101 protein-coding genes and 1 pseudogene (2 of these 102 cut by a window edge) are annotated in these 115,343 nt (G+C 56.7%); 34 read left to right on the forward strand and 68 right to left on the reverse strand.

Translation table 11 applies throughout. The features are described from left to right. From NIM72_RS07015 to NIM72_RS07030, 4 genes are all read right to left on the reverse strand, one after another. Positions 1–179, reverse strand: partial view of a sulfate ABC transporter substrate-binding protein gene (locus NIM72_RS07015; protein WP_253419591.1) — the 5' portion only. The gene continues 838 nt to the left of window position 1, outside the view; the window shows 179 of its 1,017 coding nt (coding positions 1–179); its start codon is at positions 177–179; the stop codon falls past the left edge of the window. 253 nt (positions 180–432) lie between these two features. After that, on the reverse strand, positions 433–1,050 hold the full coding sequence (locus NIM72_RS07020) for an RpoE-regulated lipoprotein (RefSeq protein ID WP_222925152.1): 618 nt from the start codon (positions 1,048–1,050) through the stop codon (positions 433–435). Positions 1,051–1,115: 65 nt separating this feature from the next. After that, positions 1,116–1,583, reverse strand: a complete 468-nt coding sequence (locus NIM72_RS07025) for a DUF2919 family protein (RefSeq protein WP_161735137.1) — start codon at positions 1,581–1,583, stop codon at positions 1,116–1,118. Then, the gene (locus NIM72_RS07030; protein WP_003848834.1) at positions 1,573–1,998 is read right to left on the reverse strand and encodes a GNAT family acetyltransferase; all 426 of its coding nucleotides are present in this window, start codon (positions 1,996–1,998) and stop codon (positions 1,573–1,575) included. The genes NIM72_RS07025 and NIM72_RS07030 overlap by 11 nt, the downstream gene beginning before the upstream one ends. Before the next feature lie 207 nt (positions 1,999–2,205). Between NIM72_RS07030 and amiA the strand changes: the two genes are divergently transcribed. From amiA to ampH, 5 genes are all read left to right on the forward strand, one after another. Next, positions 2,206–3,054: an N-acetylmuramoyl-L-alanine amidase AmiA gene (amiA, locus tag NIM72_RS07035; protein ID WP_161735140.1), complete on the forward strand. Its 849-nt coding sequence runs from the start codon at positions 2,206–2,208 to the stop codon at positions 3,052–3,054. A 100-nt stretch (positions 3,055–3,154) separates the two neighbouring features. Further along, positions 3,155–4,069: an oxygen-dependent coproporphyrinogen oxidase gene (gene hemF, locus NIM72_RS07040; protein ID WP_161735143.1), complete on the forward strand. Its 915-nt coding sequence runs from the start codon at positions 3,155–3,157 to the stop codon at positions 4,067–4,069. 346 nt (positions 4,070–4,415) lie between these two features. Then, positions 4,416–5,366, forward strand: coding sequence for a transaldolase (tal, locus tag NIM72_RS07045; RefSeq protein WP_013358671.1), 951 nt, complete (start codon positions 4,416–4,418; stop codon positions 5,364–5,366). 57 nt (positions 5,367–5,423) lie between these two features. Next, positions 5,424–7,424, forward strand: coding sequence for a transketolase (gene tkt / locus NIM72_RS07050; protein WP_253419594.1), 2,001 nt, complete (start codon positions 5,424–5,426; stop codon positions 7,422–7,424). 257 nt (positions 7,425–7,681) lie between these two features. Beyond that, complete coding sequence (gene ampH, locus NIM72_RS07055; RefSeq protein ID WP_202605073.1) at positions 7,682–8,845, forward strand: D-alanyl-D-alanine-carboxypeptidase/endopeptidase AmpH; 1,164 nt, start codon at positions 7,682–7,684, stop codon at positions 8,843–8,845. Here the strand turns inward: ampH and NIM72_RS07060 are convergent. From NIM72_RS07060 to NIM72_RS07075, 4 genes are all read right to left on the reverse strand, one after another. After that, positions 8,842–9,915, reverse strand: a complete 1,074-nt coding sequence (locus NIM72_RS07060) for a DUF1176 domain-containing protein (RefSeq protein WP_161736424.1) — start codon at positions 9,913–9,915, stop codon at positions 8,842–8,844. The genes ampH and NIM72_RS07060 overlap by 4 nt on opposite strands. A gap of 186 nt (positions 9,916–10,101) precedes the next feature. Next, on the reverse strand, positions 10,102–10,680 hold the full coding sequence (nudK, locus tag NIM72_RS07065) for a GDP-mannose pyrophosphatase NudK (RefSeq protein WP_161736423.1): 579 nt from the start codon (positions 10,678–10,680) through the stop codon (positions 10,102–10,104). Positions 10,681–10,822: 142 nt separating this feature from the next. Next, positions 10,823–12,319: an L-asparagine permease gene (gene ansP, locus NIM72_RS07070; protein WP_161736422.1), complete on the reverse strand. Its 1,497-nt coding sequence runs from the start codon at positions 12,317–12,319 to the stop codon at positions 10,823–10,825. Between the two features lie 280 nt (positions 12,320–12,599). Next, a complete protein-coding gene (locus NIM72_RS07075; RefSeq protein WP_253419597.1) occupies positions 12,600–12,872 on the reverse strand; it encodes a YdgH/BhsA/McbA-like domain containing protein in 273 nt (90 codons plus the stop codon). Between the two features lie 253 nt (positions 12,873–13,125). Between NIM72_RS07075 and narQ the strand changes: the two genes are divergently transcribed. The 6 genes and pseudogenes from narQ (at position 13,126) to NIM72_RS07105 (ending at position 21,142) form a co-directional block, all read left to right on the forward strand. Further along, entirely contained in the window at positions 13,126–14,814 is a 1,689-nt protein-coding gene (gene narQ / locus NIM72_RS07080) for a nitrate/nitrite two-component system sensor histidine kinase NarQ (protein WP_161736420.1), read from the forward strand. Positions 14,815–14,943: 129 nt separating this feature from the next. After that, positions 14,944–15,573 (forward strand): response regulator, encoded by a 630-nt coding sequence (locus NIM72_RS07085; RefSeq protein WP_161736419.1) that lies wholly within the window; start codon positions 14,944–14,946, stop codon positions 15,571–15,573. Positions 15,574–15,741: 168 nt separating this feature from the next. Then, a pseudogene (acrD, locus tag NIM72_RS07090) lies at positions 15,742–18,858 on the forward strand (multidrug efflux RND transporter permease AcrD). A gap of 575 nt (positions 18,859–19,433) precedes the next feature. Beyond that, positions 19,434–19,802 (forward strand): ArsC family reductase, encoded by a 369-nt coding sequence (locus NIM72_RS07095; protein WP_253419600.1) that lies wholly within the window; start codon positions 19,434–19,436, stop codon positions 19,800–19,802. A 1-nt stretch (position 19,803) separates the two neighbouring features. After that, positions 19,804–20,931 (forward strand): succinyl-diaminopimelate desuccinylase, encoded by a 1,128-nt coding sequence (gene dapE / locus NIM72_RS07100; RefSeq protein WP_161736416.1) that lies wholly within the window; start codon positions 19,804–19,806, stop codon positions 20,929–20,931. 22 nt (positions 20,932–20,953) lie between these two features. Continuing rightward, positions 20,954–21,142 carry a YpfN family protein gene (locus NIM72_RS07105; RefSeq protein ID WP_003848800.1) on the forward strand — a complete coding sequence of 63 codons (189 nt, stop codon included), beginning with the start codon at positions 20,954–20,956 and terminating at the stop codon, positions 21,140–21,142. Positions 21,143–21,173: 31 nt separating this feature from the next. On the opposite strand, the gene ypfH is transcribed toward NIM72_RS07105, so the two are convergent. The 6 genes from ypfH to dapA form a co-directional block, all read right to left on the reverse strand. Next, on the reverse strand, positions 21,174–21,854 hold the full coding sequence (gene ypfH, locus NIM72_RS07110) for an esterase (protein ID WP_253419603.1): 681 nt from the start codon (positions 21,852–21,854) through the stop codon (positions 21,174–21,176). A 73-nt stretch (positions 21,855–21,927) separates the two neighbouring features. Continuing rightward, a complete protein-coding gene (locus NIM72_RS07115; protein WP_253422056.1) occupies positions 21,928–23,901 on the reverse strand; it encodes a tRNA(Met) cytidine acetyltransferase TmcA in 1,974 nt (657 codons plus the stop codon). Beyond that, entirely contained in the window at positions 23,901–24,767 is an 867-nt protein-coding gene (locus tag NIM72_RS07120) for a neutral zinc metallopeptidase (RefSeq protein WP_161736414.1), read from the reverse strand. The genes NIM72_RS07115 and NIM72_RS07120 overlap by 1 nt, the downstream gene beginning before the upstream one ends. 140 nt (positions 24,768–24,907) lie before the next feature. Then, the gene (gene purC, locus NIM72_RS07125; RefSeq protein WP_010260002.1) at positions 24,908–25,621 is read right to left on the reverse strand and encodes a phosphoribosylaminoimidazolesuccinocarboxamide synthase; all 714 of its coding nucleotides are present in this window, start codon (positions 25,619–25,621) and stop codon (positions 24,908–24,910) included. Between the two features lie 145 nt (positions 25,622–25,766). Next, entirely contained in the window at positions 25,767–26,798 is a 1,032-nt protein-coding gene (bamC, locus tag NIM72_RS07130; protein WP_253419606.1) for an outer membrane protein assembly factor BamC, read from the reverse strand. A 14-nt stretch (positions 26,799–26,812) separates the two neighbouring features. After that, complete coding sequence (gene dapA, locus NIM72_RS07135) at positions 26,813–27,691, reverse strand: 4-hydroxy-tetrahydrodipicolinate synthase (RefSeq protein ID WP_161736412.1); 879 nt, start codon at positions 27,689–27,691, stop codon at positions 26,813–26,815. Between the two features lie 143 nt (positions 27,692–27,834). Here dapA and NIM72_RS07140 point away from each other — a divergent pair, with 143 nt between their 5' ends. Together NIM72_RS07140 and bcp are read left to right on the forward strand one after the other, a co-directional pair. Next, positions 27,835–28,416 carry a glycine cleavage system transcriptional repressor gene (locus tag NIM72_RS07140; RefSeq protein ID WP_150012539.1) on the forward strand — a complete coding sequence of 194 codons (582 nt, stop codon included), beginning with the start codon at positions 27,835–27,837 and terminating at the stop codon, positions 28,414–28,416. Between the two features lie 151 nt (positions 28,417–28,567). After that, positions 28,568–29,035, forward strand: a complete 468-nt coding sequence (bcp, locus tag NIM72_RS07145) for a thioredoxin-dependent thiol peroxidase (protein ID WP_010260016.1) — start codon at positions 28,568–28,570, stop codon at positions 29,033–29,035. 94 nt (positions 29,036–29,129) lie between these two features. Here bcp and NIM72_RS07150 read toward each other — a convergent pair whose 3' ends face one another. From NIM72_RS07150 to NIM72_RS07190, 9 genes are all read right to left on the reverse strand, one after another. Beyond that, the gene (locus tag NIM72_RS07150; RefSeq protein ID WP_161736411.1) at positions 29,130–30,695 is read right to left on the reverse strand and encodes a sensor domain-containing diguanylate cyclase; all 1,566 of its coding nucleotides are present in this window, start codon (positions 30,693–30,695) and stop codon (positions 29,130–29,132) included. Between the two features lie 161 nt (positions 30,696–30,856). After that, positions 30,857–31,687, reverse strand: a complete 831-nt coding sequence (locus NIM72_RS07155) for a metallophosphoesterase (protein ID WP_253419609.1) — start codon at positions 31,685–31,687, stop codon at positions 30,857–30,859. A 10-nt stretch (positions 31,688–31,697) separates the two neighbouring features. Then, positions 31,698–32,681, reverse strand: coding sequence for an ABC transporter ATP-binding protein (locus NIM72_RS07160; protein WP_161736926.1), 984 nt, complete (start codon positions 32,679–32,681; stop codon positions 31,698–31,700). Next, on the reverse strand, positions 32,678–33,493 hold the full coding sequence (locus NIM72_RS07165; protein ID WP_161736927.1) for an ABC transporter permease: 816 nt from the start codon (positions 33,491–33,493) through the stop codon (positions 32,678–32,680). The genes NIM72_RS07160 and NIM72_RS07165 overlap by 4 nt, the downstream gene beginning before the upstream one ends. Next, positions 33,490–34,365 (reverse strand): ABC transporter permease, encoded by an 876-nt coding sequence (locus tag NIM72_RS07170; RefSeq protein WP_253419612.1) that lies wholly within the window; start codon positions 34,363–34,365, stop codon positions 33,490–33,492. Before NIM72_RS07170 ends, NIM72_RS07165 begins: the two co-directional genes overlap by 4 nt. Further along, complete coding sequence (locus NIM72_RS07175) at positions 34,365–35,387, reverse strand: ABC transporter substrate-binding protein (protein WP_253419615.1); 1,023 nt, start codon at positions 35,385–35,387, stop codon at positions 34,365–34,367. The genes NIM72_RS07170 and NIM72_RS07175 overlap by 1 nt, the downstream gene beginning before the upstream one ends. Continuing rightward, positions 35,371–36,393 (reverse strand): substrate-binding domain-containing protein, encoded by a 1,023-nt coding sequence (locus tag NIM72_RS07180; RefSeq protein ID WP_253419618.1) that lies wholly within the window; start codon positions 36,391–36,393, stop codon positions 35,371–35,373. Before NIM72_RS07180 ends, NIM72_RS07175 begins: the two co-directional genes overlap by 17 nt. 125 nt (positions 36,394–36,518) lie before the next feature. After that, positions 36,519–37,127: a DsrE family protein gene (locus NIM72_RS07185; RefSeq protein WP_222925142.1), complete on the reverse strand. Its 609-nt coding sequence runs from the start codon at positions 37,125–37,127 to the stop codon at positions 36,519–36,521. 31 nt (positions 37,128–37,158) lie between these two features. Next, the gene (locus tag NIM72_RS07190) at positions 37,159–37,764 is read right to left on the reverse strand and encodes a DsrE family protein (RefSeq protein ID WP_161736932.1); all 606 of its coding nucleotides are present in this window, start codon (positions 37,762–37,764) and stop codon (positions 37,159–37,161) included. Between the two features lie 754 nt (positions 37,765–38,518). Here NIM72_RS07190 and NIM72_RS07195 point away from each other — a divergent pair. Beyond that, entirely contained in the window at positions 38,519–39,982 is a 1,464-nt protein-coding gene (locus tag NIM72_RS07195) for a M48 family metallopeptidase (RefSeq protein ID WP_150012547.1), read from the forward strand. Between the two features lie 44 nt (positions 39,983–40,026). Next, on the forward strand, positions 40,027–40,368 hold the full coding sequence (gene arsC / locus NIM72_RS07200; RefSeq protein ID WP_222925140.1) for an arsenate reductase (glutaredoxin): 342 nt from the start codon (positions 40,027–40,029) through the stop codon (positions 40,366–40,368). Here the strand turns inward: arsC and hda are convergent. From hda to upp, 3 genes are all read right to left on the reverse strand, one after another. Further along, a complete protein-coding gene (gene hda / locus NIM72_RS07205) occupies positions 40,365–41,066 on the reverse strand; it encodes a DnaA inactivator Hda (protein WP_195719715.1) in 702 nt (233 codons plus the stop codon). The two genes, arsC and hda, sit on opposite strands and share 4 nt — an antisense overlap. A 107-nt stretch (positions 41,067–41,173) precedes the next feature. Further along, the gene (gene uraA / locus NIM72_RS07210) at positions 41,174–42,457 is read right to left on the reverse strand and encodes a uracil permease (RefSeq protein WP_161734378.1); all 1,284 of its coding nucleotides are present in this window, start codon (positions 42,455–42,457) and stop codon (positions 41,174–41,176) included. 144 nt (positions 42,458–42,601) lie between these two features. Beyond that, the gene (gene upp, locus NIM72_RS07215) at positions 42,602–43,228 is read right to left on the reverse strand and encodes a uracil phosphoribosyltransferase (RefSeq protein ID WP_009088774.1); all 627 of its coding nucleotides are present in this window, start codon (positions 43,226–43,228) and stop codon (positions 42,602–42,604) included. A 230-nt stretch (positions 43,229–43,458) separates the two neighbouring features. On the opposite strand from upp, the gene purM reads away from it, so the two are divergent. Both purM and purN read left to right on the forward strand, forming a co-directional pair. Then, positions 43,459–44,499: a phosphoribosylformylglycinamidine cyclo-ligase gene (purM, locus tag NIM72_RS07220; RefSeq protein WP_222925139.1), complete on the forward strand. Its 1,041-nt coding sequence runs from the start codon at positions 43,459–43,461 to the stop codon at positions 44,497–44,499. Then, entirely contained in the window at positions 44,496–45,134 is a 639-nt protein-coding gene (purN, locus tag NIM72_RS07225; protein ID WP_222925138.1) for a phosphoribosylglycinamide formyltransferase, read from the forward strand. Before purM ends, purN begins: the two co-directional genes overlap by 4 nt. 287 nt (positions 45,135–45,421) lie before the next feature. On the opposite strand, the gene pstB is transcribed toward purN, so the two are convergent. The 3 genes from pstB to NIM72_RS07240 are packed head-to-tail and all read right to left on the reverse strand — an operon-like array spanning position 45,422 to position 49,920. After that, positions 45,422–46,189, reverse strand: a complete 768-nt coding sequence (gene pstB, locus NIM72_RS07230) for a phosphate ABC transporter ATP-binding protein PstB (RefSeq protein WP_161734312.1) — start codon at positions 46,187–46,189, stop codon at positions 45,422–45,424. A 12-nt stretch (positions 46,190–46,201) separates the two neighbouring features. After that, on the reverse strand, positions 46,202–47,836 hold the full coding sequence (gene pstA, locus NIM72_RS07235; protein ID WP_253419621.1) for a phosphate ABC transporter permease PstA: 1,635 nt from the start codon (positions 47,834–47,836) through the stop codon (positions 46,202–46,204). Beyond that, the gene (locus NIM72_RS07240) at positions 47,833–49,920 is read right to left on the reverse strand and encodes an ABC transporter permease subunit (protein ID WP_161734316.1); all 2,088 of its coding nucleotides are present in this window, start codon (positions 49,918–49,920) and stop codon (positions 47,833–47,835) included. Before NIM72_RS07240 ends, pstA begins: the two co-directional genes overlap by 4 nt. A 150-nt stretch (positions 49,921–50,070) precedes the next feature. On the opposite strand from NIM72_RS07240, the gene ppk1 reads away from it, so the two are divergent. The 5 genes from ppk1 (at position 50,071) to mgtE (ending at position 56,173) form a co-directional block, all read left to right on the forward strand. Beyond that, entirely contained in the window at positions 50,071–52,131 is a 2,061-nt protein-coding gene (gene ppk1, locus NIM72_RS07245; RefSeq protein ID WP_161734318.1) for a polyphosphate kinase 1, read from the forward strand. Positions 52,132–52,136: 5 nt separating this feature from the next. Further along, complete coding sequence (gene ppx / locus NIM72_RS07250; protein WP_161734320.1) at positions 52,137–53,663, forward strand: exopolyphosphatase; 1,527 nt, start codon at positions 52,137–52,139, stop codon at positions 53,661–53,663. Between the two features lie 41 nt (positions 53,664–53,704). Continuing rightward, the gene (gene tehB, locus NIM72_RS07255) at positions 53,705–54,319 is read left to right on the forward strand and encodes a tellurite resistance methyltransferase TehB (protein WP_253419623.1); all 615 of its coding nucleotides are present in this window, start codon (positions 53,705–53,707) and stop codon (positions 54,317–54,319) included. Positions 54,320–54,420: 101 nt separating this feature from the next. Beyond that, positions 54,421–54,606 carry a YfgG family protein gene (locus NIM72_RS07260; RefSeq protein ID WP_013358709.1) on the forward strand — a complete coding sequence of 62 codons (186 nt, stop codon included), beginning with the start codon at positions 54,421–54,423 and terminating at the stop codon, positions 54,604–54,606. Positions 54,607–54,739: 133 nt separating this feature from the next. Further along, positions 54,740–56,173 (forward strand): magnesium transporter, encoded by a 1,434-nt coding sequence (mgtE, locus tag NIM72_RS07265; RefSeq protein ID WP_161734324.1) that lies wholly within the window; start codon positions 54,740–54,742, stop codon positions 56,171–56,173. Here mgtE and NIM72_RS07270 read toward each other — a convergent pair whose 3' ends face one another. Both NIM72_RS07270 and NIM72_RS07275 read right to left on the reverse strand, forming a co-directional pair. Then, positions 56,174–56,671, reverse strand: a complete 498-nt coding sequence (locus NIM72_RS07270; RefSeq protein ID WP_161734326.1) for an AlpA family transcriptional regulator — start codon at positions 56,669–56,671, stop codon at positions 56,174–56,176. Positions 56,672–56,691: 20 nt separating this feature from the next. Beyond that, entirely contained in the window at positions 56,692–56,937 is a 246-nt protein-coding gene (locus tag NIM72_RS07275) for a hypothetical protein (RefSeq protein WP_135907869.1), read from the reverse strand. A gap of 178 nt (positions 56,938–57,115) precedes the next feature. Here NIM72_RS07275 and NIM72_RS07280 point away from each other — a divergent pair, with 178 nt between their 5' ends. Next, positions 57,116–57,295 carry a hypothetical protein gene (locus NIM72_RS07280; protein WP_022624131.1) on the forward strand — a complete coding sequence of 60 codons (180 nt, stop codon included), beginning with the start codon at positions 57,116–57,118 and terminating at the stop codon, positions 57,293–57,295. Between the two features lie 30 nt (positions 57,296–57,325). On the opposite strand, the gene NIM72_RS07285 is transcribed toward NIM72_RS07280, so the two are convergent. The 3 genes from NIM72_RS07285 to guaB form a co-directional block, all read right to left on the reverse strand. Further along, a complete protein-coding gene (locus NIM72_RS07285) occupies positions 57,326–58,099 on the reverse strand; it encodes a DUF3750 domain-containing protein (RefSeq protein ID WP_222925133.1) in 774 nt (257 codons plus the stop codon). Between the two features lie 310 nt (positions 58,100–58,409). Continuing rightward, positions 58,410–59,990, reverse strand: a complete 1,581-nt coding sequence (guaA, locus tag NIM72_RS07290; protein ID WP_253419639.1) for a glutamine-hydrolyzing GMP synthase — start codon at positions 59,988–59,990, stop codon at positions 58,410–58,412. Positions 59,991–60,058: 68 nt separating this feature from the next. After that, a complete protein-coding gene (gene guaB, locus NIM72_RS07295; RefSeq protein ID WP_161734332.1) occupies positions 60,059–61,525 on the reverse strand; it encodes an IMP dehydrogenase in 1,467 nt (488 codons plus the stop codon). 168 nt (positions 61,526–61,693) lie between these two features. Here guaB and xseA point away from each other — a divergent pair, with 168 nt between their 5' ends. The 3 genes from xseA (at position 61,694) to NIM72_RS07310 (ending at position 64,693) form a co-directional block, all read left to right on the forward strand. Then, on the forward strand, positions 61,694–63,067 hold the full coding sequence (gene xseA, locus NIM72_RS07300) for an exodeoxyribonuclease VII large subunit (RefSeq protein ID WP_161734380.1): 1,374 nt from the start codon (positions 61,694–61,696) through the stop codon (positions 63,065–63,067). Positions 63,068–63,350: 283 nt separating this feature from the next. Next, a complete protein-coding gene (locus NIM72_RS07305; protein WP_161734334.1) occupies positions 63,351–64,364 on the forward strand; it encodes a M4 family metallopeptidase in 1,014 nt (337 codons plus the stop codon). Beyond that, complete coding sequence (locus NIM72_RS07310) at positions 64,361–64,693, forward strand: protealysin inhibitor emfourin (RefSeq protein ID WP_161734336.1); 333 nt, start codon at positions 64,361–64,363, stop codon at positions 64,691–64,693. The genes NIM72_RS07305 and NIM72_RS07310 overlap by 4 nt, the downstream gene beginning before the upstream one ends. Before the next feature lie 46 nt (positions 64,694–64,739). Here the strand turns inward: NIM72_RS07310 and NIM72_RS07315 are convergent, their stop codons facing one another. The 13 genes from NIM72_RS07315 to NIM72_RS07375 form a co-directional block, all read right to left on the reverse strand. Continuing rightward, entirely contained in the window at positions 64,740–67,181 is a 2,442-nt protein-coding gene (locus tag NIM72_RS07315; RefSeq protein ID WP_222925132.1) for a glucose/quinate/shikimate family membrane-bound PQQ-dependent dehydrogenase, read from the reverse strand. Positions 67,182–67,494: 313 nt separating this feature from the next. Then, a complete protein-coding gene (locus NIM72_RS07320; RefSeq protein ID WP_253419642.1) occupies positions 67,495–67,716 on the reverse strand; it encodes a zinc ribbon domain-containing protein in 222 nt (73 codons plus the stop codon). Positions 67,717–67,778: 62 nt separating this feature from the next. Continuing rightward, a complete protein-coding gene (gene der, locus NIM72_RS07325) occupies positions 67,779–69,269 on the reverse strand; it encodes a ribosome biogenesis GTPase Der (RefSeq protein WP_033733523.1) in 1,491 nt (496 codons plus the stop codon). A 174-nt stretch (positions 69,270–69,443) separates the two neighbouring features. Beyond that, on the reverse strand, positions 69,444–70,625 hold the full coding sequence (bamB, locus tag NIM72_RS07330) for an outer membrane protein assembly factor BamB (protein WP_253419646.1): 1,182 nt from the start codon (positions 70,623–70,625) through the stop codon (positions 69,444–69,446). A gap of 19 nt (positions 70,626–70,644) precedes the next feature. Next, complete coding sequence (locus NIM72_RS07335) at positions 70,645–71,262, reverse strand: YfgM family protein (RefSeq protein WP_161734341.1); 618 nt, start codon at positions 71,260–71,262, stop codon at positions 70,645–70,647. A gap of 39 nt (positions 71,263–71,301) precedes the next feature. Beyond that, complete coding sequence (gene hisS, locus NIM72_RS07340) at positions 71,302–72,576, reverse strand: histidine--tRNA ligase (RefSeq protein ID WP_253419649.1); 1,275 nt, start codon at positions 72,574–72,576, stop codon at positions 71,302–71,304. 105 nt (positions 72,577–72,681) lie between these two features. Then, on the reverse strand, positions 72,682–73,803 hold the full coding sequence (ispG, locus tag NIM72_RS07345; protein ID WP_003848692.1) for a flavodoxin-dependent (E)-4-hydroxy-3-methylbut-2-enyl-diphosphate synthase: 1,122 nt from the start codon (positions 73,801–73,803) through the stop codon (positions 72,682–72,684). A 37-nt stretch (positions 73,804–73,840) separates the two neighbouring features. After that, a complete protein-coding gene (rodZ, locus tag NIM72_RS07350) occupies positions 73,841–74,854 on the reverse strand; it encodes a cytoskeleton protein RodZ (protein ID WP_253419652.1) in 1,014 nt (337 codons plus the stop codon). After that, positions 74,844–75,578 (reverse strand): type IV pilus biogenesis/stability protein PilW, encoded by a 735-nt coding sequence (gene pilW / locus NIM72_RS07355; RefSeq protein ID WP_253419655.1) that lies wholly within the window; start codon positions 75,576–75,578, stop codon positions 74,844–74,846. Before pilW ends, rodZ begins: the two co-directional genes overlap by 11 nt. Positions 75,579–75,658: 80 nt before the next feature. After that, on the reverse strand, positions 75,659–76,828 hold the full coding sequence (locus tag NIM72_RS07360) for a bifunctional tRNA (adenosine(37)-C2)-methyltransferase TrmG/ribosomal RNA large subunit methyltransferase RlmN (RefSeq protein WP_161734349.1): 1,170 nt from the start codon (positions 76,826–76,828) through the stop codon (positions 75,659–75,661). A 186-nt stretch (positions 76,829–77,014) separates the two neighbouring features. Beyond that, positions 77,015–77,446 (reverse strand): nucleoside-diphosphate kinase, encoded by a 432-nt coding sequence (gene ndk / locus NIM72_RS07365; protein ID WP_003848684.1) that lies wholly within the window; start codon positions 77,444–77,446, stop codon positions 77,015–77,017. A 175-nt stretch (positions 77,447–77,621) separates the two neighbouring features. Beyond that, entirely contained in the window at positions 77,622–79,946 is a 2,325-nt protein-coding gene (pbpC, locus tag NIM72_RS07370; RefSeq protein WP_253419658.1) for a peptidoglycan glycosyltransferase PbpC, read from the reverse strand. Between the two features lie 12 nt (positions 79,947–79,958). After that, a complete protein-coding gene (locus NIM72_RS07375) occupies positions 79,959–84,851 on the reverse strand; it encodes an alpha-2-macroglobulin (protein ID WP_253419661.1) in 4,893 nt (1,630 codons plus the stop codon). A 146-nt stretch (positions 84,852–84,997) separates the two neighbouring features. Between NIM72_RS07375 and sseA the strand changes: the two genes are divergently transcribed. Continuing rightward, entirely contained in the window at positions 84,998–85,840 is an 843-nt protein-coding gene (gene sseA / locus NIM72_RS07380) for a 3-mercaptopyruvate sulfurtransferase (protein WP_222925126.1), read from the forward strand. A 245-nt stretch (positions 85,841–86,085) separates the two neighbouring features. On the opposite strand, the gene sseB is transcribed toward sseA, so the two are convergent. From sseB to trmJ, 5 genes are all read right to left on the reverse strand, one after another. Next, positions 86,086–86,850, reverse strand: a complete 765-nt coding sequence (gene sseB / locus NIM72_RS07385; protein ID WP_253419663.1) for an enhanced serine sensitivity protein SseB — start codon at positions 86,848–86,850, stop codon at positions 86,086–86,088. A gap of 46 nt (positions 86,851–86,896) precedes the next feature. Then, positions 86,897–88,183 (reverse strand): aminopeptidase PepB, encoded by a 1,287-nt coding sequence (pepB, locus tag NIM72_RS07390; RefSeq protein WP_161734359.1) that lies wholly within the window; start codon positions 88,181–88,183, stop codon positions 86,897–86,899. Positions 88,184–88,342: 159 nt separating this feature from the next. Beyond that, positions 88,343–89,503: an IscS subfamily cysteine desulfurase gene (locus NIM72_RS07395; protein WP_161734361.1), complete on the reverse strand. Its 1,161-nt coding sequence runs from the start codon at positions 89,501–89,503 to the stop codon at positions 88,343–88,345. An 88-nt stretch (positions 89,504–89,591) separates the two neighbouring features. After that, the gene (iscR, locus tag NIM72_RS07400) at positions 89,592–90,089 is read right to left on the reverse strand and encodes a Fe-S cluster assembly transcriptional regulator IscR (protein ID WP_013358736.1); all 498 of its coding nucleotides are present in this window, start codon (positions 90,087–90,089) and stop codon (positions 89,592–89,594) included. Positions 90,090–90,219: 130 nt separating this feature from the next. After that, positions 90,220–90,972 (reverse strand): tRNA (cytosine(32)/uridine(32)-2'-O)-methyltransferase TrmJ, encoded by a 753-nt coding sequence (gene trmJ / locus NIM72_RS07405; protein WP_161734363.1) that lies wholly within the window; start codon positions 90,970–90,972, stop codon positions 90,220–90,222. Positions 90,973–91,104: 132 nt separating this feature from the next. Between trmJ and suhB the strand changes: the two genes are divergently transcribed. Further along, positions 91,105–91,908, forward strand: a complete 804-nt coding sequence (gene suhB / locus NIM72_RS07410) for an inositol-1-monophosphatase (RefSeq protein WP_013358738.1) — start codon at positions 91,105–91,107, stop codon at positions 91,906–91,908. A gap of 63 nt (positions 91,909–91,971) precedes the next feature. Here suhB and NIM72_RS07415 read toward each other — a convergent pair whose 3' ends face one another. The 3 genes from NIM72_RS07415 to NIM72_RS07425 all read right to left on the reverse strand — a co-directional run bounded on the left by NIM72_RS07415 (position 91,972) and on the right by NIM72_RS07425 (position 94,788). Beyond that, positions 91,972–92,985 (reverse strand): TIGR04086 family membrane protein, encoded by a 1,014-nt coding sequence (locus tag NIM72_RS07415; protein WP_013358739.1) that lies wholly within the window; start codon positions 92,983–92,985, stop codon positions 91,972–91,974. A 205-nt stretch (positions 92,986–93,190) separates the two neighbouring features. Continuing rightward, positions 93,191–94,171, reverse strand: coding sequence for a nickel/cobalt transporter (locus NIM72_RS07420; protein WP_161734367.1), 981 nt, complete (start codon positions 94,169–94,171; stop codon positions 93,191–93,193). Beyond that, a complete protein-coding gene (locus tag NIM72_RS07425; protein WP_161734369.1) occupies positions 94,162–94,788 on the reverse strand; it encodes a DUF1007 family protein in 627 nt (208 codons plus the stop codon). The genes NIM72_RS07420 and NIM72_RS07425 overlap by 10 nt, the downstream gene beginning before the upstream one ends. Positions 94,789–94,943: 155 nt before the next feature. Here NIM72_RS07425 and csiE point away from each other — a divergent pair, with 155 nt between their 5' ends. Further along, positions 94,944–96,212, forward strand: coding sequence for a stationary phase inducible protein CsiE (gene csiE / locus NIM72_RS07430; RefSeq protein ID WP_253419666.1), 1,269 nt, complete (start codon positions 94,944–94,946; stop codon positions 96,210–96,212). On the opposite strand, the gene NIM72_RS07435 is transcribed toward csiE, so the two are convergent. Continuing rightward, the gene (locus NIM72_RS07435) at positions 96,194–97,339 is read right to left on the reverse strand and encodes a 3-phenylpropionate MFS transporter (protein ID WP_253419669.1); all 1,146 of its coding nucleotides are present in this window, start codon (positions 97,337–97,339) and stop codon (positions 96,194–96,196) included. The genes csiE and NIM72_RS07435 overlap by 19 nt on opposite strands. 128 nt (positions 97,340–97,467) lie before the next feature. Further along, positions 97,468–98,721, reverse strand: a complete 1,254-nt coding sequence (glyA, locus tag NIM72_RS07440) for a serine hydroxymethyltransferase (RefSeq protein ID WP_161734376.1) — start codon at positions 98,719–98,721, stop codon at positions 97,468–97,470. A gap of 325 nt (positions 98,722–99,046) precedes the next feature. Between glyA and hmpA the strand changes: the two genes are divergently transcribed. Next, positions 99,047–100,231, forward strand: a complete 1,185-nt coding sequence (gene hmpA, locus NIM72_RS07445; protein ID WP_253419672.1) for an NO-inducible flavohemoprotein — start codon at positions 99,047–99,049, stop codon at positions 100,229–100,231. Then, a complete protein-coding gene (locus NIM72_RS07450; RefSeq protein ID WP_253419675.1) occupies positions 100,232–100,660 on the forward strand; it encodes a hypothetical protein in 429 nt (142 codons plus the stop codon). It begins immediately after the preceding gene. A 22-nt stretch (positions 100,661–100,682) separates the two neighbouring features. Here the strand turns inward: NIM72_RS07450 and glnB are convergent, their stop codons facing one another. The 5 genes from glnB to purL all read right to left on the reverse strand — a co-directional run bounded on the left by glnB (position 100,683) and on the right by purL (position 109,089). After that, positions 100,683–101,021: a nitrogen regulatory protein P-II gene (glnB, locus tag NIM72_RS07455; protein WP_003848647.1), complete on the reverse strand. Its 339-nt coding sequence runs from the start codon at positions 101,019–101,021 to the stop codon at positions 100,683–100,685. 184 nt (positions 101,022–101,205) lie between these two features. Continuing rightward, positions 101,206–102,540 carry a two-component system response regulator GlrR gene (gene glrR / locus NIM72_RS07460; protein WP_161736192.1) on the reverse strand — a complete coding sequence of 445 codons (1,335 nt, stop codon included), beginning with the start codon at positions 102,538–102,540 and terminating at the stop codon, positions 101,206–101,208. Continuing rightward, positions 102,540–103,208, reverse strand: coding sequence for a two-component system QseEF-associated lipoprotein QseG (gene qseG / locus NIM72_RS07465; RefSeq protein WP_107320023.1), 669 nt, complete (start codon positions 103,206–103,208; stop codon positions 102,540–102,542). Before qseG ends, glrR begins: the two co-directional genes overlap by 1 nt. A 3-nt stretch (positions 103,209–103,211) precedes the next feature. Then, complete coding sequence (locus tag NIM72_RS07470; protein ID WP_253419677.1) at positions 103,212–104,639, reverse strand: ATP-binding protein; 1,428 nt, start codon at positions 104,637–104,639, stop codon at positions 103,212–103,214. 562 nt (positions 104,640–105,201) lie between these two features. After that, positions 105,202–109,089, reverse strand: a complete 3,888-nt coding sequence (gene purL, locus NIM72_RS07475) for a phosphoribosylformylglycinamidine synthase (RefSeq protein WP_161736190.1) — start codon at positions 109,087–109,089, stop codon at positions 105,202–105,204. 267 nt (positions 109,090–109,356) lie between these two features. On the opposite strand from purL, the gene mltF reads away from it, so the two are divergent. Beyond that, entirely contained in the window at positions 109,357–110,823 is a 1,467-nt protein-coding gene (mltF, locus tag NIM72_RS07480) for a membrane-bound lytic murein transglycosylase MltF (protein ID WP_253419680.1), read from the forward strand. Here mltF and tadA read toward each other — a convergent pair. Together tadA and yfhb are read right to left on the reverse strand one after the other, a co-directional pair. Continuing rightward, positions 110,820–111,311, reverse strand: a complete 492-nt coding sequence (gene tadA, locus NIM72_RS07485) for a tRNA adenosine(34) deaminase TadA (protein ID WP_253419682.1) — start codon at positions 111,309–111,311, stop codon at positions 110,820–110,822. The genes mltF and tadA overlap by 4 nt on opposite strands. 63 nt (positions 111,312–111,374) lie before the next feature. After that, the gene (yfhb, locus tag NIM72_RS07490; RefSeq protein ID WP_161736187.1) at positions 111,375–112,013 is read right to left on the reverse strand and encodes a phosphatidylglycerophosphatase C; all 639 of its coding nucleotides are present in this window, start codon (positions 112,011–112,013) and stop codon (positions 111,375–111,377) included. A 155-nt stretch (positions 112,014–112,168) separates the two neighbouring features. On the opposite strand from yfhb, the gene NIM72_RS07495 reads away from it, so the two are divergent. Next, entirely contained in the window at positions 112,169–113,008 is an 840-nt protein-coding gene (locus tag NIM72_RS07495) for a MurR/RpiR family transcriptional regulator (RefSeq protein WP_150012637.1), read from the forward strand. A 55-nt stretch (positions 113,009–113,063) separates the two neighbouring features. Beyond that, positions 113,064–113,312, forward strand: coding sequence for a YfhL family 4Fe-4S dicluster ferredoxin (locus tag NIM72_RS07500; protein WP_161736185.1), 249 nt, complete (start codon positions 113,064–113,066; stop codon positions 113,310–113,312). Here NIM72_RS07500 and acpS read toward each other — a convergent pair. From acpS to era, 4 genes are all read right to left on the reverse strand, one after another. Next, a complete protein-coding gene (acpS, locus tag NIM72_RS07505) occupies positions 113,309–113,689 on the reverse strand; it encodes a holo-ACP synthase (protein WP_161736184.1) in 381 nt (126 codons plus the stop codon). The genes NIM72_RS07500 and acpS overlap by 4 nt on opposite strands. Beyond that, positions 113,689–114,420, reverse strand: coding sequence for a pyridoxine 5'-phosphate synthase (gene pdxJ / locus NIM72_RS07510; protein ID WP_161736183.1), 732 nt, complete (start codon positions 114,418–114,420; stop codon positions 113,689–113,691). The genes acpS and pdxJ overlap by 1 nt, the downstream gene beginning before the upstream one ends. Positions 114,421–114,492: 72 nt before the next feature. Further along, positions 114,493–115,221: a DNA repair protein RecO gene (gene recO, locus NIM72_RS07515; RefSeq protein ID WP_161736182.1), complete on the reverse strand. Its 729-nt coding sequence runs from the start codon at positions 115,219–115,221 to the stop codon at positions 114,493–114,495. A gap of 4 nt (positions 115,222–115,225) precedes the next feature. Next, positions 115,226–115,343 carry the final stretch of a GTPase Era gene (gene era / locus NIM72_RS07520; RefSeq protein WP_161736181.1) on the reverse strand. The gene runs 788 nt beyond the window's last position, so 118 of the gene's 906 nt are visible here — the last part of the coding sequence; its start codon lies beyond the right edge, outside the window; its stop codon occupies positions 115,226–115,228.

Genomic DNA, 115,343 nt, shown 5'->3' on the forward strand with positions numbered 1-115,343 from the left:
AGTGGATCCGCGGGGTGACTGGCATCCCACTGTTTAACAAACGGAGCATTCAGGGCAACAAACAGCTCCCGCGACACATCGTATGAGCTATTAAGAAGTTCAGTGGCATTGGCTGCGCCGGCCAGGCTCAGCGACAACGCGATACCGCTCACGATTTTTCTCATCGCTTGTAATGTCATTTGGCACCCTGAAAAAGTTTGATGCGGATCTCACCCGCTGAGGCATCAGTTTATTTATAACTCAGTGAAAACCAGTAACGGTTTTATATATCGTTTGATGATTTCAAAGTCGAAAAAAGCATAAGACGACGGCAGAGTTTATGCAGAAATCAGCAAAAGCCGATAGAGGAGCGGAACCGCGGGCAGCCCGTGCGGGCAGGAGTTTTAAGAGGCGTCAGCGGCTGCCTGAGGGGCAGCACGCTGAAGAAAAGGATTAACGCTGCCAGACAATCTTGCTGATTTTCCAGCTTTTCAGCGTATCGTCAGAGGGCATTAAGCCCTCCGGACCGTGCCAGTCACCCTGATAGATATAGGTCAGATGCTGACTGCCTGGCGCACGGCACGCCACGTCACGCGCATCGGTGCCGCTGGCTAAGGTGCAGTTGTCGAAGGCTTTGCTGAACTTATTACTGAAGGCGTCTCCCACTTTACTGCCGTCACTGCTGGCAATCGCACTGTCCATCACCTCAATACGTTCGACCTGCGACTGCCCGTAAATCACCAGCTTAACGTTGCCATCATCCAGCGCCTGCCAGAAAGAGACCACCTGACCGTTCTGACTGCGCATGCCCTGACGCAGGCTATAGTCACCGTTCAGTCCGGCATTAATCGCGTCCTCTTTCATGGCGGTCGAGGCAGTTACCCCGCCCACCCCCTGTTCAGTCGCGGTCAGCGAGGAACCGAACCAGTTCCACGGCAGCGCCGAAGACCAGTGATAAGTCAGCGGATTCCACCAGCTTGCCTGCTGGCTGCTGTCAGCGCCGGAACCCGAACTGGCACAGCCGCTCAGTACAACGGCGGCGATCAGTAGCGTGGAACGAACAGCTTTCATGAGAACTCCTGTAAATGCGATGCCGGAAAGGCGGAACTGATTGGAGTCGCAAAGCGACAAAAAGTTTAGTGAAGATGATGTTCGGGCAGAAAGCAGTCGCGACAGCGGCGGCTGGATTGCAGCCAGATCAGCGCCAGCAGGTCAAACAACGTCAGCAGCAATGGCAGCGGTGAGGTGAGCAGATCGCCCTGCACAAACTGCCAGCCCTGCCAGAGCAGATTCACCAGCAGCGACAGCGCCAGCACGCTGCGCCAGTGCTGCCAGAGTCGCGGCAGGCGGGTGCGATATCCGGTCAGCAGCAGGCCCGCCAGTGCCGGTAAACCCAGCGCAAGACCGATCCAGAACGTCTGACGATCCGGATAGAAGAGTGCCAGCAGGTCGTTGCCCTGCTGCCGTGACGCCCCGGCCATCACCAGCAGCAGCCAGGTCCGCGCCTGGAGTAACAGGATCAGCCAAAAAAGAAACGGCAGCCGCAGCTGCCCTCTGGCGTCATACTCGTCCGGCAGATAGCCCGGTGACGGCTTAGTATTCACGGTCTTCGATCAGACGTTTACCAAACAGCAGCGCATCGACCGGCTCATAATCGAGCTTCTCATAGAACGCCACCACCTGATCATTCTCTTCACGGATCATCAGATGCAGTTTCGGACAGCCGCGTGCGATAAGCTTCTTCTCCAGACGGTTCATCAGCGCATTCGCAAAGCCGCGTCCCTGATAGTCGGGATGCACGGCCAGATAGTAAGCCGCGCCGCGATGACCATCGTAACCGCCCATCAGTGTGCCAACGACCACGCCGCCCACTTCAGCGACCAGAAAGAGATCGGGGTCGTGATTCATTTTGCGTTCGATATCCAGCTCCGGATCGTTCCATGGCCGTAACAAATCGCAACGTTCCCATAAGGTGATCACTTCTTCAAAATCTTCCTGGCGGAAGGCGCGGATTTCCATCTTATTTACCTGCAGATAAGCACAATTTGCTGATTATCACGCATTCTCTGCTGCACGCAACCCTCGATGACCGGCGGAAAATAAAAAAGCGCGAATTTTCTGTTCGCGACCTGCAATACAAAGTAATGCCCTGAAATGGTTCTGTGATCGCAGGCAACAGAGCCTTAGGCTATAACACCGGCAAGATTCCTGTTACCGGACCCGTACATGCAGCTGCTTAAACGTTTGATTCATCGTCGTCAGTTACTTCTTTCCGGGCTGGCTCTGGCCATTTTATCGCCGCGTGCGATTCAGGCTAAAGAGCAGTCGGGCCTTACCGGGGCAAATCGTCATGCACGCCCTGCCCCGCCCGCGAAAAACGGTAAACGTATTGTAATGATCGATCCCGGCCACGGTGGCATCGACTCGGGTGCCGTTGGCGAAGAGGGTTCTGAAGAGAAACACATCGTGCTGGAGATTGCCGGTAACGTGCAGCGCCAGCTGCAGAGCCATCCGCGCATTGAAGTGCGACTGACGCGCGACAGTGATCACTTTATTCCGCTTTATCAGCGGGTGGAAATCGCCCACCAGCACGGTGCCGATCTTTTTATGTCGATTCATGCCGACGGTTTTACCAGCCCCGATGCCAGTGGCGCCTCGGTATTTGCGCTCTCTAACCGTGGTGCCAGCAGCTCGATGGCACGTTATCTCTCACAGCGGGAGAACGATGCGGACAAACTGGGCGGCGTAAAAGCTCAGCAGCAGGATCACTATCTGCAGCAGATTCTGTTCGACCTGGTACAGACCGACACCATCAAGAACAGCCTGACACTGGGCAAGCACGTGCTGGATCAGATCCGCCCGGTGCACCATCTGCACAGCCAGCACACCGAGCAGGCGGCCTTCGCGGTGCTCAAGTCACCGTCGATTCCCTCAGTGCTGGTCGAAACCTCTTTTATTACCAATCCACGTGAAGAGCAGTTGCTCGGCACCATCGCATTTCGCCAGAAAATTGCTTCGGCTATTGCCAGCGGCATCGTCAACTACTTCGATGAGTTTGACCGCCGCAATGCCTGATTCATCTGGCCGGTTTGCGTCGTGCAACGCGCCGCGCCCATACAAGCGGCGCGCTTTTGCGTATAATCGCGTCAGACTTTGATAAACGATAAGCGAAAAGATGGCTGATATTTCCCGCGTAAAAGCGTTCCTGCTCGCATTGCAGGATGAGATTTGTAACCAGCTGGCGGCTGAAGATGGCGGCGCACAGTTTGCTGAAGATAGCTGGCAGCGCCCTGGCGGCGGCGGTGGTCAGAGCCGCGTCCTGCGCAACGGCGCGGTGTTTGAGCAGGCGGGCGTCAACTTTTCGCATGTGCATGGCGATCAGATGCCGGCATCAGCGACCGCGCACCGGCCTGAGCTGGCCGGTCGCAGCTTTGAAGCGATGGGCGTGTCGCTGGTGATCCACCCGAATAATCCCTATGTGCCGACCAGCCACGCCAACGTGCGCTTTTTTATCGCAGAGAAACCGGGGGCCGATCCGGTCTGGTGGTTTGGCGGCGGCTTTGACCTGACGCCGTTTTATGGCTTTGAAGAAGATGCGCTGCACTGGCATCAGACAGCCGCTAATCTCTGTCAGCCCTTTGGCGAGGATGTCTATCCGCGCTATAAAAAGTGGTGTGATGATTACTTCTATCTGAAGCATCGTGATGAGCAGCGCGGCATTGGCGGCCTCTTTTTTGACGATCTCAACACGCCCGACTTTGAGCAGAGCTTCAGCTTTATGCAGGCAGTAGGCCGCGGCTTTATGGATGCCTATCGGCCCATTGTGGCGCGCCGTAAAGATCACCCGTGGGGCGATCGTGAGCGCCAGTTCCAGCTCTACCGCCGTGGTCGCTATGTGGAGTTCAACCTAGTGTGGGACCGTGGCACGCTGTTTGGTTTGCAGACCGGCGGCCGTACGGAATCGATTCTGATGTCGATGCCACCGCTGGTGCGCTGGGAATATGATTATCAGCCCGATGCCGACTCTCCTGAAGCTGCGCTCTATCGCGATTTCCTGCCGGTAAAAAACTGGCTGAACCTCCCGATCTGATCGCTTCTCCCGCTGCAGCGCGGCCCGCAACCCGCGCTGCGCTTACCTTTCTCCCGACAGACCCGTTCCGTTTCACAGGGCACAGATTGCTACAGTGTTACCTGCGTCATTTGTCCTGACTGCTATGCTTAAGGATGGAATATGGCGCACCCCACGGTAAAAACCGCATGACGGCTCCTTCTCACCGCCTCGCAGCGCAACAATCAGAGAAACCGCATTTTCATCAGAAAGTCTCTGTTGCAATGTTATGGGTTCGCGTTACCGGTAGCAGAACATGCCACAGACCGGCTGCGAGGCCTGAGGTGCACCCTGTTCGCTTTCATTTTTCTTTTCAAGGAGTTTAGAGATGAACCAGCTAGAAGCCCTAAAACAGTTCACCACCGTGGTGGCGGACAGTGGTGATATCGAATCGATTCGTAATTACCACCCGGAAGACGCCACCACCAACCCTTCACTTATTCTGAAAGCGTCCGGTCTGGAAGGGTATAAGCACCTGATGGATGACGCGATTGAGTACGCGAAAAAACAGGGCGGCAGCAAAGAGACGCAGATCATCAATGCAAGCGACAAAGTGGCGATCAACCTCGGTATGGAAATCCTGAAAAGCATACCGGGCCGTGTTTCGACCGAAGTGGATGCGCGCCTCTCCTTCGATCGTGGCATGTGTGTCACCAAAGCAGAAAAACTGATTCGGATGTATGAAGAGCACGGCATCGATCGCTCACGCGTACTGATTAAGCTGGCCTCGACCTGGGAAGGCATCCGTGCAGCGGAAGAGCTGGAGAAAAACGGCATCCACTGTAATCTGACGCTGCTATTCTCCTTTGCGCAGGCGCGTGCCTGTGCCGAAGCGGGCGTGTTCCTGATCTCTCCGTTCGTTGGCCGTATCTACGACTGGTATAACTCACGCAAGCCACTGGAACCCTACGTGGCGGATGAAGATCCAGGCGTAAAATCTGTGCGTCGTATCTATGACTACTACAAAAAGCACCGTTACAGCACCATCATCATGGGCGCCAGCTTCCGTAAAGTGGAGCAGATTATCGCGCTGGCCGGCTGCGATCGCCTGACGCTGTCGCCGAACCTGCTGGAAGAGCTGCAGAACAGCGATGCGCCGCTGGAACGAAAACTGGAACCTTCTACCGAAGGCTTCCATCAGCCGTCACCGCTCTCCGAGGCGGAGTTCCGCTGGGAACATAACCAGGATCCAATGGCAGTCGAAAAACTCTCTGACGGCATCCGCCAGTTCGCGGTTGACCAGCAGAAGCTGGAAGATGTGCTCGCCGCACGCCTGTAGTCTTTATTTTAATCGGGCGGGACGTTCCCGCCCTGATGCATAACAAGGGAGAACTTTATGTCCTCACGCAGAGAGTTGGCAAACGCGATTCGTGCACTGAGCATGGATGCGGTTCAGAAGGCAAATTCAGGCCACCCCGGTGCGCCGATGGGTATGGCCGATATCGCCGAAGTGTTGTGGCGCGACTTCCTCCAGCATAATCCGACCAATCCCGCCTGGCTTGATCGTGACCGCTTTATCCTCTCCAACGGCCACGGCTCCATGCTGCTTTATAGCCTGCTGCACCTGAGCGGTTATGACCTGCCGATTGAAGAGCTGAAAAATTTCCGTCAGCTGCACTCTAAGACCCCAGGCCACCCGGAGATCGGTTATACGCCTGGCGTTGAAACCACCACCGGCCCACTGGGTCAGGGTCTGGCTAATGCCGTAGGCCTGGCGATTGCTGAGCGCACGCTGGCTGCACAGTTTAACCGTCCGGACCATGAAATCGTTGACCACCATACCTATGTGTTTATGGGCGATGGCTGTCTGATGGAAGGGATCTCGCACGAAGTCTGTTCTCTGGCGGGCACCCTGGGTCTGGGCAAACTGATCGGCTTCTATGACCACAACGGCATCTCGATTGATGGCGAAACCGAAGGCTGGTTTACCGACGATACGCATAAACGCTTTGAGTCATATAACTGGCATGTGATCGGCGACATCGACGGCCATGACGCTGATGCTATCCGCGAGGCGATCAAAGAAGCGCAGAGCGTCACCGATAAGCCTTCACTGATTATCTGCCGCACCATTATCGGTTTCGGTTCACCGAACAAAGCCGGTAAAGAGGAATCGCACGGCGCAGCGCTGGGCGAGGCCGAAGTGGCGCTGACCCGTAAACAGCTTGGCTGGAACTATCCGGCATTTGAAATCCCGGCTGAAATCTACCAGCAGTGGGATGCCAAAGCAGCGGGTGCTGAACGCGAAAAAGCCTGGGATGCGAAGTTTGCGGCTTATAAAGAGGCCCATCCCGAGCTGGCGAAAGAGTATGAGCGCCGTATGAATGGCGAAATGCCTGCCACATGGGAAACCGAAGCGACCCGCTTCATCCAGGATCTGCAGGCTAATCCGCAGAAAATCGCCAGCCGTAAAGCATCTCAGAACTCACTGGAAGCCTACGGCAAAATGCTGCCGGAATTCCTTGGCGGCTCCGCTGACCTGGCGCCGAGTAACCTCACCATCTGGTCAGGCTCTAAATCGATCAAAGAGGATCCTGCGGGTAACTACATTCACTACGGCGTGCGTGAATTTGGTATGACGGCAATTGGCAACGGTATCGCGCATCATGGTGGTTTCGTGCCTTACACCGCAACCTTCCTGATGTTTGTCGAATATGCGCGTAACGCCGCGCGTATGGCTGCACTGATGAAGGCACGCCAGATTCTGGTCTACACCCATGACTCCATCGGTCTGGGTGAAGATGGCCCGACGCACCAGCCGGTAGAGCAGATCGCCAGCCTGCGTCTGACGCCAAACATGAGCGTATGGCGTCCGTGCGATCAGGTCGAAACGGCTGTAGCGTGGAAAGCCGCCGTCGAACGTCATCACGGCCCGACAGCGCTAATCCTTTCGCGTCAGAATCTGCTGCAGCCGGAACGTACCCCGGAGCAGATCGAAAACATCAAACGCGGCGGCTACGTGCTGAAGGATTGCGACGGTACACCAGACGTGATTCTTATCGCGACCGGTTCAGAGATTGAGATCACCCTGGGTGCAGCGGATAAGCTCACGTCAGGCGGTCACAAGGTGCGGGTGGTTTCACTGCCTTCAACTGACCTGTTTGATGCGCAGGATGCTGCTTACCGCGAATCCGTACTGCCGAGCGGCGTGAAAGCGCGTGTGGCGGTAGAAGCGGGTATTGCGGACTACTGGTTCAAGTATGTCGGTCTGGACGGTGCGATTGTCGGTATGACCACCTTTGGTGAATCCGCCCCGGCCAGTCAGCTGTTCCCGGAGTTTGGCTTCACGGTTGAGAATATCGTCAGCCACGCTGAAGCATTACTCAAGCCAGTTTAATGCTTATGCCCTTCCCGGCTCACCGGGAAGGGCCATTTCCACATATAGCCTGATACATAAAAAAAACTCCATTCCCCCCCTTCCCGCCCTGCGCAAACTCATTACTATAGAGCCGTCATACTTAATGCTGCCTGTGCGCTGGCTGTCCGTCTTTCCCTGCTGTTGTTCTGCCGGGATAACGCGGTTCGGACCTGATGCATCCCGATGAGTGAAGGCAGATTTCCTCCGATTTTATAGCGAAGCCACTTCCGTTGAACATGCGCACACCCTATTTACTGGCCCTGATGGTTTCACTGCTTCCATTAAAAAGCATGGCGCAGGTCGCGCCCGATCCGCTGCTGGCCTCTCAGATTGTTGATCGCTATGCGGAACATATCTTTTACGGCAGCGGTGCAACCGGCATGGCACTGGTGGCAATTGATGGCAATCAGCGGGTGTTCGCCAGCTTTGGTGAAACCCGTCCCGGCAACAATGTCCGTCCGCAGAAAGATTCGCTGATTCGCATCGCCTCGCTGAGTAAGCTGATGACCAGTGAAGTAATGGTAAAAATGGCTGAGCGCGGACAGATTCGCCTTGACGATCCCCTGAGTAAATATGCGCCCCCGGGTGCACGGGTGCCCACTTACAATGGCCAGCCGATTCGCCTGATTAATCTCTCAACCCACACTAGTGGACTGCCGCGCGAGCAGCCAGGCGGCAAAGCGCAGCGTCCGGTGTTTGTCTGGCCAACGAAGAGCGAACGCTGGGCATGGCTGGCGCGCGCGAACCTCAAAGCCGCACCAGGCAGCAGTGCCGCCTATTCCAACCTGGGCTACGATCTGCTGGGCGATGCGCTGTCACGTGCCAGTGGAACACCCTATCCGGCGTTGTTTCAGCAGCTGATTACCCGTCCGCTCGGCATGAAGGACACCACGTTTACGCCATCGCCTGAGCAGTGCGGACGCCTGATGGTGGCCGAAAAAGGGGCCAGTCCGTGTAATAACACGCTGGCCGCGATTGGCAGCGGCGGGGTTTACTCAACACCGGATGATATGGGCCGCTGGATGCAGCAGTTCCTGAACTCGTCGGTTAACCATCGCACGCCGCAGATCGATCGCCTGCAGACGCTGATCTATCGCCGCGACCAGCTCACTAAAGTCGAAGGCATGGATGTGCCGGGTAAAGCGGATGCGCTGGGCATGGGCTGGGTCTACATGGGACCGAAAAGTGGTCGTCCCGGTATCATTCAGAAAACCGGCGGCGGCGGCGGATTCATCACCTATATGGCGATGGTGCCGCAGCATAACGTGGGGGTTTTTGTGGTGGTGACGCGTTCGCCGCTGACCCGCTTTACGCCGATGAGCGACGGTGTGAATAATATGCTGGCCGAACTGGTCGGCAACCAGCTTGGCTCACCGATGATGGTGCAGGTCATTCGTTAACGCTGCTGTACGCCACCGTCAGACTGGCTGACCCACAGGGTTGGCCAGTCATCACTGCTATGCCAGGCATCACAGGTCGACTCTTCCGCATATTCCGCTAACACAAAATGTGTGCCATCAAATTGCCAGCGTGTCGCCCTGCCGCAGTCGCCTAATCCACGGCCCTTACCAAACGTGTAGAGCTGACCGCTGGCCGCGTCATATTCGGCGTTAATCAGCTCAAGCTGACGATCGCTGGCGCCTGGCGGGGTGAACGGCAGAGTCAGGGTGATCCCACGCGCCACATAGGGCGGACTGCGTGTCACTTCAAACGCCAGATCGATCACGTTATATGCACCCATTTCACAACTCACCAGCAGCAGCGCGCGCTGGTCGGTAAGTGGCGCCACGCTGACTTCACGGCGCAGCGGATCGAGTGAGCAGGCGTCGGTATTAACCCGCCAGGTGCCGTAGTCAATTAATCCGCTGGTCTCATCGCGCGTCAGTGCAGCGGGTGACCTGACCGCAGGCGGCAGCGGCGGCAGTGCAGGCGGTGGCGGGACATCCCAGCTGGCCCTGTCGCCACGTTTAATCCACGCGCTCATACTGTTGACCCGTCCCTGAGTGTCATCCATCAGCAACAGCGCGGCCTTCATGCCGCGCAGGGAGATCAGCGCATTGGGATCAAAAGTGAGCTGCAGGTTTTTGGCCTCCATCACCAGATCAAAAAATTCATCAATGGCGATAGCATTGCTGGTGGCGAGATGATGCGGCTCTACCGTCCAGTGTTTGAGGTCGGGTTTAAGCCGGCGCTGATCGAGCAGCAGGTTATCCTGTAGCGGGCCACCCGGCAGCGCACCACTGTAGGCGCTGCCATAGTCTATTCGGAGCAAGGGGCGATCGTTGACGCCCGCATGCCGCGAAATCGTCATCACCAGCCCTTTGTCCCCCGGAATATTCCGCGCCACGCAAAAGGCTTCATTGTTACAGGTAATTTGCCAGTCGTTGAATGACTTTTGCAACGGTTCCGCCTGAACAGAGGCAACCCACAGAGACGGCAACAGCCAAAACGATTTCATCCAATACGACATTAAGAAGATCGATCCCCGAATACCCAGAGTGGAGAGAATAGCGCATCAACGGGCCTGCCAGGGTTTACAATCTGTGAACCTGTGCAAAAAGCGCAGTTAACTGCTTAAAAAGCGCACATAAAGTGGATTAACTCTCACCACTCTCCCTCAATGCCGGCACGCGGCAACAGGCTTACTGGCACGGTTTTATGGCGTCAGCCAGCCCGCAATCTGTGCATGCTGAAGCAGCATGATGGTTTTGCCGTCACGAATGCGACCCTCAGCGACCATTGCCAGCGCATCCGGAAAGCTTAATTCCAGCACGTCGATCGACTCATCTTCAACGCCGCCCCCCGCATTGTCGCGCAGCGATTCATTATAAACCGCTGCAAAAAAGTGGATTAATTCAGTGACGCCGCCCGGCGACATATAGCAGGCATAGAGTTTTTCCACCTCGCCCACCGCATAACCGGTCTCTTCAATCGCCTCTTTGCGAATGCAATCTTCCGGAGAGTCGTCGTCCAGCAAGCCCGCACAGGCTTCGATTAACATGCCGTCGTCGTTACCGTTGACGTAAGTCGCAATACGGAACTGGCGTGTCAGGACCACGCTGTTCTTTTCACGGTTGTAGAGCAGTATAGTCGCCCCATTTCCGCGGTCGTAGACTTCGCGTTTATGGCGGATAACCTCGCCACGACGATCGGTAATCTCATAGGTGTAGTTACGCAGCACAAACCAGTTTTCAGACAGGAGCTTATCTTTGATGATAGTGATCTTAAACGACATGAGGACTCCACTACCGCATAAAGGGAGCTTTTCATCATAGAGGGGGGCTTACGGGAAAACTATCCTAATTCTTGTCGTAACGTGTCGATTTGCGGGCAAAAAAAAGCCAGCCCGGAGGCTGGCCTGATTGCTGCAAAACTTATCAGCGTGACGTGTCGTCAGCCAGGCGGGTCGGCTGAGGCTCTTCTTCGTGATGATCCTGTTCGGTCTCAGCTATGGCGTGAACGCGCTTACGCACGCCAAACCATCCCAGCACCAGTAATACCGCAATCAGCGGAATGGAGGCGATGGTGTACGTCCCGTTCGGGTAGTCAAACGCCATCAGCACCAGCACACTGAACAGGAACAGCAGCGTCAGCCACGAGGTAAACGGCGCGCCTGGCAGCTTGAAGCTGACATCATCCGCCTTGCCCTCTTTGATCGCTTTGCGCAGACGCAACTGGCAAACCACGATAAAGGCCCAGGAGGAGATAATGCCCAGCGAGGCAACGTTCAGGACGATCTCAAACACCTGAGAAGGCACATAGTAGTTAAGCACCACACCAATCACATAGACGGCGACGGTCACCAGAATACCGGCATAAGGAACCTGCTGACTGTTCATCTTTGACATGAATTTCGGCGCAGAGCCACCCATCGACATGGAGCGCAGAATACGCCCGGTCGAGTAGAGGCCGGAGTTCAGGCTGGAAAGCGCCGCACTCAGCACTACGATATTCATGATGCTGCCAACGTAAGGCACGCCCAGCTTCGAGAAGAAGGTCACGAACGGACTCTGACCCGCCTGATAAGCGTTCCATGGCAGCAGCAGCACCAGCAGCACCACAGAGCCGACATAGAACAGGCCAATACGCCAGATCACGCTGTTGATTGCTTTCGGCAGCATGGTTTTCGGGTCTTTACATTCGCCGGCCGCCGTACCCACCAGTTCGATAGAGGCAAAGGCGAACACTACGCCCTGAATCAGCACCAGTGCAGGCAGTAAACCGTGCGGGAACAGGCCACCGTTATCGGTGATCAGATGGAAGCCGGTGCTGTTGCCATCCAGCGGTTTGCCGGTGCCAAGGAATACCACGCCCACCACCAGGAAGATGACAATCGCCAGCACTTTTACCAGCGCGAACCAGAACTCCATCTCGGCAAACCACTTAACGCCAATCATGTTCATGGTGCCGACAATCGCCAGCGCGCCCAGGGCGAAGACCCACTGTGGCACATCACCAAACGCGCCCCAGTAGTGCATGTAGAGCGCGACGGCGGTGATATCAACGATGCCGGTCATCGCCCAGTTGACGAAGTACATCCAGCCCGCCACATAAGAGGCTTTCTCGCCCAGGAATTCACGGGCATAGGAGACGAAGCTGCCGCTGCTGGGACGGTGTAATACCAGTTCGCCCAGCGCACGCAGAATAAAGAAGGAGAAGATGCCACACACCAGATAGATGATGGCTAAAGCGGGGCCAGCAGCCTGCAAACGGCCACCTGCGCCCAGGAACAAACCGGTACCGATGGCACCGCCGATCGCAATCATCTGTACGTGACGGTTACCCATCGCCTTCTGGTAGCCGGCGTCATGAGAGTTGAGCCAGCGTCGTTTCGCAGCGCGCATCTCGCCTGGGGTTTTGTTTTTAGATTTCATAGCATTCCTGTTTGTCCTGACTATCAGTCGTCGCATCCCCGTTTCGGGCGTAATGCCCTGTGAAATGGGGTATTTTCCTCTATGCGTTTGCCTGTGAGTGAGTGCCAGGCAGCGCGGGAATTTACGGCGATGAATCCTACCCGTTCTGCAAGAACGAAGCAAAATATACCGGGCAGATGCACAGGCTGATTTGTAAGAATCCATCCTGATGCACAAAAACAAAAAAACCGGCCATTTTCAGGCCGGTAAAAGCTACAGGGATGGAAACAGGAGGGTTGGGTTAGCGATAAATCTCTGCGGTGCCGCTCCACAGGCTGGAGTCGCCTGGGTTATCGACGCCGATAACGCGGTAATGGCTGGCGCCCATCTCTTCCGCTTTTTGCGACAACTGGCGATTCGCATCGTCCAGTGAGCCGCGAACGCCGGAGACTGACACGCTGCCGATGCTCTGCATGTTCTGAGCCTGTGACCGGTCGACCGGCGCAGCAGCAAAAGCGGTAAAGGAAGCGGTAGCCAATAATGCGACCGCCAGTACAGCATTCAGCTTTTTCATTGGATGCTCCTTAATCTGTAATCGGGTTGAGCTGATGACTGGATGAATTATTAGCGTTGCAATGAAAAGCAACATCGGGACGATGTAAACCTGTTCCTTTTTTAACCACAAATCGGTAGCCCATCCTGGGAACTGTCAGTTGTGGTCATTTTATGTGCGATGTGTAACCGCCTGTGCGATAAACAGGGGATGGATCATTTGCGTTACGTTATTGCGCTCTTATAATTCCCGCACTTTCAACAGGGCCATCCATGTGATTGTTAAACGTTCCGTTACTCAAAGCATCGCTAAGGCGCTCAGCGCCATTGTCCTGCTGTCGCTGCTCACCACCGGTCTCGCCTTAGTCACGCTGCTCAGCAGTCAGCGCGATGCGGAGGCGATCAATCTGGCGGGATCCCTGCGCATGCAGAGCTATCGCATGGCATGGGACGCCAGCCGTCAGCCACAAAATCTTGCGCATCACCTGACGCTCTATCAGCAAACGCTGGATGCCCCGGTGCTGCAAAAGCTGGATCGGCCCTGGGTACCACGCGAAGTCAGCGCTCGCTATCAGCGACTGCGCGCTGCATGGCCTTCCCTGCAGCAGCAGTTGCAGCAGGGTGATACCGTGGCATACCAGCAGCAGGTGCCGATCTACGTCGGTGAAATTGATCGCTTTGTACTGGGTTTGCAGCGCTATACCGAGCTGAAAATGCGTCTGGTGGCGGCCAGCAGCCTGGCAGGTGTCATTGCTATTGTCGTGCTGGCACTGATGACGATTCGCTTTACCCGGCTGCAGGTGGTGCGGCCACTTAATGCGCTGGTCACGGCCAGTCGCTACGTCGAAAGCGGCAACTTTGCTTTTCCGCCGCTGCACGTTGAGCAGCAGAATGAACTGCGGGTACTGTCGCATGCTTTCAGCGGCATGGCGGCGCGTCTGCATTCGCACTATCAACTACTGGAAAGTACGGTACGCGCGAAAACGGAAGACTTAACCCAGGCGAATCGCACGCTGTCACTGCTTTACGACAGCTCGCAGATGCTGACGGCCAGCCCGTTGCATCCGGCACTGTTTGAGGCAGTGTTAACCACTGTGCTGACGCGCGAAAAACTGACAGCGATCCGGCTGGACAGCGACCAGTTTCAGTTCTGCGCGGGGGATGCTCAGGCTGACGGTGAGTGGCAGCGTCTGCCGTTACAGCAGGACGATCAACAGATTGGCGAACTGCGCTGGCAGTCGGCTGGCGTTACGTATCCCAATGAGCTGATGCGCAGCCTGGCGGCGATGCTGGGACGGGCAATCTGGATCTGGCAGGCACAGCAGCAATATCAGCAGATGCTGCTGATTGAAGAGCGCGCCACCATTGCCCGGGAATTACATGACTCGCTGGCCCAGTCGCTCTCGTTTTTACGTATTCAGCTGACCCTGCTGCGCCGCACTGTGGATAAGGATGACAGCGCCGCCCACGCGATTATCGCTGACTTCGATCAGGCGCTGGCCGATGCCTACCGTCAGCTGCGTGAGCTGCTGACCACCTTCCGCCTGACCATTGAGCAGGCGGATCTGGTGGCGGCGATGCAGGCGATGATCGCCTCGTTGCAGGAAAAAAGCGGCGCAGAGATACACTTTAACTATCAGACCGGCCTGCAGAGTCTTGAGGCACAACAGCAGGTGCATGTGTTGCAGATTGCCCGTGAGGCGCTGCTGAATGCCATCCGTCACGCCAGCGCGCAGGTGATTCGGGTGGATTATCAGCACAGCGAACAAGGTGAGCACTTACTGACAATTACGGATGACGGGGTGGGAATGAACAGCACTGACGAACCCGCGGGCCATTACGGTCTGACGATTATGACAGAGCGTGCCCAGCGCCTGAGTGGCAACCTGACGATTCACACTCAGCAACGGGGTACCCGGGTCGAACTGCGCTTTCCACCGCAACCGGCGCGCTCACTGACATAAAGCGCCCGACGTGATGTTAACTTATTCAGATAATCTATCGGTCTCAGCGCGCAGGCCAGCGGGTACGGACCCCTATGGTGCCAGCTCTGCTCTTCTGCCGCCGCCTGAAGCCGATGAAATGGAGAACCTATGCAACAGCCCGCATTAACATTGATGATTGTGGATGACCATCCGCTGATGCGCCGCGGTGTTCGTCAGCTGCTGGCGCTGGATCCCCGACTTGAGGTCATCGCAGAAGCCAACAACGGCACGGAAGCGCTGGCCGAGGCCCGCCGTCAGGAACCCGATATTATTCTGCTCGACCTGAATATGAAAGGTATGTCCGGGCTGGATACGCTGAAGGCGTTGCGCCATGAAGGGATCAGTTCACGCATTCTGGTCCTGACGGTCTCTGATGCCCGCAGTGATATCTTCGCCATGGTGGATGCGGGTGCCGATGGCTATCTGCTTAAGGACAGCGAGCCGGAAATCCTGCTGGGGCATATTCTGCAGGCATCGCAGGGTGAAAAGGTCTTCAGTGAAGGCGTGGCCCGTTATCTGGCTAATCGCCAGCACAGTGCCGATCCCCTGCGTCAGCTCACCGGGCGCGAGTGCGACGTGCTGCAGGAGGTGGCGCGCGGCCTGTCGAACAAAGAGATCGCGGCTATTCTGCACATTTCTGAAGAGACCGTAAAAGTGCATATCCGCAACCTGCTGCGTAAGCTGGATGTCCGCTCACGCGTCGCTGCCACGGTAATGTGGCTTGAAAGCCGCAAATAGCCAACGAATTTACATTTTCTCCTCAATTTCTCCACGATTTCCCCCGCTGCCGCACGTAGAGTAAATGGCGGCGGAAAATCGTGGCAAAAACCATCCGGTTTGTCGGCCAGTGCGCCCGTTGCCGGTGGGCCTGAACGCTTATGAAAGTCCCTGAGGAGTGTCGATTTAATGTCGAATTTCTTTATCGACCGTCCCATCTTTGCCTGGGTTCTGGCGATTCTGCTGTGCCTGTGCGGCACGCTTTCGATTATTTCGCTGCCTGTTGAACAGTATCCCGATCTGGCACCACCCAACGTGCGCATCACCGCCAACTACCCCGGCGCATCCGCCCAGACGCTGGAGAACACCGTTACTCAGGTTATCGAGCAGAACATGACCGGCATCGATAATCTGATGTACATGTCCTCGAACAGCAGCAACACGGGTCAGGCACAGATCACCCTCACCTTTACCGCCGGGACCAATCCCGATGAAGCCCGTCAGCAGGTTCAGAACCAGTTGCAGTCAGCGCTGCGCAAATTGCCGCAGGCGGTTCAGTCGCAGGGCGTAACGGTCAATAAAACCGGTGACAGCAATATTCTGATGGTCGCTTTCGTCTCAACCGACGGCAGTATGGATAAGCAGGATATTTCAGACTATGTCGCCAGTAATATTCAGGATCCGCTGAGCCGTATTGATGGTGTCGGCCAGGTAGACGCTTACGGCTCGCAATATGCGATGCGCATCTGGCTCGATCCTAACAAACTGATCGCCTACGCGCTGACCACCGACGATGTGGTCAGTGCAATTCAGTCGCAGAACACTCAGGTTGCCGTGGGTCAGGTCGGTGGTCTGCCATCCGTAGAGAAGCAGGCGCTGAACGCGACGGTGAATGCCCAGTCGATGCTGCAGACCCCCGGGCAGTTCCGGGCCATTACGCTGAAGAACAATCCCGACGGTTCTGTGGTGACGCTGGGTGATGTCGCCACCGTGGCGCTGGGCGCGGAGAAGTATGATTATCTGAGCCGCTATAACGGCCAGCCCGCGTCAGGCCTGGGCGTAAAACTTGCGTCCGGTGCCAACGAGATGAACACCGATAAGCTGGTCCGTGCACGTATAGAGGAGCTGTCGCACTACTTCCCGCACGGTCTGGAAGCGAAAATTGCCTATGAAACCTCGCCGTTCGTTAAAGCGTCGATCACCGATGTGGTGAAGACGCTGCTGGAGGCGATCGTGCTGGTCTTCGGCGTGATGTACCTGTTTATGCAGAACTTCCGTGCCACGTTAATCCCGACCATTGCCGTGCCGGTCGTGCTGTTCGGTACCTTCAGCGTGCTCTATGCCTGCGGGTTCAGTATCAATACCCTGACCATGTTTGCCATGGTGCTGGCGATAGGGCTGCTGGTAGACGATGCCATCGTCGTGGTGGAGAACGTCGAACGTATCATGCACGAAGAGGGGCTCTCGCCGCGTGCCGCCACGCGAAAATCGATGGGCTAGATTCAGGGCGCACTGGTCGGTATCGCGCTGGTGCTCTCTGCGGTGTTTGTGCCGATGGCATTTTTTGGCGGTACCGTCGGCGCGATTTACCGTCAGTTCTCCATCACCATTGTTTCGGCAATGGTGCTGTCGGTGCTGGTCGCGATGATCCTGACACCGGCGCTGTGTGCCACGTTGCTGAAACCCGTGGTGAAGGGCGAGCAGCCTGAGCGTCGCGGTTTCTTCGGCTGGTTCAATCGTCACTTCAATCGCAATGCTGACCGCTATCAGCGCGGCGTTGCAGGCATTCTGCGCAGGGGCGGTCGCTGGCTGCTGCTCTATCTCGGCATTATCGGCCTGATGGCGTTTCTGTTTCTGCGTCTGCCAACCTCGTTTCTGCCGCTGGAAGATCGCGGCGTCTTCCTGACTCAGGTTCAGCTTCCGGCGGGCGCAACGCTTGAGCAAACCGCCAGCGTGGTCGCGAAAGTTGAACACTATTATCTCACTGAGGAGAAGGCCAACGTGCTGTCGGTGTTCTCTACCATCGGGGCCGGCCCGGGCGGCAATGGGCAGAATGTGGCACGTCTGTTTGTGCGGCTGAAAGACTGGGAAAATCGGCCAGGTGCCGATCGCACCTCATTCGCCATTATCGATCGTGCGACTCAGGCGTTTCAGAAAATTAAAGAGGGGCGGGTGATTGCCAGCAGTCCGCCCGCCATTACCGGCATGGGCAGCAGCTCCGGCTTTGACATGCAGCTACAGGATCACGCGGGTATCGGTCATACGCAACTGATGGCGATGCGCGACAAACTGCTGGAGATGGCGGGCAACGATAAGTCGCTATCGCGGGTACGGCACAATGGACTGGATGACAGCCCGCAGCTGCAGATTGATGTGGATGCCCGCAAAGCGCAGGCGCTGGGCGTGTCGCTGGACACCATCAACGACACCCTGACTACCGCGTGGGGCTCCAGCTATGTGAATGACTTCCTGGATCGGGGGCGGGTAAAAAAGGTCTATGTGCAGGCCGCCGCCGAATTCCGCATGCTGCCGGACGACATCAACAAGTGGTACGTGCGCAACAGCAGCGGCAAAATGGTGCCCTTCTCCGCGTTTGCCACCAGCCGCTGGGAGACCGGTTCACCACGCCTTGAACGTTACAACGGCTATTCGTCGCTGGAGATTGTCGGCGAAGCGGCGAATGGCGTCAGCAGCGGTACGGCGATGGATGAAATGGAAAAGCTGGTCAATGCGCTGCCGCTGGGTGTCGGGTTCCAGTGGACCGGTGCTTCTTATCAGGAACGGCTCTCCGGCTCGCAGGCTCCAGCGCTTTATGCGATTTCGCTGCTGGTGGTGTTCCTCTGCCTGGCCGCGCTGTATGAGAGCTGGTCGATCCCGTTCTCGGTAATGCTGGTGGTGCCGCTGGGTGTGGTGGGCGCGCTTATCGCCACCTGGATGCGCGGGCTGGAGAATGATGTCTATTTCCAGGTTGGCCTGCTGACGGTCGTGGGGCTATCCGCCAAAAACGCCATCCTGATTGTTGAGTTTGCTAATGAGATTAACAGCAAAGGCCGTGAACTGGTGGAGTCCACGCTGGAGGCATCGCGTCAGCGTCTGCGGCCGATTCTGATGACCTCGCTGGCCTTTATTTTTGGGGTGCTGCCGATGGCAATCAGTAGCGGTGCAGGTTCCGGCAGCCAGCACGCCGTGGGAACCGGCGTGATGGGCGGGATGATCTCCGCCACGCTGCTGGCGATCTTTTTTGTGCCGCTGTTCTTTGTGCTGGTCCGCCGTCGCTTCCCGCTTAAAGAGAAACTGCACGACTAACGCTAAATAAAAAGCGGCCACTGAACTCAGTGGCCGCTTTATTTCTGTGTGTGGTAAGAATTCCAGCAAGTGGGAATGACCTGCTTTTTTCTGAGCGTATTACTTGTTGCGTAACATCGCTTCGATAAATTCTTTCCAGGTTCCCATTTCAGTGTCAATCATAATGCCCTCTCTTATTGTGCTGACAATATTACGCGCTTTTTTTAAGCAGGTGAATACGTTTACACCTGTTATACCTATCGGCAAGCCTCACAAAAACATGAATGTTGCTGATTCTGGAAGCTGACGCACATTTCAGCAACTCCTTAACCTCATTGAAAATAATTTATTTTAAGCCCAGCGGTAGACTATTTTATCAACATGGCGAAATTCTTAAGCACGCATCGATAAGCAGGGTAATAATTGCCTGCGTAATTGATAGCGTTTACCCGAGGGGAAATTAAGAGACGGCGTGCAGGATACCCGGCCTGATTCCCGCGCCAGCGCGGATGCCGCAACCGATTACACTATGCTAAACTCGCGCTTTGGCTGCTTTTTTCAGCTTTCTCTTCTCACAGGATAATAAGGATCGGGCAATGAGCACGCAGTGGGTGATGTTCGGGATTAAAAATTGCGACACCATAAAAAAAGCCCGGCGCTTTTTGACAGATGCAGGTATTGATTATCACTTTCACGACTACCGTGCCGATGGCCTGAGCGATGCCCTGCTGCAGGAATTTATCGATGCGCTGGGCTATGAAGCCCTGATTAACACACGCGGCACGACCTGGCGTAAACTGCCCGAGGTTGATCGTGAAGCGGTTAACGATGCCAGTAGCGCCAGGGCGCTGATGCTGGCGCATCCCGCCATGATTAAGCGTCCGCTGTTGCGCACCCCGGATGGCTCCCTGCTCGCCGGTTTCAGCGAAGCCACCTATCAGAATGCTATTCAGGAGAAGTCATAATATGTTTTGCCCGGTCATTGAGCTGACGCAGCAGCTTATTCGTCGCCCCTCTCTCAGCCCCGATGATGCCGGATGTCAGGCTCTGCTGATCGCCCGTCTTGAAGCCATTGGCTTTAAGATTGAAACGATGAACATCGACGATACCCTGAATTTCTGGGCCACCCGTGGCGAAGGTGAAACGCTGGCGTTTGCCGGTCACACCGATGTGGTGCCGCCTGGCGATGCCAGTCGCTGGATCAACCCGCCATTTGAACCGACCATCCGCGATGGCATGCTGTTTGGCCGTGGCGCGGCTGATATGAAAGGCTCGCTGGCGGCCATGGTGGTGGCCGCCGAACGTTTTGTGGCGGTGCGTCCCCATCACCGGGGCCGCCTCGCCTTTATGATTACCTCTGATGAAGAGGCCAGTGGGACCAACGGCACGGTTAAAGTGGTTGAGCGGCTGATGGCGCGTCGCGAACGCCTGGACTATTGCCTGGTCGGCGAGCCTTCCAGCACGGAAGTCGTCGGTGACGTGGTGAAGAATGGCCGGCGCGGCTCAATTACCGCCAACCTGACGGTACACGGTGTGCAGGGCCACGTCGCCTATCCGCATCTGGCGGATAATCCGGTTCACCGGGCGATGCCTGCGCTGACTGAGCTGGTCGCGACGGAGTGGGATCAGGGAAATGAGTTCTTCCCGGCCACCAGCATGCAGATTGCAAATGTCCAGGCGGGCACCGGCAGCAACAATGTGATCCCCGGCGAGCTGTTTGTGCAGTTCAACTTCCGCTTCAGCACCGAACTCACCGATGAGATGATCCGTCAGCGGGTCGCAGAGTTGCTGGATCGTCATCAGCTGCGTTACACCATCGAGTGGAAACTTTCGGGGCAGCCCTTCCTGACCTCACGCGGTAAGCTGGTGGATGCCGTCGTGAAAGCTGTAGCGCACTATAATGAAATTAAGCCGCAGCTGCTGACCACGGGCGGCACCTCTGATGGCCGGTTTATAGCCCGGATGGGCGCGCAGGTGGTGGAGCTGGGGCCGGTGAATGCCACCATTCACAAAATCAATGAGTGTGTGAAAGCCTCCGACCTGCAGATGCTGAGCCGGATGTACCAGCGCATCATGGAACAACTGATCGCCTGACGGCGATGTTAAGGAGCATCAAATGGAATTTATTAAAGATTACTGGTGGATCCTGGTGATCCTGCTGATGGTTGGTGTGTTGATGAATGTTTATAAAGATCTGAAACGCATCGATCACAAAAAATTTATGGATAACAAACCTGACCTGCCGCCGCATCGTGATTTCAACGATAAATGGGATGACGACGACAACTGGCCGAAGAAGAAGTAAATGAAAAAGCCCCTGCACTGCAGGGGCTTTTTTACATCATCACGATAACGTCATCGTCACCCGGTTTTGCGCCGCTTAACGCCTCATCAAAGTAGCGTTTTGGCACCGTATAGCGCAGATGATTCAGCGCCAGCTCCATGCTGCGGTGATCGATGGCATGCGCCAGATCGTCAACGATATCGAGTGTCACGTCGCCACCGCAGGCGGTCAGCCGCTGTTCCGCCTCCCGGGCATGGTGAAGCGGGATCTGTTCATCATAATCACCGTGGATCAGGTGAATCGTGGTGCGGGTAGTGGCCTTTTCCGGCAGGGTAATAAATCGGCCATTAAACACCACTGCGCGACCTGCCAGGTCCGGATGGGCTTTAACCCCTTCCAGCACCATACTGCCGCCCTGCGAAAAACCGATTAAGGCTGTCGCTTCCGGCCGCACGCCGCTCTTTTTCTGCCAGTGACGCACCGACGCAACAAACTGCGGCATTGCCGCATCAACCCGCTGCTGGATAGTCTGATCGTGCAGGTCAGTCTCGCCAAACCACTGACGAACCACGCCGGGTGAACCGACGGAAACCACCAGCGAGTCGGGAAAAGTTTTCGCAAACCAGTTGCCAATCTCACCCATTGAATCCGGGTTGTCGCCAACGCCGTGATAGAGCAGAAACAGCTGTGCGGTGGTGGCAGGCTGTTGAACGATTACATATTTCAGTGTCATGTTGACCTCCTGTGTTCACTCTACGCCGCCTGGCACAAAATGATATGGGGATAATTTGAACCAGCTGGTCGAATTATTTCAACGGCAGATGCAGCGCGTCAGCAGTAACGCCCAGGCTTTCGAGGGCTGAAGCCGCCTGCTGACGTAGCTTAGCTATCAGCGCTTTGCGGCCGCTTAAGCCGGCCTGCCGGGCCAGGTCGCTTAGCGCATCAGGTGCAGCAACCGCGGAGGCCAGCAGCGGTACGGAGACGGCACTGGACTCAACCAGGCGCTGCAATACCGGCAGGCTCGCCTCCAGTGGCCGCTGCGCCCAGGCGAAACCGATGGCCAGATGGTTATCCTGAGGGATCAATCCATCATCTGTGGTCTTATCAAACTGCAGTTCCAGCGCGATATGCTGTTGCAATCGCGGCCAGTCACGCGCCAGCTGTTCTGCTGCCCGGCGCGTCAGTGCCTCACCCGCAGCAGAACAGGGCAATATGGCCATCGCCGCGTAACAGCCGCTGCTGGCTTCGCGCTGACTGCCAATCCGCACCAGAGCAAAGCCACAGGCACGCCAGAACGCCCAGAGTGATTCAGTGTAGCCGAAGCTGACAGAGAGGTAGTCGTGATCGGCAGCCGCATTAACCGCCGCCGCAACAAGCTGCTGTCCGGTTCCCCGACGACGGCTCTCCGCCGCCACGGCAATCCGGCTGATGCGCTGCGAGCGCAGGGTTGCCGCCTCAGCCAGACCGGCGTGGGCTGCCAGCGACTGCGCAACCAGATTGCCGCGCGGTCGCCGGATGCCCGCCCAAACCGCCTGCGCCAGCTCAGGTTCAAGACCGCCCTCCTCCACCAGCCAGAGCGCGCCCTGTAACGCAGGTGCATTGCCCGCCCGCCACAGCTGCATACCTGGTGCATCCAGCAGGCGGCGCAGATCAAGCGGCGACGTGCGATAGTGCGCGCTGGTGAGCAGACGGTAAGCGGCTTCAAGCGCGCTGAAATCGTGACGTTCAACACGATGCGGTGTTACCAGAGTATCAGGCGCACTGGCGCTGGCATCGTCAAACAGCAGCGCCTGATTCAGCCACTGCTCCAGCGGATCAAAACGCGACCAGCGTAGCGGCTCATCCAGTGTGAAATAGTGAACCCCGGTAAGCCCGGCGCAGAATTTAAGGATAAAGCCGCGCCCGCTGCCTTCATAGCCCTGAACGGTGGTGGTGAGCAATATGCGGGGATAGCGGCTGACCAGCGCCTGCAGCAGCGGGGCCGGGATCGCCGCGGCTTCATCCACAATCAGCCACTCCGCCGGTGGCGGCGTCTCCTGCGCCAGCAGTGCATCAGGTGCCATAAAGTGAAAATGCTCAGCGGCAAAAGCAGCCAGCACCTCTGTTGAGGCTTTGGCCGGTGCCGTCACCAGGCAATGTCTGTTCTGCCGGGCCAGCATTCCCGCCAGCGCCGATTTACCCCGTCCACGGGCAGCGGTCAGTACGGCGACACCCGAGGGCAGCGCGATCAGCTTATCGAGGATCGCCTGCTGCTGCTGTGGTGCCTGACAGTGCCACTGCGGCCAGTCCGGCTGCGCCGGAAAACGGCAGGGCTGATGCTGCCGCTCCAGCAGCACCTGGTCATCCGCCAGGATCAGCTGTTGCAGGTGGTGAACAAAAAGAGGGGTTGAGATGGGTTCAGCGACGTCCGCCCAGCGCAGGCTGTCGCTGTCAGGCTGTTGCGGCCACGCTTGCCAGGGCGGCACCAGCAGCAGCAGCCAGCTACCGGCGGTCAGCGTACCGGCCAGCGCAGCGAAAGCCTCGGCATGAAAGCCCTGGCGTGCATCGAATATCGCATGATGGAACTCGCGTCCCAGCAGCGTGCGTACCGCGCCAGGCGGCCTGTGCAGAGCTGACTCGTCAGATGAATCAGAAAATAGTGGCGCCGGACTCAGCGCCAGCCAGTCGCCTGGCAGCGCTTCACGCCACGCCGCAGCCCGATCTAAGCACCAGGCCGGGTCGCCGCTGATGACTGCCAGACGACGCACACCGGCCTGTTGCATAAGCTGCGTTGGGTTCATCAGTTGCTGGCGAAGGTGTTGCACTGTCCTGGATCGCCACCATCAAACCCGCGCTTAAACCAGGTGTAGCGCTGCTCAGAAGTACCGTGGGTGAAGCTGTCCGGCACGACGCGGCCCTGACCTTTCTGCTGCAGACGGTCATCGCCAATCGCCTCAGCGGCATTCAGCGCTTCCTGCAGATCGCCTGCTTCAAGAACGTTTTCCTTCTGCATATAGTGTCCCCAGACACCCGCAAAACAGTCCGCCTGCAGTTCCATTTTGACGGAGAGCTGATTCACCTGCTTCTCGCTGGCACCCTGCTGCATTTCACGCACTTTCGGCTCAATGCCCAGCAGTTTCTGGACATGATGGCCAACTTCATGCGCGACGACGTAGCCCTGGGCGAAGTCACCGCCTGCACCCAGCTTAGTTTTCATCTCGTCATAGAAAGAGAGGTCGATGTAGACGGTCTGATCGGCAGGACAGTAGAACGGTCCCATCACAGACTGTCCGGTTCCGCAGCCGGTGCGGGTTGCACCGCGATACATCACCAGCTTCGGCGCCACATACTGTTTGTTCATCTGCTGGAACAGTTTGCCCCAGGTGTCTTCCGTTGTAGCCAGGATCACTTTCGTGAATTTCGCGGCCTCGTCATCATTGGCACTGACGCTGCGCTGTTGCTGCTGGCTGGTCGGTGCGACGTCCCCCCCCGTCAGCAGTCCGGTCAGGTCATATCCGTAATAACCGGCGACTGCCACCACGATCAGCAATACGATACCGCCTTTGCCACGCGGCAGACGAATCTGGCGGCCTCCGCCACCTAAACCGGACGATTGATCGCGACGGTCCTCTACATTGTCGCTTTCGCGACGCCCTTGCCAGCGCATGCTGTATTCCCTCAGTCATTTTTCAGATGGCATGATTTTAGTTGTGTGACGGGGCAATCACCAGCTTTACCCTGAAATGAAAAAAGGAGAGCCGGGGCTCTCCTTGTTCTGTGTGCTTTCTTTCTGCGCTGCAGGCAAACTCAGTCGAGTTTTACGCCCAATCGCTGTGCCACCGCTTCATAGGCTTCAACCACGCCGCCAAGGCTCTGACGGAAACGGTCTTTGTCCATTTTATCCAGCGTCTCTTTGTCCCACAGGCGTGCACCGTCTGGCGAAAACTCATCGCCCAGCGTCACTTCGCCGTTAAACAGACCAAATTCCAGTTTGAAGTCGACCAGAATCAGGCCCGCATCGTCGAACAGTTTGCTCAGCACCTCGTTGGCTTTAAAGGTCAGCTCCTGCATCCGCGCCAGGTTCTGTTTGCTGACCCAGCCAAAGGTTTCGCAGTAAGATTCGTTGACCATCGGGTCGTGTTTTGCATCATCTTTCAGGAAAAGATCAAACAGCGGCGGATTGAGCACAATGCCCTCTTCCACGCCCAGACGCTTTACCAGCGAGCCTGCGGCACGGTTACGCACCACGCACTCAACCGGCACCATCTCCAGCTTCTTCACCAGCGCTTCGGTATCGGACAGCAGCGCTTCCATCTGGGTCGGGATACCTGCTTCCTGCAATTTGGTCATAATGAAGTGGTTAAACTTGTTGTTAACCATTCCTTTGCGATCAAACTGCTCGATTCGGGCACCATCACCTGCTGACGTATCGTTGCGGAATTCGAGTATCAGCAGATCCGGGTTATCGGTGCTATATACAGTTTTCGCTTTACCGCGATACAACTCAGCTCGCTTTTGCATCTTGTTCACTCCAGACTTGAAATAACGGGTGTTCAGCGACCAGTGCCGCTGCGGCGATTGCCTTGACGCAATCGTTTACTTCGCCGCGCGCTAGTATGCCAAAAACAAAATAAAAAGGCCGGAGAATCTCCGGCCTGAGGCAACTTTATTTGTTCAGCGCCGCCTGGAACACGGCCACCAGCGCATCGTTCTGCGACTGGGTCAGCACATGCCCTTTCGGGTCGATGAATTGCAGGCTGGTGCGGTTGTCGAGATCGCCGACCTGCACTTTGTAATCACCGTTTGGTAATTCCGGATCTTTTGCACCCACTGAATCCCAGTCGCTGCTGCCCGGTGACTTGTAAGTCACCTTCATACTGCCGGTTGAGCGGGTGGTATCGGTCACTTCCATTCCAACGCGTTTCATCGCATCTGGTAAACGCTGCCATGCCACATTGTATGGCGTACGCAGAATCAGCATGGGCAGACCGGTGTCATCTGCGCCGCTCTGCACATCAATAGCACCACTTACCCGACCTGATGCCGCGTTTTCACTGGCGGTATCAATTTTGTCCAGACCGCTGCTGATTTCATTCATCATCTGCGCGGTGTAACGCTGGATCTGCACAGGCGACGTAATGGTTTTACCATCCTGCTGCAGCTCCAGCAGGCGCACGGTAAGCTGCTGCTGATAGCTCTGCGACTGCACGCTGATCTGATAGCGGCCACGATACTGCTGATCTTCATCAGCACGGTTCCACTGCACCCAGTCGGTCGTCAGCTGCTGACCGGCATCGTTACGTGAAGCAATCGGGAATTTGTTTGACTCAACGACGTTAACGACCCGTGACCAGACTGAACCGCGGCTGTTGTCGATCATCAGCGCACCGGTATTGTTGCTGAACTGCGCGCGGGTCCCGTTCATCAGCGCCAGCGGCTGGGCTGGCGGACGGATGTCGAGCTGCTTGCCGGTTGGTGCCTGGCTGCTGGTGCGCGGCACATCATAGTCACCACGCTGAACCGGCAGGATCATACCGGCTGGTGCTTTCAGTTCACTTAACTGGCTGGCTTCAAGATAAGATTCGTCACCGCTGACCTGGCGCTTATAACGCTGATCGCTTGAACAGGCCGACAACAGCATCAGAGTAGAAAGCCCGACTACTGTGGCTACTGTTGACCGCTTTACTGAGTAATTCATTCAAACTCCCTAAATTATCGCAAACCCGCTTTCACCAGCGCCTGCTCCACTTTCGGCTGGCCGGCTGCAGTCAGTGGCGTCATTGGCAGACGCAGCGTGTCGTTAGCGATTAATCCTAGCTGTTTCGCAGCCCATTTCACCGGGATAGGATTGGGTTCACAGAAAAGCGTCTGGTGCAGGTGCATCAGACGCTGATTCAGGCGGCGTGCCTCAACGAAATTGCCCTGCTGTGCGAGTTGACACAGCTCGACCATCTCACGTGCAGCCACATTTGCGGTCACCGAAATGACGCCTTTGCCGCCCAGTTGCATAAAGTCCAGCGCAGTCGCGTCATCGCCACTCACCAGAATAAAGTCTTCATTAACCAGCTCTTGGATCTGACTAACCCGCGATAAGTTCCCGGTTGCCTCTTTGATTCCGATAATATTTTTAATTTCGGCCAGGCGGGCAACGGTTTCCGGCAGCATGTCACAACCGGTACGCGAGGGAACGTTATACAGCATCTGCGGCAGGCTGGTGCTATTCGCAATCGCTTTAAAGTGCTGGAACAGCCCTTCCTGCGTCGGACGATTGTAATAAGGCGTCACGGTCAGGCAACCCACTACGCCGGAATTTTCAAAACGCTTCGTCAGAGAGATGCCTTCAGCGGTGGCATTTGCACCGGTTCCGGCAATCACCGGAATACGGCCATCGGCCAGTTCCAGGGTCAGCATCACCACATCACCATGTTCTTCATGGCTCAGGGTTGCAGATTCGCCTGTGGTGCCGACGGAAACGATCGCCGCGGTGCCGCTGGCGACGTGATAATCAATCAGTTTTTTCAGACTCAACCGGCAGACATTACCGCTGTCATCCATTGGCGTAACGAGTGCAACAATACTTCCCGTAAACATTGGCGATCCCCTCGACAAACAAGTGCTTCATGGTACGTTTTACACTTAGGGAAAAGCAAGCAAGCCACGCCATTCCCGCGCTTGTCAGCAGTTTTTTTTATGTTTACCTTATGGTTATTAGCGAAAGCAGAGGAAAAGCCATTTTGCCGCAATCTCAGCCCCATCATCTGGTGATCACCGCGCTCGGTGTTGACCGGCCGGGTATCGTCAATACGATTACCCGACACGTCAGCAGCTGCGGTTGCAATATTGAAGATAGCCGTCTTGCCATGCTTGGGGATGAGTTCACCTTTATCATGCTGCTGTCGGGCAGCTGGAACGCAATTACGCTGATTGAATCGACGCTGCCGCTGAAAGGCGCAGAGCTGGAGCTGCTTATCGTCATGAAGCGCACCAACGCCGGGGTTCGTCCGCCGATGCCCGATACCGCGTTCATTCAGGTGGAAGTGGCCGACTCGCCGCATATTATTGAACGCTTTACCGATCTTATTGATAAGCATCAGATGAATGTGGCCGAACTGGTGTCGCGTATCACACCCGCGCAACACAATTTGCCACCAACGCTCTATATTCAAATGACCGCCCACAGTCCGACACGAACCAGTGGCACCACTTTTGAGCAGGCTTTTAATACCCTGTGTCAGGAGCTGAATGCGCAGGGAACGCTGCGTCTCTACAGTGTGTCTGACGCCGACAGCAGCGAATCTGTCAGCGCGGTACGCTAAGCTTTAGTTAATAAACCGGAGCTATTTCTCCACATGCCTGACGCGTGATCGGCTATGTGGTGAAATACCCCCTGATGGTAATGTTCCCTCTGGTCGTTTCGGCCCGGATGGTGTATTACCCACAGCCTGAATAAGAAAATGGAGAGATGTGATGAATCCACTGAAAGCCGGAGATACTGCACCTGCATTTAGCCTGCCCGACCAGGACGGCGAACACGTGAATCTGACCGACTTCCAGGGACAGCGCGTTCTGGTGTACTTCTACCCGAAAGCGATGACGCCAGGCTGTACCGTGCAGGCGTGCGGTCTGCGTGACAACATGGATGAGTTGAAAAAAGCGGGCGTGGAAGTCCTGGGTATCAGCACTGACAAACCGGAAAAACTGTCAAAGTTTGTCGAAAAAGAGCTGCTGAACTTCACACTGCTGTCAGATGAAAATCATGAAGTCTGCCAGGCGTTTGGCGTCTGGGGTGAAAAAACCTTTATGGGGAAAACCTATGACGGCATTCATCGCATCAGCTTCCTGATTGACGCTGAAGGCAGGATTGAGAAAGTGTTTGATAACTTTAAGACCTCGAATCACCACGACATGGTGCTGGATTACGTTAAGTCAGCCTGATGTTGAGGGGCGCGGTAGCCCGACCACCGCGCCCTGCTTATCTTCTTTCCTTTCACGCTTCCCTGCCGTAAAAAAATATCCGCTATTTGTGTGATTAAGCTGCGGCTACGATAACGCAGTTTCGCCCGGCATTTTTCGCCGCGTAGAGCGCCGCATCCGCCTGTTTCAGACTCGTTTCCAGCCCGGTATCCTGGGTGCCATTCCATGCCGCAACGCCAATAGACAAGGTAATTCGTCCTACATCCGTAAGCCAGGCTTCGGCAATACCCAGCCGTACGCGCTCTGCGATGATCTGTGCCTCATCCAGGGCCGTGCCCGGCAGCAGCATCAGAAACTCCTCTCCGCCGTTGCGACACACCACATCAGACTGACGGGCGCTGGCACGCAGCGTGCTCGCCACCTGTTGAATCACCCGGTCACCGACATCATGACCCCAGCTGTCGTTGACGTTTTTGAAGTGGTCGATATCCAGAGCCAGCACCGAGAAAGGCTGGCGCAACGTACGGTAATACTCCAGCACCGCGTTCAGACCACGGCGATTGAGCAACTGGGTCAGCGGATCGGTCTGCGCTTCCGAGCTAAGACGGCCAATCTTGTCCTGCACCAGACTAATACCAGTGAGCAGTGCACGTTTGACCTGAGCCGCCTCAAAATACCAGGCGGTGATGCCACCAATCTCTTTTGATACCCCCTGCGCATCCATCCGGCTGGCTTTGCGGGCCAGCTGGAAGAGTGGTCGGGCTATCAGCCGCGCCAGAACCACGGCTACCAGCAGAGTCAGCAGCGCAAACGGCACCGAGTTTGTCAGGACTTTTATTAACAGGCCCGACAGCGGATCCAGCGTGACGTTAATCGGCTTGAGCGCCACCACCGTCCAGCCGGTAGTCGGCACGATCGCAAAGCCCGCCAGCTGAGCTGACTCACCCGGACCGGCAAGCATCAGCGAGCCATTGGTCTGCTCATCGCGTGGACTGACGATGGCCGGCAGCGTTTTACCCACCAGTTGCCGGTTCGGGTGATACAACACTTCATTATTGCTGTCGAGCACATAGACCGTGGTGCCATCCCGGTAAAACTGCTCACCCAGCAGCGCATTCAGAATGCTTTTTTTCTTCAGATAGATGGTGCCGCCGATGTAGCCCAGATAGTCGCCATCGGCACTCCAGACAGGCCAGGAGACAAACACCAGCAAATTGTTGGCGGCAGAAAGGGTGGGTTTACTGATGCCTGGCTGGCGCAGGGTCAGCGCTTCCCGTGAGGCGTCGCTGGTCAGGTGCATGCCTTTCAGGGGCAACGACTCTGGCGAAATCGCTTTGATCACGCCCTGCGCATCCACTATCGCCACTGAGTTGAAACTGCTGGTCTGCTCGCGCAGGCGGCTGACTTCGCTTTCCAGCAGCGCCTCATTATTAAAGTCGCGGCTGAGCTGATTTGCGCTGTAGTGCAGCTGTGACTGCGCCAGCTGAAAGAAAATCTCACTGGTTGAGGCCAGCTTGGCGGCATAGGCCCGGTTGGCCTCAAGCGTGGTGTCAATCAGCACCTGGCGCTGAACCCGCCAGGTGGCATAAAGCGTATTCGCGAGCGTGATAACAATGCTGACAATCACCAGCAGGGCGATCAGATTGCGCAAATCGGCCTTGGGCCGAAAGAGCTTTAGCATGGCGTCGCCGCCCTGGAGATAAATGTCATGTCGTCAATGCCTGATTATTTTTTTAATGTGTGCCAGAAGCCCTGATATCCGGGTTTAAGTCTACACGGTGTCGGCATTTTTGAGCAGCATTAAGACAAATTTCACGCCTGAGAATCCAGGTTTGACTGGCACTAATCGATTAATCCCTGACTATCGTAAAAAGGCCAGGGTCCCGAAAAGCGGCCAATCGCACACTGATGCGTGACCAGTCCCTGGCCGGGTTGCCAGCAATGAAGCAAAAAGCCGGGCGGCTCCAGAATAAAGTGAGCCGGCCCTCTGGGATGCAGATCCAGCGCCACCTGATGCGATACGCCCGGCGCAACACAGGCCAGCGTGCCGGCAAAGCGGGTCTGCAGACTGCGATGCAGATGACCGCATAACACCCGCTCAACCTGCGGATGGCGGGCAATGATCGCCTCAAGGGCCTCCGGATGACGTAACCGTTGCCGGTCCATATGGGCAATGCCGCAGGCAAAAGGAGGATGATGCAGCATCACCAGCGTGGGCTGTTCGGCAGCCGCGCTCAGTGCCTGATCCAGCCATTGCAACTGGTGTTCGTCCAGCTCACCCCATGGCTGTTGCGGCACGCTGGAGTCCAGCGCCAGCAGCCTGACGCCGCCGACGCAAAGCTGCCAGTTCAGGGTGGGTCCCGCCTGCAGATAGGTGTGATCCGGGAAAGCAGCACGCAGTGCCTCGCGGTCGTCGTGATTGCCCGCCATCAGGTAAAATGGCAATCGCAGGCGTTGCAAAGCTTCCCGCAGTATCTGGTACTCTTCAGGCCTGCCAAAATCGACCAGGTCGCCGGTCATCACCACCACATCTGGCCGCGGCTGCAGCGCATTAAGGGTGTCGATCACCTGCAACAATGCCGCATGGGTATCGACCTGTTTGTACGAGAGGCGGCCATTGGCCTTGATATGCAGATCGCTGATTTGGGCGATCACTGTGGGTTGAACTGACACAACAGACTCCTTAGCAACTGAATTCCAGCGCGGCCTGACTGGTCAGCGACCAGCTGATGCGCTGCCCGGCCTGCCAGATTTCGCGCGCATGACGTTCTACCTGAATGGGGCTATCCAGCCCGATATCGATCAGTAAGCGCTGCGAAGCGCCGAGAAACGTGCTGCCCACCACTACGCCGCGCTGCGGATAACGCGTGTCGTCGGCCAGCAGTACATCTTCCGGGCGGCAAAAACGCAGGGGCTGACCCGTGGGATCGTGCGCAATGCAGTTAATGGCCCCCACAAAATCGGCCACAAAGCGCGAAGCCGGGCGCTGATAAATGCCCTGCGGCGTATCGAGCTGCACCAGGCGGCCCTGCTCCATCACCGCGATGCGATCGCCCAGCGCCATCGCCTCCTGCTGATCGTGCGTGACGTAAACGGCGGTGATCGCCAGCCGTTTGAGCAGCGCACCGATCTCCAGCCGCAGTCGATCGCGTAGCCTGGCATCAAGCGCCGCCAGCGGCTCATCAAACAGCAGCACTTTAGGCCGGGCGGCCAGCGCGCGAGCCAGGGCCACACGCTGCTTCTGCCCGCCGGACAACTTATCAATCGCGCGATGTGCCAGAGGGGTCAGATCAACCAGCGCCAGCATCTCTGCCACCCGCGCCTCACGCTCAGCACGCGGCACGCCCTGCACCTTCAGGCCATAGGCGACGTTCTGCGCCACGTTGAGCGTCGGGAACAGCGCGTAGTTCTGGAACACCATGCCGACATTGCGTTTCTCAATCGGTAGCGCGGTGACGTTACGCTTATCAAACCAGATCTCACCCGGTGGATCGCTGCTTTCCAGACCGCTGATGATACGCAGCAGCGTGGTTTTACCGCAGCCCGACGGCCCCAGCAGCACCAGCGTTTCACCGGCGTGAACCCGCAAATCGAGCGGATGCAGCGCGACCTGCTGATTGAAGCGACGCGAGCAGTGGCGCAGCGTCACGTTGATAGCCTCTTTCATAAGGTTTCCTCTCTCTGCTGCCGCGCTGATTGCCGTTCCAGCCAGTGATTACAGGCGTTGAGCAACAGCAGCAGCGGTAAAATCATCATGATAAAAATCAGGGTGTAGGCGGATCCAACTTCCAGCCGCATCGAGGTGTAGCTGTCGGCCAGCCCGACCGGCAGGGTTTTGGTCAGGGGCGTGTGCAGCATCCATGTGATATTGAACTCCCCTACCGACAGCGTGATCACCATAAACGCGCCCGCCAGAATGCCGTTGCGACAGTTCGGGACGACCACGGTAAAAAAGCGACGCCAGAAACCCGCCCCCAGGCTGGCGGCGGCCTCTTCCAGACGCGGCAGATCAATCGCCTGCATTACCGACAGCACCGGTCGGATCATAAAGGGCAGTGTAAAGAGCACATGGCCGATCAGGATGAAGAGCCAGCTGTCGCGCAACGCGCTGAACTGACCATAAAGCAGAATGATCCCCAGCGCGGTAGCCAGGCCCGGCAACGCGACCGGCAGCATCAGACACTCTTCGATGCGTGAGGCCCAGCGCGACGGTGACTTCAGTAAGCCCCAGGCGGCGGGTACACCCACGATGACCGTCACCGCCAGACAGCTCAGCGCAATCAGCAGCGACAGCCAGAAGGTGTCGGCATACATCTGCCACACCAGTTCCACCCACTTCAGCGTCAGGCCGCTGCGCAGACCCGCGAAATAGTTCTGCGTGACGCCCGCCAGCATTGAGAGCACGATCGGCACGATCATAAACAGCGCGGTGAGGCTGGTGATCGCCACCTGCAGCCAGAACAGAGCCCGGCGCTTCATGATGAACGCTCCCTGCGACGGGCAAGCCCATTAGCCAGCATCAGCGCCAGCCAGGCCACCGCGCCCATCACCACCGAGAGCGCCGCTGCGGTGGCAAAGTTGGCGTAATTGGTGAACTCGCCGTAAATAGTCAGCGGCAGCACCGCCAGCTCTGTGCCCAGGGTAAATGCGGTACCAAACGCCCCCATGCTGGTGGCGAAACAGAGCGCGCCACAGGAGAACAGCGCCGGTTTCAGCCCTGGCATGATGACGTCGACGATGATGCGCCACTGGCTGGCCCCCAGCGAACGGGCGGCCTCTTCCAGTGAACAGTCCAGCTTTTCACTGGCCGCCACCAGCGTCACGATGGCGCGCGGCAGCGAAAAATAGAGATAGCCAATAAATAAGCCACTGAGCGAATAGGCGAAAACCCAGCGCTCATGAAACAGGCTGAGGCTGAGTTGCGCCAGAACACCCTGACGCCCCGCCAGCATCACCATCAGAAATCCCACCACCACGCCCGGAAAGGCCAGCGGAAAGGTCAGCAGCGCCAGCAGCATGCCGCGCCCGGTAAAGCGCTGGCGTGCCAGAAAGCAGCCCACCACCGCAGCAATCAGCAGCGTCACCAGTGTAACCGCCGCCGAGAGCAGCACGGTATTCAGCAGGCTTTGCAGATACTGCGGCTGGCTGATTACCGTCCAGTAGCCGCTGTGGTGAGTCGTGCGATCCTCCGTCATACCGATCTGTAACAGACGAGCAAACGGCAATAGCCAGAAGGCAGTAAAGAACAGCAGCGCAGGCAGCAGCATCCACGGCCAGTTTGCCCCCAGCGGCCGAAGGCGGTGGCGAACTGAGTCGCCAGCAGCAAACGGATTGATTTCTGAGAGTGACATCAGCGGATCTCGCTCAGATAGCGGGCGGAGAAGCCTTTCTGCGCATCGGCCATCTGCTGATAATCGACCGTATGGGCACGCGCATAATCGCTGTCAGGCAGGAAATATTTCTTCGCCTCGGCTGACATCGCCCCAGCCCGCACCGGACGCAGCCAGGCATTGGCCCAGATCGCCTGACCGGCATCTGACAGCACGAAATCAATCACTTTCTTACCGTTTGCCGGATGCGGCGCGTTCTTCACCAGGCTGATAACGTACGGCACCGTAACCGTTCCCTCGCTCGGGATGACAAACCCGACGTTGGCGTGATCTTTGTAGCGGGCGCGATAGGCGTTGAAGTCATAATCGATCAGAATCGGGATTTCGCCTGAAATCAGTCGCGCATAGGCGGTCTGCTTAGGCACAATCGGCTGGTTGCGCTGCAGCGCCTTAAACCAGTTAATCGCCGGGGTGAAGTCATGCAGGCTGCCGCCTTTGGCCTGATTGACTGCCACGGCCGCGACGTAGCCCACAAAAGCACTGGCCGGATCCAGATACCCCACCATACCTTTATATTCCGGCTTCAGCAGATCATCCCAGGAACGCGGCACCGGCACGCCACCCAGCGCATCAACATTGACCATAAACCCCACGGTGCCGGAGTGCAGCGCCACCCACCTGCCATTCGGATCCTTCATGCCTGCCGGGATCTGATCCCAGTTAGCGGGTTTGTAAGCGCTGACCACGTCGGCACTAACAGCCTGAATACCAAAGCTGACGCCGTAATAGACCACGTCGGCGACCGGATTGTTTTTCTCCGCCACCAGCTGCGCCAGCGCCTGCCCCGAATTTTTATTATCCTGCGGCACATGAATGCCGGTCGCTTTTTCAATCGCCTGGAGCTGCGTGGCCCAGTCGGCCCACTCTGGCGGGCAGTTGTAGCAGATAGCATTTTCCGCCGCCTGCGCCCACGAACTGGTTAGCGAGCAACTAGCCAGCAGCGCAGCACTGACGATCTGTTTGATATTAACGGTGAGTGACATGATATTTCCCTGAAGAAGAGCCATGAAATGCCGGGGCGATACTCTCCCCGAGCCGTAAATGATGGGCCAGCAAGGGGATCTTACCGGCCGGATTCAGAAGCAGATCGATGGCGCGCGTGCCCATCAGCGCAATCGGCTGAACCACGCTGGCCAGTGACGGTGAAAGCTGTTCACCCAGCTCAATGCCGTCGAAGCCGATAACTGACAATTGATTCGGTACGCTGACACCGGCACGCGCAGCAGCCCCCAGCAGGCTGATAGCCAGCAGATCGTTACTGCAAATCACTGCAGTCAGCGGCGAAGGGGCATTCATCAGCGGCAGCAGCGGTTTGAAATCGGAGTGGATATGGCTGGGCATCTCAATCATTGCCCGCGGCGTCAGACCCGCCTGCTGCATGGCTTCGCAGTAGCCGAGATAGCGCAGACGCGCACGGTCAGATTGCTGCATCGGGCCAGCGGCCATCACGATGTGGCGGTGGCCGAGCGAGATAAGATGGGCGGTCGCTTCCGTCATCGCTTTACGATTGTCGACGCACAGTGCGGGCCAGTCGTGCTGTTGCGGCACATTGTGGGTCAGTACGAAAGGCATTTTCGCGGTCGCCAGCGTCGTCAGCAGCGCACTGCGGTCGGCGTCTGCCACGGTCAGTACCAGACCGGCGACACGCTGGTGCAGCATATGTTCGACAATAGCCGCTTCCCGCTCAGGCTGATAATCACTGGTTGCCACCAGCAGCGCATACCCAGCCTGCCGGGCCTGCTGCTCCATCGCCTGCAATTGCAGGGCAAAAACCGGATTGAGCAGTGAAGGCAGCAGAACGCCAAGCGTGGTGGAGTGTTGGGTACGGAGCTGACGGGCAATATGATTCGGGCGAAAGCCCATCTGCTCTGAGGCGGCAAGCACCTTTAGCAGCGTGCCAGGTTTGAGCAGATGGGGATCAGAAAAGGCGCGCGCCGCGGTTGCGCGGGAAACCCCTGCCAGTCTGGCTACGCTGATTAAATCGGTCATGACTGCCTCGTTTATCGTCAATGAGATCGATCTCATTGCGATGTAAACTAGCGGCGTTATATGACAGGCGTATCACAGGAATCTGACTGGCAGGTGACAGCGGCAGTGACGCCGCTGCTGGAGAATTAAAGCATCAGGAAGGCGTAACCGCTGTTTTCCAGGGTGGCAACGGTGGTGCCGCTGGAGATGGTGTGGGTGACCATCGGGTCGATCCAGTTGCGATCAAGCTGATGAAACGCCACGGACTGGTCGCAGATCGTGACCTGAACGCCCGCTTTTTTCAGTTCGCTGATCAGCTTCAGGTTTGGGTTATCCACGCCGTAGGCTTTGCTGAACTGGTCATTATTCAGCGCTGACGACACCGCGTCGCCGTTGATCGACACCACAAATTTCAGCTGGTCGAGTGGCACACCCGCTGCATAATAGAGGTTGGTGACACGCGCTACACGCTCCAGGCCCAGATTCGGCTTACGAATATCGCCATCATTATGGTTAATCTGGAAAACAATTTTATTACTCAGACCCGCTGTGGTGCCGGGTTTAAATGCCGGCGTATCGACATAATGTATTTTGCCGTAGCCATCAATCGCAGGCGTACTCCAGAAATCAGCGGGCTCAGATTTATTATCTGCCATTTTGCCGCTGACCTTATCGAATAATTCCGGCAACTGTAAAACATTGCCGCCAATAAATCCTGCTACGGCTGCCATCACTACTAACGCTGCTGGACGCATTAACTCTTCTCCCGGTCGTTTAAAATATCAATTACATTGCCAGCCACGCGTACCCCTGGTTTTGCAGGGTGGATACCGTGGTCGGACTGGAAAGCGCATGGACGACTGATTTATCAATCCAGTTATTCGGATAGTGATGGAATGCCACGGACTGATCGCAGACCGAGACTTTCACTCCCGCCTGATTCAGCTCATTAATCAGCTTCAGGTTTGGATTTTCGATGCCATAAAACTGTTTGAAATGGGCGTTATCCAGCATGGCAGGTGTCGCGTCACCCGTAACCGAAACCACAAACTTCAGCTGGTCCGCCGGAATGCCGGAGGCGATATAGAGATTGACCACGCGCGCCACGCGTTCCAGTCCCAGATTCGGTGCGGTCATCGCGCCGTCGCTTCGGGTAATCTGGAAAACAATTTTGTTGCTCAGGCCCACTACCGGTTTAAACGCGGCATCAGGCTCGTAATGAATTTTGCCATAACCTTCAATCGCCGGGGTGCTCCAGAATCCAGGGGCTTCCTGTGGCTCGGTTGCAAAATGACGTGTCACTTTGTCGTAAATATCGCCACTCTGTGTGACAGCCGCGCCAACGACGCCGCCAATAATGGCGATTAACGCGTATGAAACAACTGAACGCATAACACTTCTCTCCGGCAAATAATGTCTGTCAGATTCAGGACTGAATCCGGTCGGCTATCTATACCACAGCGCGGGTTTAATTCTCGCTTCTGTAAATTCAGGTCAACGCGCTATTGATAACCGCTGAAATTATTCACAGAGAGAATTAATTGAAGATTTTCATCATGCAGAAAAAAGTGTCTTAGCAGCAGTGGATCTGACTATCAGGGATTTAATCTCTGCCTGTTAAGTTGACGCGAAAAAATAAAATCCAGGCTTAGCTGGAATCAGGAAGAGGGGGGCAGACGAATCGATTTAATTTATCAATGGCGAAAAGACATTTTGCGGCTCAGCGTGGGCTATTTTTTCAGAGTAGACCTGGAAAAACACGTGCCATATTCAGTTTTTCTGATTGAATTTACATAACTTTAAAAAAAGAACGATTACTGTTCCGGATGTCTGTCAGCGGATTCTGCTCTATTCCGGCGAAGCGCAACGGGAATGAACAGATAATTGGCAACTTACCTGCTCAGGATCCCGGTAAAACCTCACCGGATTTACCTCGTTTAACTGCGGTTTAAGTTGGCAGGATGTTCAGTTTTTTTCGTCAAAATCTGCGATTTTGCACAAATTACCTCAGGCGATGACCAGAAAACGACATTTCTTTCTTTTGATGCTCTGGTTAAGATAGTCACAAACCGCCGTTATCTGCGAAAAATGGAACATTCCCGCTCTGCACCTGTCCATTTTCAGGGCCTCTCTACAGGATTAAGGCATGTTGAACCGGTTAAAGAAAACGCTAATCGCCGCGCTCCTCCCGACGCTCATTTTCACCACTCTGACACCGGCCCACGCTGATGTCAGTGATTCACTTCCCGATATTGGCACAACGGCCGGTTCGACCCTGTCGATTAATCAGGAACTGCAGATGGGCGACTTTTATGTGCGCCAGCTGCGTGCCAGTGCGCCGCTGATCAACGATCCGCTGCTTAATCAGTACATTAATCAGCTGGGGCAGCGGCTGGTCTCGCACGCCGACGCCGTAAAAACCCCGTTCCACTTCTTTCTGATCCAGAATGATGAGCTCAACGCCTTTGCCTTCTTCGGTGGCAACGTGGTGCTGCATTCGGCGCTGTTCCGCTTTACCGAAAATGAAAGTCAGCTGGCATCAGTGATGGCGCATGAAATTTCACATGTCACCCAGCGCCATCTGGCGCGTGCCATGGAAGATCAGAAGCGCAATGCGCCGCTGACCTGGGTCGGAGCGCTGGGTTCGATTCTGCTGGCGATGGCCAGTCCGCAGGCGGGCATGGCAGCGCTGACCGGCACCCTGGCGGGTACGCAGCAGGGAATTATCAGCTTTACGCAGGGCAATGAGCAGGAGGCGGACCGCATCGGCATTCAGGTGCTGCAGCGCGCCGGTTTCGATCCCCAGGCGATGCCAAATTTTCTGCAGAAGCTGGCCGATCAGAGCCGCTTCTCCTCGAAGCCACCTGAAATTCTGCTGACCCACCCCCTGCCCGACAGCCGTCTGGCGGATGCCCGCAACCGTGCTAACCAGATGCGCCCCGTCGTCGTTCAGTCTACTGAAGATTTTTACCTGGCGAAGGTGCGTGCGCTGGGGATGTACGCCACCGGGCGTAATCAGCTCACTGACGAACTGCTGAGTCAGTATGCCAGCGGTAATGCCCGCGAGCAGCTGGCGTCACAATATGGCAAGGCTATACAGTTTTTACAGGCGAAGAGCTATGCCGATGCGAAGCGGATTATGACGCCACTGCTGGCGAAACAGCCCAATAACGTCTGGTTCCTGGATATCATGTCAGACATCGACATCGGCCTGAACCAGCCACAACAGGCGATCGCCCTGCTCACCGCTGCCACTGGTGCCAAAAACAGTCCGGTGGTGCAGCTCAACCTGGCGAATGCCTATGTTGAAGCGAAGCAGTATGCCAGTGCCAGTCGTATTCTGAACCGCTATACCTGGGCCAATAAAGATGATCCTAACGGCTGGGATTTACTGGCACAGGCTTCTGCCCAGCAGGGACTGAATGATGAAGAGTTGTCGGCACGGGCAGAGAGCCTGGCGCTGAATGGCCAGCTTGATCAGGCAATCACCGCGTTAGGCAGCGCCAGCGCACAGGTGCCGCTCGGCAGCCTGAAACAGGCGCGCTACGATGCCCGTATCGATCAGCTTCGTCAGTTGCAGCAGCGTTTTAAGCAATATCAGAAAGGCTGAGAAACGACGTTGCTGACATGCCAAAAATAAAAGGAGAGTCTGAAATGGTGACGATTTACCACAACCCGCGCTGCAGCAAGAGCCGCGAAACGCTGGCGCTGCTGAACGCGCGCGGGATTGAGCCGGAAGTGGTGCTCTATCTGCAGACGCCACCCGATCGCGAGACGCTGCAAATTCTGCTACAGAAACTGGGGATGCAGAGCGCACGAGAGTTGATGCGTACCAAAGAGGCGATCTACAGCGAGCTGGCACTTGGCGACAAAAACGAAAGTGCGCTGCTGAATGCGCTGGTGGGAAATCCGGTGCTGATTGAAAGACCGATTGTGATCAATGGCGATAAGGCGCGGATTGGACGTCCGCCAGAAGCGGTGCTCGACATTCTTTAAAGGCCGAGCGTCTCTTTAACGAAGGGAATCGTGAGCTTACGCTGTGCGCTGATCGAGGCGCGATCAAGCCGATCCAGCGTATCAAACAGCGTGCGCATTTCCCGATCCAGTCGCTTCAGCAGGAAGCGACCCACATCTTCCGGCAGCTCAAAACCACGTAACCCGGCACGCAGTTGCAGCGCCTGCAGTTTGTCTTCGTCGGAGAGCGGCTGCAGGCGATAGATCTGTCCCCAGTCCAGCCGCGAGGCGAGATCGGGCAGCTGCAGATTCAGCTGGCGTGGCGGACGATCGCCGGTAATAAACAGGCGCGTATTGCCGGTTTCCAGAATGCGGTTATAGAGATCGAAGATCGCCATCTCCCACTCCGGTTCGCCTGCAATGCACTCAATGTTATCGATGCAGACCAGTGACAGCTGCTCCATCCCTTCCAGTACTTCCGGAACAAACCAGGTGCGTTTATCCAGCGGAACGTAGCCGACCGCTTCGCTGCGCGCAGACATTTCAGCGCACGCGGCGTGCAGCAGATGGCTCCGCCCGCCGCCTTCGCGTGACCAGAAGTAGAGATAGCTGCCATGTTGTTGATTGAGAGCGCCTTTGAGTGCGGCAATCAGCGACGGGTTTTCCCCCGGCCAGAAGCTGGAAAAGGTTTCATCGTCGGGTAAATAGAGTGGCAATGACAATTGTGCCGGCGTGTTCAGAAGCACCTCAGCAAGAGAACAAGCAAAAAATCGGGGGAAGTCTAACACAGTTTTCAGAAAGAGATGAATGGGGCGTCCCTGCCCCGATCCTGTCAGGCGCGCTGCGATCAATGCTCGCGTGGTTCCTCAGCCTCCAGCACCACTTCTTCCGGACGTAACAGCGAGATCACACGGAAGATCAGCGCCAGGCCGACACCCACGATCGTCGCCAGTGCCATGCCTTTTAGCTCTGCTGCGCCGATATGCACCTTCGCTCCGCTGACGCCGATGATCAGGATCACCGAGGTCAGGATCAGGTTCTGCGCTTTGTTGTAATCGACTTTGGATTCGATCAACACGCGGATACCGGATGCGCCAATCACGCCATAGAGCAGCAGCGACACGCCGCCCATGACCGGAACCGGGATCGCCTGGATCACCGCCGCCAGTTTGCCGACGCAGGAGAGCAGAATCGCCAGAATCGCCGCGCCGCCAATCACCCAGGTGCTATAGACGCGGGTAATCGCCATCACCCCGATGTTTTCACCGTAGGTGGTATTTGGCGTCGAACCAAAGAAACCTGAAATAACGGTGGATAAGCCGTTGGCGAACATCGAACGATGCAGGCCAGGGTCGCGAATCAAATCTTTCTTCACGATGTTGGCGGTGACCACCAGATGACCGATATGCTCGGCAATCACGACCAGCGCCGCGGGCAGAATCGTCAGCATCGCCACCCACTCAAAGCGCGGTGTATAGAAGGTTGGCAGGGCAAACCAGGGGGCTTTGATCACGCCACTCCAGTCAACGATGCCCATAAAGGCAGAGAGCAGATACCCCGCCACGACGCCGACCAGAATCGGGATGATTGCCAGGAAACCGCGGAACAGCACTGAACCGAATACCGTTACCGCCAGCGTGACCAGCGAAATCAGCACGGTTTTGCTGTCGGGCGCACTGCCTTCAGCGGGCAGCAGGCCAGCCATATTGGCGGCGACACCCGCCAGCTCCAGACCAATGACGGCCACAATCGCGCCCATGGCCGCCGGGGGGAACATCACGTCGAGCCAGCCAGTACCCGCGCGTTTCACAATCAGCGCCACGAGACAGAACAGCACGCCGCACAGGATAAATCCGCCCAGCGCGACCTCATAACCCAGTGGCAACAGCAGCAGCACCGGCGAGATAAAGGCAAAACTGGAACCAAGATAGGCGGGAATTTTGCCTTTACAGATAAAGAGATAAATCAGTGTGCCGACGCCGTTAAACAACAGCACCGTCGCCGGGTTAATGTGGAACAGAATCGGCACCAGTACCGTGGCACCAAACATGGCAAACAGGTGTTGCAGGCTGAGTGGAATGGTTTGCAGTAACGGCGGCCGTTCACTGACGCCAATGGCGCGACGAGTCATCATTTATCCCCTTATGTTTTTTATCCCCGGGGTTTCGCGCCTCTGGCACAGCAGCAGTGATGCCGATGCGCCTTGCGGCAGACGGAATTCATTCGGGGAGTTTTTTTGCCAAAAAAAAGCCGACTCTCTGGTCGGCTGTGCGATTTATTTGGTTCCGAAAATCTTGTCCCCGGCATCGCCGAGCCCGGGAATGATGTAACCCTTTTCGTTCAGTCCCTGATCCACTGACGCGGTGTAAAGCTCGACGTCAGGATGCGCTTTCTCCAGGGCGGCAATCCCCTCTGGTGCGGCAACCAGAACCAGCACTTTGATGCTGGTGCAGCCCGCTTTCTTCAGCAGGTCGATGGTGGCGATCATAGAGCCACCGGTCGCCAGCATCGGGTCGACCACCAGCGCCAGGCGCTCTTCAATGTTAGAGACCAGCTTCTGGAAATAAGGAACCGGCTCCAGCGTCTCTTCATCACGGTAAACACCCACCACGCTGATACGGGCGCTGGGAACGTGTTCAAGCACCCCTTCCATCATGCCCAGGCCGGCACGCAGGATCGGAACCACCGTGATTTTTTTGCCTTTAATCTGATCGATCTCTACCGGGCCGTTCCAGCCCTCAATGGTGACGCGCTCTGTTTCCAGATCGGCGGTCGCTTCGTAGGTCAGCAGGCTGCCCACTTCAGAGGCCAGCTCGCGAAAACGCTTTGTACTGATATCATGCTCACGCATCAGGCCCAGTTTATGTTTGACCAGCGGGTGTCTGACTTCCACGATCTTCATTGGTGTTCTCCCGGAATGAGTTGAGCTAAAAAAAAATCGCGGGATTATACCGCCTTTTGCGCGCTGCGCCACCTGCTCTTGCGCAAAGCCACGGGTTTTACCGGGACAAATAGAGGATTAATGAAAATCGCCTGATGCGCAATGCCGGACTCGCAAACGTTTGCCTGCACTGATAGAATTGCCGCGCTTTATTTTAAACCACCAACCGCAACTCGCGTGGGGACCTCGCAGTGACCGACAAAACCTCTCTCAGTTACAAAGACGCCGGTGTTGATATTGATGCTGGTAACGCTCTGGTTGACCGTATTAAAGGCGTAGTGAAAAAGACGCGTCGCCCGGAAGTGATGGGTGGACTGGGCGGTTTTGGTGCGCTTTGCGCGCTGCCGCAAAAATACCGTGAACCCGTGCTGGTCTCCGGCACCGATGGCGTTGGCACCAAGCTGCGTCTGGCGATGGATCTTAAACGTCACGATGCCATTGGCGTTGACCTGGTCGCGATGTGCGTCAACGACCTGGTGGTTCAGGGCGCCGAGCCGCTCTTCTTTCTCGACTACTACGCCACTGGCAAACTGGATGTGGATACCGCCTCTGCGGTGATCACCGGCATCGCCGAAGGGTGTCTGCAGTCGGGTTGTGCGCTGGTAGGCGGTGAAACCGCTGAGATGCCAGGCATGTATCACGGCGAAGATTACGACGTGGCCGGTTTCTGTGTCGGCGTGGTGGAAAAGTCAGAAATTATCGATGGCAGTAAGGTGCAGGATGGCGACGTGCTGATCGCCCTCGGCTCCAGCGGCCCGCACTCTAACGGCTATTCGCTGGTGCGTAAGATTCTGGAAGTCAGCAATACCGATCCGCTGGCTGAACAGCTGGAAGGTAAACCGCTGGCCGATCATCTGCTGGAACCGACCCGCATCTACGTGAAAAATATCCTGAGCCTGATTGAGCAGGTCGATGTGCACGCTATCGCGCACCTGACCGGCGGTGGCTTCTGGGAGAATATTCCGCGCGTGCTGCCCGACAACACCCAGGCCGTGATCGACGAGAAGAGCTGGCAGTGGCCGGCGGTCTTCAGCTGGTTACAGCAGGCGGGCAACGTCAGCCGCTTCGAGATGTACCGCACCTTTAACTGCGGCGTGGGCATGATCATCGCACTGAGCCCGACAGATGCGGACAACGCGATTGCGCTGATGCAGGCCGCGGGCGAGAAAGCCTGGAAGCTCGGCGTGATTAAAGCGTCTGATGCAGAAGAGCGTGTGGTCATCAACGGATGAAGAAGCTGGTTGTACTGATTTCCGGTAACGGAAGTAACCTTCAGTCCATCCTTGACGCCTGTGAGAGCGGGCGGATTCACGGCAGTGTCGCTGCCGTGTTCAGCAACCGTGCCGCCGCTTATGGCCTGACGCGGGCGCAGGAGGCGGGGATCCCCGCCCACGCGCTTGCCGCCAGCGACTTCGCTGACCGCGAAGCTTTTGATCGTCAGCTCATCGCTGAAATCGAAGCCTACCGTCCGGATCTGATTGTGCTGGCGGGTTATATGCGCATTCTCAGCAGCGCATTTGTGGCGCATTTTCACGATCGACTGCTGAATATCCACCCTTCCCTGCTGCCGAAATATCCGGGTCTGCATACGCACCGTCAGGCACTGGAAAACGGCGACAGCGAACATGGCACCTCCGTGCATTTCGTCACTGACGAGCTGGATGGCGGTCCAGTGATCCTGCAGGCAAAAGTCCCGGTTTTTCCCGGCGACAGCGAAGCGGAGATTACGGAGCGGGTGCAGCATCAGGAGCATGCCATCTATCCGATGGTAATCGGCTGGTTTGTTGAGGGTCGTCTGGCGATGCGTGACGGCAAGGCCTGGCTGGATGGCGAACCGCTGCCGCCGCAGGGTTATGCTAACGATTGATGCACTGGAAGCCAGGGCTTCTTATGAAGTACTGGCAGAGTAAAGGCTCAGGAAGCCTATGCCCTCCGTAAAGACGCAAAAAATGCCATCCATGGCAGCTCAGCACGGGCGATTACGCACCTCATCCCTGAGGTGCGCCCGAAGCCGGCCCAACGTTTTGCGTTGTTCAAAAACGCACCCGGCGTTTTTGTCCATGGCCCGCGATGCTTTGCTACGGGCATAGGCTCCCATCGCTTTAAGCCTATGAGCCGTCTGACACAAAAACCTGCTCTGCTCCCGTTGCTGGCTCAGCCGTAACGCCCCGTAATGTAATCTTCGGTCCGTCGCTGCTTCGGCGCGGTGAAAATCCGGTCGGTCTCATCAAACTCCACTAACGCGCCCTGATGCATAAACGCGGTGTAATCTGACACGCGCGACGCCTGCTGCATGTTGTGCGTCACAAGCACCAGCGTGAAATGCTGCTTCAGTGTGGTCATCAACTCTTCAATCACCAGTGTAGAAATCGGATCCAGCGCGGAAGTCGGCTCATCCAGCAGCAGCACTTCCGGCTCAATCGCGATGGCGCGGGCAATCACCAGCCGCTGCTGCTGTCCGGTGGAGAGCGTCAGCGCATTCTGTGACAGCTGGTCTTTCACCTCACTCCACAGCGCGGCTGCGCGCAGCGCACGCTCACAGGCTTCGTTCAGTACCCGCCGATCGCGCACACCCTGTAAACGCAGCCCGTAGACCACATTTTCATAAATCGATTTTGGAAAAGGATTAGGCCGCTGAAACACCATGCCAACCCGGCGGCGCAGCGCGGAGAGATCCTGTTCGGGGCGCAGGATCGCCTGCGATCCCAGTAACACCTCACCCTCTACCCGGCAGTGGTCAATCACGTCGTTCATGCGATTAAAGCAGCGCAGCAGCGTCGACTTGCCACAGCCCGACGGGCCAATCAGCGCAGTAATCCTGTTTTTCGGCACCTGCAGAGAGATATCCTGCAGCGCCTGGCGCTCGCCATACCACAGCGACAGATGGTTAACGGTCAGCGCGATATCCGTGTCGGACGTCATAGTCATAGCCTGTTATTGAGTCATAAGACGATAGCGTTCACGCAGGCGGTGACGCAGGCCCATTGCCAGCAGATTAAGCGACAGAATAATCAGCACCAGCAGCAGCGCGGTGGCGAACACCAGCGGCCGGTCGGCTTCAATATTTGGACTCTGAAACGCCAGATCGTAAATCTGGAAGCCCAGATGCATGAACTTGCGATCCAGATGCAGATAAGGAAATACCGCGTCGACCGGCAGTTCCGGCACCATTTTCACCACGCCCACCAGCATCAGCGGCGCGGTTTCACCTGCTGCTCGCGCCACCGCCAGGATCAGGCCGGTGAGCATGGCCGGCACCGCCATCGGTAGCACCACGTTCCATAGCGTTTCCGCCTGGGTCGCGCCCAGCGCCAGCGAACCCTGCCGCAGGCTGTTGGGAATACGGGATAAGCCCTCTTCGGTCGCCACAATGACTACCGGCAGCGTCAGTAACGCCAGGGTCAGCGACGCCCAGAGTAAACCTGGCGTGCCGAAGGTGGGGTTGGGCAACGTGCTGGCAAAGAAGAGCTGATCAATCGTGCCGCCTGCCAGCCAGACAAAGAAGCCCAGACCAAATACCCCATAAACAATGGAAGGGACGCCGGCCAGATTGACCACCGCGATGCGTACCAGTCTGGTCAGCGCATTCCGTCCGGCATATTCATGCAGCCAGATAGCGGCGATAACGCCCAGCGGCATCACCACCACCGACATCAGCAGCACCATCAGCACGGTGCCGAAGATCGCCGGAAATGCGCCTGATTCACTTTCGCCCCCGGCGGGTGAATCACTGACGAAACGCCACAACTGATGCAGAAAATGCCCGGTTTTGCTGGTCAGCGTCATCGCGTTCGGCTTCCAGCTATCGACAATTTCGGTCAGCGGAATAGCATGTTCGTTGCCCTGCACATCCCGCAGGATTAACAGATCGCGCTGACTCTGCTGTTGCAGAGAAGCCAGTGTTTCACTCAGCTGATTAAAGCGCCGCTGCAACGCCGCCTGATTGGCCTGATATTCTGACTCTGCCTGCAGATCAAAGCGTCCGGCCGTCCGGTCTGTGGCCGCCTGCTCATCAAGCTCTTCGCGCTGGCTGTTAAGGCGCGCCATATCCACCCGGCGAATCTGGTTAGCCTGCCGCACCAGCATCTGCACCTGTCCAAGCCGCTGATGCAGTAGCGCATCGGGATCCTGCGCGGTCAGCTCTTCGTTATCTTCACGCAGGCCGACAAACCAGCCATAGGCCTGACCGTGGCTGCGCCGCTGCAGCACTATGACGTCCGGCGGCTGACTGACCTTCGCGGCCGCGCGGCTGTAGACCACGCGGAAATCGGGGGCGTCCCAGTCACGGTTACCGGTTTTAATCAGATAGCGATGCATTTGTCCGCCGTTGTTGCCCTGCTCATCGGCCGGAGCCGGGAAACGCCGCTGATGCTTCAGAGTTTCGCCCAGCAGGCGCGTTTCGCCACCTTCAGGCTGGCTGAAGGTATAGAGGTCCACACCCTGCGGCCAGAAAGCACGGACGCCCTGCCACGCCAGCAGCCCGATTAGCAGCGTAAAGGCCAGCAGGCAGACGGCGACAGCACCAGCCGTTAACCAGCGCCAGCGATCGTTCTGTCGCATCGCCTTCATGCCTGTTCCTCATGCTGGCTGTAGCGCTGACGCAGTCGCTGACGGATCAGCTCGGCAACCGTGTTAATCACCAGCGTAAACAGCAGCAGCATCAGGGCACTGAGAAACAGCACGCGATAGTGCGCACTGCCTGCTGCGGCTTCCGGCATCTCAATGGCGATATTGGCGGACAACGCGCGCAGGCCGCTGAACAGGCCACCTTCACTTTGCGGCGTGTTGCCGGTCGCCATCAGCAAAATCATGGTTTCTCCTACGGCACGTCCCAGACCGATCATCAGCGCGGCAAAAATCCCGGCGGAGGCACCCGGCAGTACGACGCGTGTCAGGGTTTGCCACGACGTTGCGCCCAGAGCCAGTGAACCCTGGCCCAGCGCCGCAGGTACGCTGAAGAGGGCATCTTCGGAGAGGGTGAAAATCAGCGGCACCAGCGCAAATCCCATCGCCAGCGCGGCCACCAGCAGGTTGCGCTGCTCGTAATGCGGCAGCCAGTCGCCCGCATCCGGTATAAACAGGGTGGGCAGCCACAGCGTCAATAGCGTAACCAGCAGCAACAGCGGCAGCAGAATCAGTACCTCACGCCCCGGCTGACGCCAGCGCGGCGGTAAACGCGCGCTGAATACGCCACATAACAGCAGCGCGCCTGCCAGCGTTACGGGCAGCAGCAGTACACCCACCAGCGCCTGACCAATATGCGGCGCGAGCCAGATTCCGGCAATCAGCCCCACCACTACGCTTGGCAGCGCGCCCATCATCTCGATGGCCGGTTTAACCCAGCGCCGCAGCCCCGGTGCCATAAACCACGCGGTGTACATCGCTGCGGCCAGCGCCAGCGGCGTGGCAAACAGCAGCGCTAAACTGGCCGCTTTCAGCGTTCCCATCACCATTGGCATCAGGCTGAACTTAGCCTGATAGCTGTCACCGGCGGCGGTGGATTGCCAGACCCAATCGGGTTCGGGATAGTTTTCATACCAGATTTTCTGCCAGAAATTGCGCCAGGTGACGTCCGGCCACGGATTATCAAGCCGCAGGGTCTGCCAGCTTCCCGCCCGCTCAATCAGCAGGCTGTCGCCACGTGGCGAAAACTGCGCCTGCACAATGCCAGGTTCCAGCTGACGCTGCAGTATCGGGCCGTTTTGCTTGCTGGCAAAGAGCCGCAGCATCCCCTGCTTACTGAGTGTGGCAAACACGCGACGCTGTGATTCTGTCACCAGAATCGTCTCGCCGTCGCTGTCGGCAAAGGTCCGGATACGCTGCAGGCGCGGCCCCTGGTCGCTGGCGATACCAAACCATTGGGTGACGCCACTGCGATCCTGAATCAGCAGGCTTTTGCCACCCACCAGCAGATGCAGACTTTGTGGGGGCTGCGACAGAGTATGCGTTTCGCGCAGCAGGGCATGGTCATCATCGAGCTGCCAGACCCGCAGCAGCGTGCCTTCGGTGGTGTAGAGCAGATCGCCGGACGGCGAGAGCGCCAGCAGATCCAGCTGGCGTTGCGGCAGCGGGATAACCGACGCCTGACGATCGGTGCCGAGCGTCAGCACCCGCAGGCCGGCCTCAGTGAGAGCAGCGATGCGCCACTGACCCGCATGACGCGTCGCCAGCGCCATCTTTGTCACGGCACCGTCGGGCAGATGAAAGGGTTTGTCGCCTAGCGGGAAGCGCCACTGCTGGTCAGTCGCAGGCTGCATCAGCGTCAGCGCGCCCTGCATATTCAGTAGCAGCGTCTGCCCATCAGCACTCTGCACCACCTCATCGGGCGCCGGGGTCAGCGCCAGCGCCGGCTCCGCAGGCTGACCATCCAGTGGAATAAAACGTGCTGCACCGTGCGCGCTGATACGCCAGCCGATATTGCCCTGATTGCCTATCGCTAAGGCGGGCGTACGATCCCAGAGTTGCTGGCTGGCCGCGATCTGCAGGCCCGGCGCATTAAACAGCGGTAATACCACGCCAATCAGCCAGCAGAACAGCAGCAGCATCAGCAGCAGGATCGCGACGCCACAGCAGGTGATCAGCCGCCGCGTCAGACGATCAACGGCACGACGCTTGCGATCGCTGAACTGGACAGGAATGTGGTTTGCGCTCATGCGGTTCCGGTAGCAGGCCAAAATAAGCCGCTATGTTGCCCGTAGCCGATTGATAAGACAACTCCTTGCGTTGGACAACGCTGCCATACTCTCGCCATAATGTTGATGGATACTGGATCTTCAGTCCTGCAACCGCTAAATGGAGTGAGAATGGGTCAGGTAAAGCTTTATATTGAAAAAGAATTAAGCTGGTTATCCTTTAATGAACGGGTTTTGCAGGAAGCAGCAGACAAAAGCAATCCACTGATTGAGCGGATGCGCTTTCTGGGCATCTACTCCAACAATCTCGACGAATTCTATAAAGTGCGTTTCGCCGACCTCAAACGCCGCATTCTGATTGGTGAAGAGCAGGGTTCTGCCAGTACGCCACGCCATCTTTTTAAAAAAATTCAGCAGCGCGTAATGAAGTCCGATCAGGAGTTTGATGCGCTTTATAACGATCTGCTGCTGGAAATGGCTCGCAACCAGATCTTCCTGATCAACGAACGTCAGCTCTCATCCAATCAGCAGGCGTGGCTGCGTCACTACTTCAAGCATGAGTTGCGCCAGCATATCTCCCCGATTCTGATCACCCAGGAAACGGATCTGACCGAATTCCTTAAAGATGACTACACCTATCTGGCGGTTGAGATCATTCGCGGTGACAATATTCAGTATGCGCTGCTGGAGATCCCGTCCGATAAAGTGCCGCGCTTCATCAATTTACCGGCAGAGCCACCGCGCCGCCGTAAACCGATGATCCTGCTGGATAACATTCTGCGTTACTGCCTGGATGACATTTTTAAAGGCTTCTATGACTTCGACGCGCTCAACGCCTATTCAATGAAAATGACGCGCGACGCCGAGTACGATCTGGTCACGGAGATGGAGTCGAGCCTGCTGGAGCTGATGTCCTCCAGCCTGAAGCAGCGACTGACGGCGGAACCAGTGCGTTTTGTCTATCAGCGCGATATGCCCGACACGATGGTGTCGCTGCTGTGCCACAAGCTTTCCATCTCTAACCTGGACTCCATCCTGCCAGGCGGCCGCTACCACAACTTCAAAGACTTTATCGGCTTCCCGAACGTCGGCAAAAATAACCTGGTGAACCGCCCGCTGCCGCAGATTCGCCACATCGGTTTTGATGGCTTCCGCAACGGCTTCGATGCGATTCGCGACCGCGACGTGCTGCTCTACTATCCGTACCACACCTTTGAGCACGTGCTGGAACTGCTGCGTCAGGCGTCATTTGACCCCAGCGTGCTGGCGATCAAAATCAACATCTACCGCGTCGCGAAACACTCGCGCATCATGGATGCGATGATCCATGCCGCCTATAACGGTAAAAAAGTCACGGTGGTCGTTGAGCTGCAGGCACGCTTCGATGAAGAAGCCAACATCTATTGGGCGAAACGCCTGACCGAAGCGGGCGTGCATGTGATTTTCTCTGCACCTGGCCTGAAGATCCACGCCAAGCTGTTCCTGATCTCACGCCGCGAAGGCGAAGAGATTGTGCGCTACGCGCATATCGGCACCGGCAACTTTAACGAGAAGACCGCGCGGCTTTATACCGACTACTCACTGCTGACCGCGGATGCGCGCATCACCAATGAAGTACGTCGGGTGTTCAACTTTATTGAGAATCCTTATCGGCCCGTGACGTTCGATCACCTGATGGTGTCGCCACAGAACTCGCGCCGGATGCTGTATGAACTGATCGACACCGAAATTGCCAATGCACAGCAGAATAAGCCCTGCGGTATTACTCTGAAAATCAACAATCTGGTAGACAAAGGTCTGGTAGATCGGCTTTATACAGCCTCCAGCGTAGGGGTGAAGGTCAATCTTCTGGTGCGCGGAATGTGCTCATTAATCCCGGACCTGCCTGGGATCAGTGAAAATATTCGTGTCATCAGTATTGTTGACCGTTATCTGGAACACGATCGCGTCTATATTTTTGAGAATGGCGGCGATAAGAAGGTGTTCCTCTCCTCCGCTGACTGGATGACACGTAACATTGATTACCGCATCGAAGTGGCCGTGGCGATTCTCGATCCCCACATCCGGCAGCGCATACTCGACATTATTGCTATTCAGTTAAGTGATACGGTGAAAGCCCGCATCGTCGATAAAGAGTTGAGTAACCATTACGTCCAGCGTGGCAATCGCCGTAAAGTGCGCTCGCAGCTGGCCATCTATGATTACATCAAGAAACTGGAACAACCTGAATAAATCCTATGCCAATTTCTCATAAAAGCACGCCAAAACCCCAGGAGTTTGCGGCAATTGACCTGGGCTCGAACAGTTTCCATATGGTGATTGCGCGGGTTGTCGATGGTGCGATGCAGGTACTGGGCCGCCTTAAACAGCGCGTCCATCTGGCTGACGGGCTGGATGCTCAACATAACCTCAGCGAAGAGGCGATGGAGCGCGGCTTAGCCTGTCTGGCGCTGTTTGCCGAGCGCCTGCAGGGCTTCAGCCCCAGCAACGTGACGATTGTCGGCACCCATACGCTGCGCGAGGCGGTTAACGCCGAAACCTTCCTGCAGCGTGCGGCTGAAGTGATCCCCTATCCGATCGAAGTGATTTCAGGTCATGAAGAGGCGCGTCTGATCTTTATGGGTGTTGAGCACACGCAGCCAGAGAAAGGTCGCAAGCTGGTGATCGACATCGGCGGCGGCTCTACCGAGCTGGTGATTGGCGAGGATTTTGAACCGCAACTGGTTGAGAGCCGGCGCATGGGATGCGTCAGTTTCGCCCAGCTCTATTTCCCGAAAGGCGAAATCAGCCGTGAAAACTTCCGTCGCGCCCGCTTAGCGGCGGCGCAGAAGCTGGAAACGCTGGCGTGGCAATATCGTCTGCATGGCTGGCAATATGCGCTGGGTGCGTCCGGCACCATCAAGGCCGCCTGCGAAGTGCTGCAGGCAATGGATGAGAAAGAGAAGCTGATTACGCCTGAGCGCCTCGAAAAGCTCTATGACGAGGTGATGAAACATAAATCCTTTGCGGCCCTCAGCCTGCCGGGCCTGTCAGAAGAGCGCAAAGGCGTGTTTGTACCCGGACTGGCGATTCTGTGTGGCGTCTTTGATGCGCTGGCGATTCGCGAGCTGCGTCTTTCTGATGGTGCGCTGCGTGAAGGCGTGCTCTATGAGATGGAGGGCCGTTTCCGCCATCAGGATATTCGCAGCCGTACAGCACAAAGTCTGGCGAATCATTACGCCATCGACAGCGATCAGGCGCGCCGCGTGCTGGATACCACCGAGCAGCTTTATCTGCAGTGGCGCGAGCAGAACCCGAAACTGGCCAATCCGCAGCTGGCAGCCCTGCTGAAGTGGGCGGCGATGCTGCACGAAGTGGGTCTGACAATTAATCACAGCGCCCTGCAACGTCATTCCGCCTACATTTTGCAAAATACCAACCTGCCTGGCTTCAATCAGGATCAGCAGATGCTGCTGGCGGCGCTGGTCAGATTCCACCGCAAAGCAGTGAAGCTCGACGAGTTGCCGCGCGTGACGCTGTTTAAGAAAAAGCAGTTTGTGCCGCTGATTTTCCTGCTGCGCCTGGGTACTCTGCTGAATAATCAGCGTCAGGCTACTACGCGTCCGGATGCGTTAACCCTGAAATGCGATGACGGCCACTGGACGCTGATTTTCCCGGCGGGCTACTTCACCCAGAACAACCTGGTTCAGCTCGATCTGGAACGTGAGCAGGTTTACTGGAACGACGTAACAGGATGGAAGCTGATCCTCGAAGAAGAAGCCTGACAACCCGGGCGCCTTGCGCCCGTTTAACTGAATTGATGAATATGACACAACCAACTGCACCCCTTTCAGGCGAAAACTATTTTGCCGAAACCTATGGTTTAACGCCGCCCCACTCCGAAGTGGTTGCGGCGCTGCCCCAGCTCAACGTCGGCAAGGCGCTTGATCTGGGCTGTGGCGTGGGACGCAATACGCTGTTTCTGAACCAGCACGGCTTTGACGTCACGGCATGGGACCATAATCCGCAAAGCCTGGCGCGCCTGCAGGAAATTATTGCGCAGGAAAATTTCAGCGGCATTCATACCGAGCAGCGCGACCTGAACAACACGCGCTTTAACGGCGGCTTCAACTTTGTGCTGTCGACCGTGGTGATGATGTTCCTGCAGCCGCAGACCATTCCACAGCTGATTGCCGACATGCAGGCCTGTACGGTCAGGGAGGGTTACAACCTGATTGTGGCAGCGATGAACACGGAAGATATGCCCTGCCCGGCTGATTTCGCTTTTGCTTTTAAGTCGGGCGAGTTGAGCCACTATTACCGCAACTGGCACATCGTGAAGTACAATGAACATCCCGGTCAGCTGCATCGCAAAGATGAAAATGGCAACCGCATTACCTGCCGCTTTGCGACGCTGCTGGCGCAAAAAGCGAGTTACTGATCTTTATCTGCTGTTTTTTTCAACAGCGATTGATTTCATCAGGCGACTGTGACTAAATATTGCAGTCGCCCCTGATGGGGTCATTACAGGAACCACCCCGCGTGAACAGCGCTATTTCTCCCCGAAGACGTCAAAAAACCGGCACCATGACCCGCATTGTGCTGTTGATCAGTTTTATCATTCTCTTTAGTCGCCTGATATTTATCCTGCCCGCTGCCTTCGAGCATCACCAGCAACAGAAAGCGATTCCTGAACCCGTTACCGTCACATCAGGTGATACGCGCTAACAAATACTGATTTTTCGCCTGAAAGACGCCTTAAAAGTAAATGTTATCCAGACAACTGGACTCTTTTTTGCATCCCTTTTTCAGGCGAAACGCTACACTTCGTGCTGGTGCTTTCAGACTAAAGGGATCCAATGTGTCTGCCTCTCACTCTCAACGTTTAAGTGAAATACGTCATCGCATTCTGACGCTGCTGCTCAACGAGCACGATCTGGTTGATTCTCTGCTGGCGAAATCCGGCGATCTCAATCCTGAACAGCAACGTGAAAATGCGGCCCAGCGTGATGCGCTGGAACAGGACATTCTGCAACTGCATGCCGCTGACCTCGCGGATATTCTCGAAGCCCTGCCCGAAGAGGAGCGTCAGGCGCTATGGCGGCTGGTGCCGAATGAGCGGCGCGGACACGTACTGGTCGAAGCCTCTGAAACGGTCTGGGCCAGCCTCACCGAGGAGATGAGCGATCGCGATATTCTGCGTGCTATCCAGCCGCTGGATATCGACGACCAGGTCTGGCTGGCGCGTTATCTGCCGCGTGACCTGACCGGACGTCTGCTGGCGACCGTGGAGCCTGCTCTGCGCGCCCGCATGCTCGATATGGTACAGCTCGATCGCGATCGCGTGGGCCGGGTGATGGATTTCAATATTCTGACGGTGCGCGACGATGTCACGCTGGCAACGGTACAGCGTTTTCTGCGTAAGCGTAAAGACATGCCAAACGGCACGGATAAGCTGTTTATCACCAATAAAGACAACCAGCTGCTGGGCGAGCTGATGCTGACGGATATCCTGCTTAACAAACCTAAAACCCTGGTCAGCGACGTCATGAACGCGCGCCCGACCACCTTCCAGCTCAACGATAAGGCCGAAGATGCCGCCAGTGCCTTTGAGCGTTATAACCTGATCTCTGCCGCCGTCACTGACGCAAAAGGCAAACTGATTGGCCGTGTGACCATTGAAGACATCATCGACCTGGTGAATGCCGAAAACGAAAGCAACATCCGTAAAATGGGCGGTATCAGTCAGGAAGAGGATGTTTTCGCGCCGGTGCGTAAATCGGTGCGTAAACGCTGGGCCTGGCTGGCGATTAATCTCTGTACCGCCTTTGTCGCCTCGCGGGTCATCGGACTGTTTGAAGGAACGATTTCACAGATCGTCGCCCTCGCCACCCTGATGCCGATTGTCGCGGGTATCGGTGGCAACACCGGTAATCAGACCATTACCATGATTGTGCGGGCGCTGGCCTTACATCAGGTTGAACCGGGCAACTTTTCGTTTTTGATCGTCCGCGAGCTTGGCGTGGCGCTGATCAACGGCCTGTTCTGGGGCGGCATCATGGGCGGCATCACCTGGCTGATGTATGACAATATGGCGCTGGGCGGCGTTATGATGCTGGCCATGGCGCTTAATCTGCTGCTGGCCGCGCTGATGGGCGTGCTGGTGCCGCTGGTCATGACTAAAATGAATCGCGATCCCGCCGTTGGCTCCAGCGTATTGATCACCGCCCTTACCGATACCGGCGGCTTCTTTATCTTCCTGGGACTGGCAACGATCTTCCTGCTGCCGCACTGATCAGGTGTGAAGGCCGTAACGTTGCAGCGATCCATTAAGATTGCGCTGCCGCGTTACCTGCGCCAGCTCACGGGTGGCCGCAGGCAGCGCATAATTGCCGCGCTGGCTCAGCCACTCCAGTACATCCGACAGGTGCCAGATGGCAGTTTTACCGTCATGCACCGGCAGCGGAAACGGCGGGCGGTGGCTAAGCATCAGTTTGCGCATATTCTGTCGCGTCATGCCGATGATCTCCGCCACGTCTGTCAGGCCCACAAAATCGGGTGCCGCTTCCACCAGTGTGGCACCCGGTATCGCGCGCAGTACATCCTCTTCCGCCTGCTTTAATACGTCCGTTGCAGAGTCAGACTCCCGGCTGAACTCAAATGCTATTCGCCCTGGCATCCCCAGGCCGATCAGCGCATCATCACAGCCTGCTGCTGCCAGCGTTTCAAGCAGTTCATCCACCGGCGCATGCCCTTCCGGCAGGCTGAACCGCAGCGTAAAACAATATTCCATATGCCTCTCCTTGTGCTGTGTCAGGACTTCAGATAATGACAGTTATCGACCACGCGCCGCAGCGCACGGGCATGTTGATGTACATTTTTCGGTGTGCTCCAGATACAGGTCAGACAGAACTCCCCGCATCGGCACATCAACAGATTTTTTGGACAGTACATTTTGCCCCAGGCATGATGGCCTCCGGTAACCACCAGCCAGCCGTGGGATTCAGCGTAACGTAACGCCATCTCTATCTCTTTACTGGGATGCCGCTTCCTTGCCATATTTGCCCCCCTATGCTGACGCCGAATATGTGAGTTGTCAACTGACAACTCAATGAATATTTCTTAACGCGGTTCAGCATGCGGAGACTTTTTCTCGCAGTAAAACAGTCAGGGTATAAACTGGAAAACGTCACGCAAAAAACGATCGGCAGCAGTAACGATAATTAATGGAGGCAATATGTTTAAAGCAGAGGATTTTGTTCAGTCCAAAACCGGCGGCCCTAAAATGCAGGTGCTGCGCGTGGAAGGCGACACCCTGTGGTGCGCGCGCGTTGATGATGCAGCGAAGAAAGAGATCGAAGTAAAGGCAGAGAGCGTCAACCTCTATCACGAAGAGGGTGACTTTGGCGTGTGCTGAGGCAAAACGGCCCCTGACGGGGCCATATTGTCAGGGCTTATCCTGCTGAAGATTGTCGTTGCCCAGACCGCCAATAAACGGCAGCCGCAGCCGGAACGGCGAAAAATCGAGTCCCATGTTCAGACCCAGCAGGTTCATTTCAAATCCCTCTTCTGCACCCAGTGTCACGCCCGCCACGCCCAGAATCGACACCTGCACACCGCGCCCGGATGGCGGCAGCCCGACAGGACGCCACAGTGGCCGGTAATCTTTGCCCAGCGCATTGGCGGGGAGATCAAGCCTCAGGGCTGGCACTTCGCGGCCAATGTGCGCCAGGAAAGTATTGCTGTTCGGTCCTGGCCAGGCACGGTAGGTTGTCGGCCACGGATACGAGTTAATGGCGGCTTCTATCTGCGGGATCATCGCTTCGGCTTCCGGTCCGCGATGTTCCACCAGCAGCCGCGGTTTTGCGCCATACCAGTAGCCATCTGGCAGGTTGGTGTTACGGCGAACCTTATCGCCGCTGCCCCAGCTAATCACTTCATAACGCGTGTAGCGCGTTTCACCCGCACGTTTAAAAATGATCCAGGGATGCACCGCCACCCGCCCTTTCCAGCCATAGGTCGGCGCAGCGTAGACCTGGACGATAGCCAGGCTATATAAAGCGCGCGGATCGGGCGCTATGCCAGCCGAATCGCGCCGGGCAGTCGCCCAGCCACCTGGCTCTGAACTTTCGCCGTGACGCGCTGCCTGCGCAATGCTGGCTCCGAGCGATAACAGCAGTACGGCAACAAAAAACAGGCTGAACACTTTCAGTGAGAGCATGACAACATTCCTGGTGACGTAAAAATCACGAAACGCCTGATCAGCAGGCGGTTTCAGTAAGCGGTGGCGTTGGGATACAGACAATCGGTGAAAGCGGCGGATAAAAGCGGGACACCAATGACGTCAGTTGCGGGCTTTTACTGCATGGAGGATAGCGTAATTTCCGGCAAAGTGAACAGGAAAACACCAGCGATGGGTGTGGATGTGGTGAAAGGTTAAAACAGCGAGTCTGCGCACGGTCAGAGCAATAAAAAAAGCCCGCTGGGGAGCGGGCTTCAGAATTATCAGAGATTACCTGGCTGAGGCCTGGTTATTCCCACTCAATCGTCGCCGGTGGCTTACCGCTGATGTCATACACCACGCGGGAGATGCCGTCGACTTCATTGATGATGCGGTTAGAGACACGGCCAAGGAAATCATATGGCAGGTGCGCCCAGTGTGCGGTCATAAAGTCGATGGTTTCCACCGCACGCAGCGAGACAACCCAGTCATACTTACGGCCATCACCCATCACGCCGACCGAACGAACCGGCAGGAAAACGGTGAACGCCTGGCTGACTTTGTTGTAGAGATCCGCTTTGTGCAGCTCTTCAATGAAGATAGCATCGGCACGACGCAGCAGGTCGCAATACTCTTTCTTCACTTGGCCCAACACGCGCACACCCAGACCCGGACCCGGGAACGGATGGCGGTAGAGCATATCGTACGGCAGGCCCAGCTCCAGACCAATTTTGCGCACTTCGTCTTTGAACAGCTCTTTCAGCGGCTCAACCAGGCCCATCTTCATCTCTTTCGGCAGGCCACCGACGTTGTGGTGCGATTTGATCACGTGCGCTTTACCGGTGGCTGAGGCCGCCGATTCAATCACGTCCGGATAGATGGTGCCCTGCGCCAGCCACTTCACGTCCTGCAGCTTAAGCGCTTCTTCGTCGAACACTTCCACAAAGACGCGACCAATGGTTTTACGCTTGGCTTCAGGCTCATCGATACCCGCCAGCGCATCCAGAAAACGCATTTCAGCCGGTACATGGATAATGTTGAGCCCGAAATGGTCGCCAAACATATCCATCACCTGCTGTGCTTCGTTCAGACGCAGCAGACCGTTATCCACAAACACGCAGGTCAGACGATCACCAATAGCGCGATGCAGCAGCATCGCCGTGACAGAGGAGTCCACACCACCTGACAGACCGAGGATTACTTTGTCGTTACCCACCTGCTCACGCAGGCGCTCAACGGCATCTTCGATAATTTTGGCAGGCGTCCACAGGGCTTCACATTCACAGATGTCGATGATGAAGCGCTCGAGCATCCGCAGACCCTGGCGGGTGTGAGTCACTTCCGGATGGAACTGCACGCCGTAGAAACGCTTCTCTTCGTTGGCCATGATGGCGAACGGACAGGTTTCTGTGCTGGCCACGGTGACGAAGTCAGCCGGGATCGCCGTGACTTTGTCACCGTGGCTCATCCAGACATCCAGCAGCGGTTTACCGGCGGCGCTGATCGCATCTTCAATGTCGCGAACCAACGCACTTGGTGTGGTGACTTCGACCTGCGCATAACCGAATTCGCGCTCGTTTGAGCCAGCAACGGTGCCGCCCAGTTGCATCGCCATGGTCTGCATACCGTAGCAGACGCCCAGCACCGGCACGCCAGCGCTGAAGACATAGTCAGGTGCGCGCGGGCTGTTCAGTTCGGTGGTGCTTTCCGGGCCGCCTGAAAGGATGATACCGCTTGGATTGAACTGGCGGATCTGCTCTTCGGTGACATCCCATGCCCAGAGTTCACAGTAAACGCCAAGCTCGCGCACGCGGCGGGCAACCAGCTGAGTATATTGTGAGCCGAAATCGAGAATCAGAATGCGGTGCTTATGGATATTTTCCGTCGTCATTGAGGGGTTTCCAGAACGGTGACTTGATCAATAAAAGCGCCCGGCATGAGCCGGGCGGGAAATCGGGATTATGAACCCATGCGGTAGTTTGGTGACTCTTTGGTGATGGTCACGTCATGCACGTGGCTCTCATTGATGCCCGCGCCGCTGATGCGGACAAATTCCGCTTTAGTGCGCAGGTCGTCAATGGTCGGGCAACCGGTCAGGCCCATGCACGAACGCAGGCCGCCCATCTGCTGATGTACGATCTCTTTCAGACGGCCTTTATAGGCCACGCGGCCTTCGATACCTTCCGGCACCAGTTTGTCAGCGGCGTTATCGGTCTGGAAGTAACGGTCAGAAGAGCCTTTGGACATCGCGCCCAGTGAGCCCATGCCGCGATAGGATTTGAATGAACGGCCCTGATAGAGTTCGATTTCGCCCGGTGACTCTTCGGTCCCCGCCAGCATGGAACCCACCATCACACAGGACGCACCGGCGGCGATCGCTTTGGCGATGTCACCAGAGAAACGGATACCGCCATCGGCAATGACCGGAATGCCGGTGCCTTCCAGCGCGGTGACCGCGTCAGAAACGGCAGTGATCTGCGGAACGCCCACACCGGTGACAATACGGGTCGTACAGATAGAGCCAGGGCCGATACCGACTTTAACGGCACTGACGCCTGCCGCGACCAGCGCCAGTGCGCCTGCACCAGTGGCGACGTTACCGCCGACAATTTCCAGGTCCGGATATTTAGCACGGGTTTCACGGATACGTGACAGCACGCCTTCAGAATGGCCGTGTGAAGAGTCAATCAGCAGCACGTCAACGCCCGCTGCGACCAGCGCATCAATACGCTCTTCGTTACCGGCACCGGCACCCACCGCTGCACCCACACGCAGACGACCCTGCGCATCTTTACAGGCGTTAGGTTTGCGTTCGGCTTTCTGGAAGTCTTTAACGGTAATCATGCCCAGCAGATGGAAGCTGTCATCCACGACCAGCGCTTTCTCAACGCGCTTTTCGTGCATTTTATGCAGCACCACATCGCGCGCTTCGCCCTCTTTCACCGTCACCAGACGATCTTTCGGGGTCATAACCGCAGAGACCGGCTGAGAAAGGTCAGTCACAAAGCGCACGTCACGACCGGTGATGATACCCACCAGTTCGTTGTCGCGGTTAACGACCGGGTAGCCCGCAAAGCCGTTGCGCTCGGTCAGCACTTTAACATCAGCCAGGGGTGTCGTTGGCAGAACGGTCTGGGGTTCAGTAACCACGCCGCTTTCATGTTTCTTCACCTTGCGCACTTCGTCCGCCTGGCGTTCAATCGACATGTTTTTATGGATGAAGCCAAGACCGCCTTCCTGTGCCAGCGCAATCGCCAGACCCGCTTCGGTCACGGTATCCATGGCAGCGGAGAGCATAGGAATATTTAAACGGATATTTTTGGTCAGCTGAGTGCTGAGATCGGCCGTATTCGGCAGGACGGTGGAGTGTGCAGGGACGAGCAGAACGTCGTCAAAAGTGAGTGCTTCTTTAGCGATTCTTAACATGGCAATACTCCACCTCGGGTGATTGAGAATAGATAAAATATTGCCGCGGCATTATACAGGCCGTAATCGATTGCCTCCAGCATTATTTACGAAAAACCCTTGATCCGCACTGACAGCCCTGTAGTATCGATGAATTAACCTGCTGATTTGGAATTTGATCTTCGTCACATGTCGCTGCCATCTACTGCCAATATTTTTACCGTCAGCCGTCTCAATACGACAGTGCGTCAGCTGCTGGAGAAAGAGATGGGCCTGGTCTGGATCAGCGCTGAGATCTCCAACTTCACCCAACCGGCTTCCGGTCACTGGTACTTCACGCTGAAAGATGATGGCGCTCAGGTTCGCTGCGCCATGTTCCGCAACAGCAATCGTCGCGTCACCTTCCGCCCCCAGCATGGTCAGCAGGTACTGGTACGCGCTAACATTACCCTCTATGAACCTCGTGGTGACTATCAGCTGATTGCCGAAAGCATGCATCCGGCGGGGGAAGGCTTGCTGCAGCAGCAGTTTGAACTGCTGAAAGCAAAGCTGGCGAGCGAAGGCTTATTTGAGCCACAGCATAAGCAACCGCTGCCGGAACCGGCGCGTCAGGTCGGGGTGATCACCTCCTCCTCCGGCGCGGCGCTGCACGATGTGTTACGCGTCCTGCATCGCCGGGATCCCTCCCTGCCCGTGGTCATCTACCCGACCGTGGTACAGGGCGTCGATGCGCCAGCCGCTATTGTCCGGGCAATTGAAATTGCCAACCTGCGTAACGAGTGCGATGTGTTAATCGTCGGGCGCGGCGGCGGTTCGCTGGAAGATTTATGGAGCTTTAACGACGAACGGGTGGCGCGCGCCATTTTTGCTAGCCGCATTCCCATCGTCAGCGCCGTCGGTCATGAAACCGACGTCACCATTGCCGACTTCGTCGCCGACTTACGCGCCCCTACCCCTTCAGCAGCCGCAGAAATTGTCAGCCGCAACCAGCTGGAGCTGCTGCGCCAGTTGCAGTCGCAGCAGCAGCGGCTGGAGATGGCGATGGATTACTACCTGGCGCGCCAGCAGCGGCTTTACACGCGTCTTGAGCATCGCCTGCAGCAGCAGCATCCGCAGCTGCGGCTGGCCCGTCAGCAGACCGCCCTGTTCCGCCTGCAACAGCGTCTGGGTGAAGCGATGGAAACGCGCCTGCGTCAGGCCACACGTCAGCAGGATCGCCTGGCGCATCGACTCAACGCCCGGCAGCCGCAGCAGCGTCTGTTCGAGGCGCAAAAACAGCTGCAAAGCTGGCACTATCGCCTGCAGCAGAGCATGGCAACGCAGCTGAACAGCAATAAACAACAGTTTGGTCAGCTGGTCGCACAGCTCGAAGGTGTCAGCCCGCTGGCAACGCTGGCGCGTGGTTTTAGCGTGACCACCGACATCGCCGGTCAGGTGGTGAAGCAAACCGCACAGCTTCAGAGCGGCGACCTGCTGCGCACCCGTCTGGATGATGGCTGGGTTGAAAGCCAGGTGACGCAGCTGTTACCTGAGAAAAAGCGCCGCCGCAAAACCACCTCCTGACGCTGCCCGCCAACTTACATTTCTCCATTAACCACTGGTCTCACTTATCAGGCTCACCTGGTCTGGCCGGCTATTTTTATGACTAATTTTTGCTACCAGGCGTTCTCATATAATCCGTCAGAATGATTGTCTGAAAAATAAGCGCTGCCGCAAATCCGCTCCCTGATACTGACTCTGCGCGCCTCCTCACATTTTTCCAATTACCGCTGGCCTCACTCATGAGGTCTAACCAGCCAGACGGGTCTATACTTTTGACTCATTCCTTTTTGCCAAGGAGTCTCACATGGCTTACTGCGTTATTCCTCCCTATATCCTTCGCAAGATTATCGCTCACAGTTCCGGCCATCAGCAGGCGCAGGCGCGCCGCACCCTGACGCACGTTCAGCACCTGATGGCGGAACACTGGCAAAAATCGACTGGCGTGAAAACGGCGGCGGGCGGTCATGTTGACCGTGAAATTTATGATGCCCAGAGCCAGGAAACCCTGCCGGGTAAGCTGGTTCGTCAGGAAGGCCAGCCAGGTAATGATGACGTCGCGGCTGAAGAAGCCTGGGACTACCTTGGCGTCACCTATGACTTCTTCTGGCAGGCGTATCAGCGTAATTCGCTGGATGGTCAGGGCCTGAAGTTGCTGGGTACCGTGCACTACGGTGAGAAATACCAGAACGCCTTCTGGAACGGTCAACAGATGGTATTTGGCGATGGTGACGGCGAAATTTTCAATCGCTTTACCATTGCGATTGACGTTGTGGCCCACGAACTGGCACATGGCGTCACGGAAAACGAAGCCGGGTTGATCTACTTTGAGCAGGCTGGTGCACTGAATGAGTCGCTGTCGGATGTTTTTGGCTCGTTGGTAAAACAGTTCAGCAAAAAGCAGCGTGCGGATGAAGCAGACTGGATTATTGGTGAAGGCCTGCTGGCGAAGGGTATTAATGGGCGTGGTCTGCGGTCGATGTCTGAACCCGGCACCGCCTACGATGACCCGCTGCTGGGCAAAGATCCGCAACCGGCACACATGGATCACTACGTGAAAACCCGTGAAGATAATGGCGGTGTTCATATCAACTCCGGCATTCCTAACCGGGCCTTTTATCTGGCGGCCAAAGCGCTGGGGGGTTATGCCTGGGAACAGGCGGGATATGCCTGGTATGACACGGTGTGTGACGACGAACTGCCACAGGATGCGGATTTCAAAACCTTTGCCCGCTTCACCATTGAGCATGGTAAAAAGCGGTTCAACGAGTCGGTCAGCAGTGCTATTGAACAGGCGTGGAAGGAGGTTGGCGTGCTATGAGTGAACTGCCCGAACTCACAGATGATGCCACCATCATCGTCGCGCGTGAAGGCGGCATGGCCTTTATTCCGGGGCTGCGCGCCGAACGACGCTTTATGCTTGGCGAGTTGCCGGCGCCAGAAAAACAGCGCGTCTGTCATGCGCTGGAGCAGGCAATGCCGCTGGGCGAACCCGAGGAGAAAGCCGCGCAGGTGGGCAGTGGCGATCAGCGTTATTTCCGTATCCAGATTCAGTATGCCACCCGCCGTGAGGTAGGCACTATTGTGCTGCTGATTCCGGAACAGGTCGCGCCGCCGGAGCTAAAAGCGCTGTGGCACGACGGAAAATAAGCAAATAAAAAGGGCCGACAATGTCGGCCCTTTTCCTTATGTGTTATTACTTGCTGTCTGGCAGCGCGTAAGCAATCACGTAATCACCGCGGTCCGGTGACTGACGTGCGCCACCAGCTGAAATCAGGATGTACTGCTTACCATCTTTCGGTGAAACGTAGCTCATCGGGCCACCCTGACTGCCGACCGGCAGGCGTGCTTTCCACACCTCTTTACCGGTTGAAGAATCAAAGGCGCGCAGATAGTAATCCTGGGTACCGGCGATGAACACCAGGCCACCCTGTGTTGCCAGCGTACCGCCCAGCGTTGGCATACCAACCGGCATTTTCACGCGCATTTTGATGCCAAATGGACCGGTATCCTGCACGGTGCCGACCGGCACCTGCCAGACGATTTTCTGGGTTTTCAGGTCAATCGCCGACAGCGTACCAAATGGCGGCTTCTGACAAGGAATGCCCAGCGGCGACATAAAGCGGTTTTTATTCACTGCATAAGGCGTGCCTTTCAGCGGAACGGCACCCATACCGGTGTTAATTGCTTCGCCGCCGTTGCTGCCACGGGCAATGCTGCTGGTATCCGCCGGGATCATCTGTACCCACAGGCCCAGACGCATGTCATTGACGAACAGCAGATGGTTGTTCGGATCGATCGACATGCTGCCCCAGTTCATACCCCCAAGCGAACCCGGGAAGCTCAGCGACTTGTCGGTGTCTGGCACGGTGAACAGTCCGTCGTAGCGCATTGATTTGAAGGCGACACGGCAGGCAAGCTGATCAAACGGCGTTGCACCCCACATGTCAGATTCTTTCAGCGTCTGGTTGCCAATCTGCGGCATTCCGGTCGAGTGTGGCTGTGTTTTCGTGTACTGCTCGTTCGGAATATGGCCCTGCGGCATCGGCAGTTCTTCGACTTTGGTCAGCGGCTTGCCGGTCATACGGTCAAGCACGAAGATCATGCCGGTTTTACCACCAATCACCACCGCTGGCGTGGTGCTGCCATCTTTCTGCGGGAAGTCGATCAGGCTTGGCTGCATCGGCAGGTCGAAGTCCCACAGATCGTTATGTACGGTCTGATAGACCCACTTCTCTTTACCGGTAGTCGCATCCAGCGCCAGCACCGAAGCACCGTATTTGTGATCCAGTTCGGTACGGTTCGCACCCCAGAGGTCAACCGACGAACTGCCCATCGGGATGAACACGGTGTTCATTGCCGGGTCGTAAGACATCGGCGCCCAGGAGTTCGGCGTACTGCGGGTGTAATCTTTACCCGGCATCAGAATCGCATTCGGGTCAACATTGCCTGGGTCAAATGCCCAGCGCATTTTACCGGTGATAACGTCAAAGCCACGCAGCACACCACCAGGCATATCAGTCTGCACGTTATCTGCGACACGCCCCCCCACCACGACGGTGGTGCCCGCCAGCGTTGGCGCTGACGTCAGCTGATACTGTGGATCCGGTGCCTGGCCCAGTCCCGCTTTAAGATCAACGATGCCGTGATCGCCGAAGTTTTCACAGAACTCACCGTTGTCGGCGTTGATCGCAATCAGACGCGCGTCGATGGTGTTCATCAGAATACGACGCTGGCAGCTGTCACCAGCTGGCAGCACAGCGGCTGGTACAGGTGAAGAACCCGGCTTATCCGGCTGTTGCAGCGGCCTGGTTACGTCAAAGTAAGCCAGACCACGGCAGCGCGGCCAGACGTCTGCTTTGGCATTGATTTCACGTTTCCAGATCTGTTTACCCGTATTGGCTTCAACGGCGATGACGTTGTTGTGCGGCGTACAGAGGTAAAGGGTGTTACCAATCTGCAATGGCGTCTGCTGATCTTCTGCGCCGTTTCCGGTCGGGCTGACAGGCGTATCACCAGTGTGGAAGGTCCAGGCAACTTTCAAATCCTTCACGTTATCGCGGGTAATCTGGTCCAGCGCCACAAAGCGGCTGCCCTGCGGGGTATTACCGTAATTATCCCAGTCTTTCTGCTGTCTGGTTTTATCAACCGGGATCAGTGGCAGCTCTTCGCCGGTGCCGGCAACGGTAGGATGGGGCTGGAACATCTGTACCAGCGTGACCACCATGCCTGCCGCCAATAGCGCAGAGAAGGCGTAAGAGGGTTTTGCCAGTGAGTGCTTACCTTCGTGCTTACGCAGTGAAGGCCAGATCAGGAAGGCCAGCAGCATCAGCCCGGCAGGCACCATCAGGCGAGAGACCAGCGGCCAGAACTCCAGACCCGCATCGAACAGCGACCAGATCAGGGTGCCGACAAAGACCAGCAGGAACAGAACCACTGCCGATGATTTGCGACGGAAGAATTGAATTGCGGAGAGTACAGTGACGATACCCGCAATTAAAAAGTACCTGCTGCCGCCAAGGGCTACCAGTTTACCGCCGCCAATGGCAAAAAACAGACCGGTAGCAAGCAGCACCAGTCCGAGCAGCACGGATGCGATTCCCAGCCCCTTTCCGGAGCGGGAGGATGTTTCAGCCATAACACTTACTCTCCTGAATAAACAGAGCATCCGGACTGTTGCCGTCCGGACTCTGGCGCGTTATGCACGTCCGCGCAGAGCATTGCTCTGTTTCAAAACGAATATAAACAGACCCGCGTCCGTGAGAATCTGTGGGCCGGAAGAGCACGGATGTGGCTGACCCCTCCCACGACGCGGCAGGATTGTACCACCTGGTACATTACAGAGTGAACATATACAACGCGTTTGTTACGGAGTAATAGCATTTTTGCTACAAAAAGGGCCAGGAATCGCTCTGCCTTATCTGACATTTTAAGCGTAGCTGAAAGCGAGGTCAGTGGCCGGGTGGCTGTAAAACTACGCGCTTGCGGGAGATCAGACCATGTCCGTTACGGCAAAAATAGTCTACTGCGCCGCAGGCTTTCAGCACTTCAAGTGGCTGGTGACACTCAGGACAGCAGGGATGCGCCGGGTAATGCGCTCCGCAGGCTGTGCAGATAAATTCACCGTCGCTGAGCGACAGCGGTTGCTGACATTTTTCACAAAGCACACGCATTATGTTCTCCACCCTGCGTTATTCAGCGCAAAAAAAAAGAGGGCCAGATGGCCCTCATTTTGTTAACGCTTATTCTTTTTCATATGCGCCATCAGACGCTTACGCTTACGCTGCTGCGTTGGCGTCAGCAGGTTACGTTTGCCTTCATAAGGGTTATCACCCTCTTTGAACTGAATGCGAATTGGCGTTCCCATCACGTTAAGTGATTTACGGAAATAGTTCATCAGGTAGCGTTTATAAGAATCAGGCAGATCCTTAACCTGGTTACCGTGGATCACCACGATAGGCGGGTTATAGCCACCAGCATGCGCGTATTTAAGCTTAACGCGACGACCGCGTACCAGCGGCGGCTGGTGATCGTCTGCCGCCATGTTCATGATGCGGGTCAGCAGCGAGGTGTTTACGCGGCGGGTCGAACAGTCATAGGCTTCCGTGATCGACTCAAACAGATTACCTACGCCGCTCCCGTGCAGCGCAGAGATAAAGTGGATGCGGGCGAAATCGATAAAGCCCAGACGGAAATCCAGCGTCTCTTTCACTTCATCACGCACTTCCTGCGACAAGCCATCCCATTTGTTGACCACAATCACCAGCGAGCGACCACTGTTAAGAATGAAGCCCAGCAGCGAGAGATCCTGATCGGAAATACCGGCATGAGCATCAATCACCAGCATCACGACGTTGGCATCTTCAATCGCCTGCAGCGTCTTGATGACTGAGAATTTCTCAACGGTGTCAGAGATTTTGGCACGCTTACGCACGCCTGCGGTGTCGATCAGAACGTATTCACGTCCATCACGCTCCATCGGAATATAGATACTGTCGCGGGTGGTGCCCGGCATGTCGTAGACGACCACGCGATCTTCGCCGAGGATGCGGTTAGTAAGCGTTGACTTACCTACGTTAGGACGGCCAACAATCGCCAGTTTGATTGGCAAACCAGTCGGGTCGAAGTTTTCTTCTTCCTCCGCCGCTTCCTGCTCAGCAATCTCGTCAGCTTCAAGCGCAGCCCAGTAAGCCTGGTTCTCTTCTTCTTCAGTGAGCTCAACCGCCTCAACTTTGTCCATCCACGGCAGGAGTGCCTCTTCTATCAGGCTGCTCACACCACGACCATGCGAGGCTGCAATGGCATGAATCTCGCCCAGGCCCAGTGAATAGAAGTCGACAACCGCCTGATCCGGATCGAGCCCGTCAGTTTTGTTCGCCACCAGGAAGGTCGCTTTCTGACGGGAGCGGAGATGCTTAGCAATTTGCTGATCGGCGGCCATCATGCCCGCACGCGCATCAACCATAAACAGCACAACATCGGCTTCTTCAATCGCCAGCAGTGACTGCTCGGCCATCCGCGTTTCAACACCCTCTTCGGTGCCGTCGATACCACCGGTATCAATAACAATAAATTCGCGCCCTTCCACTTCGGCGCGACCATATTTGCGATCGCGAGTCAGTCCAGGAAAATCCGCTACCAGCGCATCACGTGTGCGGGTTAAGCGGTTGAATAGCGTAGATTTTCCCACATTGGGACGCCCAACCAGCGCGACCACAGGTACCATAACAAAATGCCTCAATAAATAATTAATCGCCCGAATGGCGTGATTATAACGGCTCTGGCCGTTAAGTTCAGGCTTAAGGCGCAAAGAATACCATGCCTGACTAAAAACGAAACGGCCCCTGATTAAATCAGGAGCCGTCAGAACGGAGGATTTCACCTGCCAGACGTTTACCCGTTAACGGGTAATCGCATAAACCTCGCCGTCTTTCGACTGGATCAGAAGCTTATCGCTGGCAACCACCGGCTCAGTCTGGAAGCCTGAGCTATCCAGTTTCTGCTGAGCAACAAAACGACCATCAGTGGTGTTTAGCCAGTGCAGATAACCTTCACTGTCGCCAACCACAAGGTAGCCGTTGTAGAGCACCGGAGAAGTCAGGTTGCGATGCAGCAGGTCGCTTTGACGCCAGATGGCAACACCGCCGTCAGCGTTCAGCGCAATCACGCGGTCATCCTGATCGACCAGATAGATGCGACCGGCATCGACAATCAGATCTTTCACACCGCCAATTTCGCGTTTCCACAAAATCTGGCCAGAGCGCAGATCCAGCGCCGACAGGTTACCGTTGTAAGCAAGTGCATACACTACGCCATTGACGATAACCGGCATGGTATCGACGTCGTTAAGACGGTCGATCTCAGTGGCACCGCTGACCTGAGAAATACGCTGCTGCCAGATCAGCTGTCCCTGATTCATCACCACGGCACTGACGCGACCGTTGTCGCCACCGACAATGGCGCCGCCAAATGCGACAGCAGGTGCAGATTCGCCGCGAAGAGACAACGCTGGCATATCCAGGTTGACGCTCCACTTCACCGCACCGCTGCTCTGATCCAGTCCCTGCAGCATGCCGTTACTGGTATGTACCAGTACCAGACCATCGCTGACTACAGGACGAGACAGCGCTTCACCTGCGACGCTGGTCTGCCAGGCCAGGCTGCCATCGCTGCTGTTCAGGGCATAAACTTTGCCGCGCTCGCTGCCAACATAAACCCGATCGCCATCAGCGGTCAGGCCGCCGGATAACAGCGCTGAGCGGTTTTTCGAGAAGAAACCGGTTTTCTCAGAGAGATCGACTTTCCATTTTTCTTTACCGTCTGCGGCATCCAGCGCTTTGACAATACCAAAACGATCGGCTGCAAAAACGGTGTTGTCCTGCCAGGCAGGATGCAGATTTGAGTAGAAGTCACCGACGCCATCGCCTACCGAGGTGTTCCACACTTTCTGTGGCGTGAACTGATTTTCCACCTTCGGCAACGGGGCCATTTTTACTACATCTTCTTCGCCGCTAAACAGCGAACAACCGCTGAGCAAAGTGACTGAAATCAGTCCCGGCAGCAGGTATTTACGTAATTCCATGCGCTCTCTCTTGACTGGCTTAGCTTAAGTTATTCATCTTCATCTGCATCATTTGCTTCAATGCCGGAGAGGCGTCAGATTCGACTCCTTTACTCCAGGCATCGCGCGCGCCCTGCCTGTCACCTTTGGTCAGCAGCGCTTCGCCGCGAATATCGGCCACAATGGCTGTCCAGCCATCACCCTTCACACCATCAAGGGTTTTAAGCGCCGCATCCGCTTGATTCTGTTGCAGTTGAATGCGTGCCAGGCGCAGGTTAATCACCGCCTGCAGATTGGCATCTTTCGTATCTTTCAGTCCGTTTTGCAGCAGCGTTGCGGCCTTATCAAGCTGACCGGCGTCAACATACTGCTTCGCCAGATCCATCGCAGCCAGCGCACCGTAGGTATTGCTGTTTTCACTGGCAAAGCGGTTAACCGCTTCCAGCGTTTCCGGTTTATCCGCCTGCATGGCGCTGGTGAGCTGCTGATACTGCGCGGACACGGATTTCGCCGTATCATCCTGATGACTGCTCCAGTAACGCCAGCCACCCAGCGCAGCAATGCCGATGACTACGCCAATGGCTAACGCTTTGCCATTACTGGCAAAAAAGTTGCGCAGCGCGTCGGTCTGCTCGTTCTCATTGCTATACACTTCCACGCAATCCCTCTCCTTTCTATGGTTGGTGCTGTGTCACGCTTACTGTAACAGCGTGCGTAATACAGCAGCAGCCTCTGCCTGATCCAGCGTTTGCTGCTCGCCACGGCGCAGATCTTTAATCACGACCTGACCGGCTTTGACTTCATCTTCGCCTAACACCAGGGCAACGCGTGCGCCCCACTTGTCAGCACGGGCAAATTGCTTCTTAAAGTTGCCGCCGCCAAAGTTAGTCATCAGCCTCAGTTCCGGCGCTTCATCACGCAATTTCTCAGCCAGTTGCATCGCAGCAGACTGCACGCCCTGACCTGAAGCGATAACATAGACATCCACATTGCTCGTCGGTTCAAATTCAGGATTAACCGCCTGAACCAGCAACACCAGACGCTCCATGCCCATGGCGAAACCCACGGCAGGTGTTGCACGACCACCAAGCTGCTCAACCAGGCCATCGTAGCGACCGCCGCCACACACCGTGCCCTGTGAACCCAGGCTATCGGTGACCCACTCAATCACGGTGCGGTTGTAATAATCCAGGCCGCGTACCAGACGCTGATTGACGGTGTAGCTGATGCCAGCGTCATCCAGCAGCGCACACAGGCCGCTGAAGTGCTCGCGAGACTCGTCATCCAGATAGTCGCCAAGATGTGGCGCATCATTCAGCAGTTTCTGAACCTCGGGATTTTTACTGTCGAGAACGCGCATCGGGTTGCTGTACATGCGGCGTTTGCAATCCTCGTCCAGCACCGCTTTGTGCTGCTCAAGGAAGGCAACCAGTGCGTCACGATAATGCGCGCGTGCTTCCAGTGAACCGATAGAGTTGAGTTCCAGGCGAACGTGCTCAGAGATACCCAGGGCTTTCCACCAGCGGGCATTCAGCATGATCAGTTCAGCATCAATGTCCGGTCCCTGCAGACCAAACACTTCCACGCCGATCTGATAGAACTGACGATAGCGGCCTTTCTGCGGACGCTCATAGCGGAACATGGGTCCCATGTACCACAGGCGCTGTTCCTGGTTGTAGAGTAAACCGTGTTCGATACCGGCGCGCACGCAGCCTGCCGTGCCTTCCGGACGCAGCGTCAGGCTTTCACCGTTGCGGTCATCAAAGGTATACATCTCTTTTTCAACCACATCGGTGACTTCACCGATGGCGCGTTTAAACAGTGGGGTTTGCTCCACCAGCGGTAAGCGAATTTCGCTGTAACCGTAGCTCGCCAGCGTCTGCTTGAGAACGCCTTCAATCCGTTGCCAGAGGGCAGTATCCGCAGGCAGGTAGTCGTTCATCCCGCGAATTGCCTGTATATTCTTCGCCACGTTAAAATCTCTTAATGCAAAAAAACCTGTCCGGCATCATACCTTATGAGGATGAAACCGCACAGGTTCAGTCAAAAAAGTCACGTACGCAGGCCGCGCACGCCATTATTTTTCCAGATGCTGAACATCAATACGGCGGCTGGCATCCAGCATCGACGCTTTGGCACGAATGCGCGCTTCCAGCTGATCGATCATGTCATTGTTGTCGAGACGATCGCGCTGACGCACACCATCTTCGTAGAAACCGCTCTTCTTGCTGCCGCCGGTCACGCCCAGCGTAGAGAGGGTCGCTTCGCCCGGTCCGTTGACTACGCAGCCGATAATGGAGACGTCCATCGGCGTGATGAGATCTTCCAGACGCTGCTCAAGCGCGTTGACCGTACCGATGACGTCAAACTCCTGACGTGAGCAGGTCGGACAGGCGATGAAGTTGATACCGCGAGAACGAATGCGCAGTGACTTCAGGATATCGAAACCGACTTTGACTTCTTCAACTGGATCGGCCGCCAGCGAGATGCGTAGCGTATCGCCGATCCCTTCTGACAGCAGCAGTCCCAGGCCAATCGCCGATTTCACCGCGCCCGCACGTGCGCCACCCGCTTCGGTAATGCCGAGATGCAGAGGCTGTTCGATCTGTTTCGCCAGCAGACGATAAGATTCAACGGCGAGGAAGACATCTGACGCTTTTACGCTGACTTTGAATTGATCGAAGTTAAGACGGTCGAGATGATCGACATGGCGCATGGCGGATTCCAGCAGCGCCTGTGGCGTCGGCTCGCCATACTTCTCCTGCAGATCTTTTTCCAGCGAACCGGCGTTTACGCCAATTCGGATCGGAATATTATTGTCGCGTGCGCAGTCGACTACCATACGGATGCGCTCATTGTTCCCGATGTTACCGGGATTGATGCGCAGGCAGTCAACGCCATATTCGGCGACTTTCAGGGCGATGCGGTAGTCAAAATGAATATCTGCAACCAGCGGGACGTTCACCTGCTGTTTGATCAGCCTGAACGCTTCTGCGGCATCCATGGTAGGCACCGAGATACGAACGATGTCGACACCGACTCGCTCAAGGGCTTTGATCTGATTTACCGTCGCTTCCACGTCAGTGGTGCGGGTGTTGGTCATCGACTGTACGGCGATTGGCGCGCCGTCACCGACCGGCACCTTGCCGACGTAAATGCGTTTGGATTTACGGCGGATAATGGGTGCTTCGTTATGCATATTTCTTCTCCACAATTGCCCGGTACGCGATACGCTGTTATTGCGCACCCAACGTCAGGCGAGCAACCTGGTTATTACGGATAAAACGGCTTAAATCAACGGGCTGATTCTGATATTGCACCTGAACCGCGGACGGCGCGCCAATTTTCAGACGATACGGAGGCGTTCCTGCCAGGCTGAGTTTACCACCACTGCGCTGAATACCGCTGAACAGTTTTTTGCCGGTGGCATCACTCACTTCCAGCCAGCAGTCGCCGTTAAAAGTCATGACCACTGCGTTAGGGTCAGCAGCCGGTTCACTGACCGCGGCTGCGCCGACTGGCATCTGAGGTGATGTGCTGGTACCGGACTGGGTGGCTGCAGGCGCAGCCGCCGTGTTTTCCACAGGAGCCTGACTCGGCGACACCACCGCATTGCTGCTGGTGTCCTGCTGTGCAGCAGTCGCGCCATTGCTGGCGCTGGCGGCCGGAGCCGTACTCGCTGGCGTGCTGGCCGCACTGTTATCGCGGGTCGTGGTATTGCTTTCGTCAGGCGCGGCAGGTGCCACGCTGTCACCGCTGGATTCACCCAGCGGAATCGACTGACCGTTATCACTGCTGCTGTTCTGATCGGTCATCGGCACCAGATCATCCTGCGACGCTTTATGATTCTGCCACCACCAGGCGCCGGTCAGACCCACCACCACAAACACGACCAGCCAGGTGAAAATCATCAGCCAGCCGTCGCGTTTTTTGCGGCGCTTACCCAGCGAGAAACTTTGCATCGGTTCGATTTTTGCAGCCCGAACCGGTGTCTGTTTCGCCATCATTGGCAGCAGTTCCTCTTCAGGAATGTGCACCAGACGCGCATAAGAACGAATGTAGCCGCGCAGGAACGTAGAGGCTAAATCGGCAGGCGATTTGTCTTCCTCAATGTCACGCACGGTAGAGAGTTTCAGGCACAGGCGCTCAGCGACGTTCTGCTGCGTCAGCCCCATCTGCTCACGGGCCAGACGCAGGCGTTCACCTGTTGAATGTAATGCAGAGTTTTCTTGAGTGGCTTCAGTATTCATTAGCTAAATAACGCTGGTACTGTATCGATTGCGGAAAACGTCGCGCTAACTGGTCGCCATAACGTGAAACGTCAGCGGCATTTCCCTGTAGCGCGGCGAAACGTAAGTGTAACGCCAGACTTCGTGCCGTTTCGGGCAGCTGTTGCTGGTAAACGTCGAGCAAAACCTGCACCTTTGCCAGCTGGTTATCTGCCATCAGCTTTTCAGCTTCCGACAGCAACGAATCCGCTTTGCGTCTGTCGGCCTCAAGGGCCTGGCGTAACGTCCTGCGGGCAGTGGCAACATCGCCCGCCTGCAGATAACAAAACCCTGCCAGTTCACGCGCGTCATTACGTGCATCAAACTGAGGTGCAGCGCCTGCCCGACTAAACTGTTGATGCGCTTCGTCATACTGCCTTAAAGCGCAGAGAAACGCACCGTAATTGTTAGCAACAAAACCATTATCCGGGGCCTGCTGCTGTGCCAGTATAAACCGTGCCTGCGCCGCTGTCTGATTACCCTGCTGCTGCGCCAGCCGTGCCAGTGCAAGCGAGACCCGGTAGTCCTCGGGCGCGGCGGCCTGTGCACGCAGAAAGTTTCGCTCAGCTGCGGTATAGTCTCCACCGGCCAGATAGTGCATCCCTAACTGCAGCCGCACCTCTTCAGCGCCAGGTTCGTATGGCTGGCTGACACACCCGCTTACAACAAACAGCGCAAGTAAAACAGCAGGTAATCCGTTACGCATAATCGTTTCCATCCGGTTGACGTTGACAGGCTGCAGCCTGCCACGCGTCATCACTTCAGGAAACGCACTCTGCCACTCTTCTAGAGAGCCTTCACAGATATGGCTTCACCCGCCATTTTTTTACGCAGCGTTCGCTTGGTACGGTCGATCACTTCTCCGGCTAACTGACCACAGGCGGCATCAATATCGTCGCCACGGGTTTTACGCACGATGGTGGTAAAACCATAGTCCATCAGCACCTTGGAGAAACGATCAATGCGGCTGTTTGAGCTACGGCCATACGGCGCACCCGGGAAGGGGTTCCATGGAATCAGGTTGATTTTACACGGTGTTTCTTTCAGTAATGCGGCAAGTTCATGCGCATCGTCGGTGCTGTCGTTGACATGATCCAGCAACACGTACTCAATGGTCACACGTCCCTGATTGGCGTTGGATTTACCAATGTAGCGTTTCACCGCCGCCAGGAAGGTTTCGATATTGTACTTTTTGTTGATCGGCACGATATCATCACGCAGCTTATCGTTCGGCGCATGCAGGGAAATGGCCAGCGCGACGTCAATCATATCGCCCAGTTTATCCAGCGCAGGAACAACACCTGAAGTAGAGAGGGTCACGCGACGCTTCGACAGACCAAAGCCGAAGTCATCCAGCATGATCTCCATCGCCGGGACCACGTTATTGAGGTTGAGCAGCGGCTCACCCATGCCCATCATCACCACGTTGGTGATAGGACGCTGGCCGGTGATTTTCGCTGCGCCGACAATTTTCGCCGCACGCCACACCTGACCAATAATTTCTGACACCCGCAGGTTACGGTTAAAGCCCTGCTGTGCGGTCGAACAGAATTTACACTCCAGCGCACACCCCACCTGTGACGAAACACAGAGCGTAGCGCGGTCGCCTTCCGGGATGTAGACCGTTTCCACCAGCTGGTCACCTACACGAATGGCCCATTTGATGGTGCCGTCGGTAGAGCGCATCTCTTCCGCCACTTCTGGTGCGCGGATCTCCGTCAGCTCCATTAGCCGGTTACGCAGCTTTTTGTTGATGTCGGTCATCTGCTCGAAATCATCGCAGCAGTAGTGATAAATCCACTTCATGACCTGATCGGCGCGGAACGGCTTTTCACCCAGCGACAGGAAGAATTCGCGCATCTGCTGACGGTTGAGATCCAGCAGGTTAATTTTCTGGTTTTTGGGGGAGACGACAATAGGGGATGCGGACGCGGACGTCACAATCTGTTCGGACATAATATTCTCTGGCCTCGTTGTTACACGTTATGGCGCTGTTCAGGGATAGGTGAAAAAATTGCGCCTTCATTAAGCGATGTCAATGAAGGCGCAATATTGTACAACATCTGCGGCCTGATAACAGGCGGGAGTGACCTCCCCTACGCAGATTTTTGTAAAGCCGCTGTAACGTTTATCGCCGGGCGATTAACGAGTACGTGGGCAGATTTCGTTTTCGCCGAAGAAATAAGCGATTTCACGGGCAGCAGATTCCGCTGAATCTGAACCGTGGGTCGCGTTTTCGGTGAAGCTGTCAGCGTAGTCAGCACGCAGAGTGCCAGCCAGTGCGTTTGCCGGGTTAGTGGCACCCATCAGGTCACGGTGACGCTGAACGGCATTTTCACCTTCCAGCACGGAAACAACAACCGGGCCAGAAGTCATGAATTCAACCAGACCATCGAAGAATGGCTTGCCCTGGTGCTCAGCGTAAAAGCCTTCAGCCTGCTCTTTGCTCAGCTGCAGCATTTTAGCGCCAACGATTTTGAAGCCTGCGCTTTCAAAACGGTTGTAGATAGCACCAATCACATTTTTAGCGACGGCGTTTGGCTTGATGATAGAAAAAGTACGTTCGATTGCCATGATGACCTCTGTCTTGACGTTCTGAAGAAACCGGTGGCGTCCGCCCCGGTTAATAAACGGCGCCGATTATAGGGGCTGAGTCCGGCATTGCCTATCAGAGATCCCTAATTTGTTGAAAATTCTTGATCTGAGTCGAAGCGGATGCGCTTCAGTTATGATTTAGCGCAGAAAACCATCATCCCCGACTGAAGGTGACCGAGACAAGCTGGCCCTCTTCATCCATCACCACCAGCTGATACTCGCCTGGATGATCAAGATGCAGCGACATCTCTGCGGCGTTTTGCGTCGTGAGAGGCTCACCATTCAGGAACCACCAGCGCTGCGCGCCCTGCCCTCCCTGCACCGCGACCGGGATCGTCAGTGCACTGTTGCCCGGCAGCGGCTTAACGATTTGTCCCTCAATGACGCCGGTGACGATCAGCGGTGCACTGCTGCCCTGCTGTAGCGGTGGACAGTGCGTATCAACAGCTGGCAGACGCTGCGCCCGCCGCTCCTGAGGCGGCAGCCAGGCTTCCAGCGGCAGCGGCCAGACCAGCCGTTCGTGACGGGTGGCGCCGGGGCAGTCAGCGGCAACGCGCAGTCCCTGCGCATTCTGCCAGTAACTCAGGCGTAATCCGCTGAGGCTCTCCTGACCCGGTGCCAGCAGCGTTGGCGGCAGAGTGTCTGAGGCGACCCAGCTTTGCCGCCGCTGACGACAGTTTTCATCTCCGGCGGGCAGCGGCTGACCACCAGGCCAGCAGAGGGTCGCTACCGTGACCGAGGCCGGACGCGGATCGCCTGGCACGTCACGCCTGCCGAGTCGGCTCATCAGCATGCTGTTAATCTGATTCATAATCGGCACAGCAGAGGCGAAACCAAACTGCCCGGCAACCGGAGTGGCATCCGGGCGCCCGACCCAGACGCCGATCAGATAGCGAGGATTGATACCCACCGACCAGGCGTCGCGATAGCCGTAGCTGGTGCCGGTCTTCCAGGCCAGCGGCACCACGTCGGGTACGCTGCCATTACCGGCAGGCTGCGCTTCGCCTGCGAGGATACGCCGGATGATCCACGCCGATTCCTTTGATAGCAGCGGCCGTTGCTGCAACGGTTGATCGGGCATCCAGCGCAGCTGAGCGGCATTGCCGTGACGGGCAAAGGCGCTGTAGGCTGCCACGATCTCATCCATGCGCGCCCCGGTGCCGCCAAGAATCAGCGAAAGATTGGGTTCCGCGCCAGGCGGAAAACGTAAATTCAGCCCCACATTACGCAGCCGCGCCGCGACGTTTTTTGGCCCTAGTGCTTCCAGCAGCTGAACGGCGGGCAGATTCAGGGAGCGCACCAGCGCCTCGCTGGCGCTGACCGGTCCGTGAAAACCGGTGTCAAAGTTGCCGGGCCGGTAATCACCAAAGCGACGCGGCACATCCTGCAGCAGCGATTCGGCATGAATCAGCCCTTCGTCCAGCGCCATGCCGTAAATAAAGGGTTTTAACACCGAACCTGGCGAGCGCACGCTGGCGATCATATCCACATGACCAAAACGGCTGTCATCAGTAAAGTCAGCCGAGCCGACGTAGCCACGAACCGCCATGGTGGTGTGATCCACCACCAGCATGGCCAGTGAGGTGCGCGGCGGCAGCTGATTTTTAACGTTCAGCGCCAGGCTTTCCAGTTCGCGCTGCAGTGAAGGATCGAGCGTAGAGACAATCTTATCGCTGCGGCTGCTCGACAGCAGTCGCCGGGCCAGCAGCGGTGCCATCTGCGGCATCTGGCGCGGCGGCAGCCACACCGGCTCCTGACGGATTTCCGCCACCTGTTCAGCGGACCAGATGCGGTATTGCGCCAGTCGATCCAGCACTTTATTGCGAGCGGCTTCCGCCCGTTCAGGCCAGCGATCGGGCCGCAGACGGCTGGGTGCCTGCGGCAACACGGCCAGCAGCGCCGCTTCGCCTGGTGTCAGCTGTGACGGCGCTTTTCCCAGCCAGCTCCAGCTTGCTGCGCCCACCCCTTCCAGCGTACCGCCAAAGGGCGCACGGTTAAGATAGAGCGTCAGGATGTCACGTTTGGAAAGATGCCACTCCAGCTGCAGCGCACGCCACGCCTGAATCAGCTTGCCCCGCAACGTGCGGGGTTGCGGGTCGATAAGGCGCGCCACCTGCATAGTCAGAGTGCTGCCGCCGGAAATCACACTCTGATGACGCAAATCCTGCCAGGCGGCACGCAGCAGGGCCAGAGGGTTGATGCCGGGGTGATACCAGAACCAGCGATCTTCATAGGTCAGCAGCGCCTGCAGATAAGCCGGTGCCACCTCCTCTGGCGTGACCGGATAGCGCCAGATACCCTTGCTGTCAGCAAAGCGCCACAGCGGCGTACCGTCGCTGGCCACAATGACCCGTGCAGGCTGCACCTGTTTAAGCGGAAGCGGAAACAGCCGATCCAGTCCCCACGTCGCCAGCCATAAACCCAGAAAAAAAAGCGGCAGCACGAGCCACCCCTTTTTAAGGGTGCGAGGTTTTAACACGCGTCGCGTCACTTACTGAATATGCAACTGCGACGGCGTGCTGCCGGTGGCGCGCCACTCCGGCACATACATCGACTCCACCTGTGGAGGCGGCACCAGGAAGCGACCCGGCGTGACCGCCCGCGCCAGATAGACCAGCGTTGCGGGACGATAAGTATCCACCGCCAGTGCCGCGACAAAGCGATCGTCGCGGAACTCAATGTGTTTAATGTCGGCCTGCTGCATGTCGCCCATGCTCTCCTTCAGCGCATCCGCACTGTCACCGAGGCTGGCGCTGCTGTCGGCCAGATTCTGGTTTTCCAGCTCCAGACCGGCAGGCAGCAGATCCACCACCAGCGCATCATTGATGCTGCGCTTTGACGAAACGGTCAGACGCACTACCAGCAACTCCCCGCTGCGCAGATTACTGAGATCGGCGGCTTTGCCATCCAGGGTGAAGTATTCACGTTTTATCCCGAGCACATTGCTCTCCGGCTGTGGGGCGGTCAGCGGATAGCCTGTCACATCCAGACGACCATACAGCGGTGCACTGCCCGGGTTACGGATGGCTAAGCCCTGCAACAGGCGTTCAGCCGCCAGCCCTTTATTCAGTGGCGCATCGCCCTGCAGAGGTTCAGGATTGCCCGATAATAGCGCCTGCCAGCTTCCGCCCTGTGCACGTTGCAGAGTGTGTGCTGCCAGATAAAGTGCATTATTTTCCTGCGTCGAGAACCAGCGTTTGCCGTTGACCTCTTTGGACAGGGACAGCAGCAGACTATTTTGCAAATCCGACTGCAGCTTATTTTCTGCTAACAGGGCAATCATCATCCCCTGATCGCGCACCGTGCTGCCGTAGTCGCCATACCACTCGTTGTCTGAACGCGTCAGCGTAGCTCCCTGCATGATCGCCTGCTGTGCACGCTGTCCGTCACCCATCAGCTTCAGCGCTACACCAAGCTGCATCAGCGCCAGGCCGGAACGAGCTTTCTCTCGTTTTTCATACAATGCACGCAGCGCACCCAGTGGCGCACGCTGCTGACGCGCCAGCACGAGTCCGGCGTAAGCCTGTACGCTGAACTGCAGCGCGGCATTGTTATCACCGCCGCCGCTTATCTGCGAGGGATCCTGCAGATAGCGCAGCAGCCGTGCATTAGCGCGCTCCACCACATTATCCGGCAGCGCATAGCCCACCTCGCTGGCGCGAAGCAGGAAGTCCGTCACGTAAGGTGTCAGCCAGAACTCCTCTTCACCTTGTTTATCCCACAGCCCGAAGCTGCCGTTAGCGCGCTGCATCCCGGCCAGACGGGCAATACCGGTGTCGACGGCGGCCCGTCGTGCTTCATCGCTGCTGGTTTTAATGCCCATCGCGGTCAGCTCAGCATGACTGGTATAGAGCGAAGGCCAGAGCCCGCTGGTAGTCTGCTCCAGACAGCCGTAGGGATAGGCATAAAGCGCACTGATATAGCTGGCGATATTCAGCGGCGGACGATTGCTCAGCGTCAGCTGTCCGCTCAGGGTTTGTGCATCCAGCCCCGTAAGCGCCGCCGCCGCGACCTCCCAGGGCTGATCGGGGCTGATCACGGCATCAAAGTTCAGCGTCTGCGCCGGATAAGGCGGTCTGACGCCAATTTTCCACTGCTGTCTGCCGGGCTTAACCTGCTCACCCGGCAGGTTCAGACCGGAAATCTGTACGGTGATCTCGCCATCACCAAAACCCGTTTTCGCCGTGACCGGAATCTGCAACGTGCTGCGTGCACCTTTAGCCAGCGTGACGCTCTGGCTGGCAGCACCGGCCAGATCCACCAGGCCACTGCTGGAGAGATCCACCGTCAGGGTTTGCGGCAGATCGGTCAGGTTAGTGAGATCCAGCGCCAGAGATGCCGAGTCACCGCTGGCCAGGAAGCGCGGGGTGGCCAGTTCGCTGATCAGCGGCGCCGCAACCACCAGTTTGCGTTCGGCCGCGCCGAAGCTGTCATCGCTCCATGCCTGGGTCATCAGTCGCAGTTCGCCGTTAAACGCCGGGATCGGCAGCGTAATCGATCCGTTGCCCTCTTTATCCAGCGTCACCGCCTGTAACTGCTGTGCGACGATATTGACGTGCGTCACCGGTTTTTTACCGCCGCGCGTCATCGATTCATCCTCGCCATCACCACCAAAACGCAGTGCCGCAAGCCGGCCGCCGCCTTCGATCAACTGACCAAAGACGTCATACTGATCGACGTTGTAGCGTTTACGGCCAAAGAAAGCCTGCCACGGATCGGGGGTTTTATAATCCGTCACGCTCAGTACACCACTGTCCACCGCGGACAGCAGCACATTCACTTTTTCTGGTAGCGGACCGCCGTCACGACTGGCGTGAATGTTGACCGTCAGGCGTTGCTCCGGGCGAATTTTATCGGGTGCCGCAAGCGTCAGGTTTAAGCGACGTGCTTCAGTCGCCATCGGCAGGTGCAATAGCCCTACCGCGCGTTTGGGTGTTGCGCCGCTGACCTTATCGCCGTCACGCACCACAATAGCGCTGAAGTAGAGATCGTGCCGCTGCCAGCTCTCAGCCACCGGCACATCCACCGTTGTGCCGCCCTTTGGTACGGTCAGCGGCTGCCACCAGAGCGTGCCGCTGCTCGACTCCACCATCAGGTAGCCTTTACCGGCCGCCGGTGATTCGACCTGCAGGTGCACGGTATCGCCCGGCTGGTAAGCGGCTCTGTCCAGCTTCAGTCTGACCTGATCGGGACGCAATGCACCTGTGCCGTTGGTGTTATCCTGCCAGTCATAACCCGCCTGGAACCGGACGCTGCTGACGATCTTCTCGCCCGCCTGCACTTCCAGCCGGTAGTGGCCCCACTCGACCGGGAAGCTGACTTTGGTGCTGCCATCAGCCGGGATAGAGATGGCGCGTTCATCTTCCTGCAGATCCTTGTCGCTATACTGCGACTGCCAGCCTTCGCTGTCAGAGAAGCTCCAGTAGTAATCGCGGCGCTCACGGATCAGGCGCACATCCAGCTTGTCCGCTGCCAGTTTTTTGCCCTGACTGTTGGCATAAACAATGTCGAATTCGGCCAGGCTCTGTTCCGGCACGTTAGGCTCATCGTGATAGCTGTCACTGCGGTAGTCATAAACCGCCTTGTTACCAAACAGCGGCCGGATACCCGGCAGGGCGTCAGCGGGCCAGATGGCCTGGGTGGCACGACGGGTGACCGGACGTCCGCCGGTCTCCAGCAGGCTGGCCTGCAGGATCAGGTTAAGCGGGGAGTGCAGCTGATCCCACTGATTTTCTACCGTGAGTTGTGCTTTACCGCTGGCATCGAGCTTGAGGTCCACCTCATCCAGCGTGCGCTTTAATCCCTCTTCGGTGATGTCACCAAACTGGTAGCCTGGCAGTGCAGTCACCGCCTCGCGTGCCGGTCGCAGATAGAGTTGACCCTGTAGCGTGTTACCTGCTGCTGGGGCGCCATAGAGATAGCGACCTTCAATGCCGAATTCAACACTGGCATCAGCGGCCTGTGGCTGAGGGTCATTTTTCAGGGTTAACGCCATACGCTCCGGCAGAAAATCTTCGACGTGAAACTTCCACTCGCGCTTGAGGTTATCGCCGGTATTCAGTCGCAGCATCCAGTCGCCGGTCATGGCCGACGCGGGCAGCGCCAGTCGCTGCTGGTAGAATCCCGCTTCAGACTGCCAGACAAAGGTCCGCATCACCTGGCCGTCAGGCTGCACCAGCTCCGCTTTGATCGGCTGGGCGGGCAACGGATGTCCGTCGGCATCGCGCAGCAGCGCATTGACGATGACGATTTCGCCGGGCCGGTAGATATCACGTGGGCCAAAGACAAACAGCTGTTTGTCATAGCCCTGCGGTCCGGCAACCGGAAACTCAGCGAGATCCAGCGCCGGACGCGCCAGGTCGATCATCGAGGTCTGTTCACCCTGCACGGCCAGCAGGAGCTTACCTTTTTCATCCGCTTTCAGGCGCAGATGACCGGTGCTGTCACTGGTGCCGCTCTGCAGAACCTGCCCTTTCTCATCCAGCAATCTGACGCTGACGCCGGAAAGTGGCTGGCCGCTTGCCAGACTCTGGGCAAAGAGTTCGAACTGAGCCGGGAAGCGGTGCAGTGACAGGCCAATATCGCTCAGGGTGAAAAGCGTGGCGGGCTGGCTGTAGTGATAAGTCCCGGCCTGCTTCATGACGGCCAGATAGACGCCGGGCTGCTGAAGCACCTTGATGTCACTCATCGGCAGTTGCAGTTTTTCACGCGTGTTTCGCGCCGGGTTGAGCTCAAAGCGTCCGCTATAAACCAGCTGGCTGCTTTTCAGCAGCTCCTGCGACTGCCAGCTTGAAAGGTTGTTGCCGTAATTCCACTGCGAGAGAAATTCCGCCAGGCCGGCATTCTTTATCCGGAAGAAATCGACATCGACCTGGTCAACATTCAGCGCCAGCACCGGCAATCCCTGGGTGATACGCAGCGGCAGCAGTGAACCGCGACTGGCAAAGCCCACCATCGGCTGGATATCACGGGTGGCGATTTTCTGACTGTAATCGGCGGCAAGCGTCTCACCGCTGGCCGCACGCAGTCCCGCATCCACCGTGACGGTGAAGTGGCGCGACGGCTCGGGATGGCGGAAGCGCAACGTTTTACGATTAGCGGCAAGTTCCCAGCCGCCATCCACCCGGCCCTGTTTATCGTCGGTCAGCCTGACTTTCTGCGCGATGTCCTGCTTGTCATCCAGTGGCTGGCTGAAGGTTAAGACCAGCGCAGCGGCACCGTCAATCTGCAGTTCCGAAAGATCGATAATCGTCAGCGGTTTGCTGACCTGGGCGGTTGCGGGTACCTCTGCCGCCTGGAGAGGCAAAACAGGTAACAGGGTCGCTGACAGCAGCGAGCCACCGATCAGCATACTGAGCAGCAGCCGGGTAGTGCGTTTCTTCATGGTAGTTCCTTCACCGGGACGCAGGGAGTGTCGTTTAATTACGCTGCGCAATTTCATATCAATGCTCGCATTTAATCAACGCTTCTCTTGAGATGGCGCGCACATTCCCTGACACTGGTATGACAGATTGCTGAGATGAGGTTGTTATGACGACGCCACTGATTGTGTCCGCCGACTGGTTACAAGAGCACTACAATGATGAGCGGCTTCAGGTGCTGGATGCACGTCTGTTGCCACCCGGGATGGAAGCGGTTCGCGATGTTCAGGCTGAATATCTGGCGGGTCATCTACCCGACGCCCCTTACTTTGATATTGAAGCGCTTTCCGATCACACCAGCCCTTATCCGCATATGCTGCCACGTGCCGAGACCTTTGCCGTCGCGATGCGCGAGCTGGGCATCAGCAGTGATAAGCATCTGGTGGTCTATGACGAGGGCAACCTCTTTTCCGCGCCACGCGCCTGGTGGATGCTGAAAACCTTTGGCGTGGCGCAGGTGTCAATTCTGGCCGGTGGTTTGCAGGGCTGGAAAGAAGCCGGTTTTGCGCTCGCAACTGGCAACGTGAATCTCCCGGAGGGTGAGTTTGAAGCGCACGCGGATGAAAGCCGGGTTAAACGCCTGACGGACGTGCTGCTGATCAGTCATGAAGGCGGCGCACAGATTGTTGATGCGCGTGCCGCTAATCGTTTTAACGCTGAAGTGGACGAACCGCGTCCCGGCCTGCATCGCGGACATATTCCCAACAGCCTGAATGTGCCGTGGAATACGCTGGTTGAGCAGGGAAAACTTAAGCCGGAAGCGGAGCTGCGCAGGCTGTTTGCCGACGCGGGCGTTGATATTACCCAACCGGTGGTCGCCAGCTGTGGCTCAGGCGTAACGGCGGTGGTATTGATTCTGGCGCTGACGGCGCTGGGCGCTCGGGATGTCACGCTGTATGACGGATCCTGGGGCGAATGGGGCAGTCGTGACGACTTACCGATTGCAAAATAATAAACAGGCGGCTGATAAGCCGCCTGTTTATTGATAATGCCTGGTTCGTTCTGCTGTAATACCGACGTTGCACAGGAAACAGAGTCAGATCGGAAAGTCGCTTAAGCCAATCCATGGCGCGGGACGCTTTCCTCTTCTGGCCCTGCTCTCTGCGCGTTAAGCTTATTCGTTGCGGCCAGATTCCCCTGATGCGGGATTATCAACTGTCTGAGGCGGCCCATGAGCCGCCTGTTCTTTTAAGTGAATCAGATAATCCGCTCACTGCCCTTGAAGTCGCGCAGGAAACTGCCCCAGCGACGCTCATAAAATGGCGGGATGTGGGCGGTAAAGAAGTGGCTGATGCCACGGTCGTGCAGCGTGACTTCACAGATATCAATCGGTGCATCGTCCGGCAGCGTGTCCGTTGCCACACTGCCCGCCGCCTGAATAATCGCCTCAATGTTGCTGTCAGCTTCAATACCAATCAACAGATTGGGCGCTTCATCAGCCCGCTCACGAATACTGGCGACAAATGCCCGGCGCACCTGTTTATGCTTACTGAACAACTGCGTCAGCGAATCGATCATCTGCGCAGGTGGCTCGGCCACTTCAGACAAGAGCAGGGACTGTCCGCCTTCCAGCACGGTTTGCTGGCTTAGCGCACTGCCCTCCTCAGCCAGCAGATGGGTGATCTCGGCTGCAGTAAACTCTTTACCGGAAGGCAGTTTGGGATTGAGAAACAGCGTCTCGCCGCGTGTGATCTCAAACAGCGTCCGGACCGGCAGACGCAGCCAGGATTGCTCACCGCTCACCGCTTCACTCATCGCCTCTTCAGACGTGAAAAAAGGAATGATGCTGCTGCCATCCTCTTTTTCCCAGTGCTGCAGATCAACGGGCGTGCTGGCATCAAGCTGTTGCGTGGTGCTTTCGCCTGGAACAAAGACATCAGACTCCAGCAGCAGTTGGAAAAATTCGGGCCGATGGGCAGGCTCGGTGGCTGCCAGCTTCAGCACCTCTTCAAGACGGTTCATAGTTTCCCTCTGAACAGCGGCGGCATCCGCCACCGCTGAGCCTTACTTATTTCAGTAACAGATTGGCGATGGTACGCACGCCAAGACCTGTAGCACCCGCCGCCCATTGATCAACCGCGCCCTTGCGATAGGTCGCGGAGCAGTCGATGTGCAGCCAGCCCTGCTGATAGTTGCTCACGAAATGGGACAGGAACGCTGCCGCACTGCTGGCTCCTGCCGCATGAGACGGGCTGGCGATGTTATTGAGATCGGCGAAGTTAGACGGCAGATGGCTGCGGTGGAATTCAGCCAGCGGCAGACGCCAGAACGGCTCGTTCTCACTTACCGCGCTGCCCATCAGCGACTGCGCCATCACATCATCAAAGGTAAACAGCGCATGGTAGTCGTTGCCCAGCGCCGTCTTGGCCGCGCCGGTCAGCGTTGCAGCATCGATGATCAGCGTCGGGTTCTGCTCGCTGGCGTCGATTAAACCGTCGGCCAGGACAAGGCGACCTTCCGCATCGGTGTTCATAACTTCCACCGATTTGCCGTTGCGATAGCGAATGATGTCGCCCAGTTTGAAGGCGTTGCTGCTGACCATGTTATCGGCACAGCAGAGGTAAAGTTTGACGCGCTTGTTCAGACCACGCGAAATCGCCATAGCCAGTGCGCCAGTAACGGTCGCCGCACCGCCCATGTCAGACTTCATCGAGTCCATAAAGCTGCTCTGCTTCAGGCTGTAGCCGCCGGTATCAAAGGTGATGCCTTTACCGACCAGACAGGCGTAAACCTGTGCATTCTCATCGCCGGTTGGGTTGTAGTCGAGCGCCAGGTAAACCGGCGGGCGATTTGAACCGCGTCCCACCGTGTGCAGGCCCATATAGCCCTGCACACGCAGATCGTCGCCTTTAGTAATGCGATAGCTGACGGCGCTGCCGCCCACTTCACTGATCAGATCAACTGCCGTATGCGCCAGCTGTTCCGGCCCCAGATCTTCTGCAGGCAGGTTAATCACGTTGCGGACCCAGTCGATGATTTTCAGACGGCGATCAAACTCCGCCTGCTCATGTTCGCCCAGCGCTGGCCACTCAACCTGACGCTGACCTTTCGGGCCACGGAAGCCCTGCCAGAATGCCCAGCACTGCTCCAGGTGCCAGCCTTCGCCGGTCAGCGCCACGTGGCGGATCCCCTGGCTGTCGATTTTGTGCGCCGCACGCTGGATGGTATTCAGCGCATCCACGCCGGTGAGATGCAGCGTCATGCCGCTGTCGTTGCTGCTCAGAATCGCTTTTTCGCCCCAGCGCGCATCGGCGGGCTGGCTGCTAAGCGTAATGTTCATGGGTTGTGTGGTCATCGAAAAGCTCCGTAATCGTTATCTGTTTCGTCCAGCCTGATTGTTATGACGGCTTTAATAAGATGTTAAATGTATTTCGCAGAGACCTGATAACAGATTCCGCCGGACGTTGCCAGCGAAGCGCCCATATTGGCGCAGTTTCCGGACTATGACCGGGTATCAGGATTTCATTAAGGCCCGCAGCCGGGTCACCGACTTCTGCACCAGGGCAATGGCGTAGTCGATCTCTTCCTCGGTCGTGAAGCGTCCCAGCGAGAAGCGCAGCGAACTGTGCGCCAGCTCCTCACTTACGCCCAGCGCGCGTAAAACATAGGAAGGCTCCAGGCTGGCAGAGGTACAGGCCGAGCCGGAAGAGAGGGCCAGATCTTTCAGCGCCATGATCAGGGATTCACCCTCAACGTCAGCGAAACTGATATTAAGAATGTTCGGCGCACGCTGATGCGGGTCGCCATTGAGGGTAATGTCCGGCAATACGCTGATACCCTGCCACAGACGATCGCGCAGCGCCTGCAGACGCGCCATCTCGGTTTCGCGCTCTTCTGCCGCGATACGATAGGCCTCGCCCATGCCGACAATCTGATGCACCGGCAGGGTGCCGGAGCGCATCCCGCGTTCATGTCCGCCGCCGTGGATCTGCGCAGCGATTAGTACGCGCGGTTTACGCCGCACATAGAGCGCGCCAATGCCTTTCGGTCCATAGAGTTTGTGAGCTGAAAAGGACATTAAATCGATCGGTAACTGGCTGAGATCGATGGGCAACTTACCGACGCTCTGGGTCGCATCGACATGGAACAGAATCTCACGTTCGCGGCAGAGTTCGCCAAAGGCGGCAATATCCTGAATCACCCCGGTTTCATTATTCACGTGCATCAGAGTGACTAAAATGGTGTCGTCGCGTAGCGCCGCACGCAGCTGGTCAGGCGTGATAATGCCGTTTGCCGCCGGCGCCAGATACGTGACATCAAAACCTTCGCGCTCCAGCTGCTGACAGCTGTCGAGCACCGCTTTGTGTTCCGTCTGGCTGGTGATGATATGTTTGCCGCGCGCCTGATGGGCATGGGCTGCGCCTTTAATCGCGAGGTTATCGGATTCGGTGGCGCCAGAGGTAAAGACGATTTCGCGCGGATCGGCGTTGACCAGTTCGGCGATCTGATTGCGGGCAACATCGACCGCTTCTTCAGACTGCCAGCCAAAACGGTGCGATCGCGAAGCCGGATTACCGAACGTGCCATCCAGCGTCAGAAACTGCATCATTTTGCTGGCCACACGCGGATCGGCCGGCGTGGTGGCGGCATAATCCAGGTAAATCGGTAATTTCATTGCGCTACAGCTCCGTATTGAAAATCATACGTCTTTATAGCAGATTCGGCCCTGACCGCGTTAGCAGTAAGGGCCGCAATAGCGGGGACTACGAGGCGCGCTGGTTGACGTTAATTTCCTGCGAACGCGGGCTCTGGAAGCGGCGATTATCGATCGCATTCTGACGATCGGCCACATCCAGAATCTCCTGATTATTCACCAGCTCAGCCAGCGTAATATTGTTCAGGAAGTCACTGATACGTACGCTCAGATCGCGCCACAGAACGTGGGTCAGACAACGCTCGCCGCCCTGGCAGCCTTCTTTGCCCTGGCATTTGGTCGCATCAACCGACTCATCAACCGCAGTAATTACCTCGCCGACAGAGATGGTGTCTGACGCTTTACCCAGCAGATAACCGCCACCCGGGCCACGAACGCTGGAAACCAGGTCGTTTTTACGCAGTCGGGAGAATAACTGCTCCAGATAGGAGAGCGAGATGCCCTGACGTTCTGAAATATCAGCCAGCGGGACCGGACCTTCATGGGAGTGAAGGGCAACGTCCAGCATTGCAGTAACGGCATAACGTCCTTTGGATGTCAGTCTCATAGCGTACAACCTCAATAGCGTCCGGTTATCGGAGGATTAGCAACAGATGCCATGAAGTCTGACATTCCCGAGTAAATTGGTCAACTATTTAACCTGGTAAATTAGTCAGGTATTTAACCAGGTAATTTACTCAACTATTATCTGCTTCTTTTTTCTCGTTTTTCCGCTTTTCAAACGACGAAAGCATACCGCGCAGGATGTTGAGTTCATCACGTTCCGGACGGGCGCGGGTATAAAGACGACGCAGTTTGCTCATCACCTGGCCTGGATTGGCTTCGCGGATAAAGCCGCTGTTCAGCATCATCTGTTCCATATGCTGATAGAAGCGCTCAAGGTCATCCACCAGCGGATAAGGGGATTCTTCATACTTCGGTGGCGGGCTGGCCTGCTCCTGAGACTGTAACCATGCCATGCGCACTTCATAGGCGATAATCTGTACCGCCATCGCCAGATTCAGTGAGCTGTACTCCGGGTTGGCCTGAATCGCGACGTGATAGTGACACTTCTGCAACTCTTCGTTAGTCAGGCCGACACGTTCACGACCAAACACCAGTGCGACCGGTGCCTGCTGGCCCTCTTCCACGCTTTTTACGCCGCATTCACGCGCATCCAGCATCGGCCAGGGCAGCGAACGTGAACGTGCGCTGGTACCGACCACCAGACTGCATCCGGCGATGGCCTCATCCAGTGAATCAACGATTTTTGCGTCGCCGATAACGTCACTGGCACCGGCAGCCAGGGAGATCGCCTGTGAGTCGGGTTTGACCAGCGGATTAACCAGATAGAGGTTGGTTAAGCCCATGGTTTTCATGGCGCGCGCAACGGAGCCCATGTTACCGGTGTGAGAAGTCTCGACCAGTACGATACGAATATTTTGCAACATGATTAGGGATACTCAGAAACGGGTCAGTAAAATCAGTGGAGAGAATCGTAACATAAAGCAGGACATTTACCGAACACGCTGCTATACTCCGCGCCGTTTTCCCCGTTCTTTAACATCCAGCGAGAGATACCGATGCATCCCATGCTCAACATTGCCGTGCGCGCAGCGCGCAAGGCCGGAAATTTAATTGCCAAATATTATGAAACCCCGGACGCCGTCGAAGCCAGCCAGAAAGGCAGCAACGACTTCGTAACCAATGTTGACCGCGAAGCAGAACGCCTGATTATCGAAATTATTCGTAAATCTTACCCGAAACATACCATCATCACTGAAGAAAGCGGTGAACTGGCGGGCGAAGATCAGGACGTTCAATGGGTTATCGATCCGCTGGATGGCACTTCTAACTTCATCAAACGTCTGCCCCACTTTGCTGTTTCTATCGCTGTGCGCATCAAAGGCCGCACTGAAGTCGCCGTCGTTTATGATCCAATGCGCAATGAACTGTTCACCTCTTCACGTGGCCAGGGCGCTCAGCTGAATGGCTATCGTCTGCGTGGCAGCATTGCCCGCGATCTGGATGGCACCGTTCTGGCAACGGGCTTCCCGTTCAAAATGAAGCAGCACGCGCCAGCTTACATGAACATCCTGACCAAACTCTTTACACAGTGCGCTGACTTCCGTCGCACCGGCTCTGCTGCGCTGGATCTGGCCTATGTGGCTGCGGGTCGCGTAGATGGCTATTTTGAGATTGGCCTGAAGCCGTGGGATTTTGCGGCGGGTGAACTGCTGGTTCGTGAAGCGGGTGGTCTGGTCACTGACTTCACCGGTAACCACGGTTATCTGCTGTCAGGTAACCTGGTCGCGGGTAACCCGCGCGTGGTGAAAGCTATGCTGTCGAACATGCGTGATGAGCTGAGCGAAGCGTTAAAACGCTAAGTTTCATTACGGAAAAAGGCGGCTTTTCAGCCGCCTTTTTTATTGCCTGCTAATCAGTGATGATTAACGACGTTCGTGTGCCAGCACCTGACGGGGCTGAGTACGACGACCCACCATACCCATCACACCAGCCAGTACGGCTTCGATGATCAGCAGAATCAGGGCATACCAGCTCGCTTTAGCGGTCGCAGCAGCGGCTTTTTCGCCCGCTTCACGTGCTTTCTGCTCAGCCTGCTGTTTCAGTTCATTATACTTCTGGACGGCCTGCTGATAGCTCTGCTCGGTTTTCGCAACGATCTGATCCACTTCCTCATCGCTTTTACCGGTACGCGCTTTAATGATATTTTTCAGTGCGTCACGATCGGCTGCCTGCAGAGTATCTGAATGACGATCCATTACACCTTTTACCCAGTTAGTCAGATCGGTATCCGCTGTCTGTGGGTGGTTCGCAGTGTTGTTAGCCTGGTTTTCCGCATTCTGCGCTTCTTTATTTGCGTCCTGCTTCAGATTCTCTGGCTGTAATTCCGGCTTACCGGTCTGACGTAATGTGGTTTCCAGTTCGTTTTGCAGGTTGTCTAAATTAATATTATTTTCCTGCAGCTTTTCTTTTGCCATTTGAGTAACCGAAGGCGCAGCAGCGGAAATACCACTACCCAGCGCCTGGAAGCCTGAACCCACAATATTCATCGCGCCGCCTAATACGCTGGTTGCCAGCGCAATAGCCAGGTAAATAGTGAAAATTGTGCTAAGGCCAAACATCAGTAAACCGTGCAGTGCGCCTTCACGCTGTGCCAGTCGGCCGGCAACATAACTACCTGCCGCCATCGCAACCAGCATCTCAATAGCCGTCCAGACCAGCGCGCCAGTGCCAAGGCCGTCCAGCGGATTCTGTTCTTTCATCGGATCAATGGTGGTGGCCCCAATGGCTGTGCCCAGCAGCGTCAGAATGATATGAACGATTAATGCACAAATAACACCGGCAAAGACCGCGCTCCAGGAAATACGTTTTAACGGTAGTCCTGCCGGCCCGGTCGCCAGCGTTTCGGTGTAGCCATTATTAATACGGGTATCAGCCATGAAATATACTCCTCGCAATAAACAGCAAGCTGTTCTGATCTTTTATCATCCCGACGGCGGAATGCCGTTTTGGTATTAACAGCGTAGACAGGGAATAGTGATTTCACCACTAAACTGCCCCGAGAAAAAAAATAAAGAGATGAATTCAGAGATAATTAGCGAGATAAGTATAACCGCGGGAATTTTATTCCCGCTGCGTTTATAGTCAGAAGGGTCGAATTCCGCCGCCCGGCGTGAGTTGTGCTGACTGCCATAATGCGATACCCGCCACAATTAAAATCAGGCTACCGGTTAAGGCCAGCGTTGGCATTAGTAGTCGCGAGATACCTGAGACAGCACCAGGTTGTGCCAGCCGCTGCGCCACCGAACGCGCCTGCTGAACCAGCAGGCCAATCGCCGAAATGGTCAGTGCCGTGCCGACCGCCATCACGGCAGCAGAGAGAATGCCCCAGCCATAAACACCTATTACTTTGGCAAACAGCAGCATCATAATCGCGCCGGAACAGGGGCGTAATCCCATCGATACCACCACCAGCAGCTGGGTTTTCCAGCTAATGTTGCCGCTCATCTGCTGCGGCGTCGGCAGATGCGCATGTCCGCAGCCACAATGTTCATCATGCTGATGGTGAGCACGGAAGGCGCGGAACACCGGAGCTGGCCGCGGACGCAATGCCCGCCACAATGAGCGCAGCGCCCGATAGCCGATCATCACACCCAGCCCAATCACCAGCAGATAACTGCCCTTCTCCAGCCAGAAACTGCTGAGATGCAGCTGGCGCGACGAGGTTTTCAGCAGCACCAGCATCACCGTTACCAGCACAATCGCGACTGAGCCCTGCAACAGTGAGGCGAGCAGCGTCAGCCTGATACTGGTTCTGACGCGGCTCGGATGGGTCGCCAGAAAAGTCGCGATAACAACTTTGCCGTGGCCCGGCCCCAGCGCGTGCAGCACACCATATAGCAGGCTGAATATCACCAGCGACATGCCAGCCTGATGGGGCTGCTCCGCCACCTGTTGTAACAGCTGGGTCATCTGCCGGTGCAGATCTTTCTGCCACAGCACGCTCTGCAGCAAAATCTGCGACCAGTAAAGCCAGACCAGCAGCGCGCCGCCTATGAAGAGTCCCGCCAGCAACCACAGAGGCCAGAGCCGGGAAGCGCGCAGGGGCGCAGAAATTACTGACATGTCAGTACCACCGTTTGTGCGAACTGGCGGCCTAAATCCATCTCCTCTGCAGGCGCGTCGGCTTTATCCAGCGACAGCGCATACTGCTTCAGAGAGTCATTAGGTTTTGGCGTATTGAGCGCAAATTTACAGCGGGTCTGCAATGCCGGCGGCAGCGTTAACGCGCCGGGATTGTCATAGAACATATCGACGAAGTAAGTGGGATCGAAGGTCAGGATCTCAAAGCGCTGCCCGGCCAGCGTCGGGGGTTCCGCCAGCGGCAGAACAAATTCCAGTACCGCTTTGTGGCCGTTACGCGACAGATTATATTCCGTTGGCAGATTCAAAAACTTTACCCGCTGTTGGTTGTGCCAGATTTCAGAAAAGTAGTGCTGGCCCAGTACGTTCGCCATCACGCCCGCCGCCAGCTTTTTCCACACCACGCTGCCTGGCTTCGCCTCGCCCGCGTCATACAGCAGATCGGCGGAGGTGATCTCATCCATGGTCCAGGTCATCTTTAATCCGGTGAAGGTGTCACCCTGCACCACCAGTTCGGTTTTCATATCGATGAAACTGTGAGGATGGGCCAGCAGAGCCGGACTTAATACCATCAGTAAGGCAAAGAGTGCGCGTTTCATAATGTTATAAAGTAACGTTCCTGATGAAAAGAATCTATAAGTAACAAAATTTTGTGACCCGCTTTAAACCTCCGGCAAATAAACCGCGTAAACCGCGCGGGCGCTGACCGGGTTGACTACGCTTAGCTCAAAATAGTCTGCTGGAAATCTGATTGATGAGTTCTGCTACCCCTTTGGCACCACTCTTCACCCGTTCACAGCGTCAGTGCCATCTTTTATTGTTGCTGTTTCTGCCCGCACCCGTGCTTACGCTTGAAAAAATCTGCCAGCTGAATGGCATCGATCCTGCCGTTGCCCGACAGGATATCGCGGATGTAGGCCTTGAGATACAGCGATATCACCAGCTGGAATTGCATCAGATGGTGGATGGCAGCTTTCGTCTTCATGGTACAGAGTTGGACCGTCGCCTTTGTCTGCTGCACAACCTGCGACGCAGTCTGCGTTTATCGCAGGATTTTGTCTGCGAGCATTTTGCTGCGCCCCTGCGCCAGCGCCTGAAGGTCATGAAGATTGAGAAAGCGTTGTGGGATGAGACCAATTTACAGGCGCTGATTCAGCATTGCAGCCTGCGTCTGAAGCGTGATTTCAGCGAACGCGACCGGCTTTTTCTGCAGATATTTATGAAGTATGGCTTGTGCCAGCGTCAGCCGGTGCTGTTCAGTGAGGCGCAGTCCCTCTGGCTGCAGCAGAAGCCTGAGCGGCAGGCCGCCGAAGATGTGATACATCACTGGCGAAAACGCTGCCATCTTGCCCCGCATGTCAGTGAAACCGACTTCTGGACGCTGCTGTTTAGCCAGATTCATACGCCGGTCGTGGACGCGGTTGCACATCCTGCTGAACAGCAGTTGATGAACGCGACGCAGCAACTGATCAATGACTTTGAAGCCTGTGCCGAAATCACCTTTGCTGACCGCGACGAACTGCTGCACCAGCTCTATCCGCATCTGGCGCAGGCACTCGATCGCACTCACTTTACTATCGGTATCGACAATTGCGTGGCACTGGATGTCAGCCGACTCTATCCTCGCCTGCTGCGTACGACTCAGCAGGCCCTGCAGGCTTTTGAACAGCACTACAACATTACTTTTACGCCGGAAGAGGTGAGTTTAGTCACCATTATTTTTGGTGCCTGGCTGATGCAGGAGAGTGCGCTGCAGGAGAAGCAGGTCCTGATACTGACCGGCGACGATGCCGACCTGGAGCAGGATGTGGAACAGCAGATCCGGGAGATCACGCTGCTGCCGATCAATATTTCTTATCTGGATGTGAAGCAGTTTCAGCGGGATGGCGCGCCACGGGACACCGACATCATTATCTCGCCCTACCCGACCTCGCTGCCCTTGTTCTCACCGCCGCTGGTGCATGCTGAACTGCCGCTGACGCTGCATCATCAGCAGCGCATTCGTTATTTACTGGAGTCGTAGCCGGGACGCAGAAACAGTGCGGGCAGGGCTACCAGTGCCATCACCCAGAAAAGATGCCCCTGCAGATGCGCGAACAGCACGCCGCAGATCATGGTCATTATCGCAATACCCCCGCCCATCGCCAGCGCGGAATAGAGTGACTGCAGCCGGATCACTTCCGCTCCCTGCCGCGCCGCGATAAAGCGCATCGCCGCCAGATGACAGACGGTGAAACTGCCACAGTGAAGGATTTGCGCCACAATCAGCAGCGGCAGCGCGGTGCTGGCTCCCAGCAGGCCCCAGCGAATGAGCGCGCAGATGCCTGAAAGCAGCAGCAGGTCACGCGCGCGCCAGCGGCGGAACAGGCGGTTGCTCAGAGCGAACACGATAATTTCCGCTACCACGCCCAGCGACCAGAGATAACCCACCGTTGAGGCGGAGTAGCCGCTCTCCTGCCACCAGATAGCACTGAAGCCGTAATAGGCAGCATGCGCGCCCTGCAGCAGCGTCACGCAGAGCATAAATCGCCATACAGCATTTTCACGCAGCAAATCATGCCATTCCTGCCAGCCGCCTGCAGCACCCTGACGCTCATGACCCTGTGGCTGGGTGGCTGGTCTCAGCATCATGCCAGCGAGCATGGCGATGACACCGACGGAAAGCAGCAGCAGAATGGCCTGAGAGGAGTAAGCACTGACCAGCACGCCGGTTAACGCCGAGCTGATTACAAAGGCCAGCGATCCCCACAGTCGCACCGGCCCGTACGCCAGCCCAATCTGCTGTGTCCAGGTAGCAGCCAGCGCATCGCTGAGCGGCACCAGCGGCGAGAAGAAGAGGTTGAAGCCGATCATCACAGTCAGCAGCCACATCCACTGCTCACCCACCCAGAAACCGGCAGCAAACAGAGAGGTCATCAGCGCCAGCAGACGTAGCGCCGTAATTAACCGGCCGGGATTCTTAACCTGCGAGGCAATAAGCAGACTACCGACGAAGCGCGCAACCATACCACAGCCGAGCAGCAGGCCAATCTTCTCAGCATCCAGACCGGTGCCTTTCAGCCACACGCCCCAGAATGGCAGATAGATGCCGTAACAGAAGAAGTAAGTGAAGTAGCCCAATCCGAGCCATCTGGCGGAGCCGATTGCCATATTCCCTCCAGCAGGTTTGCTGCCTCGCAGCATAAGTGGGCGCTACTCTGGCAGAGCCCTGCGGCACAGGCAATAAAAAAGGATGGCAGATGCCATCCTTTTTATGCTGTCTCACAACAGGTTAGCGATTAAGCGTAGACCGGCAGACGGCTGCAGATATCCAGCACTTTCTTCTTGGTGCGCTCAATGGTCGCTTCGTCATTGATGTTATCCAGCACATCGGCGATCCAGCCAGCCAGCTCACGTACGTCTGCCTCTTTGAAGCCACGACGGGTAACCGCTGGTGTACCGATACGGATACCAGACGTCACAAACGGGCTTTTCGGATCGTTTGGCACGCTGTTCTTGTTAACCGTGATGTTGGCACGGCCCAGCGCCGCATCGGCTTCTTTACCGGTCAGGTTCTTGCTCACCAGATCGATCAGGAACAGATGGTTATGCGTGCCGCCAGACACGATGTCATAGCCACGCTCGATCAGCACTTCTACCATCGCTTTGGCGTTTTTTGCCACCTGCTGCTGGTAGGTTTTGAACTCCGGCTCCATCGCCTCTTTGAAGGCAACCGCTTTACCGGCGATAACGTGCATCAGTGGACCACCCTGACCGCCAGGGAAGACAGCAGAGTTCAGTTTCTTATAGAAATCTTCATCACCGTTTTTCGCCAGAATGATGCCGCCGCGCGGACCCGCCAGCGTTTTGTGGGTGGTGGAGGTCACGATGTGCGCATGCGGGATCGGACTTGGGTAAACGTCAGCAGCAATCAGGCCAGCAACGTGTGCCATATCGACAAACAGCCAGGCTCCCACGCTGTCTGCGATTTCGCGCATTTTCGCCCAGTCACAGACGCCGGAGTACGCCGAGAATCCGCCTACGATCATTTTTGGCTTGTGGGTTTTCGCCAGTTCAGCCAGTTCGTCGTAGTCAATTTTACCGGTCTCATCGATACCGTAAGCCACGACGTTATAGAGTTTGCCCGACAGGTTAACCGGTGAGCCGTGAGTCAGGTGCCCACCGTGCGCCAGGTTCATCCCCAGAATAGTATCGCCCGGCTGCAGCAGCGCGGTGTAAACCGCAAAGTTAGCCTGTGAACCTGAGTGTGGCTGCACGTTAGCGTAATCGGCACCAAACAGTTCTTTTGCGCGATCGATCGCCAGCTGCTCAACGATATCAACGTACTCACAGCCGCCGTAGTAGCGTTTGCCCGGATAGCCTTCAGCGTATTTATTGGTGAGCTGAGAACCCTGTGCCTGCATAACACGCGGGCTGGTGTAGTTTTCAGAAGCAATCAGTTCAATGTGCTCTTCCTGACGCACTGTCTCCTGCTCCATCGCCTGCCACAACTCGGCATCGTAATCGGCAATGTTCATATCACGCTTTAACATCCGGATCTCCTGACTCAGCTAACTTTCTGACGGTATTTACCCCCCTTCAGGGGCGAAGGCCCACAGTGTAAACCGTTTTAACAGGTGAAGGTAGGGTGAACCTCCTCTTTTTACGCAAACGATTGGCTGGCTACTGGCACAGCATTTTTACACCTTTTTACCCTGTTCAGAGGCCACGTTTTTTCTTCAGGCTGTGCAGAAGGTTTTCTTGATGCACTAAAAAGTTGCCACTCAGACAAGCAGAAAGTTCATTGGATTATTTACACCGCAGACGAAGCGGCTATAAGATGCATTTAAAATACATGTTTAATAAGAGGCCGCCTTTATGCTTGATGCACACGCCATCGCCACCGTTAAATCGACCCTGCCTGCCATCGCCGCCTGCGGTCCAAAGCTTACCGCCCACTTCTATGACCGCATGCTGTCGCACCATCCGGAACTTAAAAACGTCTTCAATATGAATAACCAGCGTAATGGCGATCAGCGGGAAGCCCTGTTCAACGCCATCTGCGCCTATGGCGCAAACCTGGAGAATCTGGCCGTGCTGCTGCCTGCGGTGGAAAAGATTGCGCAGAAACATACCAGCCTGAATATCCAGCCTGCACAGTACGCCATCGTCGGTGAAAATCTGCTGGCAACCATTAAAGAACTGTTGGATCCGGGCGAAGAGGCGCTGGCGGCATGGGGCCAGGCTTACGGCGTGCTGGCAGAGGTATTCATCAATCGCGAAGAGGAAATTTATCAGGCCACAGAGCAGCAAACCGGCGGCTGGCGTGGCACCCGGGCGTTTCGCATCAGTGCGATTGAGCAGCAGAGCGAGGTGATTAAAAGCTTTACCTTCACGCCGGTGGATGGCGGCCCGGTTGCCGCCTTTAAGCCCGGTCAGTATCTGACAGTCCACCTGCAGCCTGCCAGCTTCGAACATCACCAGATTCGTCAGTACTCGCTGACGCATCTCAGCAACGGCAAAGAGTATCGCATCGCGGTGAAACGAGAAGCACAGGGCACCGTCTCCGGCTGGCTGCATCAGAATGGCAAGGTGGGTGATGAGCTGATGCTCGCCGCACCGCACGGCGACTTCTTCCTTGAGGTCAACCCTGTCACGCCTGTGGCGCTGATTTCTGCAGGCGTGGGTCAGACGCCGATGCTGGCGATGCTCCATGCGCTGGCAGCAAGCCAGCACCGCGCGCCGGTCAGCTGGCTGCATGCCGCAGAGAACGGCAAACAGCATGCATTTGGCCCGGAAGTGATAGCTACGGGCGCACAGCTCACCGATTTCGTCAGCGAGGTCTGGTATCGCGATCCCGCCGCTGAAGATGCCGGTCGCTATGACGCGCAGGGTCTGATGGATATCACCGCGCTTTCAGCACGCTTCACCTCACCCGACACCCACTTCTATCTCTGCGGTCCGCTGCCCTTTATGCAGCATGTGGTGGCGCAACTGCGCGATGCCAGCGTGGCAGATACACGCATTCATTACGAACTCTTTGGACCTCATAAAGGCATGTGATTGAGCGATAAAAAAGCCCGCGCTGCGGGCTTAGATTACTGGCAAACCCGATCTAAATCTGACAGCAATGAATCAGCTAAAAGCGCAGGGAATGCTCTCACCGCTAACCGTACCAGATTGAATCTGCCCAATGTGAGTCTTGCAGCAACGCATAAGCTCAAAGCGAAGGGAACACGGGCAGAAGAGGAAAGCGTCCCGCGCCATGGACAAAAACGCCAGGCGTTTTTGAACAACGCAACGCGTTGGCCCGACTACGGGCGCATCTCAGGGATGAGGTGCGTAATCGCGCGGGCCGAGCGTGCCATGGATGGCGCGTTTTGCGTCTTTCCGATCTGTCCGTGTTCCCAGAGCTGGCTCGATCTCAAAGCTATTCGTCCCAGGCTCCCCAGGCATAAAAAAAGCCCGCAGCGCGGGCTTCTTTTATGCTGATAAAGAGCTGATAAAAAGACTATCAGATCGCCTCTTCATCCTCTTCGCCCGTACGGATACGCACTACACGCGCCACGTCAAAGACGAAAATCTTACCGTCACCGATTTTGCCGGTCTGCGCCGTGCGCATAATGGTCTCGACGCAGGTATCAACGATATCGTCGCCCACCACCATCTCGATTTTCACTTTAGGTAAGAAATCGACCATATACTCTGCGCCGCGGTACAGCTCGGTGTGCCCTTTCTGGCGACCAAAGCCCTTTACTTCACTCACGGTCATCCCGGTGATGCCCACTTCCGCTAAGGCTTCACGAACATCATCGAGTTTGAATGGTTTGATAATCGCATCAATCTTTTTCATGTCAGACCCTTTTTCACTCCCTCCATGGTCAGAGGGTTTATCAAGTATAAATGTTACTGGCGCTGTCGGGCGGTAATATCCGGGTTTCTTCAGGTTGCCGCAAGCGCTGTCAGATTGTGCTGACTGCAACCATTCTGCGTCGGGCCTGAGCAGTCAACCTCCCGGTATCACTTCGCCGCCCCCGCTACTCTTTGAAATCACTGGCGTCCAGTTCATGACGAGACAGCAGCTTATAGAACTCCGTGCGATTACGCCCGGCCAGACGTGCGGCGTTGGTCACATTGCCTTTGGTCATCTGCAACAACTTGCGCAGATAGTTCAGCTCAAACTGATTGCGCGCCTCCGCAAATGTCGGCAACGCGCTGTTTTCACCGCTTAAGGCCTGCTCCACCAGCGCATCGCTAATCACCGGCGATGAACTCAGTGCCACGCACTGCTCAATCACGTTCACCAGCTGACGCACGTTGCCCGGCCAGCTGGCCGCCATCAGACGCTTCATTGCATCGACGGAAAAACTGCGAATCTGCGGTTTATGCCGTTCTGCCGCCTGACGTAACAGGTGATTAGCCAGCAGCGGGATATCTTCGGTGCGCTGATGCAGTGCCGGAATCTTCAGATTCACCACATTCAGACGATAGAAGAGATCCTCACGGAATTCCTTCTTCTCCATCGCCTTTGGCAGATCGCGATGGGTAGCTGAAATGATGCGCACGTCGATCTCAATATCGTGATCGCTGCCCAGCGGCCTGACCTTACGCTCCTGTAGCACCCGCAGCAATTTCACCTGCAGCGGTTGCGGCATATCGCCAATCTCATCCAGGAACAGCGTGCCGCCGCCAGCGGTTTTAAATAAACCGTCACGGGCACTGACGGCACCGGTGAACGCCCCTTTAGCGTGACCGAACAGCTCTGACTCCAGCAGTTGCTCCGGCAGTGCGCCACAGTTAATGGCGACAAACGGCTTGCCGTTGCGCGGGCTGGCGGCGTGAATCGCCTGCGCCAGCATCTCTTTACCGGTACCGCTCTGACCGTTAATCAGCACGCTGACATCCGACTGCGCCACCATGTGCGCCTGCTCCAGCAGCTTCAACATCAGCGGGCTGCGGGTGACAATCGCTTCGCGCCAGCGGTCATCACTGACCGGCACCTGCTGTGCCAGCGCCTCATCAATGGCTTTATAGAGCGCATCTTTGTCTACCGGTTTGGTCAGGAAGCTGAAAACGCCCTGCTGGGTGGCAGAGACCGCGTCCGGAATAGAGCCGTGCGCCGTCAGGATAATCACTGGCAAGTTGGTGTGGCGTTTCTGGATTTCGCCAAACAGCGCCAGACCGTCCATCTCATCCATACGCAGATCGCTGATCACCAGCTCAATTTTCTCTTTCTGCAGCAGACGCAACGCTTCGGGTCCGCTGCCTGCCGTGGTGACCTGATACCCTTCGCTGCGAAGACGCATGCCCAGCAGCTTCAGCAGGCTGGGATCGTCATCCACCAGCAGCAATTTTGCCGCTTGCCTCACCATTATTGCTCCTCATCCTGCGGCAGTGCCGTGCCGTGACCGCTGTCAGACACATCCGGGGCTTTGCGTGATGAAAGCTGACGCTCAATGTCAGTCAGCCGCTCCAGCTTATGCTGCGTGTCGCTGAGCTGCTGCTGCTGTTTCACCATCTGCTGGCGTATCGCCTCAAGCTGCGTATCACTGCTCTGCTGCAGATGGGCATAACGGGTGCGCGCTTCACTGAGGTCAAGCTGCGCGGTCTGATTACTGCGCCACAGCTGAATCAGCGGGCGCACAGACTGCGGAAAATCGCTGCTGTAGCGATCCAGGGTTTCAACATAGCGACGACGTTCAACAGGCGTCACGTTGCCGTTGGACATCAGTACGCCCTGCTTGAAGGCGCGCGACCAGTTTTCAGCCGGCCAGCGATGGGCTTCGGCACGGGCCTCCGCGGGAGAAAGACGTTCGGCACAGTCGATCGCCCGCATCCAGTAGAGGGTGTTACCCAGCGCCGTACTATTTTCTATCGGCCACAGGTCACTGCAACGGGTCGCCAGGTAATCAGCGATTCTGACCTCGGGTTCCGCCACCTGATGGCCTGACGGCAAAGAGGAGGTGGCCGGGGAGGTCGTACATCCGCTGAGGAGCAGCGTAGTCAGCGTGCTCAACAGCAAAGCGGGTAAATATTTCATCAGTCAGACTTTCCCGGCTGTGGTGTTCAGTTCAATTCGAAAACAGACGTCAGCCTGCTCGCAGGAGACCAGCGTCAGATCGCCCTGCATCCGGCGCAGGCAATCTTTGGCGATACTCAATCCCAGCCCGCTGCCTTTCACCGGCCCTTTACGCTGCTGGCTGCCCTGGTAGAACGGTTCGAAAATCATCGCCTGCTCTTCAGGCGGGATCGGCGAGCCGCTATTCGCGACCTCAATCCAGATCCGATCGCCCTGCTGCTGACTGCGAAGCCAGATGGTACCGGATTCGCTGCCGTAGTTCACGGCGTTCGAATAGAGGTTGTCGATGACCCGCATCAGTAACATCGGTTCTGCGAGGCAGTGACTGACCTTAAGATCGACGACCGTCTGCATCAGTTTGGCGCGCGCCGAAAGCGCATGTGCGTTAACGACATCTTCCACAATCTCCGCCACGCTGACCGGCTCCAGCGCGATCGGGCCATCCGCCAGTTTGCGGTTGTAATCGAGCAGCTGTTCAATCAGCTGCTGCAGATGGCGACTGCTGCTGTCGAGGATAGTGACCACTTCTTTTTGATCGGCATTCAGCGAGCCGGCGACTTCGTCCGCCAGCAGTTCCGTGCCTTCACGCAGGCTGGCCAGCGGCGTTTTCAGCTCGTGAGAGAGATGGCGAAGAAATTCATGACGCTGCGATTCCAGCCACTGAAGCCGCTCGCTGAGCCAGACGATGCGCTGTCCCAGCGATCGCAATTCGCGCGGACCGCGAAATGTCCCGCTGTTACCCAGTGCCCGCCCTTCGCCAAGCCGGTTGATCATCCGTTCAATGCGCTTAACCGGACCGATAATCATGCCGGTAAACAGCGTCATCAGTGCCAGGCTGATGATAAACAGAATCAGCGCCTGCCAGCCAAAAAACTGGCCGCGATCGGCAATTTCGCGCTGCAGCTGTAAGCCACGCGAAAAGACCACTTCGCGCGTGTCCTGCACCATCTGCGCATTGGTCGCAGAAAAGCGATCCAGCGCCTCTGCGGCAACCGGCACCGGATTACCATTGTCACATTTCAGTGGCGTCAGCAGCGGCAGCGTCGCCTGTAAGGTCTGGAATGCGGGCAGTTCGGGCAGGCTGGCGCTGTGCGAGCTCAGCATCTGACTGTAGCGGGTATGCTGAGTCTGATAGAGGCGCGCCAGCGAGGCATCATCCAGCACGCAGTACTGGCGATAGCTACGCTCCAGCTCAACCGCCGTTCGCGCCATCGCCTCACTTCTGCGCACATCGGTAAAGGTATTGCGGTTAGTGTCCGCAGCCTGTTCGCTTAATGCAGAGAGACTTTCCCACGCCTGCCAGGCCAGTACCAGCAGGGGCAGCAGCACCAGGACAAACGCCATCAGCACCAGCTGACGCAGAGAACGGGGAAATAAACGCCATTTTTTCACGCAGCCGCTTCCTTAAGATTCGCTGTCTGGATGCTAGCGGACTCTGTCTGCGGAAGAAAGGGGAACGAAAGAAAACGGCAGGCTCAATGGCCTGCCGCTGGCACGACGCGTGATGCATCGCGTAAGAATGGGTGGAGCCTTACTCAACGTTACGTCCGGTGTTTGATAACGCAAGCGATTATCGGTCAGGTGGACGGCAGGCTCCGTTTGGTGCGTCATTCGGGCTTTATGAGCTCTTATCCGCTAAGCGGGGCAATCATAAACAGGTGAATGAGCAGCTGCATGAGTATAGCAAGTTCCATGCCAGAAAATAAATCATTATATTTTTCAGCAAATTGAGCAGACCCGCCCGCTGACTGTCGCGAAAAATCTTATATCAGCACAGGCTGTCTGTCTCCGTAAGGCGACACTAAAATCAGTCTGATAAGCACGCATTAAAAATCAACGAGATAAATGTCGCCATACAGCGACAGCGCAAAGGCTCTGTTGTCGTTATTTGCCAACAGCGGCGCAAAAAAGAACAGGAGGCACGCTGGCCTCCTGTTCATTTCAGTGGATTAAATTAACCCAGCTGTCTGCGCGCATTGCGGAAAATGCGCATCCACGGACTGTCTTCGCCCCACTCGGCCGGATGCCAGGAGTTGCTGACGGTACGGAACACGCGCTCCGGATGCGGCATCATAATGGTGACGCGGCCACTTTCATTGGTCACCGCGGTGATGCCGTCAGGAGAACCATTCGGGTTAGCCGGATAGGTTTCTGTCACCTTGCCGAAGTTATCGACAAAGCGCAGTGCCACCAGCCCTTTCGACTCCAGCGCCGCCAGATGTGTCGCATCACGGACTTCAACAAAGCCTTCACCGTGCGACACCGCGATAGGCATATGCGAACCGGCCATGCCGTCCAGCAGCAGTGACGGACTGGCTGCCACTTCAACCAGGCTGAAGCGTGCTTCAAAGCGCTCAGACTGGTTACGCACAAAGCGCGGCCAGAGGTCGCTACCTGGGATCAGTTCGCGCAGGTTTGACATCATCTGGCAACCGTTGCAGACGCCCAGCGCCAGAGTTTGCGGACGGTGGAAGAAGGTTTCGAACTCGTCACGCACGCGCGGGTTGAACAGAATCGATTTCGCCCAGCCCTCACCGGCACCCAGCACATCGCCGTAAGAGAAGCCGCCACAGGCCACCAGCGCCTGGAACTCTTCCAGACCGCGACGTCCGGCCAGCAGATCGCTCATGTGGACGTCAATGGCGGTGAAACCGGCCCGATCAAAGGCGGCGGCCATCTCCACATGGGAGTTGACGCCCTGCTCACGCAGCACGGCGACGCGTGGACGTGCGCCCGTAGCGATCATCGGTGCAGCCACATCTTCCTGCGGATTGAAGGTCAGATTCACGTTCAGGCCAGGATCGCTGTCGTTCTTCTTCGCTTCATGTTCCTGATCCGCACACGCCGGGTTGTCGCGCAGGCGCTGCATCTGCCAGGTGGTTTCCGCCCACCAGGTGCGCAGCGTGGTACGGCTTTCGCTGTAAACCGCGCTGTCACCGGCCCGGATCACAAAGCGATCGCCCGGCTGTGCACTGCCCAGCAGATGCGTCGAAGCGGCAAGGCCATGATCCGCCAGGATCTGCTCAACCGCTGCGCGATCGGCGGCATTGATCTGGATCACCGCGCCCAGCTCTTCGGTAAACAGGGCGGCCAGCGCATCGTTGCCCAGCGAGGCGATATCAACGTCAATACCGCAGTGACCGGCAAAGGCCATCTCGGCCAGCGTCACCAGCAGACCGCCGTCGGAACGATCGTGGTAAGCCAGCAGTTTCTGCTCAGCCACCAGCGCCTGAATCGCATTGAAGAAGCCCGCCAGCTGTGTGGCATCACGCACGTCGGCAGGTTTGTCGCCGAGCTGACGATAGACCTGCGACAGCGCGGTTGCACCCAGCGTATTCGCGCCGTTACCCAGATCAATCAGCAGCAGCAGGTTGTCCTGTTCGGCCTGCAGCTGTGGCGTGACGGTACGACGCACATCTTCGACGCGGGCAAACGCGGTAATCACCAGCGACAGCGGCGAGGTCATCTCACGCTGTTCGGTGCCTTCCTGCCAGCGGGTTTTCATCGACATCGAATCTTTACCGACCGGGATAGTGATCCCCAGCGCCGGGCAAAGCTCTTCGCCGACTGCTTTCACCGCCGCATATAAACCGGCATCTTCACCCGGGTGACCGGCTGCAGACATCCAGTTAGCGGAGAGTTTCACACGCTTCAGCGAACCAATCTGCGTTGCCGCCAGGTTGGTCAGTGCTTCACCGACAGCCAGACGCCCCGACGCTGCGAAATCCAGCAGCGCAACCGGTGAACGTTCGCCGAGGGCAAAGGCCTCACCGTGGTAGCTGTCGAGGCTGGCGGTGGTCACCGCACAGTTGGCAACCGGGATCTGCCACGGGCCGACCATCTGATCGCGCGCTACCATGCCGGTCACGCTGCGGTCACCGATGGTGATCAGGAAGGTTTTTTCCGCCACGGCAGGCAGATGCAGTACGCGATTCACCGCATCGACCAGCGTAATGCCGTCGCGCTGCAGTTCGGTACCCTGTGCCTGCTGTGTCACCACATCACGCGTCATCTTCGGCGTTTTGCCCAGCAGCACGTCAAGCGGCATGTCGATGGGCTTATTATCGAAATGGCTGTCTTCCAGGCTCAGGTGCAGCTCTTCGGTCGCTTCACCAATCACCGCGAACGGTGCGCGTTCGCGCTGGCAGATCGCCTCGAACTGTGCGAGCTGATCGGGCGCTACAGCCATCACATAACGTTCCTGTGATTCGTTACACCAGACTTCCAGCGGGCTCATGCCTGGCTCATCACTCAGGATGTCACGCAGGTTAAACCGGCCACCACGACCGCCGTCGCTGACCAGCTCCGGCATGGCATTGGAAAGGCCGCCCGCGCCCACGTCGTGGATAAACAGAATCGGGTTCTCATCGCCCAGCTGCCAGCAGCGGTCGATCACTTCCTGGCAACGGCGTTCCATCTCCGGGTTGTCACGCTGAACGGAGGCGAAATCGAGATCGGCATCAGACTGACCCGAAGCCATGGATGACGCCGCGCCGCCGCCCAGACCGATGTTCATGGCCGGACCACCCAGCACCACCAGCTTCGCGCCGACGGTAATTTCGCCTTTCTGCACGTGATCGGCGCGGATGTTACCGATGCCGCCCGCCAGCATAATCGGCTTATGATAGCCACGCAGCTCGGTGCCGTTGTGGCTGGTGACCTGCTCTTCATAGGTACGGAAATAGCCATTCAGTGCCGGACGACCAAATTCATTGTTAAACGCAGCGCCGCCCAGAGGCCCGTCGGTCATGATTTCCAGCGCGCTGACGATACGCGCCGGTTTGCCGAAGTCCTCTTCCCATGGCTGTTCAAAGCCAGGGATGCGCAGGTTAGAGACCGAGAATCCAACCAGGCCCGCTTTGGGCTTGGAGCCGCGTCCGGTTGCGCCTTCATCACGGATCTCACCACCGGAACCGGTCGCGGCGCCTGGCCACGGCGAGATGGCCGTTGGATGGTTATGCGTTTCCACCTTCATCAGGATGTGCGCGGCTTCCTGATGCCAGCGGTATTCGCTTTCGCCGGCGTCAGCAAAGAAGCGGCCAACCTCTGACCCTTCCATCACGGCGGCATTATCTTTATAAGCAGAGAGCACGAAGTCCGGCGTCTGCTCCATAGTGTTTTTAATCATCTTAAACAGCGACTTCGGCTGTTTCTCGCCGTCGATAATCCAGTCGGCGTTGAAGATCTTGTGACGACAGTGCTCAGAGTTCGCCTGCGCAAACATATAGAGTTCAATGTCGTTGGGATTGCGGCCCAGCGCGGTAAATGCCGCCACCAGGTAGTCAATTTCATCGTCTGCCAGCGCCAGACCCAGCGAGATATTTGCCTGAACCAGCGCCTGACGGCCCTCACCCAGCAGATCGACACTCTTCACTGGCTGCGGCGTATGGTGCGCAAACAGCTGCTCAGCCTGCGCCAGATCGCTATAGACCGTTTCCATCATCCTATCGTGCAGCAGTGTACCCAGCGTCTGCCACTGCGCTTCCGTCAGTTGCGGAGCCTGCACATAAAAAGCCAGACCACGTTCCAGACGACGTACCTGCGGCAGGCCGCAGTTATGAGCAATGTCGGTGGCTTTGGATGACCAGGGCGAAATGGTGCCGGGACGTGGCGTCACCAGCAGCAGACGTCCCTGTGGAGCATGTTCAGCGAGAGAGGGACCATATTTAAGCAGGCGTTGCAGGCGGCTCTGTTCGTCAGCGGTTAAGGGCGTACTGACATCAGCAAAATGGATGTACTCAGCGTAAATATCACTCACCGGCAGATGAGCGTCCTGAAAGCGGGTCAGCAGTTTGTTTACACGAAATGCCGACAGGGCGGGCGAACCACGCAGAATTTCCATTAATAAGTCTCTCGTCAGGGCGCCGGGCGACGCTTGATTGGGCGCAACAGGGAAAACGGGGCGTATTATAGAGAAAGCGACCTCGCGACGAAACCGTTTGCGCACAATTTTTGGCAACCCGGATTTGCCTGAATTTTGCGCAAAAGCTGCTATAAAAGTTGCTCAGTGTGATTTTGTTGCGCAAAATGCCCCTCGCTCTGGGAGTTCAAAGAAGATAAATACTGCCTTTAAAAGACAGAGGCCTTAGAGCCAGCGAGAGATAACTATTTGAAACGCCTAAAATTTAATTATCTGTTTATCGGTCTGGTTGCCGTGCTGTTAGCGTTAGCGCTGTGGCCATCCATTCCCTGGTATGGGGGTGGGCAGGACAGGATTTCACAGATTAAATCACGGGGAGTCCTGCGGGTCAGTACCATCAACTCCCCATTGACGTACTACACAGTTAACCAGTTACCGGCCGGTATGGATTATGAGCTGGCAAAACGCTTCGCCGATTATCTTGGCGTCAAACTGAAGGTGACGGTTCGTCCTAACCTGAGCGATCTGTTTGATGACCTTGACGATGGTAAAGCCGATTTGCTGGCCGCTGGCCTGAACTACAACAATGAACGCCTGACGCGCTATCAGACCGGGCCAGGTTACTACAACGTTTCACAACAGCTGGTCTATCGCGTGGATAAGCCACGCCCTAAAAACCTCGGTGACTTAAAGGGGCGGCTGACGGTTGCATCAGGATCGGCCTATCTGTCAACGCTAAAGAGCGCGCGTTCCAATCAGTTCCCCGATCTGGACTGGGCGATCTCCACCGATCAGAGTCCTAAAGCTCTGCTGGAAGCGGTCGCCGACGGCAAGCTCGACTATACCATTGGTGACTCCGTCACTATTGCACTGTTGCAGCGCATCTATCCGCAGCTGGCGGTGGCGTTCGATGTTACCGATGAAGAGCCGGTAACCTGGTATGTGCGGCACAGCGATGACGATAGCCTGAATGCAGCAATGCTCGACTTCTTTAATGGTATGGGCGAAGAAGGCGCGATGGCGCGGCTGGAGGAGAAATATCTCGGTCACGTCGGCACCTTTGACTATGTTGATACGCGCACGTTCCTGCGCGCCATCGACAATACGCTGCCCGACATCAGGCCACTGTTTGAGAAGTACGCCACCAGCATCGACTGGCGGCTGCTGGCGGCAATCTCCTATCAGGAGTCGCACTGGAACCCGCAGGCTACCTCGCCGACCGGCGTGCGCGGCATGATGATGCTGACGCGTAACACCGCTGATAGCCTGGATGTGGGCGATCGAACCGATCCCGAACAGAGCATTCGCGGTGGCAGTCAGTATCTGCAGGATATGATGGCGAAGGTGCCGCAGACCATCCCGGAAGATGAGCGCATCTGGTTTGCGCTGGCGGCTTATAACATGGGTTATGCCCATATGCTTGACGTCCGCAAGCTGACGGCACGCCAGGGCGGTAATCCGGACAGCTGGGCGGATGTGAAGCTGCGTCTGCCCATGCTGAGTCAGAAGCGTTACTACACCCAGACGGCTTATGGCTATGCCCGTGGGCATGAAGCCTATAACTATGTGGAGAACATCCGCAAATATCAGTTAAGCCTGGTGGGTTATCTGCAGGAGCAGGAAAAACGCCTGGCGCAGCAGGCTGAAGCACAAGAAGCACAAGCCGAACTGGCCAAAGGCTATCCGGCGGTCGAACCAAAGATCGCCATGAATTAATCCTGGCGTTGCGCCTGACGCAGCGCTTTTTTCTGCTCGCGACGCATACGGAAGAAGTCGCTCAGCATAGCGGCACACTCTTCAGCCAGCACGCCGCTGTGCAGTTCAACCTGATGATTCATGCCGGGGTGGCCCAGCACATCCAGCAGCGACCCCGCCGCCCCACTTTTAATATCGTGCGCACCATAGACCAGCCGGCTGATGCGGCTGTGAACCATGGCGCCGGCGCACATCACGCACGGCTCCAGCGTCACGTAAAGCGTGGTGTCCAGCAGACGATAATTTTCCAGTGCCTTACCGCCCTGCCGCAACGCCATAATCTCCGCATGCGCCGTCGGATCGTGCTGGCCGATGGGCCGGTTCCAGCCTTCACCGATCACCCGATCATTCTGAACCAGCACCGCACCCACCGGCACTTCGCCCTGCTCCCACGCCCGGCGCGCCAGGTCAAGCGCATGGCGCATCCAGTATTCATCTTGTTGTTTCATGCTGACCACTCCGGGCGACAGAAAAGCGGCGCATTATAGCGGTCTCACCGATCCTTTAGAAATTTATTCCAGCTGTTGCAGCTCACCTGCGGGTGTTACGCGCCAGCGATGCTGACAGAAAAACAGCAGCGGGTTGTCCTGTTTGCTGTCGCTATAGCCGCTGTAGAGCTGTAGCGGCGTGCCGATTTTCTCTTCAAGCTGGGCCACTTTCTCATGGCCGAGGCAGCGCATTGCCAGTACCCGCCCGCCCCAGCCGCGCTGCATCTGACTGGCAATCAGCTTCACGCGTGGCAGAAACGCGGAGTCGTAATAGACCTGCTCTACCAATGACTGTGGCGATCCGGTGATGAGCCAGACGTCAGCATCATCACTGCCGAGGTAATCCGTCAGGCGCTGCTGCACCACCGGGAAAGCTTTTACGCGCAGGCGAAACCACTGGGCAAACTCGGCTTCGAGCCGCAGCAATGTCTGCTCGGAGCGGCCAAAGGTAATTGACCAGAGCAGCAGGCTCATGGGCCAGCGTGCCGCGCGGCCTTTAAACAGCAAGCCCATGCCCACCACCGGCAGTAACGGCACCACCAGCAGCAGATTCAGCGGACGGCGACGCAGCAGATAGCGCATAAAGGTGCCGAACATGTCCTGCTGATGCAAAGTGCCATCGAGGTCGAAAAATACGATGCGACGTTGTGTTCCCCTGGTCAAACAACTCTCCTTAACGGCTGATTCCGGGATGATAAAGAGTAGTGTAGCCATCATCAGGCGGTACGGCGATGACGGTCATTTTTAATTCCGATGACTACAATGCCTGATGAATAGTTTATTCTTCACTGATTATCCCTGAATTACGAGGATTGGGCATGAGTTCATTGCTGCGCATTCGCCAGCTTTATCCACGTCTGGCATTGAACGAGCGTCGGCTGGCGGATTTTTTACTGTCGCAACCCGATAAGGCACGTCACCTGAGTTCGCAAAAGCTGGCGGAAGAGTCCGGCGTCAGCCAGTCGAGCGTGGTGAAGTTTGCTCAGAAGCTGGGATACAAAGGCTTTCCGGCGCTTAAGCTGGCTCTGAGTGAGTCACTGGCGGACAAGGATGCTATTACCGTGCATAACCATATCCTCAGCGACGACCCGCTTAAAATGGTGGGGGAAAAGCTGCTGACCGAAAAGCTTTCGGCGATTCGCGCCACGCTGGATATTAATAGCGAAGAGAAGCTCAACGATGTGTTACAGCTGCTGAAAAATGCCCGGCGCATTTTACTGGTCGGCATCGGTGCATCGGGCCTGGTGGCGAAGGATTTCTCCTGGAAGCTGATGAAGATTGGCATTAATGCAGTGGCGGAACAGGATATGCACGCCCTGCTGGCCAGCGTGCAGGCGATGGGGCCAGGCGATGTGCTGCTGGCCATCTCCTACACCGGGGAACGGCGCGAGATTAATCTGGCGGCGCAGGAAGCGGTGCAGGTGGGCGCCGATGTGGTGGCGTTTACCGGCTTTACGCCGAACACCCTGCAGCAGAGTGCCAGCTATTGTCTCTACACGGTGGCGGAAGAACAGAGCACCCGCAGCGCAGCGATCTCTTCGACCACCGCACAGCTGGCGCTGACCGATCTGCTGTTTATGGCGCTGGTGCAAAACGATCCGGAGCGTGCGTCGAGTCATATTCGTCACAGCGAAGCGCTGGTGAAAAAGCTGGTCTGATCAGCGACAGCGCGTATAATACCCGCGCTTTTTCTGTTGTTATCAGGTGGGAAAAATGGCGCTGTTGATTACGGCCAGATGCATTAACTGCGATATGTGTGAACCGGAGTGCCCGAACCAGGCGATTTCACTGGGCGATGCGATCTATGAGATTGATGTCAGCCGCTGCACGGAATGCGTCGGGCATTATGAGGTGCCAACCTGTCAGCAGGTCTGCCCCATCGACAACACCATCATCACTGACCCACAGCACACCGAATCACGCGATGCGCTGTGGGAGAAGTTCGTGCTGCTGCACGGCTAGCTCTCAATGATGACTGTGGCGCAGGCATAGTGACGCTCATCGGCCAGCGTCACGTGAACGTGTTTAACGCCCAGCCTCTCCGCCACGTCAGCTGCATGCTGAAAGAAGCGTAACCCCGGTTTACCCAGCGCATCGTTGTAAACTTCAAACTGATTAAACGCCAGACCACCGCGAATGCCGGTGCCAAAGGCTTTTGCTGCCGCCTCTTTGACTGCAAACCGCTTGGAGAGAAAGCGCACCGGCTGCTTGTGTGCCTGATACTGCTGCCATTCGGCTTCGCTCAGCACCCGGCGCGCCAGCCGGTCGCCGGAGCGCTCAATCACCCCGGCGATGCGTTCAATCTCAACGATGTCGCTGCCCAGTCCCAGAATAGCCATTAGCGGCGGGCTTCACGCAGCAGTTGCTTCATCTCTTTAACCGCCTCCGGCAGGCCACTCATCACCGCACGACCGATAATGGCATGGCCGATGTTCAGCTCATGCATTTCCGGCAGCGCCGCAATCGGCAACACGTTGTGGTAGGTCAGACCGTGACCGGCGTTGACCTTCAGCCCCAGGCTGGCGGCAAAGGTGGCGGCATGGCGAATGCGTGCCAGCTCCGCGTCACGTCCCCGTCCCTCTGGTGCCTCGGCATAAGCGCCGGTGTGAATTTCGATATAAGGCGCACCTGTGGCAACGGCCGCTTCGATCTGGCGGTGGTCGGCATCAATAAACAGTGAAACCAGAATGCCCGCATCACGCAGCAGTCGTACAGCCGCGTTCATCTTCTCCTGCTGCCCTGCCACATCCAGTCCGCCTTCCGTGGTCACTTCCTGACGCTTTTCGGGCACCAGACAGCAGAAATGGGGCTGGATATCGCAGGCGATGCCGATCATCTCATCAGTGACCGCCATCTCCAGATTCATGCGCGTCTGGATAGTGTCACGCAGGATACGCACGTCGCGGTCGGTAATGTGACGGCGATCTTCGCGCAGGTGCACCGTAATACCGTCTGCGCCTGCCTGCTCGGCGATGAACGCCGCCTGCACCGGATCGGGATAGTTTGTCCCACGGGCGTTACGCACCGTGGCAATGTGATCGATATTGACACCTAACAGCAACTCAGCCATGACCATCCTCACTTCTTTTCCATCGTGATGTTGAGTGTACCGCGCAAATGTAAACAGGCGGTACGACCAGCGCTATTCTTCTTCCTGTTCGGGCTTTTTCTTCGGGATAAACTGGCGGAACAGCTCCTGACTTTTCAGCGGCTTGCCACCCAGATAGGGCTTCAGGGCGATGCGGGTAAAGCGCTTAGCAGCGCGCAGCGTATCGGCATCGGGAAACTCACGTTCACACAGGGCGTGCAACTCACGGCCGGTAAAGCTGCGCTGATTGACCACCAGACTGGCGATAAAACCGCGCTCTTCACGGTAACTGTACGTCATGTCTTCGCTGACCGGCTCGCCGCTACCGGCGCAATGCAGGAAGTCGACGCCATACCCCAGATGACCGAGCAGCGCCAGTTCAAAACGGCGCAGTGCCGGTTCGGGCTTGCCGTGCGTGGAAGCTAATGCCTGAAGGCAGTTGAGATAGTCGAAGAAAAGTTCCTGGAAGGGAGATTCCGGCTGCAATACGCGCGAGACCAGCTCATTGACGTAGAGACCGCAGTAGAGCGTGATGCCGCTGAGCGGTAAGGCCAGCGACACCGCTTCAGCATTGCGCAGGGTTTTGACGTCCCCGCGCCCGCTCCAGCGAACCAGCAGCGGGGTAAAAGGCTGTAATGCACCTTTCAGCTGAGAGCGCCGCGAGCGTGCGCCCTTGGCCAGCACCCGTACCCGCCCTTCGTTTTCGCTGAACAGGTCGAGCAGCAGGCTGGTTTCGCTAAAGGGACGACTATGCAGCACAAAGGCGCGTTGCCAGCCTTCCATTGAATCAGAGATCGTCTGTATAACCCAGGCTGCGCAGCGCTCGTTCGTCATCTGCCCAGCCGGATTTCACTTTCACCCACAGTTCGAGATGCACTTTGGCTTCGAACATCTCTTCCATGTCC

Origin of the sequence: Pantoea sp. B550 (assembly GCF_024158165.1) — a bacterium.
GTDB classification, from domain to species: domain Bacteria; phylum Pseudomonadota; class Gammaproteobacteria; order Enterobacterales; family Enterobacteriaceae; genus Pantoea; species Pantoea alfalfae.

What these genes read in the sequence shown, in the direction of transcription:
- NIM72_RS07020 (WP_222925152.1), bottom strand. Translation starts at nt 1,050, where the DNA reads ATGAAAGCTGTTCGTTCCACGCTACTGATCGCCGCCGTTGTACTGAGC.
- NIM72_RS07030 (WP_003848834.1), bottom strand. Translation starts at nt 1,998, where the DNA reads ATGGAAATCCGCGCCTTCCGCCAGGAAGATTTTGAAGAAGTGATCACC.
- amiA (WP_161735140.1), top strand. Translation starts at nt 2,206, where the DNA reads ATGCAGCTGCTTAAACGTTTGATTCATCGTCGTCAGTTACTTCTTTCC.
- hemF (WP_161735143.1), top strand. Translation starts at nt 3,155, where the DNA reads ATGGCTGATATTTCCCGCGTAAAAGCGTTCCTGCTCGCATTGCAGGAT.
- tal (WP_013358671.1), top strand. Translation starts at nt 4,416, where the DNA reads ATGAACCAGCTAGAAGCCCTAAAACAGTTCACCACCGTGGTGGCGGAC.
- tkt (WP_253419594.1), top strand. Translation starts at nt 5,424, where the DNA reads ATGTCCTCACGCAGAGAGTTGGCAAACGCGATTCGTGCACTGAGCATG.
- ampH (WP_202605073.1), top strand. Translation starts at nt 7,682, where the DNA reads ATGCGCACACCCTATTTACTGGCCCTGATGGTTTCACTGCTTCCATTA.
- NIM72_RS07060 (WP_161736424.1), bottom strand. Translation starts at nt 9,915, where the DNA reads ATGTCGTATTGGATGAAATCGTTTTGGCTGTTGCCGTCTCTGTGGGTT.
- nudK (WP_161736423.1), bottom strand. Translation starts at nt 10,680, where the DNA reads ATGTCGTTTAAGATCACTATCATCAAAGATAAGCTCCTGTCTGAAAAC.
- ansP (WP_161736422.1), bottom strand. Translation starts at nt 12,319, where the DNA reads ATGAAATCTAAAAACAAAACCCCAGGCGAGATGCGCGCTGCGAAACGA.
- NIM72_RS07075 (WP_253419597.1), bottom strand. Translation starts at nt 12,872, where the DNA reads ATGAAAAAGCTGAATGCTGTACTGGCGGTCGCATTATTGGCTACCGCT.
- NIM72_RS07085 (WP_161736419.1), top strand. Translation starts at nt 14,944, where the DNA reads ATGCAACAGCCCGCATTAACATTGATGATTGTGGATGACCATCCGCTG.
- NIM72_RS07095 (WP_253419600.1), top strand. Translation starts at nt 19,434, where the DNA reads ATGAGCACGCAGTGGGTGATGTTCGGGATTAAAAATTGCGACACCATA.
- dapE (WP_161736416.1), top strand. Translation starts at nt 19,804, where the DNA reads ATGTTTTGCCCGGTCATTGAGCTGACGCAGCAGCTTATTCGTCGCCCC.
- NIM72_RS07105 (WP_003848800.1), top strand. Translation starts at nt 20,954, where the DNA reads ATGGAATTTATTAAAGATTACTGGTGGATCCTGGTGATCCTGCTGATG.
- ypfH (WP_253419603.1), bottom strand. Translation starts at nt 21,854, where the DNA reads ATGACACTGAAATATGTAATCGTTCAACAGCCTGCCACCACCGCACAG.
- NIM72_RS07115 (WP_253422056.1), bottom strand. Translation starts at nt 23,901, where the DNA reads ATGAACCCAACGCAGCTTATGCAACAGGCCGGTGTGCGTCGTCTGGCA.
- NIM72_RS07120 (WP_161736414.1), bottom strand. Translation starts at nt 24,767, where the DNA reads ATGCGCTGGCAAGGGCGTCGCGAAAGCGACAATGTAGAGGACCGTCGC.
- purC (WP_010260002.1), bottom strand. Translation starts at nt 25,621, where the DNA reads ATGCAAAAGCGAGCTGAGTTGTATCGCGGTAAAGCGAAAACTGTATAT.
- bamC (WP_253419606.1), bottom strand. Translation starts at nt 26,798, where the DNA reads ATGAATTACTCAGTAAAGCGGTCAACAGTAGCCACAGTAGTCGGGCTT.
- dapA (WP_161736412.1), bottom strand. Translation starts at nt 27,691, where the DNA reads ATGTTTACGGGAAGTATTGTTGCACTCGTTACGCCAATGGATGACAGC.
- bcp (WP_010260016.1), top strand. Translation starts at nt 28,568, where the DNA reads ATGAATCCACTGAAAGCCGGAGATACTGCACCTGCATTTAGCCTGCCC.
- NIM72_RS07150 (WP_161736411.1), bottom strand. Translation starts at nt 30,695, where the DNA reads ATGCTAAAGCTCTTTCGGCCCAAGGCCGATTTGCGCAATCTGATCGCC.
- NIM72_RS07160 (WP_161736926.1), bottom strand. Translation starts at nt 32,681, where the DNA reads ATGAAAGAGGCTATCAACGTGACGCTGCGCCACTGCTCGCGTCGCTTC.
- NIM72_RS07165 (WP_161736927.1), bottom strand. Translation starts at nt 33,493, where the DNA reads ATGAAGCGCCGGGCTCTGTTCTGGCTGCAGGTGGCGATCACCAGCCTC.
- NIM72_RS07170 (WP_253419612.1), bottom strand. Translation starts at nt 34,365, where the DNA reads ATGTCACTCTCAGAAATCAATCCGTTTGCTGCTGGCGACTCAGTTCGC.
- NIM72_RS07175 (WP_253419615.1), bottom strand. Translation starts at nt 35,387, where the DNA reads ATGTCACTCACCGTTAATATCAAACAGATCGTCAGTGCTGCGCTGCTG.
- NIM72_RS07180 (WP_253419618.1), bottom strand. Translation starts at nt 36,393, where the DNA reads ATGACCGATTTAATCAGCGTAGCCAGACTGGCAGGGGTTTCCCGCGCA.
- NIM72_RS07185 (WP_222925142.1), bottom strand. Translation starts at nt 37,127, where the DNA reads ATGCGTCCAGCAGCGTTAGTAGTGATGGCAGCCGTAGCAGGATTTATT.
- NIM72_RS07190 (WP_161736932.1), bottom strand. Translation starts at nt 37,764, where the DNA reads ATGCGTTCAGTTGTTTCATACGCGTTAATCGCCATTATTGGCGGCGTC.
- NIM72_RS07195 (WP_150012547.1), top strand. Translation starts at nt 38,519, where the DNA reads ATGTTGAACCGGTTAAAGAAAACGCTAATCGCCGCGCTCCTCCCGACG.
- arsC (WP_222925140.1), top strand. Translation starts at nt 40,027, where the DNA reads ATGGTGACGATTTACCACAACCCGCGCTGCAGCAAGAGCCGCGAAACG.
- uraA (WP_161734378.1), bottom strand. Translation starts at nt 42,457, where the DNA reads ATGACTCGTCGCGCCATTGGCGTCAGTGAACGGCCGCCGTTACTGCAA.
- upp (WP_009088774.1), bottom strand. Translation starts at nt 43,228, where the DNA reads ATGAAGATCGTGGAAGTCAGACACCCGCTGGTCAAACATAAACTGGGC.
- purN (WP_222925138.1), top strand. Translation starts at nt 44,496, where the DNA reads ATGAAGAAGCTGGTTGTACTGATTTCCGGTAACGGAAGTAACCTTCAG.
- pstB (WP_161734312.1), bottom strand. Translation starts at nt 46,189, where the DNA reads ATGACGTCCGACACGGATATCGCGCTGACCGTTAACCATCTGTCGCTG.
- pstA (WP_253419621.1), bottom strand. Translation starts at nt 47,836, where the DNA reads ATGAAGGCGATGCGACAGAACGATCGCTGGCGCTGGTTAACGGCTGGT.
- NIM72_RS07240 (WP_161734316.1), bottom strand. Translation starts at nt 49,920, where the DNA reads ATGAGCGCAAACCACATTCCTGTCCAGTTCAGCGATCGCAAGCGTCGT.
- ppk1 (WP_161734318.1), top strand. Translation starts at nt 50,071, where the DNA reads ATGGGTCAGGTAAAGCTTTATATTGAAAAAGAATTAAGCTGGTTATCC.
- ppx (WP_161734320.1), top strand. Translation starts at nt 52,137, where the DNA reads ATGCCAATTTCTCATAAAAGCACGCCAAAACCCCAGGAGTTTGCGGCA.
- tehB (WP_253419623.1), top strand. Translation starts at nt 53,705, where the DNA reads ATGACACAACCAACTGCACCCCTTTCAGGCGAAAACTATTTTGCCGAA.
- NIM72_RS07270 (WP_161734326.1), bottom strand. Translation starts at nt 56,671, where the DNA reads ATGGAATATTGTTTTACGCTGCGGTTCAGCCTGCCGGAAGGGCATGCG.
- NIM72_RS07275 (WP_135907869.1), bottom strand. Translation starts at nt 56,937, where the DNA reads ATGGCAAGGAAGCGGCATCCCAGTAAAGAGATAGAGATGGCGTTACGT.
- NIM72_RS07280 (WP_022624131.1), top strand. Translation starts at nt 57,116, where the DNA reads ATGTTTAAAGCAGAGGATTTTGTTCAGTCCAAAACCGGCGGCCCTAAA.
- NIM72_RS07285 (WP_222925133.1), bottom strand. Translation starts at nt 58,099, where the DNA reads ATGCTCTCACTGAAAGTGTTCAGCCTGTTTTTTGTTGCCGTACTGCTG.
- guaA (WP_253419639.1), bottom strand. Translation starts at nt 59,990, where the DNA reads ATGACGACGGAAAATATCCATAAGCACCGCATTCTGATTCTCGATTTC.
- guaB (WP_161734332.1), bottom strand. Translation starts at nt 61,525, where the DNA reads ATGTTAAGAATCGCTAAAGAAGCACTCACTTTTGACGACGTTCTGCTC.
- xseA (WP_161734380.1), top strand. Translation starts at nt 61,694, where the DNA reads ATGTCGCTGCCATCTACTGCCAATATTTTTACCGTCAGCCGTCTCAAT.
- NIM72_RS07305 (WP_161734334.1), top strand. Translation starts at nt 63,351, where the DNA reads ATGGCTTACTGCGTTATTCCTCCCTATATCCTTCGCAAGATTATCGCT.
- NIM72_RS07310 (WP_161734336.1), top strand. Translation starts at nt 64,361, where the DNA reads ATGAGTGAACTGCCCGAACTCACAGATGATGCCACCATCATCGTCGCG.
- NIM72_RS07315 (WP_222925132.1), bottom strand. Translation starts at nt 67,181, where the DNA reads ATGGCTGAAACATCCTCCCGCTCCGGAAAGGGGCTGGGAATCGCATCC.
- NIM72_RS07320 (WP_253419642.1), bottom strand. Translation starts at nt 67,716, where the DNA reads ATGCGTGTGCTTTGTGAAAAATGTCAGCAACCGCTGTCGCTCAGCGAC.
- der (WP_033733523.1), bottom strand. Translation starts at nt 69,269, where the DNA reads ATGGTACCTGTGGTCGCGCTGGTTGGGCGTCCCAATGTGGGAAAATCT.
- bamB (WP_253419646.1), bottom strand. Translation starts at nt 70,625, where the DNA reads ATGGAATTACGTAAATACCTGCTGCCGGGACTGATTTCAGTCACTTTG.
- ispG (WP_003848692.1), bottom strand. Translation starts at nt 73,803, where the DNA reads ATGCATAACGAAGCACCCATTATCCGCCGTAAATCCAAACGCATTTAC.
- rodZ (WP_253419652.1), bottom strand. Translation starts at nt 74,854, where the DNA reads ATGAATACTGAAGCCACTCAAGAAAACTCTGCATTACATTCAACAGGT.
- pilW (WP_253419655.1), bottom strand. Translation starts at nt 75,578, where the DNA reads ATGCGTAACGGATTACCTGCTGTTTTACTTGCGCTGTTTGTTGTAAGC.
- NIM72_RS07360 (WP_161734349.1), bottom strand. Translation starts at nt 76,828, where the DNA reads ATGTCCGAACAGATTGTGACGTCCGCGTCCGCATCCCCTATTGTCGTC.
- ndk (WP_003848684.1), bottom strand. Translation starts at nt 77,446, where the DNA reads ATGGCAATCGAACGTACTTTTTCTATCATCAAGCCAAACGCCGTCGCT.
- NIM72_RS07375 (WP_253419661.1), bottom strand. Translation starts at nt 84,851, where the DNA reads ATGAAGAAACGCACTACCCGGCTGCTGCTCAGTATGCTGATCGGTGGC.
- sseA (WP_222925126.1), top strand. Translation starts at nt 84,998, where the DNA reads ATGACGACGCCACTGATTGTGTCCGCCGACTGGTTACAAGAGCACTAC.
- sseB (WP_253419663.1), bottom strand. Translation starts at nt 86,850, where the DNA reads ATGAACCGTCTTGAAGAGGTGCTGAAGCTGGCAGCCACCGAGCCTGCC.
- pepB (WP_161734359.1), bottom strand. Translation starts at nt 88,183, where the DNA reads ATGACCACACAACCCATGAACATTACGCTTAGCAGCCAGCCCGCCGAT.
- NIM72_RS07395 (WP_161734361.1), bottom strand. Translation starts at nt 89,503, where the DNA reads ATGAAATTACCGATTTACCTGGATTATGCCGCCACCACGCCGGCCGAT.
- iscR (WP_013358736.1), bottom strand. Translation starts at nt 90,089, where the DNA reads ATGAGACTGACATCCAAAGGACGTTATGCCGTTACTGCAATGCTGGAC.
- trmJ (WP_161734363.1), bottom strand. Translation starts at nt 90,972, where the DNA reads ATGTTGCAAAATATTCGTATCGTACTGGTCGAGACTTCTCACACCGGT.
- suhB (WP_013358738.1), top strand. Translation starts at nt 91,105, where the DNA reads ATGCATCCCATGCTCAACATTGCCGTGCGCGCAGCGCGCAAGGCCGGA.
- NIM72_RS07415 (WP_013358739.1), bottom strand. Translation starts at nt 92,985, where the DNA reads ATGGCTGATACCCGTATTAATAATGGCTACACCGAAACGCTGGCGACC.
- NIM72_RS07420 (WP_161734367.1), bottom strand. Translation starts at nt 94,171, where the DNA reads ATGTCAGTAATTTCTGCGCCCCTGCGCGCTTCCCGGCTCTGGCCTCTG.
- NIM72_RS07425 (WP_161734369.1), bottom strand. Translation starts at nt 94,788, where the DNA reads ATGAAACGCGCACTCTTTGCCTTACTGATGGTATTAAGTCCGGCTCTG.
- csiE (WP_253419666.1), top strand. Translation starts at nt 94,944, where the DNA reads ATGAGTTCTGCTACCCCTTTGGCACCACTCTTCACCCGTTCACAGCGT.
- NIM72_RS07435 (WP_253419669.1), bottom strand. Translation starts at nt 97,339, where the DNA reads ATGGCAATCGGCTCCGCCAGATGGCTCGGATTGGGCTACTTCACTTAC.
- glyA (WP_161734376.1), bottom strand. Translation starts at nt 98,721, where the DNA reads ATGTTAAAGCGTGATATGAACATTGCCGATTACGATGCCGAGTTGTGG.
- hmpA (WP_253419672.1), top strand. Translation starts at nt 99,047, where the DNA reads ATGCTTGATGCACACGCCATCGCCACCGTTAAATCGACCCTGCCTGCC.
- glnB (WP_003848647.1), bottom strand. Translation starts at nt 101,021, where the DNA reads ATGAAAAAGATTGATGCGATTATCAAACCATTCAAACTCGATGATGTT.
- glrR (WP_161736192.1), bottom strand. Translation starts at nt 102,540, where the DNA reads ATGGTGAGGCAAGCGGCAAAATTGCTGCTGGTGGATGACGATCCCAGC.
- qseG (WP_107320023.1), bottom strand. Translation starts at nt 103,208, where the DNA reads ATGAAATATTTACCCGCTTTGCTGTTGAGCACGCTGACTACGCTGCTC.
- purL (WP_161736190.1), bottom strand. Translation starts at nt 109,089, where the DNA reads ATGGAAATTCTGCGTGGTTCGCCCGCCCTGTCGGCATTTCGTGTAAAC.
- tadA (WP_253419682.1), bottom strand. Translation starts at nt 111,311, where the DNA reads ATGAAACAACAAGATGAATACTGGATGCGCCATGCGCTTGACCTGGCG.
- NIM72_RS07495 (WP_150012637.1), top strand. Translation starts at nt 112,169, where the DNA reads ATGAGTTCATTGCTGCGCATTCGCCAGCTTTATCCACGTCTGGCATTG.
- NIM72_RS07500 (WP_161736185.1), top strand. Translation starts at nt 113,064, where the DNA reads ATGGCGCTGTTGATTACGGCCAGATGCATTAACTGCGATATGTGTGAA.
- acpS (WP_161736184.1), bottom strand. Translation starts at nt 113,689, where the DNA reads ATGGCTATTCTGGGACTGGGCAGCGACATCGTTGAGATTGAACGCATC.
- pdxJ (WP_161736183.1), bottom strand. Translation starts at nt 114,420, where the DNA reads ATGGCTGAGTTGCTGTTAGGTGTCAATATCGATCACATTGCCACGGTG.
- recO (WP_161736182.1), bottom strand. Translation starts at nt 115,221, where the DNA reads ATGGAAGGCTGGCAACGCGCCTTTGTGCTGCATAGTCGTCCCTTTAGC.